Origin of the sequence: Clostridium sp. JN-9, assembly GCF_004103695.1 — a bacterium.
Lineage (GTDB): Bacteria > Bacillota > Clostridia > Clostridiales > Clostridiaceae > JN-9.
Genome location: NZ_CP035280.1, coordinates 634,385 through 749,727 on the forward strand (window position 1 = coordinate 634,385; position 115,343 = coordinate 749,727).

Annotated in this window: 103 protein-coding genes, 18 tRNA genes, 1 pseudogene, 1 riboswitch and 1 other annotated feature (2 of these 124 running past the window's edge); of the genes and pseudogenes, 103 read left to right on the forward strand and 19 right to left on the reverse strand. The window is 32.1% G+C overall.

What is annotated here, in order from left to right:
- The 13 genes and pseudogenes from guaA to EQM05_RS03085 all read left to right on the forward strand — a co-directional run.
- Window positions 1–1,138, forward strand: partial view of a glutamine-hydrolyzing GMP synthase gene (gene guaA, locus EQM05_RS03015; protein WP_128748677.1) — the 3' portion only. Its footprint begins 395 nt before the window's first position; only the last 1,138 of its 1,533 coding nucleotides appear in the window; the start codon falls outside the window, past its left edge; the stop codon is at window positions 1,136–1,138.
- A 362-nt stretch (window positions 1,139–1,500) separates the two neighbouring features.
- Window positions 1,501–1,809 (forward strand): transposase, encoded by a 309-nt coding sequence (locus tag EQM05_RS03020; protein ID WP_128748678.1) that lies wholly within the window; start codon window positions 1,501–1,503, stop codon window positions 1,807–1,809.
- Between the two features lie 279 nt (window positions 1,810–2,088).
- Complete coding sequence (locus tag EQM05_RS03030) at window positions 2,089–5,271, forward strand: helicase-related protein (protein WP_243108109.1); 3,183 nt, start codon at window positions 2,089–2,091, stop codon at window positions 5,269–5,271.
- A gap of 11 nt (window positions 5,272–5,282) precedes the next feature.
- Entirely contained in the window at window positions 5,283–6,005 is a 723-nt protein-coding gene (locus EQM05_RS03035) for a DUF4391 domain-containing protein (RefSeq protein WP_128748680.1), read from the forward strand.
- A gap of 13 nt (window positions 6,006–6,018) precedes the next feature.
- Window positions 6,019–7,992 (forward strand): site-specific DNA-methyltransferase, encoded by a 1,974-nt coding sequence (locus EQM05_RS03040; RefSeq protein ID WP_128748681.1) that lies wholly within the window; start codon window positions 6,019–6,021, stop codon window positions 7,990–7,992.
- 20 nt (window positions 7,993–8,012) lie between these two features.
- Window positions 8,013–11,102: a DEAD/DEAH box helicase family protein gene (locus tag EQM05_RS03045; protein WP_128748682.1), complete on the forward strand. Its 3,090-nt coding sequence runs from the start codon at window positions 8,013–8,015 to the stop codon at window positions 11,100–11,102.
- Between the two features lie 151 nt (window positions 11,103–11,253).
- The gene (locus EQM05_RS03050; RefSeq protein WP_128748683.1) at window positions 11,254–11,586 is read left to right on the forward strand and encodes a DUF4258 domain-containing protein; all 333 of its coding nucleotides are present in this window, start codon (window positions 11,254–11,256) and stop codon (window positions 11,584–11,586) included.
- A 2-nt stretch (window positions 11,587–11,588) separates the two neighbouring features.
- On the forward strand, window positions 11,589–12,032 hold the full coding sequence (locus EQM05_RS03055) for a helix-turn-helix domain-containing protein (protein ID WP_128748684.1): 444 nt from the start codon (window positions 11,589–11,591) through the stop codon (window positions 12,030–12,032).
- Between the two features lie 6 nt (window positions 12,033–12,038).
- A pseudogene (locus EQM05_RS16105) lies at window positions 12,039–12,827 on the forward strand (ImmA/IrrE family metallo-endopeptidase).
- Between the two features lie 194 nt (window positions 12,828–13,021).
- Window positions 13,022–14,029: a hypothetical protein gene (locus EQM05_RS03070; RefSeq protein ID WP_128748687.1), complete on the forward strand. Its 1,008-nt coding sequence runs from the start codon at window positions 13,022–13,024 to the stop codon at window positions 14,027–14,029.
- Window positions 14,030–14,173: 144 nt separating this feature from the next.
- Window positions 14,174–14,341 (forward strand): zinc-ribbon domain-containing protein, encoded by a 168-nt coding sequence (locus EQM05_RS03075; RefSeq protein WP_128748688.1) that lies wholly within the window; start codon window positions 14,174–14,176, stop codon window positions 14,339–14,341.
- A gap of 135 nt (window positions 14,342–14,476) precedes the next feature.
- Window positions 14,477–15,826 (forward strand): glucose-6-phosphate isomerase, encoded by a 1,350-nt coding sequence (locus tag EQM05_RS03080; RefSeq protein WP_128748689.1) that lies wholly within the window; start codon window positions 14,477–14,479, stop codon window positions 15,824–15,826.
- 3 nt (window positions 15,827–15,829) lie between these two features.
- Complete coding sequence (locus EQM05_RS03085) at window positions 15,830–16,270, forward strand: YaiI/YqxD family protein (RefSeq protein ID WP_128748690.1); 441 nt, start codon at window positions 15,830–15,832, stop codon at window positions 16,268–16,270.
- A gap of 163 nt (window positions 16,271–16,433) precedes the next feature.
- Here EQM05_RS03085 and pulA read toward each other — a convergent pair whose 3' ends face one another.
- The gene (pulA, locus tag EQM05_RS03090; protein ID WP_128748691.1) at window positions 16,434–18,575 is read right to left on the reverse strand and encodes a type I pullulanase; all 2,142 of its coding nucleotides are present in this window, start codon (window positions 18,573–18,575) and stop codon (window positions 16,434–16,436) included.
- A gap of 167 nt (window positions 18,576–18,742) precedes the next feature.
- On the opposite strand from pulA, the gene EQM05_RS03095 reads away from it, so the two are divergent.
- From EQM05_RS03095 to ligA, 7 genes are all read left to right on the forward strand, one after another.
- Window positions 18,743–20,749, forward strand: coding sequence for a triple tyrosine motif-containing protein (locus EQM05_RS03095; protein WP_128748692.1), 2,007 nt, complete (start codon window positions 18,743–18,745; stop codon window positions 20,747–20,749).
- 26 nt (window positions 20,750–20,775) lie between these two features.
- Complete coding sequence (locus tag EQM05_RS03100) at window positions 20,776–21,441, forward strand: lytic transglycosylase domain-containing protein (RefSeq protein ID WP_128748693.1); 666 nt, start codon at window positions 20,776–20,778, stop codon at window positions 21,439–21,441.
- A gap of 27 nt (window positions 21,442–21,468) precedes the next feature.
- Window positions 21,469–22,185 (forward strand): 16S rRNA pseudouridine(516) synthase, encoded by a 717-nt coding sequence (locus EQM05_RS03105; RefSeq protein WP_128748694.1) that lies wholly within the window; start codon window positions 21,469–21,471, stop codon window positions 22,183–22,185.
- Window positions 22,186–22,593: 408 nt separating this feature from the next.
- Complete coding sequence (locus EQM05_RS16110; RefSeq protein ID WP_128748581.1) at window positions 22,594–23,847, forward strand: transposase; 1,254 nt, start codon at window positions 22,594–22,596, stop codon at window positions 23,845–23,847.
- A 256-nt stretch (window positions 23,848–24,103) separates the two neighbouring features.
- Window positions 24,104–24,409 (forward strand): YerC/YecD family TrpR-related protein, encoded by a 306-nt coding sequence (locus EQM05_RS03115; RefSeq protein WP_128748695.1) that lies wholly within the window; start codon window positions 24,104–24,106, stop codon window positions 24,407–24,409.
- 200 nt (window positions 24,410–24,609) lie between these two features.
- Window positions 24,610–26,850 (forward strand): DNA helicase PcrA, encoded by a 2,241-nt coding sequence (pcrA, locus tag EQM05_RS03120; RefSeq protein ID WP_128748696.1) that lies wholly within the window; start codon window positions 24,610–24,612, stop codon window positions 26,848–26,850.
- A 12-nt stretch (window positions 26,851–26,862) separates the two neighbouring features.
- On the forward strand, window positions 26,863–28,866 hold the full coding sequence (gene ligA, locus EQM05_RS03125) for an NAD-dependent DNA ligase LigA (RefSeq protein ID WP_128748697.1): 2,004 nt from the start codon (window positions 26,863–26,865) through the stop codon (window positions 28,864–28,866).
- A gap of 44 nt (window positions 28,867–28,910) precedes the next feature.
- Here the strand turns inward: ligA and EQM05_RS03130 are convergent, their stop codons facing one another.
- Entirely contained in the window at window positions 28,911–30,185 is a 1,275-nt protein-coding gene (locus EQM05_RS03130; protein WP_128748436.1) for a transposase, read from the reverse strand.
- Window positions 30,186–30,482: 297 nt separating this feature from the next.
- Between EQM05_RS03130 and EQM05_RS03135 the strand changes: the two genes are divergently transcribed.
- From EQM05_RS03135 to gatB, 4 genes are all read left to right on the forward strand, one after another.
- Window positions 30,483–30,752 carry a hypothetical protein gene (locus EQM05_RS03135; protein ID WP_128748698.1) on the forward strand — a complete coding sequence of 90 codons (270 nt, stop codon included), beginning with the start codon at window positions 30,483–30,485 and terminating at the stop codon, window positions 30,750–30,752.
- Window positions 30,753–30,898: 146 nt separating this feature from the next.
- Window positions 30,899–31,186 carry an Asp-tRNA(Asn)/Glu-tRNA(Gln) amidotransferase subunit GatC gene (gene gatC, locus EQM05_RS03140; RefSeq protein ID WP_164917177.1) on the forward strand — a complete coding sequence of 96 codons (288 nt, stop codon included), beginning with the start codon at window positions 30,899–30,901 and terminating at the stop codon, window positions 31,184–31,186.
- Between the two features lie 26 nt (window positions 31,187–31,212).
- Complete coding sequence (gatA, locus tag EQM05_RS03145; RefSeq protein WP_128748700.1) at window positions 31,213–32,670, forward strand: Asp-tRNA(Asn)/Glu-tRNA(Gln) amidotransferase subunit GatA; 1,458 nt, start codon at window positions 31,213–31,215, stop codon at window positions 32,668–32,670.
- A gap of 19 nt (window positions 32,671–32,689) precedes the next feature.
- Entirely contained in the window at window positions 32,690–34,120 is a 1,431-nt protein-coding gene (gatB, locus tag EQM05_RS03150; RefSeq protein WP_128748701.1) for an Asp-tRNA(Asn)/Glu-tRNA(Gln) amidotransferase subunit GatB, read from the forward strand.
- Between the two features lie 24 nt (window positions 34,121–34,144).
- Here gatB and EQM05_RS03155 read toward each other — a convergent pair whose 3' ends face one another.
- The gene (locus tag EQM05_RS03155; protein WP_128748702.1) at window positions 34,145–34,348 is read right to left on the reverse strand and encodes a hypothetical protein; all 204 of its coding nucleotides are present in this window, start codon (window positions 34,346–34,348) and stop codon (window positions 34,145–34,147) included.
- A gap of 186 nt (window positions 34,349–34,534) precedes the next feature.
- Here EQM05_RS03155 and EQM05_RS03160 point away from each other — a divergent pair, with 186 nt between their 5' ends.
- Both EQM05_RS03160 and EQM05_RS03165 read left to right on the forward strand, forming a co-directional pair.
- The gene (locus EQM05_RS03160) at window positions 34,535–35,008 is read left to right on the forward strand and encodes a hypothetical protein (RefSeq protein WP_128748703.1); all 474 of its coding nucleotides are present in this window, start codon (window positions 34,535–34,537) and stop codon (window positions 35,006–35,008) included.
- Between the two features lie 88 nt (window positions 35,009–35,096).
- Entirely contained in the window at window positions 35,097–36,683 is a 1,587-nt protein-coding gene (locus tag EQM05_RS03165; protein ID WP_164917178.1) for an ABC transporter substrate-binding protein, read from the forward strand.
- 17 nt (window positions 36,684–36,700) lie between these two features.
- Here EQM05_RS03165 and EQM05_RS03170 read toward each other — a convergent pair whose 3' ends face one another.
- Together EQM05_RS03170 and EQM05_RS03175 are read right to left on the reverse strand one after the other, a co-directional pair.
- The gene (locus tag EQM05_RS03170) at window positions 36,701–36,859 is read right to left on the reverse strand and encodes a hydroxymyristoyl-ACP dehydratase (protein ID WP_128748705.1); all 159 of its coding nucleotides are present in this window, start codon (window positions 36,857–36,859) and stop codon (window positions 36,701–36,703) included.
- A 159-nt stretch (window positions 36,860–37,018) separates the two neighbouring features.
- On the reverse strand, window positions 37,019–38,437 hold the full coding sequence (locus EQM05_RS03175; protein WP_128748706.1) for a hypothetical protein: 1,419 nt from the start codon (window positions 38,435–38,437) through the stop codon (window positions 37,019–37,021).
- 92 nt (window positions 38,438–38,529) lie between these two features.
- On the opposite strand from EQM05_RS03175, the gene EQM05_RS03180 reads away from it, so the two are divergent.
- The 31 genes from EQM05_RS03180 to arcD all read left to right on the forward strand — a co-directional run bounded on the left by EQM05_RS03180 (window position 38,530) and on the right by arcD (window position 54,707).
- Complete coding sequence (locus EQM05_RS03180; protein WP_128748707.1) at window positions 38,530–39,519, forward strand: AIR synthase family protein; 990 nt, start codon at window positions 38,530–38,532, stop codon at window positions 39,517–39,519.
- A 60-nt stretch (window positions 39,520–39,579) separates the two neighbouring features.
- Window positions 39,580–40,329, forward strand: a complete 750-nt coding sequence (gene rph, locus EQM05_RS03185; protein WP_128748708.1) for a ribonuclease PH — start codon at window positions 39,580–39,582, stop codon at window positions 40,327–40,329.
- Entirely contained in the window at window positions 40,326–40,931 is a 606-nt protein-coding gene (locus tag EQM05_RS03190) for an XTP/dITP diphosphatase (RefSeq protein WP_128748709.1), read from the forward strand. The genes rph and EQM05_RS03190 overlap by 4 nt, the downstream gene beginning before the upstream one ends.
- 3 nt (window positions 40,932–40,934) lie before the next feature.
- The gene (locus EQM05_RS03195; protein ID WP_128748710.1) at window positions 40,935–41,405 is read left to right on the forward strand and encodes a metallophosphoesterase; all 471 of its coding nucleotides are present in this window, start codon (window positions 40,935–40,937) and stop codon (window positions 41,403–41,405) included.
- Between the two features lie 98 nt (window positions 41,406–41,503).
- Window positions 41,504–41,579 (forward strand) — tRNA-Pro (locus EQM05_RS03200).
- A gap of 171 nt (window positions 41,580–41,750) precedes the next feature.
- Window positions 41,751–41,824 (forward strand) — tRNA-Gly (locus tag EQM05_RS03205).
- A gap of 23 nt (window positions 41,825–41,847) precedes the next feature.
- Window positions 41,848–41,924, forward strand: a tRNA-Arg gene (locus tag EQM05_RS03210).
- 5 nt (window positions 41,925–41,929) lie between these two features.
- Window positions 41,930–42,005 (forward strand) — tRNA-His (locus tag EQM05_RS03215).
- Between the two features lie 3 nt (window positions 42,006–42,008).
- Window positions 42,009–42,083, forward strand: a tRNA-Gln gene (locus EQM05_RS03220).
- Between the two features lie 2 nt (window positions 42,084–42,085).
- A tRNA-Lys gene (locus EQM05_RS03225) sits at window positions 42,086–42,161 on the forward strand.
- 96 nt (window positions 42,162–42,257) lie between these two features.
- Window positions 42,258–42,341, forward strand: a tRNA-Leu gene (locus tag EQM05_RS03230).
- A 175-nt stretch (window positions 42,342–42,516) separates the two neighbouring features.
- Window positions 42,517–42,591, forward strand: a tRNA-Gly gene (locus EQM05_RS03235).
- 14 nt (window positions 42,592–42,605) lie between these two features.
- Window positions 42,606–42,679 (forward strand) — tRNA-Gly (locus tag EQM05_RS03240).
- A 23-nt stretch (window positions 42,680–42,702) separates the two neighbouring features.
- Window positions 42,703–42,779: transfer RNA gene (locus tag EQM05_RS03245), tRNA-Arg, on the forward strand.
- A gap of 3 nt (window positions 42,780–42,782) precedes the next feature.
- Window positions 42,783–42,858 (forward strand) — tRNA-Lys (locus EQM05_RS03250).
- A 16-nt stretch (window positions 42,859–42,874) separates the two neighbouring features.
- Window positions 42,875–42,950 (forward strand) — tRNA-Pro (locus EQM05_RS03255).
- A 132-nt stretch (window positions 42,951–43,082) separates the two neighbouring features.
- A tRNA-Gly gene (locus tag EQM05_RS03260) sits at window positions 43,083–43,156 on the forward strand.
- Window positions 43,157–43,179: 23 nt separating this feature from the next.
- Window positions 43,180–43,256, forward strand: a tRNA-Arg gene (locus EQM05_RS03265).
- 3 nt (window positions 43,257–43,259) lie between these two features.
- A tRNA-Lys gene (locus EQM05_RS03270) sits at window positions 43,260–43,335 on the forward strand.
- Window positions 43,336–43,367: 32 nt separating this feature from the next.
- Window positions 43,368–43,443: transfer RNA gene (locus tag EQM05_RS03275), tRNA-Lys, on the forward strand.
- 146 nt (window positions 43,444–43,589) lie between these two features.
- Window positions 43,590–43,664 (forward strand) — tRNA-Gly (locus EQM05_RS03280).
- Between the two features lie 32 nt (window positions 43,665–43,696).
- Window positions 43,697–43,773: transfer RNA gene (locus tag EQM05_RS03285), tRNA-Arg, on the forward strand.
- Between the two features lie 227 nt (window positions 43,774–44,000).
- On the forward strand, window positions 44,001–45,452 hold the full coding sequence (locus tag EQM05_RS16375; RefSeq protein ID WP_128748711.1) for a viroplasmin family protein: 1,452 nt from the start codon (window positions 44,001–44,003) through the stop codon (window positions 45,450–45,452).
- Window positions 45,453–45,672: 220 nt separating this feature from the next.
- Complete coding sequence (locus EQM05_RS15655; protein WP_164917179.1) at window positions 45,673–45,849, forward strand: hypothetical protein; 177 nt, start codon at window positions 45,673–45,675, stop codon at window positions 45,847–45,849.
- A 177-nt stretch (window positions 45,850–46,026) separates the two neighbouring features.
- Window positions 46,027–47,301 carry a transposase gene (locus EQM05_RS03295; RefSeq protein WP_128748436.1) on the forward strand — a complete coding sequence of 425 codons (1,275 nt, stop codon included), beginning with the start codon at window positions 46,027–46,029 and terminating at the stop codon, window positions 47,299–47,301.
- A gap of 279 nt (window positions 47,302–47,580) precedes the next feature.
- Entirely contained in the window at window positions 47,581–48,846 is a 1,266-nt protein-coding gene (locus tag EQM05_RS03300; protein ID WP_128748712.1) for an ATP-binding protein, read from the forward strand.
- Complete coding sequence (locus EQM05_RS03305; protein WP_128748713.1) at window positions 48,843–49,676, forward strand: DNA-binding domain-containing protein; 834 nt, start codon at window positions 48,843–48,845, stop codon at window positions 49,674–49,676. Before EQM05_RS03300 ends, EQM05_RS03305 begins: the two co-directional genes overlap by 4 nt.
- Window positions 49,677–49,800: 124 nt before the next feature.
- A complete protein-coding gene (gene argF, locus EQM05_RS03310; RefSeq protein WP_128748714.1) occupies window positions 49,801–50,799 on the forward strand; it encodes an ornithine carbamoyltransferase in 999 nt (332 codons plus the stop codon).
- 20 nt (window positions 50,800–50,819) lie between these two features.
- Window positions 50,820–51,770, forward strand: coding sequence for a carbamate kinase (gene arcC / locus EQM05_RS03315; RefSeq protein WP_128748715.1), 951 nt, complete (start codon window positions 50,820–50,822; stop codon window positions 51,768–51,770).
- Window positions 51,771–51,798: 28 nt separating this feature from the next.
- On the forward strand, window positions 51,799–53,193 hold the full coding sequence (locus EQM05_RS03320) for an amino acid permease (RefSeq protein ID WP_128748716.1): 1,395 nt from the start codon (window positions 51,799–51,801) through the stop codon (window positions 53,191–53,193).
- A gap of 77 nt (window positions 53,194–53,270) precedes the next feature.
- Window positions 53,271–54,707, forward strand: a complete 1,437-nt coding sequence (arcD, locus tag EQM05_RS03325) for an arginine-ornithine antiporter (RefSeq protein ID WP_128748717.1) — start codon at window positions 53,271–53,273, stop codon at window positions 54,705–54,707.
- A gap of 43 nt (window positions 54,708–54,750) precedes the next feature.
- Here arcD and EQM05_RS15660 read toward each other — a convergent pair whose 3' ends face one another.
- Both EQM05_RS15660 and EQM05_RS03330 read right to left on the reverse strand, forming a co-directional pair.
- The gene (locus tag EQM05_RS15660) at window positions 54,751–54,918 is read right to left on the reverse strand and encodes a hypothetical protein (RefSeq protein WP_164917180.1); all 168 of its coding nucleotides are present in this window, start codon (window positions 54,916–54,918) and stop codon (window positions 54,751–54,753) included.
- Window positions 54,919–54,928: 10 nt separating this feature from the next.
- Window positions 54,929–55,102, reverse strand: a complete 174-nt coding sequence (locus EQM05_RS03330; RefSeq protein ID WP_164917181.1) for a hypothetical protein — start codon at window positions 55,100–55,102, stop codon at window positions 54,929–54,931.
- Window positions 55,103–55,346: 244 nt separating this feature from the next.
- On the opposite strand from EQM05_RS03330, the gene EQM05_RS03335 reads away from it, so the two are divergent.
- Entirely contained in the window at window positions 55,347–55,841 is a 495-nt protein-coding gene (locus EQM05_RS03335) for a GNAT family N-acetyltransferase (protein WP_128748718.1), read from the forward strand.
- 28 nt (window positions 55,842–55,869) lie between these two features.
- Window positions 55,870–56,466 (forward strand): sugar O-acetyltransferase, encoded by a 597-nt coding sequence (locus EQM05_RS03340; RefSeq protein WP_128748719.1) that lies wholly within the window; start codon window positions 55,870–55,872, stop codon window positions 56,464–56,466.
- A gap of 66 nt (window positions 56,467–56,532) precedes the next feature.
- Here the strand turns inward: EQM05_RS03340 and EQM05_RS15945 are convergent, their stop codons facing one another.
- Together EQM05_RS15945 and EQM05_RS03350 are read right to left on the reverse strand one after the other, a co-directional pair.
- A complete protein-coding gene (locus EQM05_RS15945; protein WP_205694162.1) occupies window positions 56,533–56,979 on the reverse strand; it encodes a hypothetical protein in 447 nt (148 codons plus the stop codon).
- A 42-nt stretch (window positions 56,980–57,021) separates the two neighbouring features.
- Window positions 57,022–57,462 carry a cell wall hydrolase gene (locus EQM05_RS03350; protein ID WP_128748720.1) on the reverse strand — a complete coding sequence of 147 codons (441 nt, stop codon included), beginning with the start codon at window positions 57,460–57,462 and terminating at the stop codon, window positions 57,022–57,024.
- Between the two features lie 445 nt (window positions 57,463–57,907).
- Between EQM05_RS03350 and serS the strand changes: the two genes are divergently transcribed.
- The 3 genes from serS to yidC all read left to right on the forward strand — a co-directional run bounded on the left by serS (window position 57,908) and on the right by yidC (window position 60,208).
- Window positions 57,908–59,185 (forward strand): serine--tRNA ligase, encoded by a 1,278-nt coding sequence (gene serS / locus EQM05_RS03355; RefSeq protein WP_128748721.1) that lies wholly within the window; start codon window positions 57,908–57,910, stop codon window positions 59,183–59,185.
- A 102-nt stretch (window positions 59,186–59,287) separates the two neighbouring features.
- Window positions 59,288–59,533, forward strand: coding sequence for a hypothetical protein (locus EQM05_RS03360; RefSeq protein ID WP_128748722.1), 246 nt, complete (start codon window positions 59,288–59,290; stop codon window positions 59,531–59,533).
- A gap of 27 nt (window positions 59,534–59,560) precedes the next feature.
- Window positions 59,561–60,208, forward strand: a complete 648-nt coding sequence (yidC, locus tag EQM05_RS03365; protein WP_128748723.1) for a membrane protein insertase YidC — start codon at window positions 59,561–59,563, stop codon at window positions 60,206–60,208.
- Between the two features lie 70 nt (window positions 60,209–60,278).
- Here yidC and EQM05_RS03370 read toward each other — a convergent pair whose 3' ends face one another.
- Together EQM05_RS03370 and EQM05_RS03375 are read right to left on the reverse strand one after the other, a co-directional pair.
- Window positions 60,279–60,542 carry a hypothetical protein gene (locus tag EQM05_RS03370; protein WP_128748724.1) on the reverse strand — a complete coding sequence of 88 codons (264 nt, stop codon included), beginning with the start codon at window positions 60,540–60,542 and terminating at the stop codon, window positions 60,279–60,281.
- 83 nt (window positions 60,543–60,625) lie between these two features.
- Window positions 60,626–61,882, reverse strand: coding sequence for a DNA polymerase IV (locus EQM05_RS03375; RefSeq protein WP_128748725.1), 1,257 nt, complete (start codon window positions 61,880–61,882; stop codon window positions 60,626–60,628).
- A gap of 179 nt (window positions 61,883–62,061) precedes the next feature.
- Between EQM05_RS03375 and EQM05_RS03380 the strand changes: the two genes are divergently transcribed.
- The 26 genes from EQM05_RS03380 (at window position 62,062) to EQM05_RS03505 (ending at window position 90,981) form a co-directional block, all read left to right on the forward strand.
- Window positions 62,062–63,795, forward strand: coding sequence for an ABC transporter ATP-binding protein (locus EQM05_RS03380; RefSeq protein ID WP_128748726.1), 1,734 nt, complete (start codon window positions 62,062–62,064; stop codon window positions 63,793–63,795).
- Between the two features lie 74 nt (window positions 63,796–63,869).
- Window positions 63,870–63,971: riboswitch (purine riboswitch) on the forward strand.
- Between the two features lie 92 nt (window positions 63,972–64,063).
- Entirely contained in the window at window positions 64,064–64,633 is a 570-nt protein-coding gene (locus tag EQM05_RS03385) for a xanthine phosphoribosyltransferase (protein ID WP_128748727.1), read from the forward strand.
- Window positions 64,634–64,664: 31 nt separating this feature from the next.
- Complete coding sequence (locus EQM05_RS03390; RefSeq protein ID WP_128748728.1) at window positions 64,665–65,777, forward strand: BMP family ABC transporter substrate-binding protein; 1,113 nt, start codon at window positions 64,665–64,667, stop codon at window positions 65,775–65,777.
- 14 nt (window positions 65,778–65,791) lie between these two features.
- Entirely contained in the window at window positions 65,792–67,315 is a 1,524-nt protein-coding gene (locus EQM05_RS03395) for an ABC transporter ATP-binding protein (protein WP_128748729.1), read from the forward strand.
- 1 nt (window position 67,316) lies between these two features.
- The gene (locus EQM05_RS03400; protein WP_128748730.1) at window positions 67,317–68,387 is read left to right on the forward strand and encodes an ABC transporter permease; all 1,071 of its coding nucleotides are present in this window, start codon (window positions 67,317–67,319) and stop codon (window positions 68,385–68,387) included.
- Window positions 68,388–69,317: an ABC transporter permease gene (locus EQM05_RS03405; protein ID WP_128748731.1), complete on the forward strand. Its 930-nt coding sequence runs from the start codon at window positions 68,388–68,390 to the stop codon at window positions 69,315–69,317.
- A 215-nt stretch (window positions 69,318–69,532) separates the two neighbouring features.
- A complete protein-coding gene (gene pyrB / locus EQM05_RS03410; protein WP_128748732.1) occupies window positions 69,533–70,456 on the forward strand; it encodes an aspartate carbamoyltransferase in 924 nt (307 codons plus the stop codon).
- Window positions 70,457–70,468: 12 nt separating this feature from the next.
- Window positions 70,469–70,894 carry an aspartate carbamoyltransferase regulatory subunit gene (locus tag EQM05_RS03415; protein WP_128748733.1) on the forward strand — a complete coding sequence of 142 codons (426 nt, stop codon included), beginning with the start codon at window positions 70,469–70,471 and terminating at the stop codon, window positions 70,892–70,894.
- A gap of 43 nt (window positions 70,895–70,937) precedes the next feature.
- Window positions 70,938–72,125: a dihydroorotase gene (locus EQM05_RS03420; protein ID WP_128748734.1), complete on the forward strand. Its 1,188-nt coding sequence runs from the start codon at window positions 70,938–70,940 to the stop codon at window positions 72,123–72,125.
- Window positions 72,126–72,155: 30 nt separating this feature from the next.
- Window positions 72,156–73,052, forward strand: a complete 897-nt coding sequence (gene pyrF, locus EQM05_RS03425; protein ID WP_128748735.1) for an orotidine-5'-phosphate decarboxylase — start codon at window positions 72,156–72,158, stop codon at window positions 73,050–73,052.
- Between the two features lie 3 nt (window positions 73,053–73,055).
- A complete protein-coding gene (locus EQM05_RS03430; protein ID WP_128748736.1) occupies window positions 73,056–73,796 on the forward strand; it encodes a dihydroorotate dehydrogenase electron transfer subunit in 741 nt (246 codons plus the stop codon).
- A 32-nt stretch (window positions 73,797–73,828) separates the two neighbouring features.
- Window positions 73,829–74,722, forward strand: a complete 894-nt coding sequence (locus EQM05_RS03435) for a dihydroorotate dehydrogenase (RefSeq protein WP_128748737.1) — start codon at window positions 73,829–73,831, stop codon at window positions 74,720–74,722.
- A 20-nt stretch (window positions 74,723–74,742) separates the two neighbouring features.
- On the forward strand, window positions 74,743–75,324 hold the full coding sequence (pyrE, locus tag EQM05_RS03440; RefSeq protein ID WP_128748738.1) for an orotate phosphoribosyltransferase: 582 nt from the start codon (window positions 74,743–74,745) through the stop codon (window positions 75,322–75,324).
- A 13-nt stretch (window positions 75,325–75,337) separates the two neighbouring features.
- Window positions 75,338–76,408, forward strand: coding sequence for a glutamine-hydrolyzing carbamoyl-phosphate synthase small subunit (gene carA / locus EQM05_RS03445; RefSeq protein WP_128748739.1), 1,071 nt, complete (start codon window positions 75,338–75,340; stop codon window positions 76,406–76,408).
- Window positions 76,409–76,419: 11 nt separating this feature from the next.
- Window positions 76,420–79,596, forward strand: a complete 3,177-nt coding sequence (gene carB / locus EQM05_RS03450) for a carbamoyl-phosphate synthase (glutamine-hydrolyzing) large subunit (RefSeq protein WP_128748740.1) — start codon at window positions 76,420–76,422, stop codon at window positions 79,594–79,596.
- 171 nt (window positions 79,597–79,767) lie between these two features.
- The gene (locus EQM05_RS03455; RefSeq protein ID WP_128748741.1) at window positions 79,768–80,535 is read left to right on the forward strand and encodes a hypothetical protein; all 768 of its coding nucleotides are present in this window, start codon (window positions 79,768–79,770) and stop codon (window positions 80,533–80,535) included.
- Window positions 80,536–80,647: 112 nt separating this feature from the next.
- On the forward strand, window positions 80,648–81,940 hold the full coding sequence (gene tig / locus EQM05_RS03460; protein WP_128748742.1) for a trigger factor: 1,293 nt from the start codon (window positions 80,648–80,650) through the stop codon (window positions 81,938–81,940).
- A gap of 75 nt (window positions 81,941–82,015) precedes the next feature.
- A complete protein-coding gene (clpP, locus tag EQM05_RS03465) occupies window positions 82,016–82,600 on the forward strand; it encodes an ATP-dependent Clp endopeptidase proteolytic subunit ClpP (protein WP_128748743.1) in 585 nt (194 codons plus the stop codon).
- A 19-nt stretch (window positions 82,601–82,619) separates the two neighbouring features.
- Window positions 82,620–83,912: an ATP-dependent Clp protease ATP-binding subunit ClpX gene (clpX, locus tag EQM05_RS03470; protein ID WP_128748744.1), complete on the forward strand. Its 1,293-nt coding sequence runs from the start codon at window positions 82,620–82,622 to the stop codon at window positions 83,910–83,912.
- 131 nt (window positions 83,913–84,043) lie between these two features.
- Window positions 84,044–85,729 (forward strand): ATP-dependent protease LonB, encoded by a 1,686-nt coding sequence (gene lonB, locus EQM05_RS03475; protein WP_128748745.1) that lies wholly within the window; start codon window positions 84,044–84,046, stop codon window positions 85,727–85,729.
- 181 nt (window positions 85,730–85,910) lie between these two features.
- Window positions 85,911–88,232, forward strand: coding sequence for an endopeptidase La (gene lon / locus EQM05_RS03480; RefSeq protein ID WP_128748746.1), 2,322 nt, complete (start codon window positions 85,911–85,913; stop codon window positions 88,230–88,232).
- 19 nt (window positions 88,233–88,251) lie between these two features.
- The gene (yihA, locus tag EQM05_RS03485; RefSeq protein ID WP_128748747.1) at window positions 88,252–88,833 is read left to right on the forward strand and encodes a ribosome biogenesis GTP-binding protein YihA/YsxC; all 582 of its coding nucleotides are present in this window, start codon (window positions 88,252–88,254) and stop codon (window positions 88,831–88,833) included.
- 21 nt (window positions 88,834–88,854) lie between these two features.
- Window positions 88,855–89,607, forward strand: a complete 753-nt coding sequence (locus EQM05_RS03490; RefSeq protein WP_128748748.1) for a CPBP family intramembrane glutamic endopeptidase — start codon at window positions 88,855–88,857, stop codon at window positions 89,605–89,607.
- 166 nt (window positions 89,608–89,773) lie between these two features.
- The gene (locus EQM05_RS03495; RefSeq protein ID WP_128748749.1) at window positions 89,774–90,163 is read left to right on the forward strand and encodes a hypothetical protein; all 390 of its coding nucleotides are present in this window, start codon (window positions 89,774–89,776) and stop codon (window positions 90,161–90,163) included.
- Between the two features lie 39 nt (window positions 90,164–90,202).
- Window positions 90,203–90,409, forward strand: a complete 207-nt coding sequence (locus EQM05_RS03500) for a hypothetical protein (RefSeq protein ID WP_128748750.1) — start codon at window positions 90,203–90,205, stop codon at window positions 90,407–90,409.
- A gap of 170 nt (window positions 90,410–90,579) precedes the next feature.
- Window positions 90,580–90,981, forward strand: coding sequence for a hypothetical protein (locus EQM05_RS03505; RefSeq protein ID WP_128748751.1), 402 nt, complete (start codon window positions 90,580–90,582; stop codon window positions 90,979–90,981).
- 27 nt (window positions 90,982–91,008) lie between these two features.
- Here EQM05_RS03505 and EQM05_RS03510 read toward each other — a convergent pair whose 3' ends face one another.
- Window positions 91,009–91,380, reverse strand: coding sequence for a polymer-forming cytoskeletal protein (locus EQM05_RS03510; RefSeq protein WP_128748752.1), 372 nt, complete (start codon window positions 91,378–91,380; stop codon window positions 91,009–91,011).
- A 216-nt stretch (window positions 91,381–91,596) separates the two neighbouring features.
- On the opposite strand from EQM05_RS03510, the gene EQM05_RS03515 reads away from it, so the two are divergent.
- A complete protein-coding gene (locus EQM05_RS03515) occupies window positions 91,597–92,559 on the forward strand; it encodes a YafY family protein (RefSeq protein ID WP_128748753.1) in 963 nt (320 codons plus the stop codon).
- A 240-nt stretch (window positions 92,560–92,799) separates the two neighbouring features.
- Here EQM05_RS03515 and EQM05_RS03520 read toward each other — a convergent pair whose 3' ends face one another.
- A complete protein-coding gene (locus tag EQM05_RS03520) occupies window positions 92,800–93,738 on the reverse strand; it encodes a VCBS repeat-containing protein (protein WP_128748754.1) in 939 nt (312 codons plus the stop codon).
- 97 nt (window positions 93,739–93,835) lie between these two features.
- Here EQM05_RS03520 and EQM05_RS03525 point away from each other — a divergent pair, with 97 nt between their 5' ends.
- Window positions 93,836–95,074 carry an ABC transporter substrate-binding protein gene (locus EQM05_RS03525; RefSeq protein WP_128748755.1) on the forward strand — a complete coding sequence of 413 codons (1,239 nt, stop codon included), beginning with the start codon at window positions 93,836–93,838 and terminating at the stop codon, window positions 95,072–95,074.
- A gap of 21 nt (window positions 95,075–95,095) precedes the next feature.
- On the opposite strand, the gene EQM05_RS03530 is transcribed toward EQM05_RS03525, so the two are convergent.
- Entirely contained in the window at window positions 95,096–95,515 is a 420-nt protein-coding gene (locus tag EQM05_RS03530; RefSeq protein WP_128748756.1) for a Fur family transcriptional regulator, read from the reverse strand.
- A gap of 336 nt (window positions 95,516–95,851) precedes the next feature.
- Here EQM05_RS03530 and EQM05_RS03535 point away from each other — a divergent pair, with 336 nt between their 5' ends.
- The 3 genes from EQM05_RS03535 (at window position 95,852) to EQM05_RS03545 (ending at window position 100,583) form a co-directional block, all read left to right on the forward strand.
- Window positions 95,852–97,480 (forward strand): IS1182 family transposase, encoded by a 1,629-nt coding sequence (locus EQM05_RS03535; RefSeq protein ID WP_128748757.1) that lies wholly within the window; start codon window positions 95,852–95,854, stop codon window positions 97,478–97,480.
- Window positions 97,481–97,822: 342 nt separating this feature from the next.
- Window positions 97,823–98,068, forward strand: a binding site (T-box leader).
- A 49-nt stretch (window positions 98,069–98,117) separates the two neighbouring features.
- Complete coding sequence (gene asnS / locus EQM05_RS03540) at window positions 98,118–99,509, forward strand: asparagine--tRNA ligase (RefSeq protein WP_128748758.1); 1,392 nt, start codon at window positions 98,118–98,120, stop codon at window positions 99,507–99,509.
- A 141-nt stretch (window positions 99,510–99,650) separates the two neighbouring features.
- Complete coding sequence (locus EQM05_RS03545) at window positions 99,651–100,583, forward strand: metallophosphoesterase (RefSeq protein ID WP_243108111.1); 933 nt, start codon at window positions 99,651–99,653, stop codon at window positions 100,581–100,583.
- Between the two features lie 179 nt (window positions 100,584–100,762).
- On the opposite strand, the gene EQM05_RS03550 is transcribed toward EQM05_RS03545, so the two are convergent.
- Window positions 100,763–101,344 carry a flavin reductase family protein gene (locus tag EQM05_RS03550; protein ID WP_128748759.1) on the reverse strand — a complete coding sequence of 194 codons (582 nt, stop codon included), beginning with the start codon at window positions 101,342–101,344 and terminating at the stop codon, window positions 100,763–100,765.
- A gap of 184 nt (window positions 101,345–101,528) precedes the next feature.
- On the opposite strand from EQM05_RS03550, the gene EQM05_RS03555 reads away from it, so the two are divergent.
- On the forward strand, window positions 101,529–102,005 hold the full coding sequence (locus tag EQM05_RS03555) for a DUF4912 domain-containing protein (protein ID WP_164917183.1): 477 nt from the start codon (window positions 101,529–101,531) through the stop codon (window positions 102,003–102,005).
- Window positions 101,995–103,599, forward strand: a complete 1,605-nt coding sequence (locus tag EQM05_RS03560) for a 1,4-alpha-glucan branching protein domain-containing protein (protein ID WP_128748761.1) — start codon at window positions 101,995–101,997, stop codon at window positions 103,597–103,599. The genes EQM05_RS03555 and EQM05_RS03560 overlap by 11 nt, the downstream gene beginning before the upstream one ends.
- A 50-nt stretch (window positions 103,600–103,649) precedes the next feature.
- On the opposite strand, the gene EQM05_RS03565 is transcribed toward EQM05_RS03560, so the two are convergent.
- Both EQM05_RS03565 and EQM05_RS03570 read right to left on the reverse strand, forming a co-directional pair.
- Window positions 103,650–105,224: a DEAD/DEAH box helicase gene (locus EQM05_RS03565; RefSeq protein WP_128748762.1), complete on the reverse strand. Its 1,575-nt coding sequence runs from the start codon at window positions 105,222–105,224 to the stop codon at window positions 103,650–103,652.
- Window positions 105,225–105,333: 109 nt separating this feature from the next.
- Window positions 105,334–105,840 carry a QueT transporter family protein gene (locus tag EQM05_RS03570; RefSeq protein WP_128748763.1) on the reverse strand — a complete coding sequence of 169 codons (507 nt, stop codon included), beginning with the start codon at window positions 105,838–105,840 and terminating at the stop codon, window positions 105,334–105,336.
- Window positions 105,841–106,100: 260 nt separating this feature from the next.
- Here EQM05_RS03570 and EQM05_RS03575 point away from each other — a divergent pair, with 260 nt between their 5' ends.
- From EQM05_RS03575 to EQM05_RS03610, 8 genes are all read left to right on the forward strand, one after another.
- Window positions 106,101–107,483, forward strand: a complete 1,383-nt coding sequence (locus EQM05_RS03575; RefSeq protein WP_128748764.1) for a transposase — start codon at window positions 106,101–106,103, stop codon at window positions 107,481–107,483.
- A 113-nt stretch (window positions 107,484–107,596) separates the two neighbouring features.
- Window positions 107,597–107,809 (forward strand): DUF3006 domain-containing protein, encoded by a 213-nt coding sequence (locus EQM05_RS03580; protein WP_128748765.1) that lies wholly within the window; start codon window positions 107,597–107,599, stop codon window positions 107,807–107,809.
- A 35-nt stretch (window positions 107,810–107,844) separates the two neighbouring features.
- On the forward strand, window positions 107,845–109,074 hold the full coding sequence (locus EQM05_RS03585) for a pitrilysin family protein (protein WP_128748766.1): 1,230 nt from the start codon (window positions 107,845–107,847) through the stop codon (window positions 109,072–109,074).
- Between the two features lie 22 nt (window positions 109,075–109,096).
- Complete coding sequence (gene recX / locus EQM05_RS03590; protein ID WP_128748767.1) at window positions 109,097–109,918, forward strand: recombination regulator RecX; 822 nt, start codon at window positions 109,097–109,099, stop codon at window positions 109,916–109,918.
- Between the two features lie 13 nt (window positions 109,919–109,931).
- The gene (locus EQM05_RS03595; protein ID WP_128748768.1) at window positions 109,932–111,101 is read left to right on the forward strand and encodes a transglutaminase-like domain-containing protein; all 1,170 of its coding nucleotides are present in this window, start codon (window positions 109,932–109,934) and stop codon (window positions 111,099–111,101) included.
- A 78-nt stretch (window positions 111,102–111,179) separates the two neighbouring features.
- The gene (locus tag EQM05_RS03600; RefSeq protein ID WP_243108112.1) at window positions 111,180–112,094 is read left to right on the forward strand and encodes a polysaccharide deacetylase family protein; all 915 of its coding nucleotides are present in this window, start codon (window positions 111,180–111,182) and stop codon (window positions 112,092–112,094) included.
- A 126-nt stretch (window positions 112,095–112,220) separates the two neighbouring features.
- Complete coding sequence (locus EQM05_RS03605) at window positions 112,221–113,135, forward strand: ABC transporter permease (protein WP_128748770.1); 915 nt, start codon at window positions 112,221–112,223, stop codon at window positions 113,133–113,135.
- Between the two features lie 15 nt (window positions 113,136–113,150).
- Window positions 113,151–114,698 (forward strand): hypothetical protein, encoded by a 1,548-nt coding sequence (locus EQM05_RS03610; RefSeq protein ID WP_128748771.1) that lies wholly within the window; start codon window positions 113,151–113,153, stop codon window positions 114,696–114,698.
- A 45-nt stretch (window positions 114,699–114,743) separates the two neighbouring features.
- Here EQM05_RS03610 and EQM05_RS03615 read toward each other — a convergent pair whose 3' ends face one another.
- Both EQM05_RS03615 and EQM05_RS03620 read right to left on the reverse strand, forming a co-directional pair.
- Window positions 114,744–115,094: a tetratricopeptide repeat protein gene (locus EQM05_RS03615; RefSeq protein WP_128748772.1), complete on the reverse strand. Its 351-nt coding sequence runs from the start codon at window positions 115,092–115,094 to the stop codon at window positions 114,744–114,746.
- Between the two features lie 90 nt (window positions 115,095–115,184).
- A protein-coding gene (locus EQM05_RS03620; RefSeq protein WP_128748773.1) for an ABC transporter permease crosses the window boundary here: on the reverse strand, window positions 115,185–115,343 show its 3' end. The gene runs 645 nt beyond the window's last position; the window shows 159 of its 804 coding nt (coding positions 646–804); the start codon falls outside the window, past its right edge; its stop codon occupies window positions 115,185–115,187.

Here is a 115,343-nt window from a genome sequence, read left to right on the forward strand (position 1 = left end):
TGACTTTGTAAAAACTGCCCCAAAAGGATTTAAAGTAATAGCTGTCACAAATCAATGCCCAGTTGCAGCAATGGAAAATTCAGAAAAGAAAATTTATGGCGTACAATTTCATCCTGAGGTGGAACATACTCCATTTGGCAGAAAAATGATTTCTAATTTCCTATTTAACGTATGTGAGTTAAAGGGAGATTGGTCAATGTCTTCCTTTGCAGAAGAAAAAATTTCATATATAAAAAATCTGGTTGGTGATAAAAAGGTTATTTGTGCTTTATCTGGAGGAGTAGATTCCTCAGTTGCAGCTGTGCTTGTACATAAAGCAGTAGGAAAACAGCTGACATGCATATTTGTAGATCACGGTTTACTTAGAAAGGATGAAGGGGACCAGGTAGAATCCATATTTAAAAAACAGTTTGATATGAATTTAATCAGAGTCAATGCAAAGGACAGATTTTTAGGAAAGCTCAAAGGAGTAAGCGACCCCGAAAGAAAAAGAAAAATAATTGGAGAAGAATTTATCAGGGTATTTGAGGAAGAATCTAAAAAACTTGGAGATATAGCTTTTCTTGTTCAGGGAACCATATATCCAGATGTAGTGGAAAGCGGAACTAATACCTCTGCTACAATTAAAAGCCATCATAATGTGGGCGGACTTCCAGAAGACATGGATTTTAAACTTATTGAACCACTTAGAGAATTATTTAAGGATGAGGTAAGAGCTGTTGGAGAAGGACTGGGTATTCCCCACAGTTTAGTATGGAGGCAGCCATTCCCGGGACCAGGCTTAGCCATAAGAGTCCTAGGAGAAATAACTGAAGAAAAATTATTTATAACCAGAGAAGCAGATGCAATATTCAGAGAAGAAATTGCAAATGCTAATCTAGAAGGTAAGATATGGCAGTACTTTGCATGTTTACCTAATATACAGTCAGTTGGTGTTATGGGAGATGAAAGAACTTACTGTCACACAGTAGCCTTAAGGGCTGTAACTTCCTCAGACGGAATGACTTCTGACTGGGCTAAAATACCTTACGAAGTACTTGACAAGGTATCCAGAAGAATAGTCAACGAAGTTAAAGGAGTAAACAGAATAGTCTATGACATAACATCTAAGCCGCCAGCAACTATTGAGTGGGAATAGAATAAGTTTGTGATAAATCAAGTGTTTATAGTAATTTGATATGCTAAGGTTTCTGCAAAGCAGGTTTTGATTTTAGGTGAGTTTTCCCTATGTCAAAGCCTGCTTTATTTTTTTGACTGCCTTGTAACTCAAGTTTAATACTTTAGGAGGGTTACAAAGATGGTTAAAGCAAAATCAAAAGGTTATAAATTAGGGGTGGTTAATAAGCAAGGGATGTTATTCAAGGACTTATGTGAGATGTATTTTAAAAGGTGCGAAGCAAATGGTTTATCACATTCATACCTCTTAAGCCCCTTAATTGATTTGGACAATCCACGAACCTTTAGCTAAAATAATATTAGAAGCTTAAGGAGGAAGAATTAATGAAAGGTAGCTGTTATTCAAAAGAGATTAAGGAGCAGGTGTTAAAAGAAGTAGGCGAAACGGGTAACATGACGTTGGTTGCAAGAAATCATAATATACCATCTACAACCATTAATACATGGGTAAAAAAGAAAAAGGATGCTGCTAAAGCTGGCTTTGCCAGGGGCCCAAAATCAAGTAACTTTAATTCAATTAATTCTAATAAAGAAATAGAAAAAGAAAATGATTTATTGAAAAAAACGCTTGGTGAAAAAGACCTTGAAATAGCAATTTTAAAGGACTTATTAAAAAAAAAGAGCTTTCTATAGATGATAGATTTCAGGTAGCCAGGCATTATATAAGGCAAGGTTATAAAATTACCCACGATTTGATGAGAGGATACAACCTGATTATTAATCACAAGAAGGTGTACAGGCTGTGTAAAGAACTCAATATACTCAAGAAACGATGCAGTTGGTAATATTTACAATATATGTGCGATGTATTGAATGTTTTCGTCAAAACGAATAATATATTATTATATACACCCAAAAGTAGAGGTGCATTAATATGATTGAATATATAACTACTTATGAAGCAGCGGAAAAATGGGGGTATTGACTGTGGGCGGCATTATTAATTCAAATGAACAGATTATTAATAAAGTAAATAGTATACTTTCTAATAAGAAAAGCAGCCAAGTAAATATTATTAATGACAAATTAACTCTTTCTGTCTTTTCAGAGTTAAAGGAGAATATGAGCAAGGTAAAGGATATTAACCTTATAATCAGAGATTCCTCTTATATTCCTTCAGGGAGAGAAGTATCCAGAGAATTTGAGATAAGTCGTACAGTCAATGATATGATCTTCAACTCCTATGACATTATTGAAAAGAATAAGTTAAACCATTTAAATAAGGCAAGGAGCATGCATGAGTTTATAGAAAATCATGTAAATGTAAAAAGGGTAAGAAATAAAGCCGTTGTGAAGAGCAATTTAATGCTTATTGATAGCGACTATGCGGTGTTTGGAGATTCATCTTTAGAAATAACGAAAAAGGCTCTAACTGGATTATTTAAAACTATTAATTTTAATGTAGAGCTTACAGATAAGGAACAAGTTGAACAGCTATCAAGGAACTTTGAACTGCTTTGGAATAGTAAAGAATATACAAAGGATTTCAAAAAACAGCTGCTTGAAAGTTTGAACTTTATATATAAGGAATATGGTCCAGAATTTATATATTTCTTTACACTAAATGAATTCTTTGGGGATAATCTTGATTCAGATATTGAAAAGTTTGAAAATGACCGCATAGGTTTTAAAGATACTGAAATTTGGAGTAGCCTTTTTAAGTTTCAGAAGGATGCGGTGGTTTCTGCTATTAGAAAGATTGAAAAATATAATGGGTGCATAATAGCAGACAGTGTGGGTCTTGGTAAAACCTTTGAGGCTCTTGCTGTTATAAAATACTATGAATTAAGACAGCATAAGGTATTAGTACTGACCCCTGCAAAGCTTTATGATAACTGGGAATCCTTTAGAAATTCTTATATAGATAATAGGTTTGTCAGAGATAGATTTGCTTTTGATATAGTATGCCATACTGATTTATCAAGACAGTCAGGAAGGTCACGCAGTGGCCTTGACTTATCACGTATAAATTGGGGCAATTATGATTTGCTGGTTATTGATGAATCTCATAACTTTAGAAATAGGAATGAAAACCCCGAAAAGCTTACAAGGTACGGTAGACTAATTAATGAAATAGTAAAGAAAGGTGTTAAAACCAAGGCTTTAATGCTATCAGCCACCCCTGTTAACAATTCACTCACAGACCTCAAAAATCAGTTAAGTGTTATAAATATTGATGATGATAAAGCTTTTAAAGAAGAGGGAATTCAAAGTATTGATGGGGTTTTAAGAAAGGCTCAAAGAGAGATAAATGAGTGGATGAAAGAAAGTAACAGAAGCAAAAATGCCCTGCTTGACAGGTTACCATCTGAATTTTTTAAGCTGCTTGAAATGATTACAATATCAAGAAGTAGAAAACATATAACACAATATTATGGAAATGATAATGTAGGAAAGTTTCCGGATAAGCTTCCTCAAAAAACTTTTAATCCGGAAATCGACAGCAAGGGGAATCTTTTAAAATTCAAAGAAACAAATGAAGTCCTTGAGAAATTAAAACTTGCAGTATATTCACCTATGTCATATATTAAACCGCAATATAAGGAATATTATAGGGAAAAATATCAAACGGTTTACGGAGACAGGGTAATCTTTTATCATGAACAGAGAGAGCTTATAACAGCTACATTACATCGCTTTAATTTATTTAAGCGCCTTGAAAGCTCTGTTTATTCTTTTGGAGAGACCATAAGAAGGCTTATGGAGAGAATAGATAATTATATTAATGTGATAACTAAAGAGTCAGAACAGAAATTGAATCTTGAAGTAGATGATATAGATGATGAAGATGAAGTTACACTTGATTATAAATATGAGATAAATGTTAAGCATTTGATGAGTCAAAATTTTCTTGAAGATTTGCTCTACGATAAAGAAATACTAAAAGATATTATGAAAGAGGTTAAGGAAATACTTGAAAATGATAGGGATGAAAAATTAAGAACCCTTGAGGATGCTATAATTAATAAAATAATATCTACTCCTTATAATCCTGGAAATAGAAAGATATTAATATTTACAGCCTTTTCAGACACAGCAAACTATATTTATGAATCAATAGCAGACGAGCTTAAAAGACATAGAATTAATACGGCATGTATTACAGGTTCCGGAGAGCCCAAAACTACATTAAGCGGAATAAAAAAGGAATTTAATACAGTACTTAAACATTTTTCACCTAAGTCCAAGATTGGTAAAGAACTTCCAAAGGAAATGCAAATTGATGTGGTTGTAGCAACAGATTGTATTTCTGAAGGACAGAACCTCCAGGATGCAGACTGCGTAATTAACTACGATATACAATGGAATCCGGTTGTGTTAATTCAAAGGTTTGGAAGAATTGATAGAATAGGAAGCAAAAACGACAAGATAGCTATGATAAACTTCTTCCCTAATATGGAGCTTAATGAGTATCTGCAGCTGGAGAAACGGGTTAAAGGTAAAATGATGGCAGCAAATCTTTCATCAACAGGGGATGAGGATATACTTTCACCTGAAATGAATGACTTTGTGTTTAGAAAGAAACAGCTTGAAAGACTTAAAAATGAGGTTGTAGATATAGAAGATTTAAATGATAATATATCCCTTACAGACTTGAATATGAACGATTATCTTTATGAACTTGCTGGCTTTGTAAAGCAAAACTCTGATATAAAAAGGGTACCAAGAGGAGTTTATTCTGTAGCTCAGGGAGATAAAAAGGGATGCATCTTCTGTTTTAAGCATTTAAAGGATGAAGCAAAACCTAAGAGTGAAAGCTCACTGTATCCATACTATCTTATGTATGTATTAGAGGATGGAGAAATTTATTTTGGAAACAGCAGTGCCAGGGAAACACTAAAGGAGTTTAGAAAGCTTACCTATGGTAAGATAGAACCTGATAGATTGCTTTTTGAAAGATTCAATAAGAGAACAAAAAATGCGGCAGATATGAGTGCTTATTCAAAGTTGCTTAATAAAGCAATATCAGAAATATTGGGAGAAGAGGATAAAAAGGCACAGCAGAGTATTTTTGACTTTGGAGGATATGAAAACAGCTTTGAAAATGTTAGCAGTGACGATTTTGAGTTAGTATCCTTTCTCGTTGTAGAGTAGGAGGTGCCTTAATGTTTAATCTTCCTTCAGATTATAAGGTTAACAAAAAGTTTGATATAAAGATGTTTACAACCTCAGAGCTTAACCAAAAGGAGAAAAAGTATTTTAAAGATAATGTGGCTCAAATAGAATTAAAATACCAAATTATAGGAGAAGATATAGCTTCATTTATTGATGATGAGCATAATTGTCAGGCCATAATGTTTTTTGAGGTTGAAGTTAAGAATTTAAAAAGTGCAAAAACTATAGGAGAAATTATTCAAAGGGTTGTAAAACCATTAGTAGTAATAAGGTTCTTTGATTCCAAGGGGACGGAAAGCTATTGTTTTGTATACAAAAGACTGAATAAGCTTGATAATACTAAGATAGTTATAGATGAAATTATATTAACACATATATCATCAATATTTTTTGAGAATGATACTAAGAAACTAATATCAAAATATTTAGATTTTGATGAGGTGAAAAATAAGGCTAATAAGCTGACTTATTATTATGAAATGTTTAGCAAAGCCATAGTAATTAGTAATAGGGCATATTTTTCCGGATACAAAAGTATTCTTTCATCAAATATATTTTATGACCTTGATACTATGAAATTATTGACTAGCCTTTTAAGAGAAGTTGAAGGCTTTGAGAGAGAAAAAAGTATTGCAGTTACTGTGTCTGAGAAGGCACAAATTAATATGAAAATCAAGAATACTCTTGAAAAAATAAATAAACTTACAGAGTGACAGGAGGATAAGTATGGAGAACAAGGTTACCAAAGAAATATTTAATCCTATAGATGAAAATATAAAAAAGCTTGAAAGTCTATTTCCAGGGATAGTAAAAGATGGACAAGTTGATTTCGAAGCCTTAAAGCAGGAACTTGGTCAGTTTGAAGGGACAGGTAAGGAAAAGTATGAACTTACATGGCCTGGGAAAACACAGGCAAAACAGCTTGCAAACATAGATATAGTAGGTAAAACATTAAAATATGTACCAGAGGATAGCAAGAATCCAGAAACTACTAAGAATCTATACATTGAAGGAGATAATCTTGAGGTATTGAAGCTACTCAGAAATAGTTATTATGAAAAGGTAAAAATGATTTATATTGATCCACCTTATAATACAGGGAACGACTTTGTTTATAAAGATAATTTTACAATGGAAGTTACTGAAAATGAGAAAATTGAAGGTAATATAGATGAAGAAGGTAACAGACTGATTAAAAATCAAGCGGGAAGTGGAAGGTTTCATTCAAATTGGCTAAACATGATGTATCCACGTCTGAAAATTGCAAAAGATTTATTAAAAGACGATGGAGTAATATTTATTAGTATAGATGATAATGAAGTGCAGAATTTAAGAAAGATATGTGATGACATTTTTGATGAAAATAATTTTATTGCAAACATTGTAAGAAATACAAATAGTTCTAAAAATCAAAGTTTGTTTGTTTCTGTAAGCCATGATTATTGCTTAATATATGCTAAAAATATTAACGTTCTTCAAGTAAAGCATGCTGAAAATAAATGGTCTGTACCTAAAAATAATATTAATGAATATTTAAAAAAAGTAAGAGAACTTGAATCAATGGGGCTTTCAAAGGATGAAATAACTGAGGAATTAAAACAGTTAACTAAATACCCAAGGTTTGTTGACTTTACAAATTATTGGTACTTTGATGAAAGAGGATTATACAGGAAAGGCGATTTAGGTGGTGTAAAGAATGGAAATATGGAACGAATATTTAATCCTATAACAAATTCTTATGATCCTATACCACCAGGAGGATTTAGATATAGCAAAGAAAAAATGGACGAATTGATTAAAGATAATAGAATTCATTTCCACGATGATGGTAGTTTACCGGTTATAAAGAGATACCTACATGAAAATATGAAACAACGCCCTAAATCAATAATGTCTGATGACCAACGCCCAGATTATTCTTTATTAAAGGAATTTAATACACCCTTTGACAATCCCAAGCAATTGGCATTTATGAAGAGGATAATTAGTGTAAGTGATAAGGATGCAATAGTTTTGGATTTTTTTTCAGGATCAGCTACAACTGCCCATGCTGTTATGGAATTAAATATTGAAGAGATGGCTAATAGAAAATTTATAATGGTTCAAACTGATGAAGAAAAGTGTAGTGAGGGTAGTGAAGCCTACAAAGCGGGTTATAAAAATATTTGTGAAATTGGAAAAGAACGTATCCGCCGTGCAGGTGAAAAGATAAATCAAGATCTTAAGGATAAAGAAGGCATAGAAAACATTGATATTGGCTTTAAGGTATTTAAAGTAGCGGATACAAATATAAATTGGAAAGATAATTCATTTGAAAGAATAGAAGATTTATATACAAAGGGACTTTCAAAAGATGCTTTGGACTTCAATCCAGGTTTTACCGATATAGATGTAGTCTATGAAATAATGCTCCGTCACAGGGATTTCCCTCTGACATCAAAGATTGAAAATCTATCAAACATTGGAGAGAGAACTTACATCTTTGCTGATGCAGTAGTTGTATGTTTAGAAGAAAAGATAACAAATAAAATTGTTGATGGGATTGCAGCCATAGAGCCAAAGCCTATTAAAGTAATATTCCGTGACAGTGCCTTTGATGATGATATCTCCCTAAAGCTTAATACAATGAACCGCCTTGATGCTCAGCTTAAAAAACATAACCAAGGAAAAGAACAGTCCTACAGAGTAGAATTTATTTAAGCTCAGGAGGGAGATAGAATATGACACAAAAAATAGTATTTAATTTTGATGAAAATTTGGAATATCAGCGAAACGCTATAAATGCTGTGGTTGATCTTTTTAAAGGCCAGGACAGGGAGCTTGGGGATGTAATATACAGGGGTGCAACCCGTCATATAAAAAATCTTATAGAAAAGGATCCAGTAAGAAATAGGCTTGATATCGGACCAAGTATAATACTGAATAATATGAGGGAAGTGCAAAATAACAATATGCTCTTTCCAAGTGATACATTTGATACAGGATATAACTTTACTGTAGAGATGGAAACCGGTACGGGAAAGACCTATGTATATCTTCGTTCTATTTTAGAACTCTATGAAGATTATAATTTTATGAAGTTTATAATTGTTGTACCTACTGTCGCTATTAGAAAAGGTGTTGAAAAAAGTATAGAAATGCTAAAGGAACATTTTAAGACACTTTATCATGGTCTTGATATTTCAAAATATGCCTTTGTATATGATTCAGGTAACTCGGGAAAGCTTACGGATTTCGTCGAAGCGAGAGATTTAAGAATAGCTATAATGAATATACAATCCTTCAATAAGGATACAAACAAAATAAGAAAAGAAGATGAAACAGGCAAAGTACTTTGGGATTTACTAAAGTATGTAAATCCCATTGTTATTATAGATGAACCACAAAGACTTGAGGGAAGCAGTAAGAAAAAGAGTGCATCTTTAAGTGCAATTGAGGAGCTGAACCCTCTGTTTATATTGAGGTATTCAGCCACACATAAAAAGCTTTATAATCAAATTTATAAGCTGGACTCTTATCAGGCTTATAAGCAGGATTTAGTTAAAAAAATAGAAGTTAAAACAATATATAGCAGTATAAGTAAAGACTATAATTATGTTAGATATATAGAGTTTACTAAAGATTTAAAGGCAAAGGTAGAAATATTCTATAGTGAGCCTGGAGGCATTGTAAGGTTTAAGACATTTAATGTGTTAAAAAATGCATCCTTATTTGAACTGTCAGGGGGACTGCCTCAATATAAAAATATGATAGTGTTAGAAGATCCACATAAAATAAATGGTCTCAAGGTCGGCTTGGGTGATGATGTTCTCGTCCTCAAGGAAGGGCAGAATAACTATGATGTGGATGAGCTGGATTTGATTAGAATTCAAATAAGTCTAACAATACAAAAACACCTTGAAAAGCAGTTAAAAATACTTGAAAAAGGTTATAAGATAAAGGTTATTTCACTCTTCTTCATAGATGCTGTAAAAAACTTCAGAGACAGTGAATCAGCTGATGGCAGAGGGCTATATGCTAAAATATTCGATGAAGAATACTCAAAAATTATACTTGATCCAAGATACAATGAAGTCTTTAGAAAGTATCCTGAACTTTTTACCGATTATAAAAATGTTCAAGAGGTAAGAGAAGGGTATTTTGCCCGTGATAAGAAGAATAACGAGACAGAAGTAGACGGCTTTGATTGGTCTAAAGATGAATTGCAGATGAATAAGAAGGCCCAAGAAGATATAGAGAGAGGAATTCAGCTTATACTTGATAAGAAGGATGAGCTTATATCCTTCGATGAACCACTTGCATTTATATTCTCCCACTCAGCTCTTAGAGAAGGATGGGACAATCCAAATGTATTTCAGCTTTGTACACTAAAAAAGGGAAGTTCAGAAATAGCAAAGAAGCAGGAGATAGGACGTGGACTCAGATTACCAGTAGATATACATGGTAACAGATGCTTTGATAAGGATGTAAATGTTCTAACTGTCATAGCCAATGATTACTATGACCATTTTGCAGAAGCACTACAAAATGATTTTAGTAATGAAGCTGGTTTTAAGAAGGAAGAAGTAACTTATGATATAGTATACAGAACCCTTGAGGAAGCAGGTATGCCAAAGGAATTTATTGTGGCAGAAACAGTAGAAGCTTTCAAGGTAGAATTAACTGAAGCCGGAATTATTAATCCAAAGAACAATGAACTTACTAAGAATGCAGCGGATATATTATATTATGAATTTAAAAGTCCTGCTCTAAAAAACTTTGAAATAAAAATCAAAGAAAAATTTATAGATAATATGCAGAACAAAGGAAGCCGCAGGATTGAAATCAAAAATGGCGATGAAGAACCTGTTGTTAATGGATACCACAGTTTTGTTACAGAATCAGAGTTTCAAAAACTATGGGTAGAACTCAAAAATCGTATAGTTAAGAGAACTATGTATCAAGTTAAAATTGATAACGAACAATTTATTAAAGAATGTATTGATGATTTAAATGAGAAATTAAGCTACAAGGCACTTAAAAGAGAATTTGAAGTAGCAACAGGTAAGGGAGATTATGATGAATCCAAGAAGTTTAAGTTTGATGATCCGGCTAAGATAAGCCTTGCTCTTGGTGACGAGGACATTGAGATTATAAAGAGCGACTTTGAAATTACTAATTACCTTATGCATCACACAATGCTTCCAAGGAAGGCTTTGTTTAGGATTATTTCAGGCTTGAAAAACAAGAAATTCCTCCAAAAACAAGCTGTTCTTGATGAGGTTATGAAGGCTATCTTAGATAAACTAACAGAGTTTAAGGCTAAAAATATTGACTATGAAGTTATAGATGGATATCTCTTTGACGAAAGCACCATATTCTCTGTTGAAGAGATTGAAAGAAGTATGATTGACCATAAAAGAGCTTATAAAACAAATAGTGATCATAAAAGGACACTTCATAAGTATATAAGGGTTGATAGTGATGGAGAATTTGAATTTGCAAGGAGTCTCGATGAAGACCCGGATGTACTGCTATTCACCAAGCTTAAAAAAGGTGGTATTGTCATTGACACACCTTATGGAAATTATTCACCTGATTGGGCTATTATCCATAAGGTAGATGATGCAAAAGCTAAACTTTATTTTATAGTAGAAACAAAGTGTGATAAGGAAAAGAAGGACCTGACTCAGGTTGAATATGCTAAAATCAATTGTGCAAAGAAGCATTTTGCTAAGATTTCACAAGATATTACCTTTGATTGGGTTAACAGCTATAATAAGTTTAAAGAATTGGTGCAGAAAGATATCTTAAGAAGAAGGAGCAGTTAACTTAGATATAATTTAAATGTACAGGCTCTTATATTTTATATAAAGATATTGTGTATATGTATAATTTATAATATTTTATATTAATTTATAATAGTTTATTGTAAAAAAACACTTAAAGGTGTATATTATATATAAGAAGAGGTAATAATGCATGATAGAACAACTAGCTGAGAAGATGATTCGCAAAAAAGTCAGTGAGGGAGATTTTGATATTACTGACCATGCTTTTGAAAGGATGTCAGAACGTGAAATCGACATTGATAAGGTTTTAGATTGTATCATAAAAGGGAAAACTATAGAGTTTCAAACTGATAGAAGAACTAATGATATAAAAGTTTTATTTCAGGAAGCAATAGCTAATGAGCCAGAGGTATATACCGTTGTTGCTGCCTTAGAGACTCCTTTAATTATAACGGTATGCAGGACAAAAGAAGAAGTTTGGGAATCTATTGATAATGTTCTGCGAAGAAGGGAGAGATATTAATTATGAGTAAGAAGTGTTATATTTGCAATACTGAGATGGAGAAAAAAACCACATCTATAAATACTGGATGGGGAAATTATAAGTTAACTGTAGATGGAGTTAGTGCATATGTATGCCCACAATGCGGCGAGGTAACAATCGAAGGAAAAGATGCTGTTATGCTGCAAAAGCTAAGTAAAAGCTTAGTGGATGTAGATAAAAACCAAAAGCCTGATGTTTTGAATTTAACTGAAGTAGCAGATTTATTAAGAGTTAGCAATCAAACAATATATAATATGATAAGAGATGGCAGACTAAAAGCTCATAAATTCGGAAGAGAGTGGAGATTCATTAGAAAGGATATAGAATCCTTTATGGGTGGAGAAGAAGCATATGGCATAGCTGCAAGGGGAAAAACAGGAGAGTTAGATGAAAAGGATGCTAAAATAATATCTAAGTATCTGTAACTGTGAATGTATCTATATGAAAATAATCCTGAGCTTTATGCTCGGGATATTCTTTTATCCTTAAATTTAACTCCTCCTGTAGATATTTTTAAAGTATGTGAAACCTATGATTTAAAGGTGAATTATGAAAATATTAAATCTGCCGAAGCTCTTTTGATTGTTTCAAAAGGGAAAAAGAACATAATTATAAATAATAGAAAAATATTATATATTCCAAGGCAAAGGTTCTCAATTGCTCATGAGGTGGGACACTTTTTTATCCCTTGGCATAGCAATATGTGTACCTGATCTAATATTGGCGACTTTAGCTCAGATAACTTAGAGGAAAATCAAGCAGATATTTTTGCAGCAGAGCTATTAATACCTACAAACATATTGCTTCCTAAAATCGAAAACAAGGTTATTACCTTAGAGTTAATAAAGGGGTTGGCTCAGGAATTTAATGTATCATTAGGGGCAATGACAAGAAAAGTAATATCAATAACTCAAGATAAGGTTATTGCAATAGTGTATTATAGTAATGGAACAAAGATAGTTCAAGCAAAGTCATCAAGCTTTGACTTTAACTTGAAACCTGGAATAATAAAGGGATCAGCCGCCAAAGAGCTTCTGAATAATAGATATAGCAATGAAACTGTTAAAAGAATTTTAAGATGTGATGTATGGTTTCAGGAGAATAGTGATGATTTTGAAATAGTAGAAGAGTCATTATATCAGCCAAATTTTAGCAGGGTATTTACAATTTTAAGAATTGCAAACGATATGGATTATATGGAAGCTTATTTTGATATTTAAATATGCATTAAAATATAGGATAGTCTTAGAATTGGCTGTATGTCGGAATTGACATCGGATGCTGCTAGAGAGACACTTATGTGAAGTGTTTCTCTATTTTTTTAACAGAAATGTTTTTTGATATGGGAGGCTTTAACTTATGTTATAATATCATAAAAGCGAAAGTATAAAATTTAAGATTGGAGTTATTCATTATGAGAATTGAAGCATCCATGGAAGAATGGAGAGATTTATACCAGGTTGCAATAAAGCTTAAGAAATTGAAACCTTGGGAGGACTTATGGGATATGGATCTAATAACCATACTGCCTCTTGGAAAAGATGAGCCTTGTATATGCAGTGTCATGGGCAAAGGCGGAGAGTTTTACGGTATAGGCATATATATAGGTGGTAAGGCCATAAATGATTTTTTTACCATAGCAGATAATAATGATATTCCTCAGAATCAATTGATACGTTATCAAAATAATATTATGTGTAATTTTGGCAGCAGAGATGAACTGACAAAAAAAGAATTAAACATAATAAAGGAATTAGGGCTTAAATTTAGGGGAAAGAATGATTGGGTTTACTTTAGGGTGTATGAGAAAGGCTATGCTCCATATATGCCCGATAAAAATGAAGTGCTGGAAATTACAGATATTTTAAAACATTTATACATGGCAATAAAGTCATTGCATAATGGACTAAAAGTTGATTTTGAAAACGGTAAAACTTTAATGCGCTGTTTTCATAAGGAAAGCAACTTATGGCTGAATTACGAAATGCCTTTGTTAATACCTCATATTCACTATGCAGTACCAGTATTAGAAGATCAGTTACTAATGAAGAGATTGAAAAATAAAGCTAAGAATAACTCTGTATTGGAATTGGATATAGCATACTTAAATTCAGTTATAAATGACAAAAGTTATGATAAGCCAATTATTCCAAGGCTATGTATTTTAGCGGATAAGAGAAGCGGTATGCTGTTATCACAAAACATGGTAGCACCGGAAGATGATGAAATTGATGCAATGTTTGGAGCTGTAATAAATTATATTCTTCAGGCTGGAAGGCCTAAAAGAATTGTTGTAAGGGATAAGTATTCTTCAAGCATTATAGCTGATTTGTGCAAGCAAACTGGAATAGATGTGGTGGAATCAGGAAAGCTGCCAGCAATAGATGATTTTGTGGAAGCTTTTTATGAATACAGGAATTAAATACTATATATTGACATTGATTTTTTAGGATGATATAATATTTTCGTAATAAGAGAGATTTAACCTAATACAAACTTTAGTCCTCCTTAGGGGATGCGGTAATATGAATTAGTTAAATCCCTGATAAATAGGAGGGTCTATAAAATGGCTGATAAGACAATAGTATGTAAAGATTGTGGAAAAGAGTTCGTATTCACAGAAGGAGAACAGGAATTTTACAAAGAAAAAGGATTTGAAAATGATCCAGTAAGATGCCCAGAATGCAGAAAAGCAAGAAAAGCTGAAAAGAATAACAGAGGCTTCAGAAGATAATTTAGGGTACTATAAGATCGCTGAGAATTTCAGTGATCTTTTTTGTTGCTCTAAATTCTCGGAAACTTGATTTATTTTTATAAATAGTCTAAAATTCAAATAGGATATTTTTATTAAAAGTTTGGAGGAGATATTATGTCAAAAGCATTAAGCTTGGACTTATCAAAGACAAAACCTTACCTATCTGAACAGGAAATTACAAATTTACAGCCAATAGTTTCAGCAGCAGACAAGATGCTGAAAAACAAAACTGGTGCAGGCAACAAGTTTCTTGGATGGATAGACCTGCCAATTAATTATAATAAAGAAGAATTCAATAGAATTAAGGCAGCAGCTAAAAGAATAAGAGAAAATTCAGATGCTTTAATTGTTATAGGAATAGGCGGATCATATTTAGGATCCAGAGCAGCTATAGAAATGTTAACTGATACATTTCATAATTGTCTGCCAAAAAATAAAAGAAAAAGCCCATTAGTATTTTTCGTTGGGAATAATATTAGTTCTACATATATGAGAGATTTATTAAATACAATTGAGGGTATGGACATATCTGTAAATGTCATATCAAAGTCAGGAACAACTATGGAACCTGCACTGGCTTTTAGAATATTTAGAGAATATATGGAAAAGAAATATGGTAAAGCTGAAGCAAAGAAAAGAATATTTGCTACAACAGACAAAGCAAAGGGAGCACTTAAAACATTAGCTGACGCAGAAGGATATGAAACATTTGTTATTCCAGATGATGTTGGAGGAAGATTTTCAGTACTTACTCCAGTTGGACTGCTTCCAATAGCCGCAGCAGGAATTGATATTGATGAAATAATGAAAGGTGCTGCAGAGGCAAGAGAAAAATATAGTTCTGATGATTTGAATAAAAACGATGCTTATAAGTATGCAGTAGCTAGAAATTCTTTATACAGAAAAGGAAAAACTATAGAAATGGCTGTTAATTTTGAGCCATGTATGCATTATTTCGGTGAATGGTGGAAACAGTTATATGGAGAAAGCGAAGGAAAGGATAACAAGGGCATCTTCCCTGCAGCTGCAGACTTCTCCACTGATTTGCATTCTATGGGTCAATATATTCAGCAGGGTTTAAGAAACATCTTTGAAACATTTATAAATGTTGAAAACCCAAGAAAAGATATGACCGTTGAAAAAGACAAAGATAATCTTGATGGCTTAAACTATTTAGCTTCAAACACATTTGATTTTATAAATAAGCAGGCATTCAGGGGTACTGTTTTAGCACATAATGATGGCGGAGTACCTGGAATAATAGTAAATGTACCTGAATTAACAGCATTTTATTTTGGATATTTAGTTTATTTCTTTGAAATGGCTTGTGGATTAAGCGGATATTTACTTGGTGTAAATCCATTTGATCAACCAGGTGTGGAAGCATATAAAAAGAATATGTTTGCTTTACTAGGGAGACCAGGCTTCGAGGATATGAAGGCAAAATTAGAAGAAAGACTGTAAGATATGAGAATCATTGTAGATGCAGATGCATGTCCCGGGAAATCTTTTATTGAAAAAGCTGCAAGAGAAAATAATATAGAAGTAATTATGTTTTGTGATTTAAATCATGTTATTAACAGCGACTACAGCAGTATTAAATATATTGACAGCGGATTTCAAAAGGTAGATATGGCTGTTGCTAATGAATGCAGGGAAAATGATATAGTCATTACACAGGACTTTGGTGTTGCAGCAATGGCCCTTGGAAAAAAAGCATTTGCTATTGGTACAAAAGGTCACATATATGACAATAACAATATAGATAAACTTCTTTTTGAGAGACATTTAAGCAGTAAAATCAGAAGAGCCGGTGGGAGAACATTTTCACCTAAAAAGAGGAGCTCTGACGATGATAAAAGACTATATGGCAATTTAGTTAAAATAATAAAAGAACACAACAAATAAAAAAGTAAGCCAGTGGCTTACTTTTTTACAGTTAAGAGTTAAAAGTTAACAATTAAGAGTTAAGGATATTTTTCAGCAGAGCTGAAAAATTAAATTTAAAGTTTTGCCTATGGCAAAACCACATTAACTTAAAACTTAAAACTCTAAACTTTCAACTGTAAAATTAACTTTCAACTGTAATAACCGTCATACTAATGGGTTCTACGGTAATATTGTCAGCTGTAAAAGATCTTATAATTTGATCTCCTGATGAATATTTGTCAACTACTATATTCCATGTGCCATATGGGATGCTTACATTAACAGCATTTGGATTACTATTATAAATTACTATTATTTTATTCCAGCAGTCATAATTGGCATTATTATTCAAGCTGAATGCAACAGTGTTTGAAGGAATCTGCTGCCAGAATGAAATTTTATTTTTAATTTCCTCTTTATCAGTCATTCTAAATGCAGGGTGATTTTTTCTAAGCTTTATTAATCCCTTAATATAATTATATACATTAATAAACTGCTGCTTTTTATCCCAGTCAATGTTATTTATCTTATCTGGAGAGTTGTAAGTATTACTTATACCATATTTTGATCTGCAGATTTCCACACCGCTGTGTATAAAAGGAATGCCCTGACTTGTAAGTATTATTCCCATGGAAAGCTTATGAGCACTTATCCTGTCTTCATAGGAGTAATCATTGCAGCTTATGTTAATTTTATCCCAAAGTGTAAGATTATCATGGCAGGAAACATAATTTATACTTTGCTCTGGTGATGGCAATACCATAAAATCAGAAGTATTACCTGTGCAGGCTGTAACTACATGTTTAATGTTTTGTTCTAAATTTTTTTTGCCTGTGGCAAAGCCTCTGTCCATTTCATTAAATACACTTCCCTTAATATTGTCTCTGCAAAAATCATTAAAGTAAGCTATTTTAGGTGTTTTACTGGCATTTTTTATAGAAGCTAAATTATTTTTATCATATTCAGTAGAAAGCTCCCAGCCTTCTCCATATAATATAATATTTTTGTTAATATGATGGAGTTCGTGTTCTATCTCATTCATAGTTTCTACATCCAAAATACCCATGAGATCAAATCTAAATCCATCAATGTGATATTCTTTGGCCCAATACTTTACTGAGTCCACAATTAATCTTCTCACCATAAAGCGTTCACTGGCTAAGTCATTACCGCATCCGCTTCCACTTGAGAAGTTTCCACTTTTATCTCTGCGAAAAAAATATGATGGAAATAAATTCTCCAGGTTACTTTCCTCAAAATTAAAAATATGATTATAAACTACATCCATAACTACGGAAATGCTATTTTTATGGAGAACCTGAATTAATTTTTTTAATTCATAAATTCTGGTGATTGGATTTGCTGGATCCGAGCAGTAGCTTCCTTCAGGCACGTTATAATTCTGAGGATCGTAACCCCAATTATAATTTACTGGATTTAGTTCATCTACACTTTTATATGAAAAATCAAATACAGGCATAAGCTGAATATGAGTGACTCCCAAATCTTTTATATGATTAAGGGCAGTAGGAAGTCCATCTTTATTAACAGTATTTTCTTCTGCTAAGCCTAAGAATTTTCTTTTATTTATTACACCACTGTGCTCATTAGAAGATATATCTCTAATACTCATTTCATAAATAACAGCATCAGTATAGTTATTTAATTCAGGTGACATGTCAGATTCAAAATTTTCAGGATTACTCTGCTTCAGGTCTATTATAGCTCCTCTTAAACCATTTGCTCCAACTGCATAGGCATATGGGTCTACAATTTCTCTTATGTGATTATATACATTTAATGAATAAGTATAATACTTTCCATTGAGATCTCCCATTATTGCTGCAGTCCAATATCCATTATCTTCAGCCATGGAAATTTCAATAAATGATTCATTATTATTGCTGCAATAGTTTTCATAGATTCTTACATATACAGAAGATGCTGCTGGGGACCATAAATTAAATTCAGTATAATTATTTGTATATACAATACCAAGAGCTTTTTCACAGTTATATTTTTGGTAAAATTCCTCCGTTCCGAATAGAGTAAAAAATTCTATTGGGGTTTTTATGTCATAGTAACTAATTAAATACTGAGCTTTTATATTTATCTGTTCTTTAAGTTCTATGATTATTACATCATTATCCAATCTGCATGAAGCAATGGAAACTTGCTTACCATTATTAAATACAGCAATTTTATCTATTTCCAGGTTATCAATATGATTATATTTTAATTGTATTTTATTAAAGCTTATGGCTTCTGCATATAAACCATTCATAATAAAACTCCTTTAGAAAAATAATTATTAAATACCATATACTATAATATTAGAATAATGATTTATTTGCAATTGTATTAAATGAAAACTAATTTATTAATTACCTCTATTGTAAAAATTGGTAATGAGTTATAATATTTATATACATTGCTTAGGGGATGATATTAATGAATGAGATCACCATACACTGTAATCTGCAAAGCCCGCAAAGTGTAAATACATCAATATGTGTTGAAGCAGAAAATAATGTTCAGGAAGTACTTTTATATAAGTTTATGGTAGGGTGTAATGGAACATGGAAAACTCTTAGAGATTTTGAAGCTTGCAATTCTGTCCAATGGATTCCTGATGCTGAGGGCAAATACATAATTATGGCACAGGCAAAAGAGGAGAAAAGCACAAAACCTTTTCAATATGTAACAAGGCTGGATTTTATAATAGGCAACATTGAGGAAAATCTTATAGATTCCATTGATGTGAACAAAGATACTTTTAAAATTGGGGACAAGCTGCTTTTAGATGTAATTTCAAGTTATTCTCCATTAATGTTCAGGTATTGGCTAAGGCAGAATGAAAATTGGGAATTAATTAAGGAATATTCACCAGATAATACATTAACCTGGGCAATAAAGTCTTCAGGAGAAGAAGAAATACTTGTAGAATGTAAAAGAGCAGAATCTAAAAATAATTTTGATGACTTTAAAAGTGTTAAATTTCAGGTAAGCGAAATTAAACCTCTTGAAATAACGGATTTTAAATGTTTAAGCCATGATCTTTTAGTTGGTTCTGAAATAATATTTCAGGTAAATGCTTCAGCAGATGACAGCAGGACTACTTTATATAAATTTATAAAATTAAATTCAAAGGGAAAAGCTGTATGTGTGCAGGATTATTCAACAAAAAAAATGGTAAGCTTTTACGAGAAGGAACCTGGCATATATAGATTATTGTGTTTGGCAAAGGACATGTATTCCCAAAGTGAATTTGATGACAGAGCCATAATTAACTATGAAATTAAATCATATAATAAAGTCGAAATTCAAAGCTTTACAAGTGATTTAAATTCACCTCAGATAAGCGGCAGTGAAATAGAATTAAAGGCAGTTGTAAAGGGAGGAAATGAATTACTTTATAGATATATAATTGATGGAAATTATGGAGAGGACTCAGGTTATATAAGAAATGATACCTATAAGTGGAAGGCAGATCATTATGGAACTTATAATGTAAAACTTTTAGTAAAGGACAAGCAATTTCAGGGATTAAGTGAGGATGAATCTAATTTTGAATTTATTATAGATGAAAAAAGTCATGAACCTGTAACTATAAAAAATGTAATAATTGATGGAAATATTACCAGACTTTTAACAAACAGCACTGTAAAAATAACAGCAGATGCTGAAGGAGGAAGTAAATTAAAATACTCATTTATTGTTAAAAAGGATGGCATGGATATAGAAAAAATACAGTATGGTGACTGTAACTGGGTAAATTTTACCCCTGAACAATGTGGAAACTATGAACTTGAAGTACGGGTTAAAGATAAATATTCTGAAAGGGAATTTGACAGCCACAGCACAGTTTTTTTTGAAGCTTATGATTATCTGCCTGCAAATATTGATTATGTTTTAAAACCACCAAAAGAATATTATGTCTGCGGTGACGTTATATGCTTATTAATTATCTGTGAAAATACATCAAATATTTTAGTAAAATATTTACTAAAAATAAATGGGCATAATGTAGAAGAAAGTGAATTCGTAAAAGATATGAAATATTCATTTGTGCCAAAGGTACCTGGAATTTATTCAGTTGAAATATTTGCAAAAAATATAAAAAGCAATAAGGAATTTGATTGTAAAAGGGAAGTGACCATAGCTGTAAATGATGCTATCCCAATTACAAACTGCAGATTAAAAATAGATAAAGCAAAAATTCAGATTAATGAAGGTATTACCCTTACTGCAGAGTGTGAGGGAGGCAGAAATGTTTTATATGAATTTTATGTTATGGAAAACAATGACTGGATATTAGTACAAAAATACAGCGTAAAAAATTATTATACTTTTATACCTTTTTCCAAAGGATTATGTAAGGTGCTTGCTCTTGCCAAAAGTTCCAATAAAAAGACAAGCTATGAAGATTATGCTATAATGGAATTTATGGTACAGTAAATAATTTTGTTAGGTTGGTGAAAAGTATGGAGATAAATAGCGATAAAAGCGTTCAGCAGATCCTTCAGGTACAATTATTGACTGATATGCTTAAACAGACTGCTGAAGCTTCTGGAGATTCCGGTTCATTTCAGTTAATGCTTCAAAGCCTTACAGAAGCTATTTCAAATGGTAATGGGACTTTTGACTTATCCAGCTTAGGATTAAATGAAAGTGATTTAAGCAAACTGGGATATGGTGCCGGCGAAAGATTATATAATGTTGTGAGTGATATAAATAATGGCGTGAATAGTGGGAACACTACTGTTGATAAGGCAGTAGATGCTGCATCAAAAAAATATGGAGTGGACAAAAACTTAATTATGGCAGTTATTAAACAGGAATCATCCTTTAACCCAAATGCAACTTCTGGTGCTGGTGCTGAAGGATTAATGCAGTTAATGCCTGACACCGCAAGGGAACTTGGGGTAAGCAATGCCTATGATATACAGCAGAATGTGGATGGTGGAACAAAATATTTAAGTGAGCTTCTAAGTAAGTATGGCAATGTGAAAGAACTTGCTTTGGCAGCATATAATGCAGGGCCTGGTACTTTAGCAAACAGGGGCGTTAATAATGTGCAGAATATGACAAAGCTGCCATCGGAGACAAGAAACTATGTTAATAAAGTAATGAAATATTATGGAAAATAAAGCTTACAATTTAACGGAGGACAATTTATGGAAAGATTAGATAAGGTATTATCTAACTTAGGTTATGGAACTAGAAAAGAAGTAAAATATATGGTAAAAAAGTCCATGATTGAAGTAAACGATGTAGTTGTTAAAGATAGTGGATTAGCCATTGAACCTGAAAAATGTAAAATAAAAGTTAATGGTGAGGAAGTAAACTATAGAAAGTACATTTATATTATGATGAATAAACCCAGCGGCGTTATCTCCGCAACCTTTGATAATTATGATAAAACTGTGATAGATTTATTAGATGAGGAATATAGAATATTTGACCCTTTTCCTGTAGGAAGGCTTGATAAAGATACAGAGGGGCTTCTTCTGATTACCAATGATGGAGAATTGAACCACAGACTGATTTCCCCTAAATGGCATGTGGATAAAAAATATTATGCCGAAATAAATAAGCCTGTATCTGATGATGATGTGAACGCATTTAGTCAAGGGATTGTTTTAGATGACGGATATAAATGTCTTCCTGGAAAACTTAATATTATAAAATCTGCTGAAAATGGATCAGAAGTTGAAGTTATCATACATGAGGGTAAGTTTCATCAGGTAAAGAGAATGTTTGAAAGTTTGGGGAAAGAAGTTGTATTTTTAAAAAGGATGAATTTTGGACCTTTAGAGTTGGACTCTGCACTTAAAGAGGGTAGTTATCGAGAATTGTCGCAGGAAGAAGTATCAATTTTAAAAGATATTTAATTGAAATAATATTGGTAGTTAAATTGACATATATTATGTTTAAATGAATTTATACATTCATTTAATAATTTGTTTACAATTTATTTTGCAAAAAAGCTTGATTTACTATTTTAATTTTACTATAATAATCTTGCAAGGATAAATAAAAGGAATAAATAGCCCCCTTTTTATTTATGAATAAACGGTCCATGCCCCAATGGATCGTTTTGCGTTTTTTGTAAAATTTATCAGAAGTTTAGCACCTAAAAAAGTTTTAGGGCGCAGCCCGCTGATTTATATTGATTTGCTAGTATTTAATAAAAACATTGTAAAATCCGATTTCTACTGGAAATTATAAAAAAAATTTGCATAATAAAAGCATCCTTTTTATAATAGTTTTGCACAACACAATAGAAAGGATGCCTTAAGATGAATAAAAGTTATTTAAAACAAATGCTCACCTATATTAATAAAGTATACGATATAGGTGAAAAAATCAATACCTTAGAGGATAAAAAGATAAAATCTCTAGTAAAAATTTCAACAATCACCTTTGTAGTTTTGTTTGGATTTATGCTTCAAATAAGAAGTTTCAACAGGTTAGAGCATTGGCTTAAAAAAGGTAAATTTAAAAAAGTATTACCTAAAAACACTAAAATGATTCACATTGATGCCGTTAGGCGCTGCTTAAGTGATTTTGATTTGAATGGTTTGAAAAATATTCATGATAGTATAATTAGAACTACGATAAAAAATAAGATATTTAGAAATGGTACCATAGATGGCTTAAAGGTAGTTGCTGTAGATGGTGTAGAATTATTTGAAAGTGCTAAAAAATTTTGTGACAAATGTCTTTCACGAAAGAATAAGGATGGCACTACTCGTCATTTCCACAGATCTGTAGTTTGTACTACCGTAGGTTCGGATCCCCATGTTATTTTAGGACAAGAAATGCTTGAACCTAAGAAAGATAGTTCGAATAAAGATGAAGGTGAAATCACCGGAGGTATAAGATTAATAAAAAAATTATATCGTAAATATCACCATTTTGCCGATATTATAGTAGCTGATGCTTTATATTGTAAATCTACTTGGATAAAAGAAGTCCTTTCAATAGGAATGAATGCAGTAGTAAGAGTTAAAGATGAGCGTCTTCTCATTGTAAAGGATGCATTAGCTCTATTTAAGCGCCGTGAGGCTGATAAGAAATGGATTGTAAAGCAGGGAAGTAAAGACTATACCAAAATTAAAGCTTGGGATGAAGATAATTTTGAAATATCAGATCCGACTATCAAAGTTAGATTTATAAGGTTTATAGAAGAAATTCATACTGGAGATAAGGTAGAAATTAAAGAAGGCTGGATTATAACAACAGACAAATTTGCCTCAGTAGAAACCTTGTGGAAGATAATGCACAAGAGGTGGGATATAGAAAATAATGCCTTTCATCAGCTTAAAACAGAATGGCATTTAGATCATTGCTTTCTTCATAGCCCTACGGGCGTAGAGACAGTACTGATGTTTATAATTATAGCGTTTAATCTGATGCAGTTATATTTTTTTAGATGTATCAGAGGTTTTAGAAAGAAACGGATGCTTCAAATAGATATTATTGAAGATATAAAAGATGAAAGATTTACTATAGATGACAACTGGAATAATCCAATATTTAAAAAGACTTAATATAAAAATAAAATTGGAAATCGATTATTAAAATTTCTTAGGGTAAGGGTAATTATAACTATTTTTTCGACATATCGGTCTGTTGATTTACCAGCCATGTAAGAAAGTACAATAAAATACAATTCCAGTAAAAGTAAATCTTTTACTGGAATTTAGATGCGAAATCTCTGAAAATTTATATTTAGTATGGAAAGTACTTTGAAGAAATGATAAGATAATAGATAATACTGATATTATTTGTGAGGGGTGAATACATATGGATAGCTATAAATCCAAATTAGACAGTAAAGAAATGGATTTTTTATGCCAAGCAATATTGAGCTTACAAAATAATGAAGAGTGTTATAGATTTTTCGATGATATATGTACAATTACTGAAATAAAGGCATTAGAGCAAAGACTTCAGGTTGCAAAGATGCTTAAGGAAAAAAGGACATATCTGGATATTGCTTCAACCACAGGGGCAAGTACTGCCACTATAAGCAGGGTTAACAGATGCCTGAATTACGGCAGCGATGGATATAACATTGTACTTGAAAGACTGGGCGTGAAGAAAAAGTAGTTTTTAATCTTTCTTTAAGTTATACATGTAAATAATTTGTTATAAAAGGATTATGCAGCTAAAAAATGAAAGATGCATAATCCTTTTTTATACTTTGCATAAAACATTACACAATGAAATTTCAGAAAATAAAATTTTAATGATTAAAGGTTTTATAAAATGTTATAATATTAAACAGATAGTTTTTGCGGGGTGATTGAATGGATTTAAAAAAGCTGCTAAACAAAGAGCAGTATGAGGCCGTAATAAATGTAGAAGGTGCGCTACTGATACTTGCAGGCGCTGGTTCAGGTAAAACACGAGTACTTACATATAGAATTGCTCATATGATAAATGATTTAAAAATATATCCTTCTACTATACTGGCTATAACCTTTACCAATAAGGCTGCTGGAGAAATGAGAGACAGAGTAAGAGCACTGGTAGGAAATGAGGTAGATAATATGTGGGTATCCACATTTCATTCCAGCTGCGTAAGAATACTAAGAAGGGAAATTGAAAAATTAGGCTATAATAAAAACTTTGCAATATATGACAGCTATGATCAGAAGTCACTTATAAAACAATGCATGAGTGAGCTTAATGTAAATGAAAGGGATATAACAGACAGGGAAATAATAAATAAAATTAGTGAACAAAAGGATAATTTAATATCCCCTGAAAAATACAAAAAGGAAAGTGAAGGCAATTATAGATTAAATAAGATTGCAGATGTATATATGCTATATCAGAAAAAGCTGAAAAACAGCAATGCTCTGGATTTTGATGATTTAATATATAAAGCTGTAGAATTATTTAACAAGAATCCTGATGTATTGGAATTTTATCAAAAAAAATTTAAATACATAATGGTAGATGAGTATCAGGATACAAACAAATCCCAATATGAATTTGTAAAGCTTTTGGCAAAGAAGAACAAAAACATATGTGTAGTTGGGGATGATGACCAGTGCATTTATGAATGGAGAGGGGCAGACATAAGAAATATTCTGGAGTTTGAAAAAGATTATCCAAGTGCAAAAGTCATAAAGCTTGAAGAAAATTACAGGTCAAAGGCAAATATTTTAAATGCTGCAAATAATGTAATTAGAAATAATCAAAATAGGAAAAGGAAATCTTTGAGGACAGAAAGCGATAATGGTGAAAAGATAAAAATTTATCGTGCATATTCTGATATAGATGAAGGAATGTTTATTGCCGCGGAAATAAAAAGACTTGTGAAGGAAGAACAAAGACAATTTAAAGATTTTGCAATACTATATAGAACTAATGCTCAATCTCGTATTTTTGAAGATACTTTCATTAAAACTGATATACCATACAGAATAATAGGTGGATTGAAGTTCTATGACAGAAAAGAAATAAAGGATATTATGAGTTATCTTAAGCTTATAAATAACCCCATGGATGATGTAAGTTTAAAAAGAATAATTAATGTTCCTAAAAGGAGTATTGGAGAAACCACTGTGGAAAAGCTTCAGAGTGTTGCTAATTCCATGGAAGAATGCATATATAGTGTGCTGTTGGATGTTGAAATGGTACCATCATTGACTTCAAGGGCAGTGTCTTCTATTAATAAATTTGTAAGCTTAATTAATAGCTTTATTAGAAGAAGAGATGAAATACCTGTATCAAAGCTCATTGAGGAGATATTGGAAAGTACATCTTATTTAAATGATCTTAAAAATTCAAAAAATGCAGAAGACATAAGCAGAGTAGAAAATTTAAAAGAACTTGTTTCAGCTGCTGTGGAATTTGAAAATACATCAGATGATAAAACACTGTCAGCATTTTTAGAAAAGGTTGCATTGGTTTCAGATATAGATAATTTTGATGAAGAAGCTGATACAGTTGTTCTTATGACTGTCCACAGTGCAAAAGGTCTGGAGTTTCCTATAGTTTTTATGGCTGGTATGGAAAATGGTATCTTCCCTGGTACGCAGTCTCTTTCTGATTTTGAAGAAATGGAAGAGTCCAGGAGATTATGTTATGTTGGAATTACAAGGGCAAAGGAAAAGCTGTATATGACTTCAGCAGAGTCCAGAAGGATATTTGGCAGAATGGTATCATATTCTCAATCTATGTTTATAGATGAAATTGCCCAGAATCTGAAGGAATATGCCAGCATTAAGAATACATTTTCAAATTCAGGAAGTTTTACAAACAGCTTTAACACTTATAAGAATGAAGAAAGATTCAAACATAGGGAATCATTTGTAAATACCCCTGCGGCATCAAATGAACGAGCCATGGAAAGCACTGTCAGCTCTTTAAAACCTGAAGACATATCACCTGGCATTAAAGTAAAGCATAGCAAATTTGGAGTTGGAACTATTGTCAGCATAACTAAAGATGGCAGTAATACTAAATTAACTATAGCCTTTGATAAAATGGGGATAAAGAACTTAATGCTGGGAGTTGCTCCCCTGGAAGCTGTATAGGAGTGAAATAGGTTGAATAATAATGATATTGAAAAAAGATTAAATGATATAATAAGCGAATTAAATAAATATGCCTATGAATATTATGCATTAGATAATCCAACTGTGTCTGATAAAGAATATGATAAAAAATATGATGAACTGGTTAAGCTGGAAAAAGAAAGCGGAATAGTGCTGCCATATTCTCCTACTCAGAGGATAGGAGATACGGTGCTCACTGATTTTCAAAAGTATACTCATAAAGCAAAATTATGGAGCCTTGATAAGGCTCAGGGATATGATGAGCTTGATGACTGGTTTTATAAGAATTTAAAAGCCTGGGAGTCATATAATTCTTCCCATGTGGATAAACTTCCTGAAATAAAATATATACTTACGAAAAAATTTGATGGCTTAACCATTAACATAACTTATGATGAAAATGGCATTCTGGTAAAGGCTGCTACAAGAGGCACTGGAGAAATAGGAGAGGATGTTACAGCTCAGGCCAAGACTATTAAATCCATTCCTTTAAAAGTAGATAATAATTCTGTTGTTGAAATTCATGGGGAAGCTGTTATGACAACAGAAGCATTTGAAGAGTACAACAAAAATGCACAGGTGCCTCTTAAAAACTTAAGAAACGGTGCAGCAGGAGCTTTAAGAAATTTAAATGTAAAGGAAACAGCTAGAAGAAATTTATCCGCATTTTTTTATGATGTAGGATATAATGAGGGAAAGCCATTTAAAAGTTACATGGAAATGATGAATTTTATCAAAAGACTTGGACTTCCAGTGGACAAATACATAAAAAAATGCAGTACTTTAGAGGAAATTAAGAAGGAAATAGAATATATTGGATCTATTAGAAGTTCATTGAATTACGATATTGATGGAGTTGTAATGGTAATAGATGATTTAAAAACAAGAGACATGCTTGGTTATACCATTAAATTTCCAAAGTGGGCTCTGGCCTTTAAATTTGAGGCATTGGAAACTACTACTAAACTTCTTGATGTTGAATGGAATGTTGGAAGAAGCGGAAGAGTTACACCTACAGCACTTTTAGAACCTGTAGAACTGGGAGGAGTAACTGTAAAAAGGGCAACTCTCAATAATATGGATGATATAAATAGAAAAGGTGTGAGAATTGGCTGTGAGGTTTTTATAAGAAGGTCAAATGATGTAATACCCGAAATCATGGGTATTGTTGATGAAAATCTGGATAATACTATTGCCATAGAACCTCCCAAGGTCTGCCCATATTGCAAAAGTGCAGTTGTACAGGATGGTGTGCACTATTACTGTGAAAATACTCTGTCCTGCAAGCCTCAAATGGTAAAAAGCATTGTACATTTTGGCAGCAGAGAGGCAATGAATATAGAGGGATTTAGCGAGAAAACCGCAGAACAGCTGTTTGAAAAACTGGATATAAAGTCAATTGCAGATTTATATAGAATCAAGAAAGAACAGCTCCTCACTTTAGATAAATTTGCAGACAAAAAAGCTGAAAATCTGATTCAATCTATTGAAAAAAGTAAAAAATGTGAATTAGCTTCATTTGTGTATGCATTAGGTATACCAAATGTAGGTAAAAAGACAGCAAAGGACATAGTAAATAAATTTAAAACATTACATGATTTAATGAAGGCAACTAAAGAGGAATTAACTACTGTACAGGACGTTGGAGAAATAGTTGCTGAAAGTGTAGTAGATTTTTTTAAACAGGAGAAAATAATAAAAAGTATAAATGAGTTACTAATTCTTGGAGTAAAACCATATTATATTAATGAAAAAGTTAAAGAAAGCGCCTTTAGCGGTAAAACCGTAGTTGTAACCGGCACCTTAAATAACTATAGCAGAACTGAAATTAAGGAAAAACTTGAGTCACTTGGTGCTAATGTTTCTGGAAGTGTCAGCAAAAAAACTGATTATGTTTTAGCAGGCGCAGAAGCAGGTTCAAAATTAACAAAAGCAGAACAGCTTGGAGTAACTATTATAGATGAGCAGCAGTTTGAAAAGTTAATTAATAATTAATATTATATTTAGAGTTTCCCCAAAATTAATATCTTGAATTAAGGTTATCCTACTAATTCTAGTACCTGAGCCATAATTAGTTGTTGTGTAGTCTTGGTTTTGGAAACCGGTTTAATAAAATTTTTAATACCAGTATGCGTTTTCTTTAATACTGCATAAATACCATCAGCTAATGCATAATAATTAAAATCAGGTATATCATAAATACGCTTAGATATGTTTTGAATGCATATGATTAATGCACTTTCTCCTCTTTTTTCTGAAAGTGTTGCAGCAAAACCTATAATTAAGGTTAGAAATAAATTCATAGTTCTTATTGAATTTAAACTTCTTACTCTTATATTTTCAAAATCAAACTGCTGTTTTTTAAATCTGAAATATTCTTCTATCTTCCAACGTTTAATGTAAACCTTAATTATAGCTAAGGTTAATTTCTTATCATTAGGCTTAATATTGCTGATAAGCATCATAGGTATTTTGCCAAAGCCTCTTATTACTACAAGTGTAAGAGGCTTATCAGGTATATCTGGCAATGTTATTTGTATAAAGCTAAATTTGCATTTTTTAGCCCTACCAGCTTTATTGGTGACTATAGTCGAAAACTTTCCTTTATACTTGTTTGCAAGTTTAAGTATATTCATAACTTTACCATTATGAATAACATTTCTATTGCCTTTTGCTCGAATAACAAAGTTTTCTTTATTATCTATAAAGTATTCATAAAACTTTCTGCTATCATAACCCCTATCAAGAGCTTTAATGCCCTTATTATTAAAACTTTGTCTAATAAAATTTAATCCTTTAAAAGTTTCTTCATTCTCACTTACAAAGCCTTTTTCAATGTTTGAATACATTTTTGAGTACACAGATATAGGCATACTATACTTACTTGTAAGTGCAGCAATTTCAAGACAATTATATCCATTGACATTGGTTTCACCTGTGCTGCCATCACGTACCTTGCCCATAGCTTCTAAAACTTTACTATTACGTTTTGTGATTTCAGAACCATCAACGCAAAATACTGTATTGTCATTAATGTATGGTTTTATTTCAGAAATGTAGTTGTTTATTACAACACTTTGTTTATCAAACGTTCTAAGGTTATTAGAAAGTCTTTCAATGGTTTTCTTTAAAGAGATATCCTCTTTAAGAGCTCTTGATATGCCACTTAAAAGCACAGTCTGGCTTTCTGAAATTCCATAAATCATCTGTGCAATAAATTTATAATTAGGTCTTGATAAATTTATTGAGATTTTTTTTGAAAAAGTTAATAATTTTCTTTTTATTTGGTACGATAATTTGCTATAATTAATCATGAATAAAACATCTCCATCTGCTATTGATTTTTGTTTTGTCGCAAATTCATTATATCAAAACAATGGACTGTTTTATTCATTTTTTATGCAATTTTATAAATCTGTGGATAGTTTTAAATCTTAAATTTACTTATCCACAGGTTTTATTTAAATAGTCTTTTAAAAAAAGGGGAAACTCTAAAAATATTATATGACTTTACAAGTAATATTATAAAGTATAATATAATATTAGCTTTATTTTGTTAATCTTTTTACAAGATAATTATAATAAAGTTTTGTGCACTTTTGGAGGTTAATATGAGAAAAACAATAAATTTATTAGGGTGGGTTTGTGTATTCTTCACAATAGTAAGTATTGTATTAACATTGCTTACCACTTATCAGTTTACATATGTTAAATATTTTAATGGATATTACACTCTTCAATGGAGTATGTTTTTCACAATGATTGTATGGGCAATTAAATTATTTGATTTTAAGAGTAATTTTAATGGCAAATTTTATCCAATAGTATGTACAATAATAGCTGCAGGAGCATTGTTTTTTATTTTTATGAAAGTTTATTAGATTTACAAACTAAAGTATTTGACTTCTTAATTTGAGTTGTCAGGTACTTTTCGTTTTTATTATATGTATATTAAGTTTTTTTGTGGTAAAATAGAAATGTTAATTTCTCGGATAATTATAAAATATATATGGAAAAGAGGGATATTATGTCAGTTTCAAAAAAAGATGTGGAATATGTTGCAGAGCTTTCCAGACTGAACTTTTCTGAAAAGGAAAAAGAAAGCTTAGTTGGAGATTTAAATCAGATATTAAATTATATGGATAAACTAAATGAACTTAATACAGATAATGTAGATATTATTGTAAATCCTTACTATATTGAAAACAAATTCAGAGAAGATGAAGTGCAGGAATCTATGGATCTTAAGAGTGTTATAGAAAATGCACCACAAAATCTTGAAGAATATATAGTAGTTCCTAAGATAATTGAATAGATAAGAAATGGAGGTCAAGATTACATATGGAATTAAATAAGCTAACAGCCCACCAATTGAAAGATTTAATTGCCAAAAAGGAAGTTAAAGTTGAAGAAGTAACCAAGGCTTATATTGATAGAGTAAAAAGTATAGATGATAAAACAGGAGCATTTTTGTATCTGGCTGAAGAAGAAGCAATAAATCATTCAAAATTACTGGATGAAAAAATATCAAAAAATGAAAATTTAAATGCATTAAGCGGAATTCCCGTTGGAATAAAGGATAATATAAGTGTTACAGGTATGCAGAATACCTGTGCTTCAAAAATTCTTTTGGGGTATAAGTCGCCTTATGATGCTCATGTTATTGAAAAAATAAAAAAGGCAGATGGAATAATAATAGGAAAGCTTAATATGGATGAGTTTGCAATGGGATCATCTACTGAAAACAGTGCCTTTAAATTAGCAAGGAACCCATGGAACTTAGAAACAGTACCTGGAGGATCTTCAGGGGGATCTGCAGCAGCAGTAGCTGCATGTGAAGCACCTTTATCACTTGGAACAGATACAGGCGGATCTGTCAGGCAGCCTGCTTCACTTTGCGGAGTTGTTGGATTAAAGCCTACCTATGGAAGAGTTTCCAGAAGCGGAGTAGTTGCCTTCGGATCAACTTTGGATCAGGTAGGTACCTTTGGTAAGGATGTAGAGGATTGTGCACTTTTAACGCAGTGCATTGCTGGAATGGATTCTAAGGATTTTACAACTACAGATATACCTGTTGATAATTATAAAGACAGCCTGCAGAAGGATTTAAAAGGGAAAAAAATAGGTATACCAAAGGAATTTTTCAAAGAAGGACTAGATGATGGAGTTAGAAAGGCCGTAGAAGAAGCTATAAAGGTATTAGAGGAAAATGGTGCAGAGGTAAAGCCATGTTCTCTGCCATTAGCTGAATATGGCTTGTCAGCATATTATGTTATTGCCTGTGCTGAAGCTTCATCTAATCTTGCAAGATTTGACGGAATCAGATATGGACATAGGACCAAAGATCCAAAGGATTCTATAGATATATACTTTAAGTCAAGAAGTGAAGGCTTTGGAGACGAAGTAAAGAGAAGGATAATGCTTGGAACATATGTGCTTTCAGCAGGATATTATGATGCATATTATAAAAAGGCATTAAAGGTTAGAAATTTAATTAAACAGGATTTCCAAAGGGTATTTAAAGAGTTTGATGCAATAGTGTCTCCTACATCTCCAACTACAGCATTTAAAATTGGAGAAAGAAAAGAAGATATTTTGGCTATGTATTTATCAGATATATATACAGTGCCTGTTAATGTTGCCGGAGTTCCTGCAATTTCAGTACCATGTGGTTTTTCAAATGGATTGCCTGTGGGTCTTCAAATTATAGGAGATTATTTCAAAGAGGACACACTTTTTAATGTGGCATACAGCTATGAACAGTCAACTAAATGGCATAACATGCTAGCGGATTTATAGAAGGGAGTGGAATACTTACATGGAATTTGAACCAGTTATAGGATTAGAAGTTCACGTTGAACTTTCAACAAAAACTAAAATCTACTGTGGATGCAGTACTGAATTTGGAGGAAAGCCTAACAGCCATGTGTGCCCAATCTGCTTAGGCCTGCCAGGCGCATTACCTCAGTTAAATAAAGAAGTAGTTTCCTATGCCATTAAGGCAGGACTTGCTTTAAATTGTGAAATAACCAAGGTATGCAGAATGGATAGAAAAAATTACTTTTATCCAGACTGCCCTAAAAATTACCAAATTACTCAGGATGAATTTCCTATATGCAGAAATGGATTTATTGAGATAGAATTAGAAAATGGCAGTGTTAAAAAAATAGGTATTGAAAGGATACATATGGAGGAGGATGCAGGAAAACTTCTTCATACACCAGCTGGAACTCTTGTGGATTTTAACAGAGCTGGAGTACCACTTATAGAAATAGTTTCTAAGCCTGATATAAGGTCTGCTGAGGAAGCTACTTTATATCTGCAGAAACTTAAAAGCATTTTATCATCAGTAGGTGTTTCTGACTGCAAAATGGAAGAAGGATCTTTAAGATGCGACGGAAATATATCTGTTATGCCAAAAGGGAGCAGTGTATTTGGTGTAAGAAGTGAAATAAAGAACGTTAACTCATTTAAGTCATTGGAGAAAGCATTCCAATATGAATTTGAAAGACAGACAAAAGCAATAGAAAATGGAGAAAAGTTAACCACTGAAACCAGAAGGTGGGATGAAGCAGCTGGAATTACATCAATTATGAGAAGCAAAGAGGCCGCAAATGATTATAGATACTTCCCTGAAGGTGATTTAGTTACCATAAATATAAGTGATGAATGGATTGAAAATGTAAGAAAGACTATACCTGAACTTCCACATGAAAAGAAAGAAAGATTTATAAAGGAGTTTGGTATACCTAAATATGATGCTTCTGTGCTTACATTAACAATGGACATGGCAAATTACTTTGAAGATACAGCTAAGCTGAGCGGGGATCCTAAGGCTGCATCAAACTGGCTCATGGGTGACATTTCCAGACTAATGAATGAGAAGTTAATGAGCGTTAATGATTTGAAGTTTACTCCAAAACAACTTGCACAGTTAATTAAACTTATTAATTCATCAACTATATCTAACAATATAGGTAAAAAAGTCCTTCAATATATGTTCGAAACTGGTGAAGATCCAGATAAAATTGTTAAAGAAAAGGGACTTATTCAAAATAGCGATGAGGGTGCTATATTAGAAGTAGTAAAAAAGGTATTAGATGAGAATACTCAATCTGTAGAGGATTATAAAAACGGCAAGAAAAGAGCTGTTGGCTTTGTTATTGGACTTGTAATGAAGGAAACAAAAGGAAAAGCTAACCCTAAAATAGTTAATAAATTAGTTAATGAAGAGATAAATAAAAGATAAAAAGAAGGCCTTATGGTCTTCTTTTTAAATATCTTTATTATTATCATCATCTTTTTTATCATCATTTTTCTTTCCTAACATATAAACATTCTGAGTAAGTTTCTCCATTAGGTAATTTTTGTATTTTAATTGATTTAATATCTGATTTAAGGATATAAAACCCCAAATTAAAACAAGGATAATGGTGCACATTGTAATTATACCTAAAATTTCAATAGCTAACAGCATGTAAACTAACCTCCAAAACATTTACAATTATTTCATTAAATATTATAACACATAATTTACTGGTAAAATGATATTAATTTAAATTATTATATGTTTAATTTTAAGCTTTTATTTTATATATTGAAATAAGTTATATAAAGGTTTTCCCACATATACTATAGTAGACACATTTTTGGAGGTAATTAAGTGAATTTTATTGACACTCTATATTTAAAAATAAGAAGTAAGGAAATTGTAAAAGCAAAAAGTAAGCTAAAGAAATTAACGGTTAACACTATTACCGACAGTATTACTAAAAGTTGCTGGAAAAACAATATTCAATATGATATTATTTTAAAAAATTCAGAGGAACTTTTAATCAGGCTGGAAGGAAGAGGTAAAGTATGGTTACTGAAATATGATAAAAAAGCCATGATCTTTTATGATGAATTTGATAGATTTTTAAATTACATGGATATCTATAAAGCTGAAAATGGCATTTACATTACAATAGGTGTTTTTGAACCAAAAATAATAAAAAGCTGCCACCATATTTTCTTAAATGATGTAAGGTTAATAGATAACGTTAAATTTATAAAGGAACAGCTTGGATATTGTAAAAAATGTGAGGAAGTATTTAAATATGGAAAGCTAAATTTTTATTCTTATCTGCCGAATTAAAATATTATTTATTATGTTTATTTTAGTCATAAATGTCAATAATTAAACATAAAAGATAAACTATATTGCATTTATGGAGATAACATTTATGAAAAAGCTTTTATGTATTTTATTAATTTTATGTCTTTGCGGCTTAAATGGATGTGTTGAAAAAAAGAAAGCAGTAATAAGCAATGATAATTATGACAATTCCATAATTTATAATATTGGTAAAATACCAGATAGCCTTTTCTCTTTAGATAATAAAACGGACAGCAGTATTCTGCCTGCTCTTTTTCAGGGGCTTGTTAAATATGATAGTAATAATAATATAGAAGGGGCTCTGGCTGAGAAATATATTATTAGTGATGATAAATTAACTTATAAATTTATCATTAGAAGTGATGCTAAATGGAGCGATGGAAGCAAAATAACAGCAAATGATTTTGTTAACTTTTTTAAGGAATATATAAAAAGAAATATTGATAATAATGATAATTTAGATTGTATCTTTGGAGTAAAGGAATATAGAACATCCCAAAACAGCTTTAGTAATGCTGCAATTAATGCAGTGGATGAAAATACATTTCAGATAAGATTAAATTATCCTTGTGATTATCTGTTAAGTATGCTTACTTTACCAGAATATACTTTAAGGAATATTGACACTAATCTGGATAAATGGAAGGATAATTATAAGCAGATAAAATATTCAGGCCCATATATAATTAAATCTATTGATTCTAAGGGCAATATAAATTTAGATAAAAATAACTGCTACTGGCATAAGGATAATGTAATAAACAGCAATTTGGTTTTTTCTACAATAGATAATGATGAAGCTGCCTTTGCAAATCTCATTACCGGGAAAATAAATGTCTTAAGGGATCCTCCAATAAATCAAATTGGAGATTTAAAATCAAATGACAGTATAAACTTTTTAAAGGGAAACACTATAGCAGCTTTAGCATTTAATTTAAACAGAAAACCTAGTGACAGCAGTAATATATATACATTGAATAATGATTTCAGAAGTGCTGTATCCTTATATTTAGACAGAGGTACAATATGCAGTGACATATTAAAAAATAAATATGATCCCTCAGTTAATTATCTAAACTATAACGATAATGCCTCACTAAATAAAGCATATTTTCAAAAGAAAAGTTCTAGTGATAAGGCAGATGAATTAATTGAAAAAATTAAATTACCTAAGGGGCATACATTTGATTTAATATATGTGGACTCTATAGAAAATAAATTATTATGTGATACTGTGATTTCTCAAATTAATAATGACAAGCTGAATTTAAATATACATGCAGCAGCCTGCAATGAGGAAGAATACAAACAAAGAATAACTACTGGGAAATATGATATGGCACTTATAGAAATTCATAAGGATTTTGATTCTCCAATATCATTATTAAAAAAGTGGGAAAAGAATTCGCCATTTAACAGCTTTGGATATAATAATGAAAAGTTTAATAATATTATGGTAAAATTGAATTTTGAAAAAAATGATAATATAAAAAGTCAGTATATTCATGATGGAGAAGATATACTAATGAATGAACTCCCATTTATACCTGTAGGTATTAAAAGAAATATTTTGTGTAGTAAGAATAATATAAATGGTTTATTTATTAATAAAAATGAAAACTTAATTTTTGAAGGAGCCTATATTACGAAATAAAAAGAAAACAGCTGCTTTTATTGGCTGTTTTCTTTATTTTTGTATTGCCTTTTAGGAGAAAAATATGCACAATCATTACTTATACCACAAATCAATGATCCAGGGATAATGTGATTTAAGGTGCATTTGCCGTTTTCCTCAAATTCACATTTATTTGAGCAATTGATGTTCATCATAATAAATACCTCCCAAATTACAAATACAAATATTTAAGAGTATATCTACTATCTTAACCTAAGTTCTGCTATGATATGTCTATTAATTGTTTCTAAAGTTGTAAATAGAAAGAAACAGCATCAAATATGAATTTTAAAAACATACTTGATGCATAAATGCTAAGTAATTTTATTCAATTCATCATTATCCTTTCGTATATTTCCCTTAGGCTTTAAACAGAATAAAATTAAAAATACACACAATAAGTATCTATTTGTATCAAAGGTAAGCTTTCCCTGTTTAAAAATCTGCTTTTTAGAATTATATACAATGGATTTTAGTAAAATAGGGGCAGCTTCAGCACTTTCCGGAGTAGGAATAGTAGCCATCCTATAATTTATTTCATCTAATAGGTCTTTTGAATTTAATGAAAGATTTAAATATCTTTCAGCCATGCTGGCAGTTGGTGCTTCAGGCCAGCTTGGAGCTAATCCTGAATTTACTACCATGTTTTTATATACATCCATAATAATATTATCATTGTCTGCTTTGTTTTCCCCATCTGAGAAATAAAAACACAAAGATAAAATATATAAAATTACTTCTGTACAGTAATATTCCATATCGTTCTTATTGGGATTCTTAACAAAAATGCTGTGCTCATCATCGTAAATATCTAAAATTTTAGAAGCCATATTATTAGCAAAATTATCAAATTTCAATATACCAAAGTTCTTATAAAACAGCCTGCAGTTTATATAAGTTAATAAATCAGATTCCATATTTTTTGAATCAAGGACTAATGGATTGTATCTGCTTAATAATAAATCCATAACATCTAAAATCAATGCTCTGTTTTCTGTATCATTGCAGTAATTAAAATATATATTTAATCCCAGGCATATTTTAGAAAGCTCATCTGTAGAAACTGTATATATTTCCTCCTTAAAATTCATAATCATATTAAGTATATCTTTAGAAAATACTCTATAACTTTGACTAATGCTATCATTTAGCATAATTGAATACCTATAATAGGCATCCATCATAAGAATATGGTCTGAAAACCTAAATTTTTCATTTTTATTTTCCAATTTGGTTTCATCAAATAATTCATCACTTGAATCTACCTTATCGGTGAAAACACCTTCTGGTGTTCTTAAGTTAGCAGCATAAAATTCCAGTTGTTTTCTGGCTAAACCTTTGTATAATCTACCTAAATTGTATTTTTCGGAATCTATACCCTTAAAGCCATCATAGTATTCAGCCATTTCCAGTATTGACAATGTCATTAAACTATTAGAAAAAATATTAAATTCTTTTTTAAATTTTTTATAGTTTAATGAAAGCACATTGTTTTCTAAATCAAGTTTGCAATTCCCCTTTTTATACACACATAAAAGTGGAGAATTTGATTTAAATATGTTAATATCAAATTTGGATGTACTTTTTAGTAAATCTTTTGTGGGAATTGTTAGTCCACATTTTGAATTTAGTACAAGATATTTTAATGATTCTTTTGAAAAGTAGAAAAGTTGATTTTCAATATTTTCTCTTTTTAAAGAATTCATCCTTAAAAATGGACCAATATATTTCAAAATATCCACCTACCATAAATTAATCCTTATATAAATAATATGACAAAAAAATTAAAATAGTGCTTGTACAATTCTATGAAAGGAAGATTTTTATGAAAAGCGGAAAATTAGATTGGGATATTTTAAAGAATATAATTGACAATTCAAGAGGAGCTGCACGAGAAGAGGTTAGAATCAGAAGCGGTATTGGTGAAGACTGCAGTGTGGTAAAGTTTGGTCAGTATGAATGTGTTTTATCTACAGATCCAATAACTGGAGCTCAATTAAATTCTGGAAAATTAGCAGTTAATATAAATTGTAATGATGTAGCCTCTTGCGGGGTTGAGCCTTTAGGTATCCTTGTAACAATATTGGCTCCTGAGAAAACAGAACTAAAGCAGATAAAAGATTTAATGACTGAAATAAGCAGTGAAGCAAAAAAGTTAAATGTGGAGATACTTGGGGGTCATACTGAGGTAACTGCTGCCGTTAATAAAATGATAATATCATGTACGGTAATAGGCAGAACACTTAGCGGAAAAGCTGTGGCTACCAGCGGGGCTGAGTGTGATGATGATATTATTGTTACAAAAGACCTATGCCTGGAGGGAACAAGTATAATTGCAAATGATTATACACATCTATTAAAAGATTTTTTAACTGAAAATGAAATAAATGAAGCAAAGAAATATATGGATAATATAAGTGTTTTAAAAGAAGGCAAATTATGCGGTGAATTTGGAGTTCACTCCATGCATGATATTACTGAGGGTGGAATATTAGGAGCCATCTGGGAGGTTGCAGAAGCCAGTAAAACAGGATTTGAAATTTTTACAGACTCAATTCCACTAACAGCAGTAAGCAGTAAGATATGCAATAGGTTTAATATTGATCCTCTTAGATTTATTTCCTCAGGAAGTATGCTTATTACTGCAGCACATGGAGAAAAGCTGATTAAAATTTTAAGAGAAAATGGAATTAAAGCCACTATTATTGGAAAAATTACAAAGGATAAAGGTATATTAGTTAATTCAGATAAAAAAGTTGAAGTTTCCCCGCCAGAAAGAGATGAATTATTTATTTTCAAGGAAAGATATAAATAAGCAATCTGCTAAACATAATGAAAGGAGAAATACTTATAAACAATAAGTATCAGGAAAGTTATGAGAATTGATGGAAGAAAGAATGATCAAATAAGAAATGTTAAGATTACAAGAAATTACACAAAATATGCAGAAGGTTCAGTTTTAGTAGAAAGCGGAGATACAAAAGTCATCTGTACTGCATCTATTGAGGAAAAGGTGCCTGTATTTTTAAAGGGAAAGGGAGAAGGCTGGATTACATGTGAATACAATATGCTTCCAAGAGCAACACAAGTAAGAAAACCACGTGATATCAGCAGAGGGAAAATAGATGGAAGAACCATGGAGATCCAAAGACTCATAGGAAGAGCATTAAGGTCTGTAGTGGATTTAAAAGCACTTGGCGAAAAAACCATATGGATTGACTGCGATGTAATTCAGGCAGATGGAGGGACAAGAACTGCTTCAATATCGGGGGCCTTCGTAGCACTTGTGGATGCAGTAAACAAAATGCATAAAAAATCTCCATTTAATATTTATCCTGTAAGAAATTTTGTAAGCGCTGTCAGTGTTGGTATTGTTAATAATGAGAAGCTTTTGGATCTTTGTTATGCAGAGGATTCAAATGCTATGGTGGATATGAATGTAGTATTAACTGATAAAAATGAGTTTATTGAAATACAGGGAACAGGAGAACAAAGGCCTTTTTCAAGACATGAGCTTAATGAACTGCTTGATTTGGCAGAAAAAGGAGCAAAACATATTATTGATGTTCAAAAGAACAGTTTAAAAATGGATTCATTATGGATAGGGACAGGTGATGAAAAATGAAGAGATTAGTAGTAGCCAGCAATAATCAGCATAAAATTGAGGAAATTAAGGCAATGCTTAGTAAGTACAATATATCTATAATTTCATTAAAGGAAGCAGGATTAGATATTGATGTAGAGGAAGATGGAAATACATTCATGGAAAATGCATATAAAAAGGCCTTTGAAATATCAAAAATACTAAAAGATGACATGATATTAGCAGATGATTCAGGATTAATGGTGGATGCATTAGGAGGAGCGCCTGGAATATATTCAGCCAGATTCAGCGGAGAACATGGAAATTATAAAAAGAATAATGAAAAATTAAAAGCTTTAATGCTTGGGAAACCAAAGGAGGAGAGAAAGGCTCAGTTTGTATGTGCTATGGTGTTAATAGCAGGTAAAAAACAAATAATTAAGGTACATGGAAGTATAAATGGATATATAATAGAAGAGGAAAAGGGACATAGTGGTTTTGGGTATGATCCATTATTCTATGTTCCTGAATATGGTCTCACATTTGCAGAGATGGATGCCTCATTTAAAAATAAAATAAGTCATAGAAGGAAAGCATTGGAAAAATTAGATAAGGAAATTAAGGGTATAATACAGGAGGAATAAAATTTGTTAATCGGGGTTATTAGTGATACTCACAGATATGTATGGATAATAGAGAATGCTGTTAAAAAACTAGGAAATATAGACTTGCTAATTCATTTAGGAGACAATGTTCAGGATGTGAAAGAAATAGCCAAATATTACACAGGACCAATATTAAATGTAAAGGGGAATTGTGACTTTTCTGTAGATACTCCTGGGGAAATAATTGAAGAAATTGCAGGAAAGAGATTTTTTATAACTCATGGTCACAGATATGATGTTAAGTCTGATATGTCAAGGTTAAAGTATAAAGCACTGGAAGTACAAGCAGATGTGGTTCTTTATGGACATACTCATATATCACAAATTGCATATGAAAATGGCATCTGGTTTATAAATCCAGGAAGTCCGGCTATTTCTCGGGATGGCTTTAATAGTGTGGCTTTAATAGATATTACAGATGGAAAAATCAATGCCAGTATTAAAGCAATATAGGCAGAAAATCAAAAAAGTTTAAATTAAGTATTGACGAATTTAAATATATCGTGTAGAATAATCTATGTTGTCGGGAGTTAACAAAGCTTCTGATTCATCGGGGTGTAGCGCAGATGGGAGCGCGCGTGGTTTGGGACCATGAGGTCGCAGGTTCAATCCCTGTCACCCCGACCAACTTATACAGTTAAGAGTTAACAGTTAAGAGTTGGAAGTTAAGAGTTAATAGTTGGAAGCCGACAGTTAAGAGTTATGAGTTAAAAGTTATTTGACAGTTAATAAAGTTTTTCTGCTTAGCAGAAAAACAACATAATTTGTTATTTAATCTTTAATCTTTATTTTAATTGTGCGGGTGTAGCTCAATGGTAGAGCGCTAGCCTTCCAAGCTAGTTACGAGGGTTCGATTCCCTTCACCCGCTCCAAATAACTTAGTAATAAGTTATCTGCGTCTTTAGCTCAGTTGGATAGAGCAACGGCCTTCTAAGCCGTGGGCCGGGGGTTCGAATCCCTTAAGACGCACCATTATGGTGAATGTAGTTCAGCTGGTAGAGCGCCAGATTGTGGTTCTGGTTGTCGAGGGTTCGAGTCCCTTCATTCACCCCATTTTGGGATGTCGCCAAGCGGTAAGGCACGGGACTTTGACTCCCGTATTCGTAGGTTCGAATCCTGCCACCCCAGCCAATGGTTTACTAGCTCAGTTGGTAGAGCACATGACTTTTAATCATGGTGTCCGGGGTTCGATTCCCCGGTAAGCCACCAAATATTTCAGTTATGAGTTGGAAGTTAAAAGTTAAGGGTAATTTAAATTTTCTGCTTAGCAGAAAAATAACATAGATTGTTATTTAATTAAAGTATGCAGGTGTGGCGGAATTGGCAGACGCACTAGACTTAGGATCTAGCGCCTACGGCGTGCAGGTTCAACTCCTGTCACCTGCACCAACTAATACAGTTAAAAGTTAAGAGTGGTAAGTTAAAAGTTAAAAGCTTATAGTTAAGAGTGGATATTTAACAGTTAAAGGTTGATAGTTGAAAGTAATTGAGGTTTTTCTGCATAGCAGAAAAACAACATAATTTGTTCTTTGTTATTTAATCTTTAATCTTTGTTTTTAATTGTGCGGGAGTGGCTCAGTGGTAGAGCGTCACCTTGCCAAGGTGAACGTCGCGGGTTCGAATCCCGTCTTCCGCTCCAATATACCGTGTTTTGCGGGTGTAGCTCAATGGTAGAGCGCTAGCCTTCCAAGCTAGTTACGAGGGTTCGATTCCCTTCACCCGCTCCAGATAACTTAATAATAAGCTGTTTGCGTCTTTAGCTCAGTTGGATAGAGCAACGGCCTTCTAAGCCGTGGGCCGGGGGTTCGAATCCCTTAAGACGCACCATATGCACCATTAGCTCAGTTGGTAGAGCACCTGACTCTTAATCAGGGTGCCCAGGGTTCGAGTCCCTGATGGTGCACCATTTTTTTATCTTTTTTCGGGGTGTAGCGCAGATGGGAGCGCGCGTGGTTTGGGACCATGAGGTCGCAGGTTCAATCCCTGTCACCCCGACCAACTTATACAGTTAAGAGTTAAGAGTTAACAGTTGGAAGTTAAGAGTTAATAGTTATTGAAGTTTTTCTGCTTAGCAGAAAAACAACATAAATTGTTCTTTGTTATTTATTCTTTAATCTTTATTTTAAATGTGCGGGTGTAGCTCAATGGTAGAGCGCTAGCCTTCCAAGCTAGTTACGAGGGTTCGATTCCCTTCACCCGCTCCATATAACTTAGTAATAAGCTGTTTGCGTCTTTAGCTCAGTTGGATAGAGCAACGGCCTTCTAAGCCGTGGGCCGGGGGTTCGAATCCCTTAAGACGCACCATATGCACCATTAGCTCAGTTGGTAGAGCACCTGACTCTTAATCAGGGTGCCCAGGGTTCGAGTCCCTGATGGTGCACCAGTAAAGTGAATATAAATTTATTCACTTTTAATGGTTTACTAGCTCAGTTGGTAGAGCACATGACTTTTAATCATGGTGTCCGGGGTTCGATTCCCCGGTAAGCCACCAGTATTTCAGTTAAGAGTTGAAAGTTAAGAGTTGAAAGTTAAGAGTTAAAAGTTGTAGGTTAAGAGCAATTAAAGTTTTTATGCTTAGCAGAAAAACAACATAATTTGTTCTTTGTTATTTATTCTTTAATATTTGTTTTTAGTTGTGCGGGAGTGGCTCAGTGGTAGAGCGTCACCTTGCCAAGGTGAACGTCGCGGGTTCGAATCCCGTCTTCCGCTCCAGTTTTAGTATGGCGCATGATAATATTTAATAAGCGCCCATAGCTCAGTTGGATAGAGTTACGGACTTCGAATCCGGAGGTCGCAGGTTCGACTCCTGTTGGGCGCACCAGAGTCGTTGATATAGCAAGCTTTACAGAAATGTAAAACTTGCTACTTTTATTTTTTCCCACACTTTTCTCTTGATTTAAACACAATAATTGATGATGCCATCTCATATGTTATGATATAATTACTATAAGAAAGTGTTGTTATTTACCAAATAGAGGAATTGCTTAATTATGTAAGCAAATTATTATTATAATAATGAGAAATCTGTAAATAACTTGAGGCGATTTGATGGCAAGTAATAAATTTTATGCAGTAAAAAAAGGAGTAGTTCCGGGCATATATGCAACTTGGGGAGAATGTCAGCAAAACATTAATGGCTTTTCTGGCGCCGTTTATAAAAAGTTTTCAACTAAAGAAGAAGCCGAGGAATTCATGAAGGCAGGAACTAAATTTAATATAATTGAAGATGAAAAAATAGAACGTGTTTATTCAAAATCAGAGGCTATTGCATATGTAGATGGAAGCTATGATGATCGTAAAAAAGAGTATGCATATGGTGCTGTTATATTTTTTGATGGTGGTCAAATGCAATTTGCAGAAAAGTTTTCAGATGAAAAAATGGTTAAAATGAGAAATGTAGCAGGAGAAATCGAAGGTGCAAAGCGCGCAATGAGGTTTTGTTTTGAAAATAAAATTAAAAGCATAGATATAGCATACGATTATGAAGGAATAGAAAAATGGTGTACTGGGGCATGGAAAACTAAAGAAGAAGGTACTAAAGAATATAAGAAATTTTATAATGTTATAGCAAAGTCAGTAGCTGTTAATTTTGTTAAGATAAAAGCACACAGTGGAAATAAATATAATGATTTGGCAGATGCTTTAGCAAAAGGCGCATTAGGGCTAAATACCACGGAGAATATTTGTATGTATGATAATGGGATTGCAGCTAATAAAATAAAATATGATAATTTGGTATCTATATTAGAATTATTACAGGAAGATTTTAAGGATTTTAAGAGGGGTAAAGAAACAGAAATACCTTATGGGATACAATTCGAGATATCCATACAAAATCCTACTAAGCAAAAATTAAAAATCAGCTACTATCAAAGTAAAAATAAGTTATGGATACAAGGGAAAAAAGAAGATTTATTTAATAGATTATCATCATACATAATTGAGTTATTAGAAGTTGATGAAATCCCTAAATTTTTAAATACTGTTCATAATTTAGATGTTGACAAGGACATAATAGAAAGTGAGTTTGAAAGTTATTTTCCTAATTCATATAACTTGATACCATGTGAGCTAAATAATTATTTGCACCAAGCTGTATATAACTTACATATAATGGGTAATGTGTATGCAGCAGACTTTTTAGCAGAACCAGCAATAAGATCATTAGAACCTGTATTAAAAATTGCTTTAAAAGATAATGGAATACCTATACGTAAAGATGGAAATGATTATGATAGCTTTTTTGTATTTGAAAGACAGGGGAATAGATATGTCTTGAAAGACGAATATAAAAAAGAAAGGCACTCAAAAGAGTTACTACATTATATAAGTGAATGCTATACATTTCTTAGAGAAAATAGACATACATTATTCCATTGGGATGACCCTACGGCATCAATTGATACAACTGGAATTTTAAGAACTACAGAGGAAGCTCAGACTTTAATAAAGAACTCAATTAAACTAATTGATACATATTATAAAATAAAAAATAATTAATATAAAGAAAGGTTTATTAGTATTGAATTTGATAGTGATATATCTTTAAAAGATATAAAAATGAATTTTGTAAATATAAAAAAGTTAATTTTATTAGATCTCATTTTGGAGTAAAGTGAATATTCTTAATAGACTTAAGAGCCTTTTAACAGTGCTCTTTTTTTTATGCATAAAAATGCCTTGTATTGGGAAATATAATACAGAAAGGAGATTGGTAATTGTGGGGAGTAATGATAAAGAAAAGAATAATTTACAAAGTTCATCAAAGACTTTAGAAAATACAGTGCTAGCTTATGGATATACAGGTTTGGGATTAAATATAATTGCAGATGGTGCAACTGAATCTAGAATTGGAAAAGAAGCAGGAGATAAGGAAAATAAACATCGAATATATTAGAGTTTCCCCTTTTTTTAAAAGACTATTTAAATAAAACCTGTGGATAAGTAAATTTAAGATTTAAAACTATCCACAGATTTATAAAATTGCATAAAAAATGAATAAAACAGTCCATTGTTTTGATATAATGAATTTGCGACAAAACAAAAATCAATAGCAGATGGAGATGTTTTATTCATGATTAATTATAGCAAATTATCGTACCAAATAAAAAGAAAATTATTAACTTTTTCAAAAAAAATCTCAATAAATTTATCAAGACCTAATTATAAATTTATTGCACAGATGATTTATGGAATTTCAGAAAGCCAGACTGTGCTTTTAAGTGGCATATCAAGAGCTCTTAAAGAGGATATCTCTTTAAAGAAAACCATTGAAAGACTTTCTAATAACCTTAGAACGTTTGATAAACAAAGTGTTGTAATAAACAACTACATTTCTGAAATAAAACCATACATTAATGACAATACAGTATTTTGCGTTGATGGTTCTGAAATCACAAAACGTAATAGTAAAGTTTTAGAAGCTATGGGCAAGGTACGTGATGGCAGCACAGGTGAAACCAATGTCAATGGATATAATTGTCTTGAAATTGCTGCACTTACAAGTAAGTATAGTATGCCTATATCTGTGTACTCAAAAATGTATTCAAACATTGAAAAAGGCTTTGTAAGTGAGAATGAAGAAACTTTTAAAGGATTAAATTTTATTAGACAAAGTTTTAATAATAAGGGCATTAAAGCTCTTGATAGGGGTTATGATAGCAGAAAGTTTTATGAATACTTTATAGATAATAAAGAAAACTTTGTTATTCGAGCAAAAGGCAATAGAAATGTTATTCATAATGGTAAAGTTATGAATATACTTAAACTTGCAAACAAGTATAAAGGAAAGTTTTCGACTATAGTCACCAATAAAGCTGGTAGGGCTAAAAAATGCAAATTTAGCTTTATACAAATAACATTGCCAGATATACCTGATAAGCCTCTTACACTTGTAGTAATAAGAGGCTTTGGCAAAATACCTATGATGCTTATCAGCAATATTAAGCCTAATGATAAGAAATTAACCTTAGCTATAATTAAGGTTTACATTAAACGTTGGAAGATAGAAGAATATTTCAGATTTAAAAAACAGCAGTTTGATTTTGAAAATATAAGAGTAAGAAGTTTAAATTCAATAAGAACTATGAATTTATTTCTAACCTTAATTATAGGTTTTGCTGCAACACTTTCAGAAAAAAGAGGAGAAAGTGCATTAATCATATGCATTCAAAACATATCTAAGCGTATTTATGATATACCTGATTTTAATTATTATGCATTAGCTGATGGTATTTATGCAGTATTAAAGAAAACGCATACTGGTATTAAAAATTTTATTAAACCGGTTTCCAAAACCAAGACTACACAACAACTAATTATGGCTCAGGTACTAGAATTAGTAGGATAACCTTAATTCAAGATATTAATTTTGGGGAAACTCTAATCGAATATAACATTGACAGTATAAATATTATTTTATATACTTATAACTAAGTAAGGAAGTAATTAACACAATATAATGTTGTGTAATAAAGTCAACATACTGATAGAATTTATCTGGCTTTATTTTAAATAATGAGACTTATCTGCAGAGAAAATCTGCAGATAGGTCTTTTTATATTAAATATATATATGCTGGTACTTTTTCTTGATATAGTACCAATGTGAACAAAAGAAGGAATATGATATGAAAAAAGTAAGAACTATTTTTATTGTTGCTACATGCATTGCTCTTGCTTCGCAGGTAAGCATTAATTTATTTGCTAACGGTTTTATAGTAGCATTATCTGTAATTATTTTACCAGTTCTTTTATACTTTAATAGAGAGTTCAATCCTATAAAATTGACTTGTATAGTTGGAATAGTATCTCCTGTTTATAGAGGAATTATGCTGTATATCAGCAATACTGGTTTTAATCAGGTAGTAAATTTAGTTGCTACTGATATGTTATTTTATTTTATATATGGAATAATATATTATTTTTTATATTGGCAGAAAACAAATGCAAATCTGACTAATTTTTTTGCATCAATTTTCACATGTGATTTTCTTTCCAATGTTTTAGAGGTAAGCGTACTTCTAGATTTCAAAGATAAGTATTATATATTTCAGGATTTAGCAATTATTGCTTTTGTAAGAAGTACAATTGCAGTATGTGTAATAATGTTGTTTAAATACTATAGTTCTCTTCTCATAAGAGAGGAACATGAAGAGAGATATAGAAAGCTTATTTTTATTACTTCAAAGTTAAAAAGTGAAGTATATTTTATGAATAAAAATATAACAGGTATAGAAGAAGTTATGAAAAAAGCTTATTATCTTTATAAAGCACTATCTGACAATAATTATCCCGTTGAATTCAAAAATACATCTTTGGCAATAGCAAAAGATGTTCATGAGATTAAAAAGGATTATATAAGTGTCATAAGGGGATTGGAAGATACTTTTGATGAAAAAAATGACAATGTTAAAATGGATATTAAGGATATAACAATTATTATAGAAGCTGATGCAAAAGAATATATAAGAAGAAATAAGCTGGAGATATTCCTGGACTTTAAAATATATGATGATTTTATGGTAGAAAAACATTATTATCTGGTATCTGTACTGAGGAATCTAATTTACAATAGTATAGAGGCTATAGGAAAGAGAAAAAACGGTTATATAAGAGTTGTAATCAATAAAAGCAAAGATGATTATGTTTTCACAGTGTCAGACAATGGACAAGGCATAAAAAGTGAAAATATAGATTACATTTTTAATCCGGGGTTTACAACAAAATTTAATGAAGAAACCGGTGATATTTGCAGAGGCATTGGCCTTTCACATGTTAAGGGCATCATTAATGATGTGTTTTTGGGATCCATATCAGTTAATTCTCAAGAGGGAAAGGGAGCGGAGTTTATAATAAAAATAAATAAAGACAAACTAGAGGGTGATGCAAATTGAGATTTTATATTTTGGATGATGATATAAATATAGTAAAAATACTTACTATGATAATAGAAGGAGAAGATGATTCTTATGATGTGGTGGGCAGTTCCTGCGATGCTGAATCTGCCTTAGATGAAATACTTTTAATTAAGCCGGATATTGTACTTGTTGATTTACTTATGCCCGTAATAGATGGAAATACTTTGGTAAAGAAGATTAAGGACATAAAACCAGATATCTGCTTCATTATGATATCTCAGGTGCAGGATACTAAATTAAGATCAGATTCATATGAAGCGGGAATAGAATTTTTTATAAATAAGCCCATAAATAAGATTGAGGTAAAAAATGTTATTTCAAAGGTGGCTGAAAAGATAGAAATGAAAAATATGCTGTCTGATATAAAGAAAATGCTGAATACTTCGGATAAAAATGACGATGATAAAAATAGGGATGTAATTAAAATAAAACATGTTTTAGGGATGCTTGGAATGCTTGGCGAAAAGGGGACCAATGATATAATTAAAATATGTTCATATATGATAGATAACAATAAAAGTATAGATGAGTGTAATTTGAATGAGTTAGAGAGTTATTTAGGTGATAATCCTCAGATTGTAAAACAAAGAATAAGAAGAGCAATAAAGAATGGACTTACCAATATAGCTAATCTTGGTATTGAGGATTATGCTAATGACACTTTTAATATTTACGCAAATGTACTTTTTGATTTCTCCAGTGTAAAGGCCGAAATGGATTATATAAACGGTAAGAAGAAAGTGGGAGGAAAGGTTTCAATAAATAAATTTATTGAAGGCCTCATATTTACCTGTCAGGATAATTAGAATTAATATAAATTAAAAGTTCTTAAAATTATTTGGATTTTAAGAACTTTTTTTGATTTAAAATGATTTATTTTGAAACTGTAATTTTAAAATTAGGTATATTCAAAATACAGGAGGTAATAAAATGTACAATTTGAGGAACAGAAGTTTTTTAACTTTAATGGATTTTACACCAAAGGAGATAAACTATATGCTGGAGCTTGCAGCAAATCTAAAAAAAGCAAAATATGCTGGTACAGAGCAGCAGAAACTTAAAGGGAAAAATATTGTACTTTTATTTGAAAAGGATTCCACAAGAACAAGATGCTCTTTTGAAGTTGGTGCACTGGATCAGGGAGCTCATGTTACATATCTTGGACCAACAGGTTCACAGATGGGAAAGAAAGAGTCAATTGCTGATACAGCAAGGGTTTTAGGCAGAATGTACGATGGCATTGAGTATAGAGGATTTGACCAGTCAGTGGTTGAAGATCTTGCTAAATATTCTGGAGTACCAGTATGGAATGGCCTTACAACACAGGATCATCCAACACAAATATTAGCTGACTTTTTAACAATTCAGGAACATATTGATAAGCCATTAAATAAGATAGTATTTGCCTATTGCGGAGATGGAAGAAACAATATGGCTAATGCCCTTATGATTGGTGCATCAAAGATGGGAATGGACTTTAGAATAGTTTCTCCAAAGGAATTATTTCCAGATGAAAAATTAGTTGCAAAATGCAAAAAAGTTGCAGAGGAAACAGGTGCAAAGATTACAATAACTGAAAATGTTGCTGAAGGTGTAAAAAATACTGATGTTCTTTATACTGATGTATGGGTATCCATGGGAGAGGCTCCTGAAGTTTGGGAATCAAGGATAAAATTATTAAAGCCATATCAGGTTAATGATGAAATGATTAAATTAACATCAAATCCAAAGGTTATATTTGAACACTGTTTACCATCATTTCATGATTTAAACACAAAGATTGGCAGAGAAATACATGAAAAATTCGGTTTAACAGCTATGGAAGTAACAGATGAAGTATTTGAAGGAAAACATTCAGTAGTATTTGATGAAGCTGAAAACAGGATGCATACAATAAAAGCCGTAATGGTTGCCACACTTGGAAATTAAGCAGAAAGGGGAAATTAGATATGGCAAGAATAGTAGTAGCTCTTGGAGGAAATGCTCTTCAGGCTAATCCTAATGATAAATCAGCGGAATCACAGCTTAAAACATGCATTGAGACTTCAAGACCAATTGTTGATCTTATTGAAGATGGACATGAAGTTATAATAGCCCATGGAAATGGGCCCCAGATTGGTCAGATAGTTGGTGCATATGAGACAGCAGCTTCAGTAAATGGGAAAAATACAATTATGCCATTTCCTGAATGTGGTGCTATGAGTCAGGGCTATATAGGATATCAGCTGCAGCAGGCAATAAGAGAAGAAATTAAAAAAAGGGGAATAAATAAGGAAGTTGCTACTGTTATTACTCAGGTTGTAGTAGATGAGAATGACCCTGCATTTAAAAATCCAACTAAGCCTGTAGGATCATTTTTTACTGAAGAACAAGCTAAAAAGTTAATGTCAGAAAAAGGATATATTATGAAAGAGGATGCAAATAGGGGATGGAGAAGGGTAGTTCCATCACCTCTCCCTAAAACTGTAGTTGAGGAACCTATAATTAAGACACTGGTAAATGCCGGTCATGTGGTTATAACTGTAGGCGGAGGCGGAATTCCTGTAGTTGAAAAAGAAAATGGTAAGCTTGAAGGTGTTCCAGCAGTAATAGACAAGGATTTTGCTTCAGAAAAGATTGCAGAGTTAATGGATGCAGATACTTTAATCATTTTAACTGCAGTAGAGCAGGTAGCAATTAATTTTGGAAAGCCAAATCAAAAGAATATTTCCAAAATGACAGTGGATGATGTAAATAGATATATTGAGGAAGGCCATTTTGCGCCTGGCTCAATGCTCCCAAAAGTTAAAGCAGCTGTAAAGTTTGTTGAAACAAAACCAGATAGAAAAGCGGTGATAACATCACTTCAAAAGGCTAAAGAAGCTATAAAGGGTTTGGCAGGTACAACTATAACAAGGTAATATACTTTAATTAAATGGGGAAATGAAAATGGAATCAAATCAAAAGGATATAAAAGAAGTTCTCGGTAAATCAAAGGGTTTGGATCGTAGTCTTTCGAGCAGACATATTCAGATGTATACCATAGGTTCAACTATTGGGACAGGCATATTCCTAGCCTCTGGAAATGTATTGCATAAGGCAGGCCCGGGCGGTGCAGTTGTTGCGTACATAATTGCAGCTGTGATTATGTATTTAATGATGAGCTGTCTGGGGGAGCTTTCAGTGGCGATGCCGGTATCTGGCAATGTACAAGCCTATGCAACAGAATTTATCAGCGATGAAATGGGATTTACAGCAGGATGGATGAAATGGATAAGCTGTGCAGTTACTGTTACAGCACAAGTAGTTGCTTCATCTATTATAATGAAAAATATATTTCCCAATGTAGGTTCTACGTTTTGGATAGTTCTATTTGTAATATTATTAACAGCATTAAATATACTTCCATCTAAAAGCTATGGAGAGACAGAATTTTGGTTTGCAAGCATTAAAGTAATTGCAGTTATAATATTTGTAATTGCAGGCATAGGAATGATAACTGGTATTATAGGAGGGGAACCTATAGGATTTAACAATTTTGTTAATGATCATGGGGCATTTCCCAACGGTGTTAAGGCGGTATTAATATCCATGCCATCAGCAATATTTGCTTTTGGTGGTTCAGATCTTATTGCTACTGCTGCTGGAGAAAGCAAGAACCCCGGTATTGAAATGCCGAAGGCCATAAACGGATTTGTAATTAAGATAACATTGTGTTATTCGGTATGTATTTTCATTATTGGCTGTATACTTCCCTGGAGACAAGCTAATCTTCTTGGCAGCCCTTTTGCGTATATGTTTAAAAGCATAGGGATTAATTCTGCGGCACTATTGGTTAATATAATAGTTCTTACATCAGCACTATCTTCTGCCAATGGATTTCTTTATGCCAGCACAAGAACATTATGGTCACTTGCAAAGCATAAACAAGCTCCTCAGATATTGGGGAAAACAAATAGTAAAAAGGTACCCGTGTATTCACTTGCTATATCCATAGCATTTGCATTATTTGCAATAGTAACCAGTTTTATAGCAGCTGATACGGTTTATCTTTTTCTTATATCACTTCTTTCCTGTATTGATTTATTTGTTTATGTTGTGGACTGTATATGTGAGATGCGTTTTAGAAGACGTTATGTAAAAGAAGGCAATAAAGTGGAAGACTTAAAATACAAGACTCCGTTTTATCCAATAAGCCCAATTTTATCTATAATAGTTTGTGTGGGAATAGCTATGACCATGTTATTTGATCCCGGAGAGAGAATTGTAATTATTTCAGGAGTTCCTACAATTTTAGTATTATATTTTGGATATAAGATTTTTAATATTAGAAAATGTAAATAAAGAAGAGATTTGACTTATTTGCATAAGCCAAATCTCTTTTAAATATTTTGAATTAGATTAAAAGGAGGATTTTTCCCATGGAAAAAAGAGAAGAAGGTAAATTAGGACTTATACCATTAGTTGGATTAGTAATTGGCTCTATAATTGGGAGCGGAGCATTTTCCTTTCCAGGAGATATGGCTAAAAAAGCAAGCGCCGGAGCTATTATTATAGCATGGGTCATTACAGGAATTGGGATGCTGACACTTGGATTTGTATTCCAGAACTTATCTAATAGAAGACCGGATTTAAACTGCGGCATATATAGTTATGCTAAAGAAGGTTTCGGAGATTATACGGGATTTAATTGTGCATGGGGGCATTGGGTAAGCTCTGCATTAGGGAATGTTTCTTACTTAGTCATGCTTTTTTGCACACTAGGATATTTTATACCGGCATTTGGGGATGGTAATAATCTTGTTTCAATCATAGCCGCTTCTGTGGTGATATGGATTGTTAACGGTCTTATATTGAAAGGCGTTAAAACAGCTGCTTTTGTAAACGTTGTTACAACTATTGGGAAGCTTATACCAATAATTGTGTTTATAATAGTGTCAATAATTGTATTTAATGTAAACATATTTACAGCAGATTTCTGGGGTGGAATGAATACAAGCATTAGTGGAGTAGTACAGCAGGTAAGAAGCACAATGCTTATAACATTATGGGCATTTATCGGTATAGAAAGTGCAGTAGTACTTTCAGCAAGGGCTAAGGTAAGAAAGGATGTAGGAAAAGCTACCATAATTGGGTTACTGGGTGTGCTCATTATTTATGTTTTAATATCCTTATTAGCACTTGGTGCAATGAAACAAGCTCAATTAGCTAATTTAAAAAGTCCTTCTATGGCATATGCACTGGAACTTATGGTTGGTAAATGGGGTGCAGTTATTGTCAATGTGGGACTGGTAATATCTCTGTTAGGTGCATATCTTGGATGGACTTTAATATGTGCAGAATTGGCTTTCTCCGCATCAAAGGGCAAAGCATTTCCAAAGTTCTTTTTAAAGGAAAATGCAAATGGTTCACCAGAGAATTCTCTTTTGGTTACAAGTTTATTAATTCAATTTTTCTTAATATGTGCCTTTTTTTCAAAAAGTACATATCAGGTACTATATTCTATTGCAAGTTCAGCTGTATTAGTACCATATTTTTTCAGCGCCATGTATTGTCTTAAATTAGCTGTAACTAAGGAAACATATACTGCTGGAGAAGAAAATATTAGATTAAGAGATATGGCTATATCAGGTATATCTGTTATATATTCAATTTGGCTTATATATGCAGCAGGATTAAATTACCTGCTTCTTCTCACTATATTATTTTCAGCAGGAATAATAGTTTATCGTAAAGCTAAGAATGAGGCAAAATTAGTGGCTTTTACAAAGACAGAGAGGGTAGTGGCATCAATTATACTTATTCTTGGAGTTATAACATTGTATTTAATGATAACTGGTAAAATAACAGTAGTATAAGATTAAAATAATTGGCAGTCTCATTTGAGGCTGCCTGTTTAATTTAGCGATAGTGATGAAAACTGCCATAATTATGATAGTGTGGATAATTTCCATACATAAATGGATAAAATGGGTATAGATAATAACCATGATGATGTCTACGTCTAACTCTATAATCATCCTCTGGCAAATCATCTGTTTCATCATCAGCCCTATCATAAGGCTCCATGGTGTTTAGATCATCTTCTTCTATTATTGGCCGCTGCATCATGGGCTGTTGAGGCATTACGGGGGGCTGCTGATACATGGGCTGCTGGTACATAGGCTGCTGACACATAGGCTGCTGATGCATGGGTTGCTGCCACATAGGCTGTTGATACATCATGGGTTGTTGATACATCATGTAAGGACATGTCCCTTGCATATAGTGAGGGCACATTTGATATTTTTTACCGAAACTTTGTATATTGTCTTCCAATGGGAATCCTCCATTTAATATTACACAATAATAATATATTCCGACATAAAAAAAGTGTGAATAAAAACAGAGGCTAAATATTCTTAAATTAAATTTACAAATATTAAAGGAAAAGTAAATGCCTTGTGGAAAATAAGGAATAGAACCTAATTAATTAATTGATTTTACAAGGAGAAAAAATGATTAGAAAAGCAGATAGAAATGATTTAGAAAATATTTTAGAAATTTATAATGATGCCATATTGAATACAACAGCTGTATATGATTATAAACCCCATACTCTTGATGATATAACAAAATGGTATGATAAAAAGAATCAGGATGGATATCCATTATTAGTGATTGAGGAACATGGTAAAGCCGTTGCTTTTGCTACTTTTGGTGAATTTAGGGCATGGCCAGCCTATAAATATACAATTGAACATTCTGTATATGTTAATAAAAATTATAGAAAAAGAGGAATGGGAATGAAATTAATGAAAGAGATAATAAGGATTGCTCGTGAGAGAGGATATGTAACTCTTGTAGCAGGAATTGATGCTGAAAATGAGGCTAGTATAAAAATGCACCAGAAACTGGGATTTGAATTTTCAGGTATAATTAAAAAGGCTGGGTTTAAATTTGATAAATGGCTTGATCTGGCTTTTTATCAATTAGACTTAACAAAGCTTTAATTTTTAATTAAAAAGTGAGGTAAAAAATATGACTGATAAAGAAAAAATGATAGCAGGGAAGCCATATATGGATTCAGGTAAACAACTTGCAGGAGAACGTGAGCGTGCTAAGGAATTTATATTTGATTTTAATTCTTCACATCCAAAGGAATATGAAAAAAGAAATGATATAATCAGGAAGCTTTTTGGAAAAACAAAAGGCAGCTTTTATATTGAACCTCCATTTCGATGTGATTATGGATACAATATTTCCATAGGGGAAAATTTTTATTCAAATTACAATTGTATTATTTTAGACTGTGCAAAAGTTACTATTGGCGATAATGTATTTTTTGCACCAAATGTAGGCTTGTATACTGCAGGCCATCCTATTCATTATGAGATAAGAAATACCGGAATGGAATATGCATTTCCAATAACAATAGGAAACAATGTATGGCTTGGCGGCGGAGTAATTGTTACACCGGATATTACTATAGGAGACAATGTGGTAATAGGTGCAGGAAGTGTTGTTACAAAAGACATTCCAGCTAATGTTGTGGCTGCTGGAAACCCATGTAAAGTATTAAGAGAGATTACAGATGAGGATAAAAAGTATTATTTTAAAAGGCTTACTATAGAATAATTATAGGTGGATTATAAAGGATCAGGTAAGCTGTAAATTATCTGATCCTTTAAAGTAAGTACCATATTAATCAATAATATTAACAAATTTAACTGCATATAAATCGCCTAAAACTTTTACGTTGGTTGCAGTATCCCTTATAATAATATAACTAATACCCACAGCTTCTAATATACCATTTCTGTCCTGAGTCTGGTTAGTTCCAATTAAGAAGGTCACATTTACCCTTTTACCTATTTGAGTTTTTAAATACCCCTGAGTATATTGAGTGTCTAATTGAGTTGGGGAACCTGGTGCAACTTCAAAATTTTCTGGGGAAGGAGTAGTTGTAGGCGGCTTAGTACCTGCTGAAGGCATCTGTGGAGTTCCAGGCATCATTGGAGTGCCGGGAATAGGTGTACCAGGCATAATGGAACCAGGCATAATGTAACTGCCGGGCGGCATTAAACCTCCGGGCACTACTGGTGTTCTGTAAAATTGATTCATATAATTAAAATAACACTGAGGAAACATTCTTTACCTCCTGGTAATAAATAATTTGACAAAATGATTTTTTTAAGTCTGAAAATAAAGTGCTGTTGGATTATAAAAACAATGGTTTATAATTTTAACCTGAAAACTACCGGTACCGTTATAGGGGAACGTGTATGGACATGGAGCAAAGGGATTAAAGTACCATAAGGAATAGCCAATGGTATATAATCTATTGCCTGCTAATGCCCAATCAGCAATGTCATAGTGTATCTGCTCCGGGGGATTTGCCCATATTGTCTGAGGATTAGCAACACCTCCAAGAACTGAACGCATACAATCAAACTGCCCGTTTTGATAAATTACTTTTCTTATATCACCTTGACCAATGGTATGATATTCACCATCAGGAACTCTTACCCTGTTCATAATTACAGTGGCAACGCCCTTCATACCATTTTCGCCTTCACCACCGGCTTCGCATTTTATAAGCCTCGCCAGTAACTCTCTATTAGAGTAAGACATCCATAATCCACCTCATTAATTACTCATATTATTATTTTATTCACTTCAATATAAAATGTTACAATTTAATAAAATCTAGTCTTGTTTATAAAAGCTTATTCAAAAAATTAATTGTATATTTACTTGCAAATAGTTATAAATATATATATAATTAATAAATAATAACATATTGAAAACACAGTGATTATAAAAGCTGCGATTTATGAATTTCTTCAGAGAGCCGATGGTTGGTGAGAATCGGTGAAATGCTGAATCTTTCCACTTTTGGAGCTGTTGGTGATGAACCAGAAGGCTGGTATCCTTTATTTTACTATTGTCGAGAGGCTGATTTTTATTTTAAGTCAGCAATTTGGGTGGCAACGCGGATTACCTCCGTCCCAGTTATATATGGGACGGGGTTTTTTATTTTAAATACATATTATTCATATAAATTAGGAGGTAAAATATGTTAGATCTAAAATTTGTAAGAGAAAATCCTGAAATAGTAAAACAAAACATAAAAAATAAGTTTCAGGACAATAAGCTTGGATTAGTAGACGAAGTAATTGCTTTAGATGCTGATTTAAGAAATGTAAGGCAGGAGGCAGATGCTTTAAGAGCTGGAAGAAATAAAATTTCAAAGCAGATTGGCGGATTAATGGCTCAGGGTAAAAGGGAAGAAGCAAAGGAAATGAAGAAAAAGGTTACTGCTGATTCAGACCATTTATCTGAGCTGGAAGTAAAAGAAAATGATTTACAAGAAAAAATTAAAAAAATTATGATGGTTATTCCAAACATAATAGATCCAAGTGTTCCTATAGGTAAGGATGACAGCGAAAATGTAGAACTTCAGCGTTTTGGAGAACCCGTTGTACCTGATTTTGAAATTCCATATCATACTGAAATAATGGAAAGATTTAATGGCATAGATTTAGATAGTGCCAGAAAGGTTGCAGGTAATGGCTTTTATTATCTTATGGGTGATATAGCAAGACTTCAGTCAGCAGTGATTTCCTATGCCAGAGATTTTATGATAGATAGAGGCTTTACATATTGTATTCCGCCTTTTATGATTAGAAGTGATGTTGTAACTGGTGTTATGAGCTTTGCAGAAATGGATGCCATGATGTATAAAATTGAAGGTGAAGATTTATATCTTATTGGAACCAGTGAACACTCAATGATTGGTAAATTTATTGATACAATACTGCCTGAGGAAAGTTTACCTCAAACATTTACCAGTTATTCTCCCTGCTTTAGAAAGGAAAAGGGAGCTCATGGTATAGAAGAAAGAGGAGTGTATCGTATTCATCAATTTGAAAAGCAGGAGATGATCGTTGTATGTAAACCAGAGGATAGTATGATGTGGTATGACAAACTGTGGAAAAACACTGTAGATTTATTCCGCTCATTAGATATACCTGTTAGAACTTTGGAGTGCTGCTCAGGCGACCTTGCAGATCTTAAGGTAAAATCACTGGATGTAGAAGCATGGTCTCCCAGACAGAAAAAATACTTTGAAGTTGGAAGCTGCTCTAACTTAGGTGATGCACAGGCACGACGTTTAAAAATCCGTGTAAACGGCGAAAAAGGAAAATACTATGCACATACATTAAATAACACTGTTGTGGCACCTCCAAGAATGCTTATAGCTTTCTTAGAGAATAATTTAAATAAGGATGGCTCTGTAAATATTCCAAAAGCACTGCAGCCATATATGGGCGGTAAAACATTAATTAAATAATTAAAAAAACCAGGTTTTATGCCTGGTTTTTATTTATATATTATTGACAAATAAATTTATAATGCTATGATTATTGAAAATAGTATATGAGGAGGGTGTAAGTTGAATTCCAATACTATAAATTTAATTCAGATAATGCTGCTTATAATATGTTTCATTGGTATATTCTCTTATACTGTGTGCTCATATGAAAACATAAAGCATAAAGTTCAGGTAAATATCACAAAAGATATTTTAATTTTATGGTTTCAGTGTATAAAGAAAATACTGCCGGAAGATTATATTGCTTTCGAAAAGTATGGTATATGGAGATATATAGAACACTCTGAAATAGAAATGATGTTTTAAGCTAAAATTATTTTAGGGAGGATAAAAATGAACATCATTTTTAATTTATTAAATAATTTATTAAATTTATTTTTTAGTTTCACAGGAGACTGGGGACTGGCCATAGTTTTACTTACTGTTGGAGTGAGAATAATACTTTCACCAATGTCTTTTAAACAAAAGAAATCCATGCAGCAGCAGCAAAAACTTAATATAAAAATGCAGAAGATTAAGGAAAAATATAAAAATAATGAAAATAAACTTCGGGAGGAAATGAATAAACAATCTGCTGAAAATGCCAAAAGTATGCTTGGATGTCTTGTAACTTTACTTCAGCTTCCAGTGCTTTTCATTTTATGGAATGTAATTAATAAAATACCTGTGAATGTGGGAACGTACCTTATACCATGGGTATCAAGCATAAAGGTATCTGACAGCTACTTTATAGTTCCTCTTATATATATGCTTGTATCCTTAACCCCAAGTCTGCTTTCATATGTTACTTTTTTAAAAATTGAAGGACAGGCATCAATGAGTAAAAGAAATATTATAATAATGGCTTTAATGGGATTGTTTTTTGCTAAAGCAGTTCCAATTGCTGTTGGTATATATTTAATAACCACAAGTGCATTTAGTTTTTTTGAAGAGCTTGCTTTTAGAATATATATAAGAAAAGTTAAAACAGTTCCTCAATAAATTATAATAAAAAGTTCTGCTGATTCAAATGAGTTAGCAGGCTTTTTTATTGAAAATAATGATGGTACATTTACATTTTAAACAGTATCCATTTACATGTATTTATTTCATATTTAAGCTCGTAAATTTTTTCAGTATCATCTACTATGCTCTGGCATCTAAATAACAGCATATTATTACCAGCCAGTTTTTCTTTATCCTTTTGAAGTACCTTATGAACCTTTATTACCACAAAGCTTTCATCATCTGCTTTTATTCTAAACCTTAAAGGGTGAGGCACACCATTTTCCTCAAACCAGCATATCATCTGCACAGGTTTAGCTATAACTTTCATAGTAAATACAACCCCCTTTATTTAAAGATTAAAGATTAAATAACAACATTATTTATTCTTTGTTCTTTAATCTTTGTTATTTATTATAAAGTGCTTCCCATCATAGGAAAATCATTTTCATTAGTACCACCGGTTAATGGTTTTAATCCTGATTGCAAAAATGTGCATCTGTAAATAGATTTGGATCCAAATCTTAATCTAATACTGTCTATGGTCTTATCTATAGTTCTGTTTTTATCCATATTTTTTTCGTCAAATAATGTAATTTGGTAAAATTCATTAGTACAAAGCTCTGAAACCTGAACCCCAATATGCCTTAAAGGTTCATTCTGCCAGAGCTCATCAAATAGTTTGTATGCTTCTTCTGCAATTTTCATTGTAGAATCCGTGTAATAGTGCAGTTTTTTTTGCCTGCCATAGCCATAGAAATCGCTGGTCCTAAAGCTAATGGAAACTAAACTGCAAAAGTTTTTGGAATCTCTTAACCTCATTCCTATAGTCTCACAAAGAGATAAAATTACTTTATGAGCTTCTTCTCTATTTTCAATATTAAAGGGTATAGTGGTGGAGTTTCCAATGCCCTTAATGCTTATGTGATTGGATGTCCTAACCGGAGAATTTTCAATTCCATTTGCATAATTCCAAATAACAGCTCCATGACTTTTCAGCTGAGATTTTAATATATCTAAATTGTAATTTGCTAAGTCTCCTATTGTAAATATATTAAGCCTGTTAAGTTTGGGAACGGTAGCCCTGCCTACCATAAAAAGGTCACCAACATCCAGAGGCCACATTTTCTCCTTTATTTCAGATGGAAACAGTGATGTAACAGCATCAGGCTTTTTTATATCAGAAGCCACTTTGGCTAGTAATTTATTGCAGGATACCCCAATGGAAACAGTAAATCCAAGCTCTGTTTTAATTCTATCTTTAATTTCATTTGCAAGAGCCATGTAATCTGGATAAAGATTTTCCATGCCGGTAAAATCCAGAAAACATTCATCTACGGAAAAACGCTGTATGCATGGAGTATACTCCTTTAATAAGTTCATCATTGCATTGCTGCATCTTACGAATAAATCATAGCATGGTGAAACTATAAACAGCTGCGGGCACTTTTCAAGTGCAGAATATAATGGCTCTCCTGTTTGAATTTTATATTTTTTTGCAGGAATAGATTTTGCTAAAATAATGCCATGCCTGTTTTTAGGATCTCCAGCCACTACTGAAGGAATTTCCCTAATATCCATGGTGGATCCATGCTGTATTCTATCCACTGCTGTCCATGATAAATATGCAGAGTTTACGTCAACATGAAATATCAGTCTATTACTGCCCATACAAATTACTTCTTTCTATATAATTCTATATGTAAGTATTATATGTTAATTATAACGAACTTATGTTCCCATGTAAAGAGAAAAATTGAAAATTAATTTATCCTTGACAAAATATATATAATAACAATAAAATTTTACTTATATACTTAGAAATTTTTATAAAGAATAGGGGGGCAATAATGAATACTATAAGGAAATTTATAAGTTATTATAAACCTTATAAGGGAATGTTTTTTATGGATATGTTCTGTGCATTTGTTTTATCTGTAATAGACCTGGTTTTCCCTATGATTGTAAGGTTTTTGCTGGATGATGTATATACACAGGATGAAGCAAAGATAATTAAATATGTAGCTATAATAGGATCGGCACTTTTTATTATGTATATATTAAGATATTTCTGTCAGTACTATATAACCTCAAAGGGGCATATTATGGGGGCCAGAATGGAATCCGATATGAGAAGCGACATTTTTAATCATCTTCAAAGATTATCATTTTCTTATTATGACAATACTAACACAGGAAAACTAATGTCAAGGATTGTAACAGATCTTTTTGACATATCTGAGCTTGCTCACCATGGACCTGAAGATTTATTTATATCGCTTTTAAAAATAATAGGATCCTTTGCAATACTTATGAGTATTAATGTTAAAATAACAGCTATATTATTTTTCATAACTTTATTTATGATATACTTTTCATATTTTTATAATAAAAAAATGAAAGCTATTTTTGCTAAAAACAGAGAGAAAATTGCTAATGTAAATGCGCAGATTCAGGATAGTCTTTCTGGTATAAGAGTTGTAAAATCATTTTCTAATGAAAATATGGAAAGTAAAAAGTTTCAGATTGGAAATAATGAATTTTTGGAGACTAAAGAGGACAGCTATACCATTATGGGCAGATTCTACAGCATGAATGGATTCTTCCAGGGAATACTATATCTTTCTGTGGTACTGTTTGGAGGGATATTTATAAGCCAGGATAAGTTAAATGTGAATGATTTAGTAGTATACATTTTATATATAAATATATTTTTAAATCCTATAGATAAGCTTGTGAATTTTACGGAACAATATCAAAGAGGAATAACAGGCTTTGAAAGATTCCTTGAAGTTATAAATACTCATCCGGACATTGTGGATAGCAAGGATGCCATAGAGCTTAAGAATGTAAAAGGTGAAATAAAGTTTGAAAATGTATCTTTCAGCTATGACAATAGAAACACAATACTTGATAATATAAATGTAAAAATAGAACCTGGGAAAACCCTTGCCATTGTGGGGCCTTCCGGTGGAGGTAAAACTACATTCTGCAGTGTTATTCCAAGATTTTATGAAGTTGATAAAGGGTCAGTAAGCATAGATAATATTAATATAAAAAATATTAAAATTAAATCCTTAAGAGATAATATAGGAATTGTCCAGCAGGATGTTTATATGTTTGCAGGAACTATAAAAGATAATATTTCTTATGGAAAACCAAATGCCACAGATGAAGAAATAATTGAAGCAGCTAAAATGGCAAATGCTCATGAGTTTATTATGGGACTTGAAAATGGGTATAATACCTATGTAGGAGAAAGAGGAGTAAAGCTTTCAGGAGGACAAAAGCAGAGAATATCAATTTCCAGAGTATTTTTAAAGAATCCTCCTATTCTAATATTAGACGAAGCTACATCTGCTCTTGATAATGAGAGTGAAAGACTTATACAAAAATCACTAAATCTTCTTTCAAAAGACAGGACTACCATTATCATAGCACATAGATTAAGTACTATCAGAAATGCAGATAATATATTAGTTCTCACAGAAGAAGGAATTAAAGAAAAGGGAACCCATGAGGAACTAATAAATAAAAATGGGATATACGCCAGACTTTATAATATGCAGTTTGAAATGTTTTAGTCAAAATAGCTTGATTTTTGTCTAAAATTAAGTTATTATAAAGATACAATGAATTAACGAATTATAGAACAATAAAAATGAATAATGTTCGTACTCATATATGCTTGATAATGTGGTTCAAGTGTTTCTACCAGGCAGCCGTAAATTGCTGGGCTATGGGTGTTTAATACTATAACATGTAAGATAGTTATATACCTTTTTAAACTCCCGAAAATGGGGGTTTTTTTATTTTATATAAATATTAAACATATTGTGTAGGGGGATAAAAATGAAATTACTTGAAGAACGTATTATAAAAGATGGAAAAGTCATAGGCAATGAAATTTTAAAGGTGGATAGCTTTTTAAACCATCAGCTTGATGTGAATTTATTTAATGAAATAGGTAAAGAGTTTAAAAATAAATTTAAAAATAAGGAAGTAACTAAAATACTAACCATTGAGACATCTGGCATAGGTATTGCATGCATAACAGCCCAATATTTTAATGTACCGGTTGTGTTTGCCAAGAAGCATGCAGGAGTCAATATGGACACTGATAATTATGAATCAAAGGTTTTTTCATTTACTAAGGGAAAAGAATACAGCATTAAGGTATCAAAGAAATTCTTAAATCCAGGTGACAAAGTATTAATAATTGATGATTTTTTAGCCAGCGGCAGTGCAGTATTAGGACTTATGGACTTAATAGAACAGGCCAAGGCAGAAACTGCTGGTGTTGGAATAGTAATAGAAAAAAGTTTTCAAAATGGAAGAAAAGCTGTAGAAAAAAGGGGAGCTCATGTAGAGTCCATGGCTATAATTGAATCCATGAATAATGGGAAAATAATTTTCAAATAATAATAAATAAAAAATAAGGAGGATTTTATTAATGAAAAAAATACTTAGTTTGGCTGTAGCACTGATAATGCTGGTAGGAATTGTATTCACAGGATGTTCCAGCAATACAGGAGATACAGCTAAAAAAGCTGCAGGCACTGGAAAGAAAAATATAAAGGTAGGTTTTCTATATGTTGGACCTATAGGTGATGGCGGTTATACATATGCACATGATCAGGGAAGAAAATACTTAGAAAAGCAGCTTGGAGTTCCTACTGTTTACAAGGAATCAGTTAAAGAAGATTCAGCAGAAGTTCAAAAAGCAGCTGAGGATATGATAAATCAAGGATGTAATGTAATTTTCGGAACAAGTTTCGGCTTTATGGATGGAATGGCAGCTGAAGCTAAGAAACACCCAGAAGTTACATTTATGCACTGCTCAGGATATAAAACAGCAGATAACTTAGGAACATATTATGGCAGAATGTATCAGGTAAGATATTTAACAGGTATAATTGCAGGCATGAAAACCAAGACAAATAAAATAGGTTATGTAGGAGCTTTCCCGATTCCAGAAGTAATAAGGGATATTAATGCTTTTACATTAGGAGTTCAGTCAGTTAACAAAGACGCAGCAGTAAAAGTTGTGTGGACAAATACATGGTATGATCCAGCTAAGGAAAAGGAAGCAGCTAAGGCTTTACTTGCTCAGGGAGCAGATATAATTTCACAGCACCAGGATACAGCAGGGCCTCAGCAGGCAGCAGAAGAAGCAGGAGCTTTTTCTATTGGATATGACACAGATATGAAAGATAAAGCACCTAAAGCTGTTATGACATCAGCAGTTTGGAACTGGGGACCTTACTATGTAAAAACAATAAAAGCAATTCAGGACGGAACATGGAAAAGTGATCAGTATTTTGGCACAATTAATGATGGTATAGTTCAGCTTACACCTCTTACATCAAATGCACCTGCAGGTGCTCAGGCAGCTGTTGACAAGGCTAAGGCAGATATAGAAAGCGGAAAGAATAAAATATTTGCAGGACCTTTAAAGGATCAGACAGGAGCTGTAAAAGTTCCAGATGGAAAAGTTATGACAGATAAGGAATTATTAAACTTTGACTGGTTCGTTCAAGGTGTAGAGGGCAAAATAAGCAAATAAAGGTGGTAAATCTTATGGAAAATAAATCTCCATTTTTATGCATGAAAAATATTAGAAAAACCTTTGGAAGTGTAGTTGCAAACAATGATGTTAATTTAACAGTAAACAGTGGAGAAATTCATGCTTTGCTGGGTGAAAATGGAGCCGGTAAGAGTACACTAATGAACATACTGTCAGGAGTATATACTCCTGATAGCGGTTCTATTTTCATACACAATAAAGAAGTTAAATTTTCTTCACCTAAGGATGCAATTAATGCAAAAATAGGAATGATATATCAGCATTTTAAGTTAGTAGAAAATCTATCAGCACTTGATAATATTTTACTTGGACAGAAAAATAGTTTTTTTATAAATAAAAAAAATGCTTTAAAAAGGATTAATGAAATATGCAGTAAATATGATTTGGAATTTGAACCAGGTAAAATGGTATACAACATGTCTGTTGGAGAAAAACAGGTTTTGGAAATTATAAAGGTTTTATATAGAGGAGCAGATATATTAATTTTAGATGAACCAACTACAGTTTTTACACCACAGGAGAGCAAAAAACTTTTTAAAATAATGCTGAAGATGAAAAGTAATGGTTGTGCAGTTATTTTTATTACACATAAAATGGACGAAGTTATGACCATTTCAGATAGAATAACAGTTTTAAGAAAAGGTGAAACGGTTAAGACCATTGATAAGCGTGATACATCACCAAAGGAACTGGCAGAGCTTATGGTGGGTCATAAAGTAGATTTATCCATAAATAAAGCTGAATATAGTAATAAAAAATTGATACTTGAAGTTAAAAATATAAGTGCAGCTGACAGCTCAGGAATAAAAGTGCTTAAGGATGTTAGTTTTAAATTGTATAGCGGAGAAGTACTGGGAGTTGCCGGAATTGCAAATAGTGGACAAAAGGAATTATGTGAAGCCCTTGCAGGAATTTCTAAGGTTAATTCCGGGGAAATACTTTTTCAGGGAGAAAATATAGTAGGAAATAATCCAAGAGAGATAATTAAAAAGGGAATAAGCATGAGCTTTGTACCAGAGGATAGATTAGGAATGGGCTTGGTTGGATCTATGGACATGGTAGACAATCTATTGCTTAAATCTTATCACAACCAGAAAGGTGTGCTTTTAAGTAAAAAAGAAGCAGCAGTTAAAGCAAAGGAAATAAAGGAGAAATTATCTATACAAACCCCTGGCATTCACTATCCTATAAGAAATTTATCTGGAGGAAACATTCAAAAGATACTACTTGGAAGGGAACTTGATATAAATCCTAAAGTATTAATTATGGCTTACCCTGTAAGAGGTCTTGACATTAATACATGTTATACAATATATGATTTAATTAATGAACAGAAGAAAAAAGGAGTTGCTGTTTTATATATCGGTGAGGATCTGGATGTGTTAACTGAACTTTGTGACAGGATTATGGTGCTTTGCGATGGAAAAGTAACAGGTATTGAAAATGCAGAGGAAACCTCTAAATACAATCTTGGGCTGCTCATGGCCGGGAAAACCAGATTAGAGGAGGGGGCATAATATGTTTAGAGTTGTAAAAAGGAATGAAGTTTCAAGGAGAGAAAGCATAGCAATCAGAGCAGCTTCAGTGCTTCTGGCTTTAGTAGTTTCAGGCATATTTATATATGCTATTAAATTAAATCCTCTTCAGGTTTATGCCAGCATGTTAAAAGGATCCTTTGGCTCACCATACAGCATAAGGGAAACCATTAAGCTGGCTGTACCCCTCATAATTACAGCACTTGGAATATCCATAGCTTTTAAAATGCAGTTTTGGAACATTGGAGGAGAAGGCCAGATTATAATGGGAGCCTTTGCCAGTTCGTTTTTTGCTTTGAAGTTTCCTGATTTACCCAAACCTGTTTTATTAACCATTATGATAATTGCAGGAATTATAGGTGGGGGCTTATGGGCATTAATACCTGCTGTTTTTAAATCAAAATGGAAAACTAATGAAACCATAGTTACTTTAATGATGAATTACATAGCGTTAAAATGGGTAACATTTTTGCAGTATGGACCATGGAAGGATAAAACAGCTCAGGGCTTTCCAAAGATACCTAACTTTTCAGATAATGCAATTCTCCCTGATATTTTTGGAGTGCACATAGGTGCTGTTTTTGCAGTTATATTAGTAGCTGCAGTATATATATTTATGAATAGAACAAAAAAAGGTTATGAAATTGCTGTTTTGGGAGAAAGTGAAAATACAGCATTATATGCTGGAATTAATATAAACAAAACAATTATTATTGCAATGATGCTAAGCGGGGGGCTTTGCGGGCTTACAGGAATGATACAGGCTTCTGCCATAAGCAATACTTTATCTGTGGAAGTATCTGGAGGAGTTGGCTTTACAGCTATAATTGTAGCCTGGCTGTCATCTCTCAGTGCTCCTATTATATTAATTGTTGGAGTGCTGTTTGCAGCTTTAGAACAGGGGGGCTCATTTATACAAACTGCCTTTGGAATTCCAAGTGCAGCAGCTTCCATACTACAGTCAATGATATTGTTCTTTGTTCTTGGCAGTGAATTTTTTATAAAATACAAAATATTGATTAGTAATAATGCCTCTATAAAGGAGGGGAATTAAATGATTATATCATTTTTACAAGCAGCCATTGTAGCCGGCACACCTCTTCTATTTGCAACTGTAGGTGAAATAATTACTGAAAGAGCTGGAAACCTGAATTTAGGAGTAGAAGGCATGATGTTAATGGGTGCTGTTATGGGATTTATGGTAGGTTTTAAGACAGGAAATCCTGTTGCAGCAATGATTGCAGCAATGCTTGCTGGAGCTTTTGGAGCTTTTATATATGCTTTTTTAACTGTAAGCCTTAGGACAAATCAGGTAGTCACAGGTTTAACATTAACCATATTCGGAACAGGATTTTCAAGTTTAGTTGGAAAAACCCTTGTTGGAAAGGTAGCACCTCAGGGAATAAAGAATTTCTTTTATCAGATTAAAGTTCCTATACTTGGGGATATACCTTTCATAGGGCCAGTATTTTTCAACCATGATGCATTTGTGTACTTTGGATACATTATAGCAATTGCAGCTGGAATATATTTTTATAATACCTCTGCAGGTCTGAATTTAAGAGCTATAGGAGAAAATCCCGGAGCCGCTGATGCTGCCAGTGTTAATATAAATTTATATAAATATGTTAATATCCTTATTGGAGGAGCTTTATGCGGACTGGGAGGAGCATATTTATCACTTGTATATGTACCTGCATGGCAGGAAAATGTTACTGCAGGACGTGGATGGATTGCAGTAGCTTTAGTAATATTTGCAGCCTGGAATCCTTATAAAGCACTGCTTGGTTCTTATTTATTTGGAGGGTTGGATATTATTGGATTCAGGCTGCAGGGAACACATTTAGCTATATCTCAGTATTTAATTGATATGCTGCCATATCTTGTAACAATAATTGTGTTAGTTGTGGTATCCATGAAAAAGAGCAGAAAAAATGCATCACCGCAATCACTTGGCAATCCATATTTCAGAGAAGATAGATAATAAGCTTAAAAAAATTGTTGACTTTTTAATATAATCTATGATATTATACCAATAAAGCAAATATTGAACCTTTAATATCGGCCCAGAGAGGCGAAAAGGGAAGACCAATAGTTTATGTGGTATAAGTGCGTTTTTAGCATGCCTTCCCTTTAAAAGGGAAGGCATTTTTTATACCTTTAAATTTAACCCGGAGAGGTTAAGAAGGAGGAGTCGTAATGTTAAAAGGAAGAAGTTTACTAGACCCAATGGATTTTACTTTAAAGGAGCTGAATGAAATATTTAAGCTTGCTCATGAAATTGAGGAAAATCCAGAAGAATTTTTACATGTCTGTGATGGCAAAATTTTAGCCACACTATTCTATGAACCAAGTACCAGAACAAGATTTAGTTTTGAAGCTGCTATGCTTCGACTAGGCGGAAGGGTAATTGGTTTCTCAGAGCCTAATTCCAGTTCTGTTTCAAAAGGTGAAAGTGTTGCAGATACCATAAGGACTGTAGCATGTTATGCAGATATAGTAGCTATGAGGCATCCTAAAGAAGGTGCACCAAGAATAGCTGCAGAGTATTCACCAATTCCAGTTATTAATGCAGGGGATGGAGGACATCAGCATCCTACGCAAACTCTCACAGATTTATTAACTACCATGTCAATAAAAGGCACCTTATCAAATCTAACTATAGGCTGCTGCGGTGATTTAAAGTTTGGAAGAACGGTTCATTCACTTATAAAGGCAATGTCAAGATACAAGAATAACAAGTTTGTTCTAATCTCACCAGAAGAATTATCAATTCCGGATTATATAAGAAAAGAAATATTAGAAAAGAATAATATAGAATTCAAACAAGTGGAAAAAATGGAAGATGTAATGGGTGAATTAGATATACTATACATGACCAGAGTTCAAAGAGAAAGATTCTTCAATGAAGAAGATTATATAAGATTAAAGGACAGCTATATATTAGACGGAGAAAAGATGAAAAAAGCAAAGAAGGACATGATTGTTCTGCACCCTCTTCCAAGAGTAAATGAAATATCCTATGAAGTGGATAATGATCCAAGAGGATGTTACTTTAGACAAGCTAAATATGGAATGTATGTAAGAATGGCGCTTATGGCTAAACTTTTAGGAGTAAGATAGGGAGGAATTAATATGTTAACAATTAACAGCATAAAAAATGGAATTGTCATTGATCACATAAAGGCAGGACTTGGTATAAAAATATTTAACTATTTAGGATTGGATAAAGCAGATTTCCAAGTAGCATTAATTAAGAATGCAGAAAGTGAAAAACTGAATAGGAAAGATATTATTAAAATTGAAAATAAAATGGATCTGGATGTAACTGTATTAGGACTGATAGATCCAGATATAACAATAGATGTAATTGAAAATGAAAAAATAAAAAACAAAATAAAACTAGAACTTCCTAAAAAGGTTGAAAATGTTATTAAGTGTAAAAATCCAAGATGTATAACTTCTGTTGAAAGAAATATAGTTCACACATTTTACCTGGTGGATAGTGAAAAGGGAGAATACAGGTGCAAATACTGTGATGAAATCCATAAGCTGGCATAAGACTTATATCATTATATAGAGTTACAAAAAGGAGTGAAAGATTATGCAGCTGCTCATAAAAAATGTAAGGATAGTTGACTGGTCTCAGGATTTAACTGGAGATGTATATATAAATAATGGGAAAATCACTGAAATAGGAAGAGGACTTAAAAAATCCTGCAGCACCATTGAAGGGAACGGTATGGTGCTGATGCCTTCCTTTATTGATCTGCATGTTCACTTTAGAGAACCGGGTTACACATATAAAGAAGATATTGAAAGCGGAAGTAAGGCTGCAGTAAAGGGTGGATATACCATGGTAAATTTAATGGCAAATACCAATCCCGTGTGCAGTGATATAAAAACTGTAAAATATATAAGCGAAAAAGCAAAAGCCATTGGACTAGTAGATGTACATCAGGTGGTATCCATAACTAAAAATTTCGATGGAAAAACATTAGATCATCTTGATAATCTGGACGATTCAGTGAAAATCATATCTGAAGATGGTAGTGATGTATCAGATAGCAGGGTTATGATGGAGGCAATGATTAAAGCAAAGCAAAAGGATATTATAGTTATGTGTCATTGTGAAAATAAAGAGCTTTCAGGTATTGATACAAGACTTGCTGAAAACACCATGACCTGGAGAAATATTACTCTGGCTCAGTATACAGGATGTAAAGCCCATATTGCACATGTAAGTACAAAGGAAGCACTAAAATATGTCATAGATGCAAAGCAAAGCGGCGCCAAGGTTACATGTGAAGTTACGCCTCATCACCTGGCTCTTAATAAAGAAAATTGTTACACTGTAAATCCTCCTATAAGAGTTAAAGAAGATGTGGACTATCTGATAAAAGGCATAAAGAATGGATATGTGGATGCCATAAGTACGGATCATGCTCCTCACAGCAGCTTAGATAAGGAAAAAGGAGCACCAGGCATTTCAGGAATTGAAACAGCATTTCCCATCTGCTATACAAAGCTTGTTAAAGAAGGACACATTAATTTAGAAAAACTATCAGAAATAATGAGTAAAAGACCTGGTGAAATCATTGGGTGCAATAAAGGACAGATAAAAATAGGATATGACGGAGATCTTGTGTTAGTAGATTTAGAAAAAAAGTATGAAATAAATAATAAAGAATTTTATTCAAAAGGGAAGAATTCACCATTTAATGGAGTTACAGTATGGGGAAAAATAATTAAAACCATAAAGAGCGGAGAAATTGTATATAGTGAAAACTAATAAGTGAAATATAAGGAGGAAAATTAGTATATGATAATTGATAAATTATATGACAATGTAATGGAAAAGGGAAATGTCTGCGTAGGGTTAGACACTGCAGTTGATTACCTGCCAAAGGAATTTCTGAATAAATATGAATATCTGGAAGATGCATTGTATAGATTTAATCAAAAAATAATAGCCTCCACATTGGATGTTGCAGCTTGTTATAAAGTGCAGATAGCATATTATGAAGCCCTTGGAATTAAAGGTATAAGAGTGTATAAAAAAACATTGGAATATATAAGAAGCAAGGGTGCTTTAGCTATAGCTGATATTAAAAGGGGAGACATATCAGATACAGCTAAAATGTATGCAAAGGCACATTTTCAGGGAGAATTTGAAAGTGATTTTGTAACATTAAACCCTTATATGGGATTAGACAGTGTAGAGCCCTATCTGCCATATGTAAAAAATAATGAAAAGGGAATTTTCCTCCTTGTAAGAACATCAAATCCTGGAGCAGCAGATATACAGTATCTAAACTGTGGAGAAGGAAAGAAAGTTTACAATGAGGTTGGGGATAAAATACAAAAAATAGGTGAAAACTATATGGGTAAGTGTGGATATAGTTCCATAGGAGGAGTTGTGGGCTGCACCCATCAGGAAGAGGGGGCAGAAATAAGACAGTCACTTAATAAAACCTTTTTACTTATACCTGGTTATGGGGCCCAGGGAGGAAAAGCAAAGGACGTATCAGTATATTTAAATAATGGTAACGGGGGAGTAGTAAATTCCTCAAGAGGTATACTCTTAGCATATAAGAAACATGAGGACGGCTGGAAGAAATTTGATGAATATGCCAGAGAAGAAGCAATAAAAATGAGAAAAGAAATAAAAGACTCAGTTTTAAAAAGCAGAGAAGAAAAAATAGAAAAGGGAGCTTAATAAATGGTTAAGGGCAAGGCTGAATATTTAACGGAAAAAGTATATGAAAACATAGAAATAAGCAAAGGAATCTTTAAATTAACCATTAAAGGAAGCTTTAAAGGAATACCCGGACAATTTTACATGCTTAGGGCATGGCAGCAGGAACCGCTGCTGTCAAGACCAATAAGCATACATTATGCAGATGATGAAAAAATAGAGTTTATGTATGCAGTAGTTGGTGAGGGGACTCAAATATTAAGTAAGTTAAAAAATAATGATGAAATTAACATTACAGGTCCCCTTGGCAATGGCTTTGATTTAGATTTAAATAATAAAAGAGTTGCAGTTATAACAGGGGGAATAGGAATAGCACCTATGATATTTGCAGCTAAAAGAATAAAAAATGCAGAAGTTGATTTTTACGCAGGATTTAGGAATGAAGTATATGCACTTCATGACCTTGATGAGGTAGTTAAAAATGTTTATATTACCACGGAAACTGGTAAACATGGCCATAAGGGATATATAACAGAAATATTTAATCCCATAAAGTATGATGTGGTTTTATGCTGCGGGCCAGAAATAATGATGAAATCAGTAATGAAAATGTGCAGAGAAGTAAATGTTCCAGTTTATGTGTCCATGGAAAATAAAATGGCCTGCGGAGTTGGGGCATGTCTGGTATGTACATGCAAGACTAAATCTGGAAACAAAAGAAGCTGTAAGGACGGACCTGTTTTTCTGGGAGATCAAATTTTATAATATACATTATTATTTTGAATGGAGAATAAAAAATGAATGTTAATATATGCGGCATAGAATTTAAAAATCCGGTGATTACTGCATCTGGTACCTTTGGTTTTGGCTCTGAATATAATGAATTTTATGATGTTTCAAAATTAGGGGGCATATGCTCAAAGGGCATAACTTTGAATAAGAGAGATGGAAACAGCGGAAGCAGAATATTTGAAACAAAAGCAGGAATTTTAAATAGTGTTGGTCTTCAAAATCCGGGAGTTGACTATTTTATACATAATGAGCTGCCTAAAATGCTTAATTATGACACAAATATCATAGTTAATGTGGGAGGGGCATCCATAGACGAATATATTCAGGTTATAGAAAAGCTGAATAAAACAGATGCACACATGATTGAGCTTAATATATCATGTCCTAATGTAAAACAGGGAGGTATGGCACTTGGAATAAAGTCTTCTGTTGCCAGGGAAGCTGTAGCGCAGGTTAAGAGTGTATGCAAAAAACCTTTAATGGTAAAATTATCACCTAATGCAGAGGATATAGTGGATATGGCATATCAATGCTGTGATGCAGGAGCAGATGCTATTTCACTGGTAAATACATTTAAAGGAATGGCAGTGGATATTTATAAAAGAAAGCCAGTGTTTGAAAATATTACTGCAGGTCTTTCAGGGCCGGCAATAAAGCCAATAGCACTAAGGATGGTGTATGAGGTGTGCAAAGCCGTAAATGTACCGGTAATAGGACTTGGAGGAATAATGAACTGGAAGGATGCAGTGGAATTTATTATGTGTGGAGCTTCAGCAGTTCAGGTAGGAACTGCTAATTTTATAAAACCTGATATATGCATAGATATTATAAATGGAATAGAAAAGTTTATGAAAAATGAAGGAATAAAAGAACTAAGAGAACTAAAAATGGAAGTTTAATTAAAGAGGAGTGATTTAAGTTGTCAAACACAGATAAAAATGTTATAGAAATACTTAAACAGGCTGGTGCACTTTTAGAGGGGCATTTTTTACTATCATCAGGAAGACACAGTGATAGATACTGCCAGTGTGCAAAGCTGCTTCAATATCCAGATAAAGCAGAAAAGGTTCTTAAGGTGGTTTCAGATAAATTAAAAAATGTAGACTTTGATATAGTTGTGGGGCCGGCTATGGGAGGAGTTATAGTTTCCTATGAAGTGGCAAGGCAGACTGGAAAACCAGGAATCTTTACAGAAAGACAGGATGGTAAAATGACACTTCGAAGAGGCTTTGAAATAAAACCAGGTGACAAGGTAATAATTTCAGAGGACGTAATTACAACAGGAAAATCAACATTGGAAACTGCTGAGGTCATAAAGGCTTTAGGAGGAGAAGTTGTAGGTATCTGCTGCATTGTAGACAGAAGAGCCAGCGGTGTAGAACTGGAATATCCAATATACAGTGCCTTAAAACTGGAGATAAAAAGTTTTGAAAAGGAAAACTGTCCTATGTGTAAAGAAGGCAGGCCATACGTAAAGCCAGGCAGCAGAAACATAAAATAACAGGGGTGGATAAATGATGGGATTATTATATTTAGAAGACGGATCAGTTTATGAGGGCAAAGGTTTCGGAAAAACAGGTATATCAGTGGGAGAGCTTGTTTTTAATACATCTATGACAGGATATGAGGAAATATTGACAGACCCATCTTATGCGGGACAGATTATAAACATGACTTATCCTCTAATTGGCAACTATGGGGTAAATTCAATGGAAAAGGAATCATCTAAAGTATATGCCAAGGGCTTCATAGTAAAAAATATATGCGAAAATCCATCAAATTACAGATGCGAAGGAACATTACATAAAATGCTTAGTTCAATGGGAGTTGTGGGCATATATGACGTGGACACCAGAAGCATTACAAAGAAAATAAGAAATTCAGGTGCAATGAAATGTGTTATCTCAAACGATGATACCAGCATGGATGAAATTAAAAAGCTTCTTAATAAAACACAGCTGAAAAATAATTTTATGCATGAGGTTAGTACAAAAGAAGTTATTAAAATAGAAGGAACAGGCCCTAGGGTAGCATTAATAGATTTTGGAGCTAAAGCCAATATCATAAGAAACCTTAAAGAAAGAAAATGTGAAATTGTAATATTCCCATACAATACTTCCTATGAACATGTAATGAGCGTTAATCCTCAGGGAGTACTGCTGAGCAATGGACCTGGAGATCCAAAGACCGCAATTGAAGGAATAAATTTAGCTAAGAATCTTATTAATCATATTCCTGTGTTTGGAATATGTCTTGGGCATCAGATACTGGCTCTGGCTTTAGGCGGCGATACTTATAAAATGAAGTTCGGACACAGAGGCGCAAATCATGGAGTTTACGATAAAGAAATTCAAAAGGCCTTTATAACATCACAAAATCATGGCTATGCAGTATCAGCTGAAAGCCTCAAAAACAAAGATGTTAAAATAACACATATCAATTTAAATGATAATACTGTGGAAGGAATCAGCCACAGCTCACTTCCGGTTTTCTCAGTTCAATTTCATCCTGAAGGTGCTCCGGGACCAACAGATGCATCTTATTTGTTTGACAAATTCATACGAAACATGAAAAATGCACAGTAAGGAGGGGTACAATGAGTCTGGATAAATCTATAAGAAAAGTTATTATTATAGGCTCTGGCCCAATAGTAATTGGGCAGGCAGCTGAATTTGATTATTCAGGTACACAGGCCTGTAAATCCATTAGAGAAGAAGGTATTGAAACAATACTTGTAAACAGCAATCCTGCCACAATTATGACAGACAGGCATATAGCTGATAAAATATATATGGAGCCATTAACAGTGGAAGCTTTGGAAAAGATTATAGAAAAGGAAAGACCTGATGGAATATTGGCGGGATTTGGAGGACAGACTGCTCTGAATTTAGCCATAAGGTTGGAAAAAGCAGGTGTTCTTAAAAAATATAATGTAAGACTTTTGGGAATAAACAGTGAATCCATAAGAAAAGCTGAGGATAGGGAAGAATTTAAATGCATAATGAAGGAAATCGGCCAGCCTATACCAAAGAGCATAATAGCCACAAATGTTGAACAATGTTCTGCTTTCGTGGTGGAAAATGGGTTTCCTGTTATAATAAGACCTGCGTATACATTAGGGGGCAGCGGAGGCGGTATTGCTAATACCAGAGAACAGTTAATGGAAATATGTGCAAGAGGTATTGATAGAAGCCCAATAGGACAAATATTACTGGAGCAAAGTGTGGCTGGATGGAAGGAAATAGAGTACGAAGTTATAAGGGATTCAAAGGATAACTGTATTGTAATATGTAACATGGAAAATATTGACCCTGTTGGAATACATACAGGAGACAGTATAGTTGTAGCTCCATCTCAGACCCTGAGAGACAGAGAATATCAGATGCTGAGACAGGCATCTGTGGATATAATCCGCAGTTTAAAAATACAGGGAGGATGCAATGTTCAATTTGCATTGGATCCAAAAAGCAGCAGTTACATTGTAATAGAAGTTAATCCAAGAGTGAGCCGTTCCAGTGCTCTGGCATCAAAGGCCACAGGATATCCAATAGCTAAAATAGCTTCAAAAATTGCTTTGGGATATACTTTAGATGAATTAAAAAATTATGTTACTGGAAGTTCCAGTGCCTGCTTTGAACCAGCCCTTGATTATGTAGTAATAAAAATTCCAAAACTGCCTTTTGATAAATTTAAATCTGCAGAAAGGCTCCTTGGCACTCAAATGAAGGCAACTGGAGAGGTAATGGCTATAAGCAGGAGCTTTGAAAGTGCACTTATGAAAGCTGTAACATCATTGGACGGCAAGTTTACAGCTTTGAAAATGGATAAATTAAGTGAACTAGATAAAGATGAATTACTAAACAAGATCGGCATAAGTGATGATGAAAGATTATTTGCTATTGCAGAGGGCTTTAGAAAGGGAATCGATATAGATCAAATTCACAATATAACAAAAATTGATAAATGGTTTTTAAACTGCATTAATAATATAGTACAAAAGGAGAAAAGCCTGGAGAATAAAAAGCCTACAGTAAAGGAAATATATGATGCAAAGGCAATTGGGCTTACAGATGTACATATATGCAGTTTAACAGGTATGAGTATGGCTGCCATTACAAAGATAAGAGAGGATAACAATATTTATCCAGTATATAAAATGGTAGATACCTGCGGCGGTGAATTTGATGCTGCAACCCCTTATTATTATTCATGTTATGATGGTGAAGATGAGGTAAAGGCTGATAATGAAAAAAAGATATTAGTAATTGGTTCAGGACCAATCAGAATAGGCCAGGGAGTAGAGTTTGATTACTGCAGTGTGCATGGAGTATGGGCAATTAAAGAGGCAGGATATAAATCAATAATAATAAATAACAATCCTGAAACTGTAAGTACAGATTTTGATACGGCAGATAAATTATATTTTGAGTCACTTTATATTGAAGATGTTATGAATGTTATAAGAAAAGAAAAGCCGGAAGGTGTAATAGTTCAGTTTGGAGGGCAGACAGCCATTAACCTGGCTGAAGAATTAGAGAAAAGAGGAGTAAAAATTTTTGGAAGCTCTTTTGATGCTATAGATTTAGCAGAGGATAGAGATAAATTCAGAGAACTTCTTCTTAACCTGGATATTCAAAGCCCATTAGGAGTTGCTGTAACCAGTGAAAATCAAGCCTATGAAGCTGTGAAAAGTATTGGGTATCCAGTTGTGGTACGTCCATCCTATGTAATTGGCGGAAGAGGCATGGAAGTAGTTTATGATCTGCAGTCTCTTTCAAAATATATGAAGGAAGCAGTGAATATATCCAGCGAACATCCAATTTTAATAGATAAATATATAAAAGGCACAGAAATTGAAGTGGATGCAATATGCGATGGACAGGATATACTAATACCAGGAATAATGGAGCACATTGAGAGAACAGGAGTGCATTCAGGGGACAGCATTACTGTATATCCATATATAACATTAAATGAAAATACAGTGAAGACTCTGGAAAAGCATACTAAAAAGATGGCCTTAGCATTAAAAATAAAAGGATTAGTAAATATACAATATGCATATGATGGGGAAAAGGTATATGTAATAGAAGTAAATCCAAGGGCATCAAGAACAGTACCTATACTTAGCAAGGTAACATCTATTCCAATGGTAAAGATTGCAGTGGATATAATGATGGGAAAGAAGCTTAAAGAAATGAATTATGGTACAGGGCTTTTGAAAAACAAAGATTTTTATGCAGTAAAGGTACCTGTGTTCTCAAATGAAAAACTTATTAATGCTGATATTTATCTTGGACCTGAGATGAAATCTACAGGAGAAGTGCTTGGGGTGGATAAGGACTTTGACATAAGTGTATTTAAAGGGTTTACCGCAAGCGGAGTGAAGGTAGAGGATAAGGGCAATGTATTTGTAAGTTTAAAGGAAAATGACAGGAATTATGAAGCAGCTGATATAATAAAAAAATATATAAATTTAGGATTTGAAATTTATGCATCTCATGAAACAAATGAATTCTTAAATGAATATGGTATAAAAAGTAATGAAATGAAAAATGAAAAGTGGATAAAAAGCATAAAAAAGGGTAAACTAAATATAATAATAAACACTCCTTCTAAAGGCAATGATGACACTACATTTGGTTTTAAGCTTAGAAGAATGGCATCAGAGTATAAAATTCCTCTATTCACATGCTTAGATACAGCAAGCTTATATACAAAAGCAATTATGGTAAAAAATAAAAAGCTAAACATTGAATATACACCTCTGTAGAAAAGCCTGTAATACTTGTCAATAGGTAAACTTATTTAGACAAGTATTGCGGGATTTTTTAAATTTAAAAAAACATTATTAATTTTATCTGAATTGAGTTATAATTAGTGATGAGTTTCTCTGTTAATATAAATACAATTATTCATTAGGAATTTTTAGGAGGGAATGTCATTGGGCAAACCAAGTATTTTTAGTAAAGATTATGAGAGAAGAATGAGAAAAAGACGTTTCAGCATAGTCATAGTTATTATAGTTATAGTTGTAATTTCTTCTTTAGGCAGTTTATACATGAAGGGAAAGTTATTTAAATCCAGTAACAAAAATAATGTGAATAAGGCTGCAGTAAATAAAAATACCAATGCTTCAAGCAAGACCCAGACCACTGAAAAAAAACCAGCAGCAAAGGATGTTAAAGAAGAAGGATATGATTTAACGCTAAGCGGCGGTAAGCAGATAAAGGCAATATATGAAAATAATAATAATGACAAAAAATTTAAATATATAGACCCTGCTGATGCCAATGCGGAGTTTACTATAAGCCCCTCAGGAAAATCCATGGTCGTACTTGATAAATCAGCACAAACTATGACTTACATTGATATAAATGGGAATAAAACAGATATATCATATAATCAATATGCATCTTCTTCAGGTACTTTCACAAGAGAACAGGTGCTCCAAGGCAAGCCTGATTTTATTTGGTGCTCATCCCCTGAATTTGTTGATGAGGAAAATATTGCGTTTATTTCACAGCTTCCATGGCTGCAAAAATCTACAAAGTATATATGGATGGTAAATACAAAAAATAAGCAGAGTGTACAGGTACAGGGAATCAGCGGTGAAAATGTGAAGCTGGATAAGATAACAGATAAAGGCCTTACTGTAATAGCTGATGATAAAACTGTATATTTAAAAGGCGATAAATCCATAATACAATAAATGTGTTTTGGAGAATTTTAATTATAATTTATCAATATGTGTTAATAATTATAAATATATGATATAATAGTATGGTTAATATAAGCACTTATGGTGATTAGGAGGAAAAGTAATGAATTCTAAAGTAGAAAAAATAGAAACTAATGTTGTAAAACTAGAAATAACAGTTGAAGCAGAGAAGTTCAATGAAGCTATGAAAAAAGCATATGCAAAGAACGCAAAGAAGTTTAATGTTCCTGGTTTTAGAAAGGGAAAAGCACCAATGAGCATAATTAAAAAATATTATGGTGAAGGCGTTTTTTATGAAGATGCTATAAACTTCTGCTGTGATGATACATATCCACAAGCACTAAAAGATAATGATGTAAATCCAGTTGATTATCCAAAAATTGATATAGTTTCTATTGGAGAAGGAAAAGAATTTGTATATTCAGCTACTGTAACAATTAAACCAGAAGTTGAAGTTGGTGAGTACAAAGGACTTGAAGTAAAAGAAGTAAAATATGAAGTAAAAGATGAAGAAGTAGAAAATCAAATTAAAACTATGCAGGAGAAAAATGCCAGAGTAGAATCAAAAGAACAGGGAACTGTAGAAAAGGGTAATATTGCTGTAATAGATTTTAAGGGATTTATTGATGGCAATGCATTTGAAGGTGGAGAAGGAAAGGACTATGATTTAGAAATAGGTTCTGGTTCATTTATTGATACTTTCGAAGATCAGCTAGTAGGAGCTGCCAAAGGCGAGGAAAGAGATGTTAACGTAACTTTCCCAGCAGAGTACGGAAGAGAAGAATTAAATGGTAAGCCTGCATTATTCAAAGTTACAGTAAAGGATATAAAAATAAAAGAACTTCCAGCTATTGATGATGAATTTGCAAAGGAAGTATCAGAATTTGACACAATGGACGAATTAAGAGCTGATATAAGAACTAAAATGGAAGAGTCTAATACACAAAAATCTAAAAATGAATATGAAGAAGCTGTAATTGATGCAGTATGCGCAAATGCAAAAGTTGAAATTCCAAAGGTTATGATAGACAAAGAAATAGATGGTATGATAAAAGATTTAGAAATGAGATTAAAATATCAGGGTCTTGATTTACCTACATATTATAAATATACTAACAGCAGTGAAGATAAAGTAAGAGAATATATGAGAGAAACTGCTGAAAAGAGAGTTAAGACAGAATTAGTATTAGAAAAAATATCTGAATTAGAAAAAGTTGATGTAACTGAAGAAGAGATTTTAGCAAAAGCAACAGAAATGGCTAAACAATATGGAGACAAAGATATTGAAAAAACTGCTAAATTAATTGTTAGTGCACAGGGAAGTTATTTAAAAACTGATGCAATTAATGAAAAACTTATTAAAATGCTAGTAGAGAGCAGTAAAGCAATAGCATAGCGTATAATTAATTGCCAGATGGTTTTCTGGCAATTAATTTTAATAAATTTTTGTTTAAAAGAGGAGGAGAGGTTTATGAGTTTAGTTCCAGTTGTAGTTGAACAGACTAATAGAGGTGAAAGGTCATACGATATATATTCTAGACTGTTAAAGGATAGAATAGTTATGTTAGGCGAAGAAGTAAATGACACTACAGCAAGTTTAGCAGTAGCTCAGCTGTTATTTTTAGAGGCAGATGATCCAGATAAAGATATTTATTTATATATAAATAGTCCAGGTGGCTCTGTAACTGCAGGAATGGCAATATATGATACAATGCAGTACATTAAACCAGATGTTTCTACTATTTGTATTGGAATGGCAGCATCAATGGGAGCATTCTTACTTACAGCAGGTGCAAAAGGAAAGAGATTTGCTCTGCCAAATAGTGAAATAATGATACATCAGCCATTAGGAGGATTCCAGGGTCAGGCAACAGACATAGGAATACATGCTGAAAGAATATTGTATATAAAGAATAAATTAAATAAAATATTAAGTGAAAGAACTGGGCAGCCATTAGAAAAGATTCAACAGGATACTGAAAGGGATCATTTCCTATCTGCTGAAGAGGCAAAGGAATATGGTTTAATAGATCAAGTAATTGAAAAAAAGAAATAACCTTTAGAGAGGTGCAGATATGGCCAAAATTGAAGAAAAAAAGCAATTGAAATGTTCGTTTTGTGGTAAGACTCAAGATCAGGTTAGAAGACTTATAGCAGGGCCGGGTGTTTATATTTGTGATGAGTGTATAGAACTTTGTTCTGAAATTATTACAGATGAATTTGAAGAAGATGTTCAAATGGATATGGGCACACTGCCTAAACCTGCTGAAATTAAAAGCTATCTGGATCAATATGTAATTGGTCAGGATGATGCAAAGAAGTCATTAGCTGTGGCAGTATATAATCATTATAAGAGAATTAATTCCAACATAAATGATGATGAAGTTGAGCTTCAGAAAAGTAATATATTACTACTTGGGCCAACTGGTTCAGGTAAGACATTACTTGCTCAGACCATGGCAAAGTTTTTAAATGTACCTTTTGCAATTGCAGATGCAACCACTTTAACAGAAGCAGGATACGTAGGTGAAGATGTAGAGAATATCTTACTAAAGCTTATTCAAAGTGCTGACTATGATATAGAAAGAGCTGAAAAGGGTATAGTATATATTGATGAAATTGATAAAATTGCCAGAAAATCTGAAAATCCTTCAATAACCAGAGATGTATCCGGTGAGGGAGTTCAGCAGGCACTGCTGAAAATATTAGAGGGTACAGTAGCTTCAGTTCCGCCTCAGGGAGGAAGAAAACACCCTCATCAGGAATTTATTCAAATCAATACAACTAATATTCTGTTTATATGCGGAGGAGCTTTTGATGGAATTGACAAAATCATTGAGAGGAGAACAAGAACAAGTTCTCTTGGATTTGGTGCAGAAATTCAATCTAAGCAGGAAAAGGATATTGGCAAGATTTTAAAGAATATTATGCCTGGAGATCTGCTTAAATTCGGTCTCATTCCAGAGTTTGTCGGCAGGCTTCCAATAGTTGTCACACTGGATGCACTTGATGAGCAGGCTTTAATAAACATTTTAAAGGAACCTAAAAATGCACTGGTAAAACAATACAAAAAGCTATTTGAAATGGATAATGTGGAATTGGAATTTACAGAAGGCTCCTTAAAGGCCATTGCACAGGAAGCAATAAAGAGAAATACCGGGGCAAGAGGCTTAAGATCCATTATTGAAGATACTATGACGGATGTAATGTACGAAATGCCATCCAATGAAGCAATTTCTAAAATAATAATAAACGAAAATACTTTAAAAGATAAAAAGCCTGAGATAGTTTTACTACCAGAAGGTGAAAAGAGAACACCATTAAAAATAAAAAAATCCAGGTCAAGAAAAGGTTCTGAAACAGCCTGATTTTAAGCTCACGAGAAATCGTGAGCTTTTTTATCCTCATGAAAATTTATGTATATTTGAATATAGACAGTGAGAATGTGCATAATAAAAAAGAGTATATATTAATATTGTGAGGAGGATAATAAAAGGCTATGACAGAAATTTTAGTGATTATACAGATGTTTTTTACAATGGTAATGGGATTATATTTTTTTAACGCTTTAAAAGGACAGCAAAGTGCTAAAGTAGTGATAGATAAAGATAATAGAAAGGAAAGTGAACAATTAAAAAAGCTGAGAAGTATTCATTTAACAGAGCCATTAACTGAAAAAAGCAGACCTGGCTGCTTTGAAGAAATAATTGGTCAGGAAAAAGGCATAAAAGCTTTGCAGGCAGCATTATGCGGACCTAATCCTCAGCATGTTATAATTTACGGCCCACCGGGAGTTGGAAAAACAGCTGCAGCAAGACTTGTATTGGAGTATGCAAAAAAGAAGGAATATTCACCATTTAAGGAATACGCTAAATTTACAGAAATAGATGCAACCACTGTAAGATTTGATGACAGAGGAATTGCAGATCCACTAATAGGTTCCGTTCATGATCCAATCTATCAGGGAGCAGGACATTTAGGTGTGGCAGGTATACCTCAGCCAAAGCCAGGGGCTGTTACAAAAGCCCATGGAGGCATTTTATTCATTGATGAGATTGGTGAACTCCATCCCATAGAGATGAATAAATTATTAAAGGTATTAGAAGATAGAAGAGTATTTTTTGACAGTGCTTATTACAGTGTTAGTGACAGCAATATGCCGGCTTATATTAAGGATATATTCGATAATGGTCTTCCCGCAGATTTTAGATTGGTTGGTGCAACTACCAGAAATCCAAGTGAAATATCACCAGCACTAAGATCAAGATGCGTGGAAATATTTTTTAGATCACTTTTACCTGATGAAATAGAAAAAATAGCTGAAAATGCAGTGATGAAAACAGGTTTTGCACTAGATGAAAAAGCATGTAAGCTTGTAGGAAAGTACTGCAGTAATGGAAGGGAGTGCGTTAATTTAATACAACTGGCATCTGGCATAGCTCTTAATGATGATAGAAATACTATTAAAGTAAGCGATGTGGAATGGGTAATAGAAAATGGACAATATACACCAAGACCTGAAAAAAAGATAAAAGGTAAGCCAGAGGTTGGGTTTGTAAATGCACTTGCAGTATATGGCGCAAACCTGGGAACTGTTATGGAAGTTGAAGCCAGTGCAAAAAAAGTTAATTTAAGAAGGGGAAGAATAAGGATTACAGGTATAGTTGAAGAAGAGGAAATGGATAATTCCACTGGTAAAAGCATAAGAAAGAGCACCGCTAAGTGTTCTGTTGAAAATGTAATCACAGTAATCGAAAGAGTATTTAATATTGACTGCGATAACTATGATATACATATTAATTTCCCAGGAGGGGCACCTGTTGATGGCCCATCAGCAGGAATAAGCATTGCCTCAGCTGTTTACAGTGCTATACTTAATATAGCAGTAGACAATGAAGTAGCAATGACAGGGGAGCTGTCAATTCATGGAGAAGTGAAACCTATAGGCGGAGTTAATGCAAAAATACAGGCTGCTATAAAGGCAGGTGCTAAAACTATAATAATACCTGAAGATAATTGGCAGGATAGCTTTAAACAATTTAAAGGTGTAAAAATAATTCCTGTAAAAGATATAAAAGAAGTAATTGAGCTGGCTCTGGTAAAGGATTATAAAGACAGCATCCCACTTACAATTGAATCAAATATTGATGCATTAAGTGCAAAATCTTTAAAGGCAAATGCATAATTTTTAGGTTAAATTCACAATAAGAAAATTATCTTTTTGTGAATTTAATTTGCTAAAGATATTTTTAATTGCGTATAATTGAAAAAGATAGATTTTATATGTATAATATACTAGTCTAATCATAGTATGCAAAGTAATACAAATAATAACTTTTATAGTTCATAGATATGGAGGGGAAAGTATGGATGAAGAGAAAAAAGTTCTCCCTTTAATACCACTTAGAGGTATATCGGTTTTTCCATATATGGTTTTACATTTTGATGTGGGTAGAGAAAAATCAATTTTAGCTTTAGAAGAAGCTATGTTAAATAATCAGGAAATCTTTTTGGCTTCCCAAAAGAAAGCTGTTGTTGAAGAACCAGAAGAAAAGGATATATATAACATAGGTACGATTTGTAATATAAAACAAATACTGAAGCTTCCAGGAGATACTGTAAGGGTACTGGTGGAAGGAATAAGCAGGGCTAAAATACAGCAGTATGTATCAAAAGAAGACTTTTTTAAGGTAGAAGTAAGGGACTTAAAGGATGAACAATGTGCTGATGTTAAAAGATGTAAGGCATTAGTAAGAATGATAAAAAGAAAGTTTAATGATTATGCAAGTCTTTCTTCAAATGTAACACCTGATGCATTGCTGAACATAGAAAATATAGATGACTTTGGAAGATTTGCAGATGTAGTGAGCTCATATCTTACCTTAAAGGAAGAAGAAAAGCAGCAGTTATTAGAAGCTTATAAAATTGATGAAAGATTAGAAAAATTATTTGAACTTCTTAAAAATGAGCTTGATATTCTTAGAATTGAGAGAAAGATAGGAAGCAAAGTCAAAAATAACATAGAAAAAGTTCAAAAGGAATATTTTTTAAGAGAGCAATTGAAGGCTATTCAGGAGGAACTTGGAGAAGAAGATGAAGACAAGAAAGAAATAAACAGTTATAAAGCTAAGATAAATAAGGCAAAGTTACCAAAGCCAGCTAAGGATAAGGCTTTATATGAACTAGACAGGTTAAGAACAAGCGGGGTATATTCTGCTGAAGGCGGGGTAATCAGAACCTATTTGGACTGGATACTTGCCCTGCCGTGGAATGTAACAACTAAGGACAGTTTAGATATTAAAAAGGCCAGAGCTATTTTGGAGAGGGATCATTATGGACTAAAAGATGTTAAGGATAGGATAATTGAATATCTTGCGGTAAAAAAGATGAGCTCAACATTAAAAGGCCCTATTTTATGCTTAGTAGGTCCTCCTGGTGTAGGAAAAACTTCTATTGCCAAATCCATTGCAAATGCATTAAATAGAAATTTCGTAAGGATGTCATTAGGCGGAGTGAGAGATGAAGCAGAAATAAGAGGACACAGAAAAACATATGTTGGATCTATTCCTGGAAGAATCATTTATGGAATGAAGCAGGCAAAGTCAAAGAACCCTCTCTTCCTTTTAGATGAGATTGATAAAATGAGTAATGACTTCAGGGGAGATCCTGCAGATGCCCTTTTAGAGGTATTGGATTCTGAGCAAAACAGTACATTTAGAGATCATTACATGGAATTAGATTTTGATCTTTCACAGGTATTATTTATTACTACAGCAAATACACTGGATACAATTCCAAGACCTCTACTTGACAGAATGGAGATAATTGAAGTTTCAGGATATACCAGCGAGGAAAAATTTCATATAGCTAAGGACCATCTTGTTCCTAAAAAGCTGAAAGAACTTAATATTGAGGAAGGTAAAATTGTTTTTTCCGATGCATCAATTAAATATATAATTGACGGATATACCAGGGAATCTGGTGTAAGAAGTTTAGAGAGAAAGATAGCAGCTGTAATTAGGAAATGTATTGCCGAAATGGTGGAAAAGGAAAGAAAAAAAGTAAATATTACTGTAAACCATGTAAAAAGATATTTGGGGCCTGAAATATTCAGCTACGAAAAGGTTGACAAAGAAGATAAAGTTGGTGTGGTTACAGGAATGGCTTGGACAGGTTATGGCGGTGATACTTTAGCAATTGAAGCCAGCATTATGCCTGGGTCTGGTAAACTTGAATTAACAGGGCAGCTTGGTGATGTAATGAAGGAATCCGCAAAAGCCGCATATAGTTATGTACGTGCAAATGCAGGTAAATATAATATTGATGCTGATTTTTATAAAAGTAAAGATATCCATATCCATGTACCTGAGGGAGCAGTTCCAAAAGATGGCCCATCTGCAGGTGTCACTATGATCACAGCATTGGTATCTGCACTTAGCGGCAGAGCTGTTAAACATAATGTAGCCATGACTGGTGAAATAACTTTAACAGGAAGAGTACTTCCAATAGGAGGCTTAAAGGAAAAAACGTTAGCTTCATACAGGGCTGGAATTGATACTATTATTATACCCAAAGATAACGAAAAGGATATTAAGGAACTTCCTAGTATCATAAAAAGCAAGATTAAATTTATATTAGCTGATAATATAGATACAGTATTGTCCAATGCCTTAGTGGAAAATAAATAACTTAAAGAGAGAGAAAAAAATGATAATAAAACAATCTGAATTTATTATTTCTGCTGTGAAACCATCACAGTATCCCAATGATAACAGAGTGGAGATAGCCTTTGTTGGAAGATCCAATGTAGGGAAATCCTCTTTGATCAACTCATTGACAAATAGAAGAAAACTGGTAAAAGTCAGTAGTACTCCAGGAAAAACAAGATTAATCAACTTTTTTTTAATAAACAATACCTTTTATTTTGTGGATCTTCCTGGATATGGGTATGCAAAAGTATCCAAAGAAGAGAAGGCAAAATGGGGAGGAATAGTGGAAGCCTACTTAGTAAACAGGCAGCAGTTAAAGAAGATAATTTTACTTGTTGATTCCAGGCATAAACCAACAGAAGATGATCTAAATATGTATAATTGGATAAAACATTATAATTATGAATGTGTTATAGTTGCAACTAAAAGTGATAAATTAACAAACAATGAATTAAGCAAAAGTAAAAAGGTAATAAGAGAGACCTTTAATCTTAAGGAAAATGAAAGAATAATATATATATCATCTCTTAAAAAAACTGGTATGGAAGATGTGCTCAGTGAGCTAGACAGCTGCTTTTAGCAAAGCGAGGAGAGTAGATGAATGGAAGTAGTGAATATTATCAAGAATGTATTTATATATATGTTTATATATATATTACCTCTTCTTATCTTTCTTAATATACGTAAGATAAGAGGGAAGAAAAATCTCATAGTATATATTTTAACTCCATTTTATATTGCATTGTCATTGTTTACTCAGAATTTACTTCCATTTATACTTGTGGTATTAACAATACTATATATGAAGAAGAGTTACAGCGATGATTTATTTTATGGAAACTATAATTCAATTAATTATGGATATGAGTACACTAGATACTCCTTTAACATTAAGAATTTTAAAATTACAGAAGGTTTAAAGCTAACCTTATTTTCATATTTAATCACTATACTTATATCTGCAGCAGAAGCTGCTGTATATAGTTTTTTTAATTTAGTGCCTAAGAATCAGGAAGTAATTGATATTATGGCAAATATGCCTCTTAAAAAGTTTTTGTTAATGATTCCTATAACGGTTATATTTGCACCTGTGTTAGAAGAGTTTATATTCAGGTGGTTTCTTTTTGAAAATACATTTAAAAAGAGACTGGGCACTGTTATGGCTGTTATACTTAGCAGCTCTATTTTTGCCATTGCACATTTTAATTTAAAATCCATACCAATACTTATATGGATAGGTGTATATAACTGCTATTTAATAGAAAAGAAGGGATATTGGTACTCTGTTTTTAACCATTGCTTTTTTAATTCAGTAACTACATTTATTTTACTAGCTGACAAACTAAAATTTTAATATATAGAAATAAAGATGGATTGTACATTTTGGACAATCCATCTCTATTTTTTTGAACCTTTTTATGTGTCAAAATATAAAAAGCAGAATAGTATATATTATAAAACAAAAGAAGATAAAGTGATAGAACTTAAGAATAGAAAACTACCTGAGAGGGGGAAGAAAATTGGATTTCGATAGCTTGTTTCAAAGCTTGAATGGGGTAGGATTGGATGGCAAAAGTAAAGAAAAGAACAACAACTTTCTTATTTGGATAATTATTATTGCACTTTTATTCATCTGCGGATGCGGAGGCCAGGGATCTAATAACTGCTGCAGTGATAATTGCTGCACCAGCCGCCGTAGGCACCATCACAAACGCTGCAGAAGCCGTGAAAACTGCTGCTGCACAGGATTTGAAAGTGGAAGCTTTGGTGGTAACGGCAGCTTGTGGATAATAATAATCTTCGTTGTATTATTATTTTTATGCAAAGGTACTTTTGGAGGAGATTCTTGCAGAACAGATTCTTATAGAGCAGATAGCGTAGTTAATTTAGATACTGATGCTGAGGAATAAGAAACAATAAAACCAATGCCTTGGAAAGGGGGGTTTAGCATGTCAAAACATGGTTGTAATAATGGATCAAGTGGTTCCGGTTTATTACTATTAATATTAATAGTATTACAGTTTAAAAACCACTCACATGAAGATGAGCATAGTTGTGAAAGAGGCGGCGTAATAGACAATAGTATCCTATTTATTATAGTATTCTGGTTTATTATATGCTGCGGCTGTAATATAAGTTTATGCTGCGGAAACTAGATAGATTTCAAAGTAAATCAGCTATTTAAGCTTCTCAAAAAACTGTAGAAGCATCAGTATTTTTGCTCGCTTAAATAGCGATTTACTAAATGAAATTATATAGTTAACTAATGAGGGGGGCATACTGCCCTCCTTAACATATAGAAATGCTGAGAGGGGTATATATAAATATGTCTAAGCATAGAAAACATAGAAAAAAAGACTATACTAATATAAACAATAATAGCAGCAATACCAGCAATTTAAATAATAATTTAAATATGGACAGCATAATGCAGTTATTAAATGAAATGGACTCAGAAAAGCTGTCATCCATGCTGTCAAGCCTAAACGAAAGTATAAATCAAAGGAAAGAAGATAAATCTAATGTAATAGAGAATTCAGATATAAACAAGAATTTAAGTGAAGATTCCACTGAAAGTGATAACAGCACAAAATATAGGAATAGTGATGATAAAACACTGCAGTTATTAAATGCCATCAAACCACTATTCCCTCCAGACAGGGCTTTTATAATAGATAAAATAATTCAATTATATTCAATGGGTGAATCATTAAACACCCAGCAGTAAAAAAGAAAGGCATATGGTCTTTCTTTTTTATTCTATTAAGTCATTAGCATTTTTGGAGGTAACCATAGTACATTTCCCTTCAAAGGACCCACCTTCATGTATAACAATATTTTTCATTGTAACATCACCCTTAACATTACCGGAACCTTCAATAGTCAGCGTATTTTCACATATAATATTTCCATCAACTTTTCCATTTACAACAGCATTTCTACAGCTTATATTTCCTTTGCAGTAGGATGAAAAGCCTAAAATAATATCATCATTCCAATTTATATTTCCATTTATTTCTCCATCGATTTTTAAAATTCCGTCACCTGTCAGGTCGCCGGTAATATTACAGTGCTCGCCTAACAATGAATCGATTTTATTTGTGCTTTTCTCTTTCTCGTTAAACATAAATTCTCCTTTACTTGATTATTGTTAATATAATATATGAAGTGTTATAAAAAAATATCCTCTTTAAAGGAAATTTATAAAGGTATATAGAATAATATATAATACTGAATTTGAATTAAAATTATAATTTAGATAAAATTTAATTTAAAAAGTGTAAAAGTTTACTATACTATAACGATAATTAAAAGAAGTTAAATTTTGGAGGTAATTATAGAAATGTCAAAATTGTCACATTTAATTGAAATGGTAATAACTTTGCAGCATAAGAAACTTACTACAGCTTCTGAATTATCAGATATACTGGAAGTAGATAAAAAAACTATATACAGATATATTAAGACCCTTGCTTCAGCAAATGTACCTATACATACTAAAAAAGGCAGATATGGCGGATTTTATATAGATGAAGGATTTTATATGAAACTTCCAAGTTTAACTAAGGAAGAAATGCAGGCATTATTAATGTCTAGTAAGATATTGACAAAAAGTAATGGATTTATATATGAAAATCAGCTGATGAGTGCAGTAGAAAAAATTAAAAGAACATGTATTGACAATAATATGGATTTTGATGATTTAGAAAATAGTGCAGATTTCAAAATAGATAATATTGGTTCAATGGAAAAACTAAATGATAAAATTTCTAAAATTAATTATTCAATTTCAAAAGGAAGAGCAATAATAATTTCATATTATTCTATTAATAAAAATAAATTAACTGTCAGGAAAGTTGGACCCTATACAATTATATTTAAAGAAGGAGACTGGTATGTAATAGGGTACTGTAATGTTAAAGATGAAGTAAGGACATTTAAAATATCAAGAATAAAATCTATAGATAATACCAGTGATATTTACATGAAACCAATTAATTTTTCACTTAAAGAATATCTTAAAAATAACTGGGAAGTATTTACTGCAGGAGAACAGCAAGTTGTTATTAGATTTGACAAAGCTGCTGCGGATTTTATAAAACAATCAAAATGGAGTGCAAATCAACAGATAAGTGATAATCTGGATGGCTCAATAATTTTTAGAATATTTGTAAATGAACTTGATGAAATAAAAAATTGGGTAATGGGTTTTGGAAGTCATGCAGAGGTTATAGCTCCAGACACACTTAGAAATGAAATAAAATATGAAATACAGGAGCTGAATAAAAAATATTCAAATTTATAAAAAAAATTTTTTTAAGTATGTATAAAAAAAGTATAAATGGCAATTATAATAATGTAATTAAGAGATAATTATTATATTAATGTTATCTCTTGAAGCAGAAAATTAATTTAATTATTTTCTGCAAGAACCCCCCATCCCCCTTGGGACCGTAATAAATACGGTCCCTTTTATTACAGGCAGTACATAAATTCAACAAATGTATTGTACAATAATTAATCTTAAGTGGGCTTTTATAAAAGTCTATTTCAAAGATATTGAATATATTTTATAATAGCAGGCAGCATCTTTATTTCCATCAGGTTTTAATAATATAGTTAATGTATAGTTTTTTACATTTTCATTATTAACCTTCGAAACACCTTTGAAATTTAATACCCATTTAATCTGAGATACTTCACCATCTTTGTTCCATTGAGTATCCATAAATATTCCATCTTGAAAATTATATAGATTATTTTCACCTGAGAGTTTTCCTATAACTGATAGATCTTTCCCGCTAAGTCCTGGATAATATATATTTAATGGCTTTACACTTTCTCCATGAGGCAGACTTTCAATGTATTTTATAAAATAATATACGGTGTCTTTTCCCATGAAATTGTCATTATAGGAATAATTAAATTTTTGAAGATTTTTATTTAAAAATATAAAATTATTAAAGTTAAATTTATCTGAAGTACTGTTAGTAAATATCAATTTTGGAGTTCTGTTATTTTTATAATCTACGAAACCGATAATATCGTTTTTCCCAAAATAAACATTATTAAAGCCATTGTTTGTCCAATTAAAGACCTGTACAATAGCCTGATTTTTATATGATGACTGTATAAAGATTTCAGGCGTTTTATCCCTGGAAGCATCCATTATTGTAACCTTCAATGGCCAGTGACTATTGTATTCTCCTAATGTATTTATTTGAGAAGATGGCACTAAGTTATAATTTTTATTTCCAATTGAAGCTGTAATATTATAATTCATTTTATCTACGGTTATTATTAAATTATCCTCTGTTCCATCACCATTCAGGTCTGCTTTAATAACCTTATTTTCATTTACTGTATTAAGTGCAGCAGATGTATTTTTTGTAGCAGTAAATATAATAAAAAGAATTATGAGAAGTAAAAATAATAAAAAACAGTAAATATATTTTTTCTTTAGAAATAATACTTTAAATTTCATATAAACACCTCCACTATTTTATATGTATGTATTATATATTTAATTAATGTGTGCAAAATAAATATATAAGCAAATAATATATAGAAGGAGATTGAATATGAAATTTAAAAAAGCAATTGCCTTGTTATTAATCACAACAGCCTGCTTAAATCTTACTTCTTGTAATAGTAATAAAGATAAAGAAAAGCAAAAGGAATTAAATATATATGTTGATGTTAAAGATAAGCACTCAACAAATATTCTTAAAATAATAGTTGAGCAGTTTGAAGAGAAAAACCCTAAGATTAAAGTAAATCTTACAAATGCTCTTGGGAGTAATATAAGTGAAGATATAAATAAAAAGCCGGATAAGATGGATATAATATTTACTTCCAGAAATAATATGATTGAGCTTGCCAGAAAGGGAGTATTATCTGATTTATCACTGCAGTATGATAAGGAAAAAATAAATGAAAAAAACTATACAGTAATAAGCTGCTATGGAAGGTTTAATGATAAATCTTATGGAATACCATTGATTCCATATACTATAGAGGCAGCATGTAATACAAATGAATTATCAAAGCTTAAGATTCCAGTACCCAAAAATGCAAATGAACTCAGCAGTTTGATACATGCAATTAACAGCAAAGGAGTAAGAATACCAGTAATACTAACTGATGAACTGGATATATATGAGGGATTATCATCCATAGTAATAAATAATATGGTGAATGAATCCAAACTTGAAAGCATTTATGACAGCAGCAGCAATGCATATAAAAGTGTTACTGAAATGCAGCAGGCATTTGATACTTTGGATAGTCTTGTCTCAAAGTCAGTTATAAATAAAAATCTGTTTGAGATTGGAAATGAAAGTACATTAAGTAAATTATCCAGAGGAGATATACCGCTGGCAATATTTATATCTTATTATGATTATGCTATCGAAAGCAAAGATGTTGAAGCAATAGATTACCATTATAATTTAACAACTGGAAAGGAAAGCATACCAGTTATTGTAAACGCATTAGCCTGTATGCCTGTAAATATTAAAAATGGACAGGAAGCAAATGATTTTATAAAGTTTATGGAAAGTGATGATGCACAAAAGGCTGTATTGAAAAAGGGATTTATTACGGGAAATAAAAAAGCTAATGAAGCAAATAAGAATGTAATAGGAAAAAGCACTATAAAGCATTTACAGCTTTCCAATGAGAACAGTGTTATTTATCTTGATAATTTACCAAAATCAATTAGGCAGGGTGTTTCTTCTCAAATTAATAATATCATTTCAGGAAGCAGTGAAAAAGGCAGAGAGTGGAACACAATTGTTGATCAGGCATATAAAGAATAAAGGAATGGATATACCATTCCTTTATTCTTTACTATTTTTGCAATCTTCGCATAAGCCATAGAAATATAACTGATTTGCAACTACATCATAATTAGTGTAGTTTTTAACCTTATCATTTAGATCACTAAAGCAAATGCCCTGAATATCGTCTACCTTACCACAATTTAAACATTGAATATGAGGGTGTGGGTACACATTTCCATCATATCTGAAATTTCCTTCGCCAACATTTATTTCCTGAATCAGCTTTACTTCAACAAGAGTTTTTAATGCTTTGTACACTGTAGCTAAACTCATAGTAGGATAATCTTTTTGTAAAGCTTTGTAGATTGTCTCAGCAGAAGGATGTTCAGTTGTAGACTTTAGGTATTTATATACTGCAATACGCTGCGGAGTCAATTTAAGTTTCTTTTCCTTGAAAATTCCTGTAATTGTATCCATAAGCACCATCCTATTAATTGATATAATTAATTATATAATAAGAATTATCTTTTGTCAAAAGAAAATATTAGAAAATGTACATTTTGTTAATAAATTTACACAAATAACATATTATTTTAAGCTTATAATATGAATTCATTTAAAAAAACATTGATTTTTTTAAAAAGTATGATAATATTAATATTGTAAGTGTTAAGAAATTAACAATTGTTCATGTTCATTTCTCAATTTATTTTTTAAGGGGCTGTTGCACTAAAATAATTGGTGCGGCAGCTTTTTTACATAAAAATAAATCTTCCACTCGAAAGAGTGAAAGATTTATAGTAAAATTAACATATGAGAAAATACATTAATTCACACAAAAATTATACTTTATATCGTGGAAATTATCAATTAAAACTTCCATTAAATATTGAGTACATGATTCCCAATAATGATTCAGTGCGTTTGCTAAGTCAATTTGTAGAGGAGATGGATTTAACAGATTTATATTCGACTTATTCCCGAATAAGGGAAAATCAGGCTACGCCACGTCAGATGCTGAAGATTGTACTTTACTCCTATATGAATCATAATTATTCATCAAGAGCAATGGAGCTATCCTGCAAAAGAGATGTAAATTTCATGTACCTTTTAGAAGGTTCACCAGCACCAGATCATTCTACTTTTGCAAGATTTCGTAGTATTCATTTTGCCCCGTGCTCAGAAACAATAATGGCTGAAATGTCAAATTTTCTTTATGAGATTGGAGAAATATCAGGAGATACTATATTTATTGATGGTACAAAGATAGAGGCATGTGCTAACAAGTATACTTTCGTCTGGAAAAAAGCAGTTTCAAAAAACCTGGAGAGATTACTTTCTAAATTAGCTGATTTTGTAGCCGAATGTGAGGAATTGTATGGAATAAAGCTTGTATACGAAAACAAAGTAAAAATGAAACATGTAAAAAAGCTACGCAAAAAGCTTTACGCCTTGAAAAAGGAAGAAAATATTGAATTTGTACATGGATGTGGTAAAAGGAAAACTCCTATTCAACGTTCTATTGAAAAACTTGAGGAATACCTTAGAAAGTTAAAAGAATATACACAGAAAATCCATACCTGCGGTAAACGTAATAGCTATTCCAAGACAGATAAAGATGCAACCTTTATGAGGATGAAAGAGGATGCTATGAAAAATGGTCAGTTAAAACCAGGTTACAATGTTCAGAATGGAGTAGATTCCCAATATATAGTATGGGTTACTGTTTGCGATAAGCCTGGGGACACAACAACATTGATTCCATTTATAAAAAGCATGGAGGATTCCTTGTACTTTAAGTATTTTAAAATTGATGCGGATTCAGGTTACGAGAGTGAAGAAAATTATCTTTATATCAAAGAAAATGGACAGCTATCATATATTAAACCAGCAAATTATGAAATATCAAAAACAAGAAAATATAAACATGATATAAGCAGAATAGAAAACATGGATTATACTGAATTGGGCGATTATTATACTTGCAAAAATAATAAGAAACTAACAGTAAATAAAATAGTAAAAAGGAAAAGTAAGACTGGCTATATAAGTGAAAAAACAATCTATACTTGTGAGGACTGCAGTAACTGTGTTTACAAGAGTAAATGCATAAGAGGACATAACTGTAAAACGCCATTAGAAGAAAGGGTTAAAAATCTTGAGACTTCAAAACTATTCAACATGCTTCGCAAAGAGGATCTTGAAAGAATTATAAGTGATGATGGTTGCGAGTTGAGAATGAATCGAAGTATTCAAGCCGAAGGCTCTTTTGGAGAGATAAAACAGGATATGGGATTTCGTAGATATCTATGCAAAGGTAAAAAGAATGTTTTGGCAGAAAGTATTTTGTTAGCAATGGCACATAATATAAATAAGCTACATAATAAAATTCAGTTAGATAGAACTGAAACGCATCTTTTTCCACTTAAAAAAGGTGCATAATTATCAAACTTTAAAATTTTAAAAACTCTGCAAATCAAAAAAAGCCTTAATATGAAAGGCTTATTAAAGTGCGTCTTTTTTTAATTATCAAGCTCATTGGGGACTAAAATATCATTAAATTTTCTATAAAACACAAAAAAAATGCTGCCGCGTTAGCATATTTTTTTATGCTAATGCGACAGCCCCTTTTTTTTTATGGATTATTAAAAAACATCAGCATTCTAATAATAATTAATTTAAAATGATATGTCAATTTATAAACACAAAAAACACTATAAACATATAAATTTCACATAAAATATTGACATATTATATAGTTAATAATATAATTTTGATTAATAACATACAACTATGATGGGAAGAGTAGATAATGAATGAGTTCACAGAGAGTTGGCTTGTGGTGTAATGCCAATAACGAATCTTTATTGAAGAACATCCCGGAGTTTCTAACCGAAATCACAGATACAGTAGGCTTAGAGGTTTCCAAAACCTTATATTTGGAATAGATTGAACTATAGTTCGATTTATTTTAAGTGGTCATTATGACAATTTGGGTGGTACCGCGAAATTTTACCTTTCGTCCCTTTCTTTGGGATGGAAGGTTTTTATTTTTTATAATTATCAGGGAGGTATAAAAATGGAAAATACATTAGTAAAAGAAATATTCAGAAACAAAGAAAAGTACAGTAACACTAAGGTAAATATTTCAGGGTGGATAAGAACTGTCAGGGCATCTAAGAACTTTGGATTTATAGAGATGAATGATGGTAGTTTCTTTAAAAATGTTCAAATAGTATTTGAAGATAGCCTGGATAACTTTAAGGAAGTATCAAAGCTGCCAATTAGTTCATCCATAAGTGTGCAGGGAACAGTTTCTTTAACTCCTGAGGCTAAGCAGCCCCTCGAAATAAAAGCAGATAAAGTTATTATCGAAGGAATGTCAAATTCTGATTATCCTCTGCAAAAGAAAAGACATAGCTTGGAATACTTAAGAACTATTGCACATTTGAGGCCAAGAAGTAATACATTTTCAGCAGTATTCAGAGTGAGATCATTAGCAGCCTATGCAATTCATAAATTCTTTCAGGAACAGAATTTTGTATATGCACATACTCCAATTATAACCTGCAGCGATGCTGAAGGTGCAGGGGAAATGTTTAAGGTAACTACACTGGATCTTGAAAATTTACCTAAAAATGCAGAAGGAAAAGTTGATTATACAAAGGACTTTTTCTCAAGATCTGCTGGTCTTACTGTGAGTGGACAGCTTTCTGCAGAAACCTTTGCTTTGGCATTTAGGAATGTATATACCTTTGGACCTACATTCAGAGCTGAAGATTCAAATACTTCAAGACATGCAGCTGAGTTTTGGATGATAGAACCAGAAATGGCATTTGCAGATTTGGATTATGATATGGAAGTTGCTGAAGCTATGGTGAAATATATAATAAATTATGTTATGGAAAATGCACCAGAAGAAATGGAATTCTTCAATAACTTCATAGGCAAGGGATTGTTTGAAAAACTTAAAAATGTTGTATCAAATGATTTTGGAAGAATTACATATACAAAAGCAGTTGAAATATTAAAAAACAGCGGAGAGAAATTTGAGTATCCTGTAGAATGGGGTATAGATCTTCAGACAGAACATGAAAGATATTTAACTGAAAAGGTATTTAAGAAACCAATATTTGTAACTGACTATCCTAAGGATATAAAGGCATTTTATATGAGAATGAATGAGGACAATAAAACTGTTGCTGCAGCAGATCTTCTTGTACCTGGTATAGGAGAAATTATTGGGGGAAGTCAAAGGGAAGAAAGACTTGAAAAATTAGAAAAAAGGATGGAAGAACTAGGCCTTAAAAAAGAAGACTACTGGTGGTATTTGGAGCTTAGAAAATATGGTGAAACCAAACATTCAGGTTTTGGACTTGGATTTGAAAGAATGATAATGTACATTACAGGAATGAGCAACATAAGAGATGTAATACCATTCCCAAGAACCACTGGATCAGCTGAGTTCTAAAAATTTGTAAAGAAGATAAGAAGCATGTTTAAAGCATTTCCTTAAATAGGCTTCTTATTTTTTTATTTTTAATGGATTTTATGTAGAATTCTGACCATAATAAATATAAACAATGTTATTCTATACGAGGAGAGTGGCTATATGAAAAAACCGGTATCAGTAATGTGCATTTTAGTAGTTATAACCATTACTTCACTATTTACGTATAAAAAGCACAGTGTGCAAGTGCAGGGAAGCAGTGCTGGTGTTGAAGCATCCACAAAAACAGATTTATCATTTTCTGTATTAGGAGATGTACATGGGAATGTTTATAAATTCAATAAAGCAATTCAGGATTTACACAGTATAAATCCCTCAATGGATGCCATGATATTAAATGGTGACATTGTTGATGAAGGTTTAAACAGTCAATATGATGCGATTTCAAAATGCTTAAATAAAAATAAATCAATTTTGCCAAAGCAGATAATTAAAAATATAGGGAATCATGAATTTTATGAATATGGTAAAGGATATAACAGCAGTGAAAAAAACAATGAATTTGTTAACAGATATCTAAAATTTGCAGGTGAAAATTCAGTTTACCATGATACATGGATAAAAGGATATCATTTTATATCATTGGGTACTGAAGCTTGCAATACAAAGCAGCTGGGGTCAACTAAAGCCTATATTTCAGATAAACAGCAAAAATGGCTAAAGGAAAAACTTCAGGAGAACTATGATCCTGACAGACCTGTATTTGTATTCCTCCATCATCATCTGGTGGGTGAAATTAAATGGTGGATAGGAGTTCAGCAAAGCAGTGAAGTATACAACATATTGAAAGAATATCCTCAGGTTATATTATTTACTTCCCATACTCATCTTCTTCTGCAATCATATAATGAAATTATAAATCAGCCCTTTAAAATAATGAATACAGGTGCTGTATCATTTGGACTGGAGCTTAATAATAAGGGTGGAGTTAATAGAACTGATGACAGCCAGGGACTTTATGTTGAAGTGCAGGGGAATAATGTAGTTATAAGAGGAAGAGATTTCAACACTAAAACCTGGATATCTAAAAATTAACCTTGAACTTCAATTATTATAAGTAGTATTTCAATTATTAGTATAAATAATAAAACCAGTAGTAATTTTCCAAATTTACTCACCACATCGCCCCCATATTATAAATTTATGAGGAGTGGACAAGTAAAATTACCCATATGAAATAAAAGCGAAAGATATTTAAATCCAACGCTTTAAAATTATTTCTTTTTTTTATTTTTCTTTTTTACCGAAAATCCAAAAGATCCAAGAGGATTTTTAGATAGATTATAATATTCTCCATGGTTATAGCATATAAGATTTGCCTTATTAAAACATATTTTACTATTAGAATCCAGCATAGTCTCATCAACTTTAACATTTAAAACTTTAAGTAAAAACAAATGATGGGTTCCAAGTGGAGTTATTGATTTTACCTTACATTCTAAAGCAATAGGCGAAATTTGTAATGACGGAGTAGAAATTTTTACACCTTCATTAAGCTGCAAATTAAAATGCTTTATTTTATCTTCTTTTCTTCCTGAAACAACTCCACAGTAATCAACGATTTTAACCATATTTTTTGTAGGAAGATTAATAACACATTCTTCACTTTCTTTAATAAATTCATAAGAAAGTCTTTCTGGTCTAATACCCATGGCAATAATAGGTTCATTGGTGCAGACTGTGCTCACCCACCCAACTGTAAAGATATTTATTTTATTATTTTTATTTTTTGAAGTAACAAGTACTACAGGAGTGGGATTTAACATTACACTTCCTTTAAAATTTAACTTATTCATAGATGCCTCCTAAATGAAATTTATTTAATATGTTTTTTGCAAAGTATTATTATTTATAAAAATTATTATACAGCATATGATTGCTTATGAACAGAAAACAGTAAATTATACATATGTATAAAGTGACATTAAATCTAAGAAAAGGTATAATATTAATTATAAAGTTTAGAAATGGGGTATGTATATGGAAGATAAAATTACTTTAATGGTTCAAAGTGCACACACCTTATTTTGTTATTTCAATGCTAATACACATAAAAAGGATAAGGTTATGCCAGGCAGTAATTTTAATTTATTTTTAAAGGTCTATTCAGTTGAAAATGGAATAGAAAAAGAAATAAAAACAATAGAAATTAAAGATAATGCAGATAACTGGTATATAAATCTGGATTTGGATGACATGGATGTATTCGTTAGGTTATTAGAAAAAAATTCAGATAATACATATCACACAATTGGTATTTCAAATGTAGTAACAACTCCAAGAAATTATCCATCATCAGATAGGAATGTTTATTATTTAAATATACCTAATAAAATCATGGAGCTTAATACTGATAAGAATATTCATCCTTCATCTGCCGATTTTTTTGACAGCTATTTTTATGAATTAAATAAAAATAATGAAACAGTTACATCATGGGGCAATTATGGAAGATAGCGAAAGGATAAAAGGATACATAGCTATGATACTCCATAGTCATATACCCTTCGTAAGGCATCCTGATATGGAGGATGCACTGGAGGAAAGGTGGCTTTTTCAGGCCATGAGTGAAAGCTACATACCGCTGATACAGGTTTTTGACAGGCTTATACAGGATAAAATAAATTATAAAATAACATTATCCTTAACTCCTCCATTAATGAATATGTTAGAGGACCAATATTTAAATGAAAGATTTATTAAATATTTAGAAAGCAGCATTAAACTTTCCAGAGAAGAAATTGTAAGAACAAAATATAATAAAGAAGAAAATAAGCTGGCTTATTTTTATGAAAAAAGGTTCCAGGAAATATCAAAAACATATTATAAATATAATGGAAATTTAATGAATGCATTTAGAAAGTTTGACAGACTGGGATATATAGAATTTATTACCTCTGCAGCAACACATGGGATTCTGCCTCTTTTAAGTATTCATAAAGAAAGTGTATCAGCTCAGGTAAGACTTGGAGTTGAAACTTACACAGATGAAATGGGTCATGAACCCAATGGAATATGGTTACCGGAGTGTGCATACAGTTACAGCCTGGATTCAATTTTAAAAGAAAACAATTTAAAATATTTTATTACAGAAAGCACAGGTGTGCTTAATGCTTCTCCAAAGCCGTTATATGGTACATTTGCACCTATTATTACCCAAAACGGTGTAATTGCATTAGGACGTGATATAAAATCATCCAGACAGCTATGGAGCAGCACACAGGGGTATCCTGGGGACTATAATTACAGGGAGTTTTACAGGGACATTGGCTACGACCTTCCTATGGAGTATATTGCGCCATATATAAATAGAAATGGAATTAGAATCGATACAGGAATAAAGTATTATAAAATAACATCAAAAACAGAAGAAAAACTTTATTATGACAAAGAAAAAGCTATGGAAAAGGTTAAGGAGCATGTACAGCACTTTATTAATGAGAGAAATAATGAATTTACAAAAATAAAACCACATATGGATGGTATGCCAATTATAACATGTCCATATGATACTGAGTTATTTGGGCATTGGTGGTATGAAGGACCGGAATTTATTGAAAGCTTTTTAAGAAATAGTGTTAAAAAAGAAAATGTATATAAACTTACAACTCCATCTGAATTTATATCAAAATGTAAAAAAATTCAGTGCTGCAGTCCAGATCCATCAAGCTGGGGAGAAAATGGGGATTATTCAGTGTGGCTAAATGCATCAAATAGCTGGATTTATAAAAAAATTCACAGCTGTGCTGATAAAATGATTAATTTATCAAACAAATATACTAATCCAAGCGAAATTGAAGAGAGAGCTTTAAATCAGGCAGCAAGGGAACTATTATTGGCTGAGAGCTCAGACTGGCCATTTATAATAAAAAATAACACTGCTTCTGAATATGCATCCAAAAGGGTCAATTGCCATGTAGAAAGATTTGAGAAAATTTATAATGAAATAATTAATAACACTGTGGATATTAATTGGCTTTTGAATGTTGAAAACATAGATAATATATTTCCAAAAATTAATTTTAGAATATATAAAAGCCAGCGTCTTTAGGCGCTGGCCGGTAATAGAGGCTTACATTATTTGTTCTTTAATCTTTAGCTTTAATCCCTGCTTTTTGCTATTTCAATGCCAACTCTACGTCCATTAATCTTTTTACCTGCACATTTTTTTATTATTAAATCTGCATAACGTTCTGGAATATTTACAAAGGAGAATTTATTTAATATATCTATATCCCCAATTTCTGATTTATTTATTCCGGCATTGTCTGCAAGGAATAATACTAAAGTCTTAGGATTTATATTATCCATTCTTCCGCAGGATAAAAATAATCTCACACTGTCACGCGGCTTTAAAGTCTGCTCCACATATTCATAGCTAACTTCTTTATCAAATAACATTTTCATAAGTGCAGCTGCAACCTCAATAAGATTGAAATCCTCATCCATTTTTGTGGCAATAGGAATGAAGTTTTTATGACTTTCACTGTTAATGACTTCTTTTGTTTCTTCTATGATGTTTTTATATTTTGTTTCAAATATTTCATCAATAGTGGGTACTTCTTTTCTTAGAATTTTACTTCTTGTTGCTTTTTCAATAGCTTTAAGTGACATATATTCTCTTGGAGTTACAAGAGTATAGGCGATACCTTCTTTATTTGCACGGCCTGTTCTTCCTATTCTGTGTACATAGGAGTCTGAGTCCTGAGGAAGATCATAATTAATAACATGAGAGATATCATCCACATCTATTCCTCTTGCAGCAACATCAGTAGCTACAAGAAAATCTAAATTACCTTCTTTAAACTTCCTTAAGGTATTTAATCTTTGACTTTGACCCATGTCACCATGCATACCTTCTACATTGTAGGCTCTGGACTGAAGGTTTTCCACCAGTTCATCAACCCCTTTTTTTGTTTTACAAAATATTATAGCACTTGAAGGTTCATCCACATCCAAAATTCTGCATAAAGCTTCAAATCTGTCCTTATTTTTAATTTCATAGTAGTATTGAGAAATTTTAGATACAGTCATTGAATTCTTTGCAATAATTATATGCTTAACATTCTTCTTTAAGTATTTTGATGCAAGCTTTTTTATTGTATCAGGCATGGTTGCAGAAAATAAAAGGGTTTGTCTTTTATCATTAGTGTTTCTTATAATGTCTTCTATGTCATCAATAAAACCCATGTTAAGCATTTCGTCTGCTTCATCTATAACTAAAAAGTCAATATCTTTTACATTAAGGCTTCCACGATTTAGATGGTCAATGATTCTTCCTGGAGTACCAACTACAATATCAACACCTCTATGAAGTGATTTTATCTGTCTGTCAATGGGCTGCCCTCCATAAATAGGCATACTTTTTACATTTGTAAATTTACTTAATCTGATTAACTCATCATTTATCTGAATTGCCAATTCTCTAGTTGGAGTCAGAATCAATGCATTTATTTTCTTTCCCCTGTTTCTATCCTGTAACATACTTATTACAGGTGCACCAAAAGCCAGAGTTTTTCCTGTACCTGTCTGAGCCTGGCCTATTATGTCAATTCCATTTAATACCTGAGGAATTGCTTCAGCCTGAATTTGTGATGGTTCTTCAAAGCCAAGAGCATCTATTGCCTGTAAAACTTTTTCATTTAAACCTAGATCACTAAAATTAATATTTTCCATAAATCTACCTCTTTCGTTTTTTAATAGTTTTTGATTTTTAAGCATAATTTTATACTTAAATTAAGAAAATTTATCAAAAATTAAAGGCAGTATCCCACTGCCTTTTGTTTCATGCTTTTAAATATTTCATAAGTGCAGAATTCTTTTCAAAAACAGTTAACACTGCCAGACCAATTACATAACATGATACAGCCTCACCAAGACCAATCCACAGCATGGTTATTAATAATGGGTAGTGAAGGGTATAATTTAATACAAATCCAATTACTACAGCATTGATAATAACAGGAGGAAGCGGGGCTAAATACTTTTTAAATTTTATATTGCTTTTACCAATATAATAAGTTATAATGGCAGCTATTAAAGTTGCTAAGGAACCGAAGATTATATCTATTGGACCATTACCTCCAAAGATATTTGCCACTATGCATCCAACAAATAATCCCCAAATTGAATAAGATGAGAAAAAGGGAAGTACTGTTAAAGCTTCAGCAACTCTCACCTGAATTTGTCCATAACTAATAGGTGCTAGTAAAACGGTCAGGGTTGCATAAATAGAGCCTATTAGAGCTGCAAATACGAGATGATTAATTTTTTTTCTTGCTAAATTTTCCATAAATTAGACCTCCATAGTTTTGCTTTAAGACAGGATGGTTACGAACTGTCTTGTGACCATAATGAATAATATTCAATAAAGCCACAATTTAGTTTAAACTATATTTTTTAATAAGTCAAATAAATGTTTATTAATCTTCAATAAGTAATATGAAAATTTCTAAAAATAAGTACTATAATATTTAGCTTTTAAAAATGATTTTAAGATCTTTTATAGAATTATATATATAGACTAATGATAATTAAAAGGAGATAGTTTGTATGTTACAATTAAGCAAAAACGATAAAGATAAGGTGTTGGAAGCTATAAAAGAAGGTAGGATTGATGCTGCTGACGTAAGTTTCCCTAATCTTATAGATACAATAGTATTAAAAATGAAAAATATAGGACTTATAGATAAATTGGCTGAAAGTTTTAAAGATAAAAGAAAACAAAATAAGCATATTCCATTTCATATACTTATTGCGTTAGCAATTACAGCAAAGATGAAACTTAAAACCAGCCTGACAGATGTCGCCTTTGCTGTGACTGATGGTGAGTTATTATCTGAACTAGGATGGAATATGTGGGATACCAATAAAAACCTTGAAGAAGGGTTATTCGCCGAAGGCGTTATGAGAAATTTAATTCAAAAATATGATGCTGAGGAATTTATAGAGTCTTATAACAATTATGTCCAAAATGTAGTTATGCCATCTCTTAACATAGCTCCATCTATACATATTCTTGATTGCACTAAAATACATGTGAATTTAGATAATGTAAATTATGAGAATTCTGAAACTATAAAAGATGATGGAAAGGTGCTTCGTGGTTATAAAATGGGAACATTAAGAGGTCTTATGGATGATTCCGGAATTATAGAAGAGATAGTTTTTGATTCTATAAAGCCTCATGATTTAGAACTTTGTAGAAATATGATTTTAAAAAGTAAATGTTTAAAAGGTGGAGATATTCTCATAAATGACAGGGGATTTATTTCTCGTGATGTTATTAATTTTTTGAAGGTTGAAAAGCAAGTGGATACATATGTACCTGCAAAAAAGAACATGACAATATACCAAGAAGCTGTAAAAATAGCAATCTCCGAAGACAAGTGGCAAAAACACCCTAACAGGAAAAGGAAAACTCAAGAAATACACCTGGTTAAGGATCTAGGTATGATGTGGCAAAGTAATACACCAGATAAAGATGTTGACTTGTGTGCCTGTGTCGTTCATGATAAAAAAGATAATGAATACTATGTATTTTTAACCACAGACACAAATAAAACTGCAAAACAAATAATAAATACTTATGAACTAAGACCAGAAATTGAAGAAGACTATAGACAAATAAAAGACTTTTGGAAATTAGAAGATTTTAAGAGTACAAAATATAATTTTATAACTTTTCATATAGTTATGACACTCATTGGCTACATGTATTTTCAACTATTCAAAAACATGGAGGAGGGAAATAAGTATTCAGGCAAGTCCCTCCCTGTAATTATTAAGAATTATAAAGAAGATAAGCAAAAGTCAGTTATAATATATTCTGGTCAATATTTTGGCGTATTTTCCTTTATTGAATTTATTCAATTGTATGCTGGCTGCTCCGCAGAGGTAAGGAAACTTCTTGATCCAACCTTGGCTTTAGTATAGCAGGGTTGGAGGGCTACGCCCAAATTACGAATTGAAGTTATTAATCTTTAAAAAACATTTATAATCATAATGTATACTTTGAAATACAAAGTAAAAGATGGGGAAGTGATTTTGTGAAATTAATCATTGACAGATTTGAAAATAATTATGCTGTATGCGAAAAAGAAGACAGAACTATGATAAATATAGAAAAATCAAAATTACCTGAAAATGCAAAAGAGGGTGATGTACTTATAATAAAAAATGATAAAATCATTATTGATCATGAAGAAACATCAAAAAGAAAAAAGATTATTGAAAATTTAACAAAGGATATGTGGAAATAAACTTATGTATAAAATGAAAGGAAACGAACTATTTAATGTTTAATGCAAAACAAATTACCTTAAATAATGGTATAAAATTAGTTACAATAAAAAAAGAAACGGAATTAACTGCACTGCATGCTGGCATTAAGATCGGTGCAATATATGAAAAGTTAAATGAGAAGGGAATTTCTCACTTTATGGAGCATATGCTTTTTAAGGGAACCAAAACAAGGTCAAATGAAGCATTGAATAATGAACTTGAGGAAAGGGCTGGGGAATACAATGCATATACGGACTCAAACTGTACTGTATATAGTATTACTTCATTAAAAAGCGAGCTTGAAAGGGATATAGATTTAATATCGGACATGCTTCAGAATGCTGTATTCCCTGAAGATGAAATAGAAAAGGAAAGAGGGGTAATTTTAGCTGAAATCAGGAGCGGACGGGATGATATTGAAGAGTACAGCTATGACAAGGTTCATGAAACAGCCTTTACCAACAGCCCTTTAAAATATAATACAATAGGTGATGAACAGGTTGTTAAAGCAATTGATAGGCAGCAATTACTGAGTTATTATAAAAAATACTATGTACCAAATAATTGTTTTATTACAATTGTATCTCCATATGAACATGAAGATGTGGTTAGAATTGTAGAAAAGTATTTTGGACACTGGAAACCTGTAGATTTTACCAGAGAAAATGTAATAATTGAAAAAAACATTCCTATAATTAAAACAAGCTATAAGGAAAATATAGAGCAGTGCACTATTTTGTATCTATATACATTTTATGATTTAAGTAAGGATGATGAACTGGCTTTAAAAATTTTAAACCATAAGTTTGGTGAAAGTTCTAATTCAATACTATTTAGGGAGATAAGGGAAAAAAGAGGCTTAGCCTATGATATTTATACTGATTTAGACCTTACAAATGATGTGAAGACTTTGATTATTTATACTGCAGTTGGCAAAGATGATATAAAGGAGACCATGGAGGCTATTAACTGGTGTATAAAGGGTATAAAAGATGGAACCATTAAATTTGATGAAAATACTATTGACCTTATGAAAAAGGTTTTAAAAACTGCTGTGGCATTTACCATTGAAGATGCTACAGATTTAGGAAATTATGTACTTCATCAGACTATTGATGGAGATGATATATTTCAGTTTATAAAAGATATGGACAACTTAGAAAATATTAAGGATAAAAATATGTATGATGTGGCCAGAAGGGTGTTTAATAATCCAACTATACATATATTAAAAAATCAATAAAGTTATATAAAAAGGTGAGTTAATGAAAATTACAAATATAGAAGTTCAAAAAAATAATAAGGACAGAGTTAACATTTACATTGATAATGAATATTCCACTTCATGCAGTATGGAGGTAGTATATTCAAATAGCCTGAAAAAGAATACAGAAATTGATATTAATGAACTAGCTTCTATAATTGATGCAGATGAATATATAAGGGCTAAGAATACAGCCCTTAGGATCATTGAAAAATCCTATAAATCTGAAAAGGAAGTAATGGATAAACTAAGAACTAAGGGCTACAGTGAAAATATAATTAAGAAGGCAATGGATTTTTTAAGGGAATATTCTTTTGTTGATGATGAGAAATATGCAGCTCTATATATAAAGGAAAAATGTGCAAGCACCAGTAAAAAAAAGATAAAATACCTATTAATCAGAAAAGGTATAAAAGCTGAGCTCATAGATGAAAAATTGTCATACATTCATAGTGGTATAGAAGAAAATACTGCTTTTAAACTTGGTGAAAAAAAGTATAAATCCATCTGCAGCAGCTGTACTGATAGTAAAAAAGCCTATAGTAAACTGGGTGCTTACTTATACGGATGCGGCTTTGGCAGTGAAGTGGTAAAAGAAGCAATAAAAAAAATATATAATGCAGATGATTTTAAAAAGGCATCAGTAACTGATGATAGTAATAAGCTTGAAGAAATTAAGAAGCTGGCAGAAAAAAGATATAATGTTATTTCAAAATCAGAAAGTGATTCGGTAAAGTTATATAGAAAATTAGCAGAATATCTGCTTAGACGCGGGTATTCATTTGAAGATATAAAGACTGTTTTAAAACAAATGGAAATTTAAGGTGGTGGAGGAAATGAAGCTTAATCCAGTAACTGCAGCTTTATTAGTAGTGTTTCTTTATCCTATGTTAAAAGGCTTTTTGTTTGCATTTTCCTCACATAGCTTAAAACTTGACATACAGGATGTTAATAAAAATGTTTCTTTTGTAATATCACTTTTTGCAGGGACATATTTTGGAAAAAATATTTTTATACAACATGAGAGAGGTATTTACAGGCAGATTTACAATGCAATACCTGACAATATAGCTGCATATATAAACAGCAATAAGTATATAATTTATTTTATTATAATTCCAATGCTTATTTATGTAATATACAATATTGTTTATTATATACTGGAAATTTTAAATAATTTAACTTTTTATCCTTTGCTCGATGGAATTGAAGATTCCCTTAGGGATAAAAGCAAAATATTTAAAAGAGTTGCCGGAAGTTTATTTCAATTTCCAAAGTCAGTAAGCTATATATTGATTCTATCATTTTTATTCAACTTTATTTCTATTTTTAAGATTAACAATAAGTTTAATCAGTATGCTGAAGCATCTGTTCCATATAAAACAATATGTAAGGAAATAATTATACCAGTAACTAACTCTAAAATCGCAAAACAGCTTCCTAATATATTAAACAATTCCTTTAAAATTGTAGTAAGGGAAAACAACCCGGGAAATGGTGATCAGACTATCCCTTCAAACAAGGCCATTGTTTACTATAATGGAGTTACACTGGATGAAGGAGTCCGTTCTAATGCATCTATAGATTCACTGGCAAGAAGGCTTGGAAATAACAGCGATACTACAAGAGGAAAGGCTAAATTAATTTACAACTGGATAGGCAGCAATATAGACTACGATTATAATAAGGCAGACAGGGTTTTACAAAATGACTTTAATGTACAATCTGGTGCCATTCCAACCTTTAACAGCGGTAAAGGTATATGTTTTGATTATTCCTGTTTATATGTAGCCATGAGCAGAGCAGATAATATTAAGGTAAGGCTCATAACAGGTGAAGGATTTAATGGTGTAAGCTGGGTAAGCCATGCATGGAATCAGGTATACATTCCTGAAGAGTCAAGATGGATTAATGTTGATACAACTTTTTATAAAGGAGGGAACTATTTCGACAATAAGCGATTTGATTTAGACCATAGGGATGCAAAAATTGCCGGGCAGTGGTAAAAGTAAATATTTAGTAACCTTTTTAGCCTGTAGGGATACTATAATATAAATATACAACAGGTTTGGGGGATGAGATCATTGAAAAGAGTAAAGAGAAAAAGAAGAATTTATAGAAGAAGAGTTATTTTCCTAGGTTTTATGGTATTAATTTTTATTATAGGTTTTTTTATAGGAGGAGGAATAGTAAAATATAAGGATAATTCAGCTGCAAAAGCTGCTGCTAGTGCAAAACGTACTAGTTCCGCTGAAGAGAAAGATGATAATATTAAAGCCAGTTCACTTGACAAAAAAAACCAGAGTAAGCTTGCGGATGCTAAAAAAACATCTACTGATTATGAAGCCAAAAGAGAAACTGAGGTACATGGATCTGACAGTATGGTTAACTTTAATCCATATAATCCTGATGGGCATAAAGTTGCATATTTAACATTTGATGATGGACCATCCAGAGATATTACCCCAAGTGTTCTGCAGATATTAGATAAATATAATATAAAAGCTACATTTTTCGTTGTTGGGGTTATGGCAGAACAGAATAAAGATCTTTTAATAAGAGAAAAGAATAATGGACACTCAATAGGGAATCATACATACAGTCATAATTATAAATATATCTATGCTTCACCAGGAAACTTAATAGCTGACTTAGATAAGAATAATTCTGTGATGAAAGGCATTTTGGGAAATGATTTTGATACAAAACTCATCAGATTCCCAGGAGGATCCTTTGGCAGCAGACTTCAGCCATTTAGAAATGCTGTGAAAGCTAAAGGATATTATTATGTTGATTGGAATGCATTAAATGGTGATGCAGAAGCTGTAAGTGTCCCCCAGGATAAATTAGTTACAAATTTAAGACAGACATCAGCAGGAAAACAGCATATAGTAGTATTGATGCATGACGCTCCTGGGAAACATACAACTATTGAAGCGCTGCCTCAGATAATTGAATATTTAAAATCTCAGGGATATACTTTTAGAACTCTGAGATAAAAATAAATGACAGGTAATAACTATTTTTGTTACCTGTCATTTATTTTATTTATTATCTGAATATCTTTTACTAATGTTTGTAAATGATGTATAATTATGATATTAAGTCTGCTGTAGAGGTGTGATATGAAACTTGATAAAGATAAATTTAAAATACAGGGCATTGATATAAATCATGTAGATGATCCAATTGATATTCCTAATATTTCCTACACTGATAGCGTGATTATAAAATTAAAAAGCAATAAAGCTGCTATTTGTGTTTTAATAATATTTATAGTGGTATTAGCTGTAGTTTATATAGGACCTAAAGTAAGTAGATATGGATATAATACCACAAATGTTATGCTGAGAAATACGGCACCTTCAAAACTTCATATATTCGGAACAGATGAATACGGTAGAGATATTTTTACAAGAGTGTGTGTTGCAGTAAAAGTATCCCTTCTCATTGGAATAATTGTGGCAGCTTTTAATGTAATAATTGGTACAACCTATGGTGCCATTTGTGTTTATTATGGAGGCCTGGTAGATGATATTATAATGCGCATTGTGGAAATCGTAGCCAACATACCAAATTTACTACTGATAGTTTTATTATCACTGTTTCTTCAGCCTGGAATAATAACCATAATAGCATCTATGTGCATTATAGGCTGGTGTAATGTGACACGGATAATCAGGGGACAGCTCTTACCAATAAAAGAGCAGGAATACATTTTGGCTTCGGAGGCTTTAGGAGCAGAAGCATCCAGAATAATAGTAAAACATATGCTGATTAATGCGATACCTACAATTATAGTTACATTTTCATTAGAGATACCAAATGTGATTTTAAATGAATCAATATTAAGTTATATAGGTATGGGAGTTCAACCTCCTAATTTAAGCATAGGAACAATTGCAAGAGATTATATAGGCATGTCTATGTTTCACCCATATCAAATGATTTTGCCTTCATTAGTTATTATAATTTTACTAATAAGCTTGAATGTGCTGGGGGATTGTTTAAGAGATGCACTGGATCCAAGGATCCTTTAGAATGGGGTGGTATTAGTGAAAAAAAATGTTTTCATGGTAATCTGCATTTTAATTGTTGTCATATTGTTTTCATTTCATACTTATATAAACATAAATAATAGAATAAAACCACCTTCAGATAAATGGTCCAAAGAAGTTCTTATAACAGAAAGCAATATTACAACTCCTCCTAAAATAATTAAATATAAAAATAATTATTTAATGGCATATAATAATGGCAGCAATGTAGAGATAAGAGAGACAAATGACTTAGGAATTACAAAAAAAGTTACTGAAATAAAATCGCAATATAAAAATATAAATAATCTATGCTTAATAACAGATGGAGATAATGTCTATGTGAGCTGGCTTAATTATACAAGCAATAGCGTAAAAGCATTTTTTGTTAAGCTGAATAATCAATTAAACATTATTGATAAATCAGAAGACGATAGTATCAAGGAAATAATTCAAATAGGAAGTTCCTATTTTGCATGGATTGGTGACAACGTAATCAACATATATGATGCTTATTTGAACAAAAATTACAAACTTAATGTTAGGGAGCCATCAATGCTGGCTGGAACTATGGCTAAGGACAAAGCTGTGCTTACCTATGTGGATTTGAATAACAAAGTATATTGCTTAAATATTAATTCCAACGGAATAACTAAACCTATAAAAGCTGCAGCCATAGAGGGAATGTCCAGAATATCATTTTATAGTGCTGCATTGGTTACAGATGAAAAGTCTGGGTATTTAATTATAGGATACAGCTATGAAAACATACAAGGAAACAACAGAATGGTAAAGTTTAATTTAGACGGCAGCGGTTATTCTACCAAAGAGCTAAGACAATTTACAGCGCTAAACACAGTTCCGGGGGAGATACCTGATAAGCCGGTTTTTATGTCAAATGTGCAGACTCTTTTTAGAAATAAATATCTGCATGAAGACATTATGGAATATATGATAAAAGATTCTCAACTTGTGGAGAGTAATCTGGTATCAAGAACAAATGAGGCCACAATATACCCGGCAGTCTGCGGTGATACAGCTTTATTCTGTGACAGCTATCAGCCAGACAGATACAAGTTATATATGACTTCCACAAGAGAAAATTTTAAGAAGGAATACAATGGAATAAAAAAAGGTGAAATTATTCAGGCATTAAATGATACTTTTCAAAGCTTCGTATATAGCGTATTTGATATTATTGTATATGGTTCTCTCTGGATACTTCCAACAATCTGCATTGTAAGTATAATAAGTTTATTTGAATTTAGGTTAAAACTGAACAAGAGAAAAATTATTTATATTATCGGTTATTTAATTGCAGTACTTATTAAGATTTTTGTGGTTTACGCAGTTTCATTTAGAAAGTATTCTTACGTTATTCCAAAGTGGTTTAAGCCCATAGAAGGTATTATAATTGCCTTAATAATAAGTATATTATGTATTTCTTATGGATTTAAGAAATACACTGATGATACCAGTTCTAATGTGCTTGTATTTAGTTTATCAAAGATTTTAATTATAGATACTATTCTGACACAAATGGTATTTATACCTTTTATGATTTAATAAAAAATCACCAGCCTGCTGGTGATTTTTTACTTATTCCATATTTTATTTCTTTATCTTTTTTATAATGAGGTTAATTGCTTTTTCACAGTCACTATCATGATTATCCAAAGACCAGGCCATATTAAAATAAATCAATGCTTTTTTAAAGTTTTCCAGCATTGTATAACTATATCCTAAATTAAAAAAGTATTTGCTCTCCATTTTTTTTGATATAGCCAATTTTAATAATGGAATAGCTTTCTCGTATTCTTTCAGCTTTATATAACACACTGATGCATTATAAAGTGAAGATGGTTCATTGTCATTGTTAATTACAGCTAAATTATACATATCAATTGCTTTTCTGTAATCTTTAACATTATACAGGTCATTAGCTTTGTCAAAATAGTTCATGTGCAACCTCCTTGGTATATATATTCTAATATATTCTTATTACTTTTTAAATATTACACATAAAGTACTGTCCAGTTTATGCTTTTATATTCAGTTTTTATAACTATATTTAATTATTTTTTCTAAAAATGCCACACCTTCATACATTAAATAAGCAAGTATAGATAAAATTATTATGCTGAACATAACCATATCCAGCTGAGAAATCTGACCTCCGAAAATTATCAGGAAACCCAGACCCTCCTTGGC

Coding starts and splice junctions, on each gene's coding strand:
- yidC (WP_128748723.1), top strand. CDS start 59,561: ATGAACATCATTTTTAATTTATTAAATAATTTATTAAATTTATTTTTT.
- EQM05_RS03395 (WP_128748729.1), top strand. CDS start 65,792: ATGGAAAATAAATCTCCATTTTTATGCATGAAAAATATTAGAAAAACC.
- asnS (WP_128748758.1), top strand. CDS start 98,118: ATGGAAAATACATTAGTAAAAGAAATATTCAGAAACAAAGAAAAGTAC.
- gatC (WP_164917177.1), top strand. CDS start 30,899: ATGTCAGTTTCAAAAAAAGATGTGGAATATGTTGCAGAGCTTTCCAGA.
- EQM05_RS03375 (WP_128748725.1), bottom strand. CDS start 61,882: ATGGGCAGTAATAGACTGATATTTCATGTTGACGTAAACTCTGCATAT.
- EQM05_RS03380 (WP_128748726.1), top strand. CDS start 62,062: ATGAATACTATAAGGAAATTTATAAGTTATTATAAACCTTATAAGGGA.
- EQM05_RS03490 (WP_128748748.1), top strand. CDS start 88,855: ATGGAAGTAGTGAATATTATCAAGAATGTATTTATATATATGTTTATA.
- EQM05_RS03385 (WP_128748727.1), top strand. CDS start 64,064: ATGAAATTACTTGAAGAACGTATTATAAAAGATGGAAAAGTCATAGGC.
- gatA (WP_128748700.1), top strand. CDS start 31,213: ATGGAATTAAATAAGCTAACAGCCCACCAATTGAAAGATTTAATTGCC.
- EQM05_RS03040 (WP_128748681.1), top strand. CDS start 6,019: ATGGAGAACAAGGTTACCAAAGAAATATTTAATCCTATAGATGAAAAT.
- EQM05_RS03430 (WP_128748736.1), top strand. CDS start 73,056: ATGGTTAAGGGCAAGGCTGAATATTTAACGGAAAAAGTATATGAAAAC.
- pulA (WP_128748691.1), bottom strand. CDS start 18,575: ATGAATGGTTTATATGCAGAAGCCATAAGCTTTAATAAAATACAATTA.
- EQM05_RS03075 (WP_128748688.1), top strand. CDS start 14,174: ATGGCTGATAAGACAATAGTATGTAAAGATTGTGGAAAAGAGTTCGTA.
- EQM05_RS03035 (WP_128748680.1), top strand. CDS start 5,283: ATGTTTAATCTTCCTTCAGATTATAAGGTTAACAAAAAGTTTGATATA.
- lon (WP_128748746.1), top strand. CDS start 85,911: ATGGATGAAGAGAAAAAAGTTCTCCCTTTAATACCACTTAGAGGTATA.
- EQM05_RS03330 (WP_164917181.1), bottom strand. CDS start 55,102: ATGTCCTTACATGATGTATCAACAACCCATGATGTATCAACAGCCTAT.
- EQM05_RS03050 (WP_128748683.1), top strand. CDS start 11,254: ATGATAGAACAACTAGCTGAGAAGATGATTCGCAAAAAAGTCAGTGAG.
- EQM05_RS03135 (WP_128748698.1), top strand. CDS start 30,483: ATGAGAAAAACAATAAATTTATTAGGGTGGGTTTGTGTATTCTTCACA.
- EQM05_RS16110 (WP_128748581.1), top strand. CDS start 22,594: ATGAATAAAAGTTATTTAAAACAAATGCTCACCTATATTAATAAAGTA.
- EQM05_RS03320 (WP_128748716.1), top strand. CDS start 51,799: ATGGAATCAAATCAAAAGGATATAAAAGAAGTTCTCGGTAAATCAAAG.
- gatB (WP_128748701.1), top strand. CDS start 32,690: ATGGAATTTGAACCAGTTATAGGATTAGAAGTTCACGTTGAACTTTCA.
- EQM05_RS15945 (WP_205694162.1), bottom strand. CDS start 56,979: ATGTTTCCTCAGTGTTATTTTAATTATATGAATCAATTTTACAGAACA.
- EQM05_RS03500 (WP_128748750.1), top strand. CDS start 90,203: ATGTCAAAACATGGTTGTAATAATGGATCAAGTGGTTCCGGTTTATTA.
- lonB (WP_128748745.1), top strand. CDS start 84,044: ATGACAGAAATTTTAGTGATTATACAGATGTTTTTTACAATGGTAATG.
- tig (WP_128748742.1), top strand. CDS start 80,648: ATGAATTCTAAAGTAGAAAAAATAGAAACTAATGTTGTAAAACTAGAA.
- EQM05_RS03070 (WP_128748687.1), top strand. CDS start 13,022: ATGAGAATTGAAGCATCCATGGAAGAATGGAGAGATTTATACCAGGTT.
- EQM05_RS03080 (WP_128748689.1), top strand. CDS start 14,477: ATGTCAAAAGCATTAAGCTTGGACTTATCAAAGACAAAACCTTACCTA.
- EQM05_RS03030 (WP_243108109.1), top strand. CDS start 2,089: ATGGGGGTATTGACTGTGGGCGGCATTATTAATTCAAATGAACAGATT.
- pyrF (WP_128748735.1), top strand. CDS start 72,156: ATGATAATTGATAAATTATATGACAATGTAATGGAAAAGGGAAATGTC.
- EQM05_RS03165 (WP_164917178.1), top strand. CDS start 35,097: ATGAAAAAGCTTTTATGTATTTTATTAATTTTATGTCTTTGCGGCTTA.
- EQM05_RS03510 (WP_128748752.1), bottom strand. CDS start 91,380: ATGTTTAACGAGAAAGAGAAAAGCACAAATAAAATCGATTCATTGTTA.
- EQM05_RS03515 (WP_128748753.1), top strand. CDS start 91,597: ATGTCAAAATTGTCACATTTAATTGAAATGGTAATAACTTTGCAGCAT.
- EQM05_RS03415 (WP_128748733.1), top strand. CDS start 70,469: ATGTTAACAATTAACAGCATAAAAAATGGAATTGTCATTGATCACATA.
- EQM05_RS03020 (WP_128748678.1), top strand. CDS start 1,501: ATGAAAGGTAGCTGTTATTCAAAAGAGATTAAGGAGCAGGTGTTAAAA.
- EQM05_RS03565 (WP_128748762.1), bottom strand. CDS start 105,224: ATGGAAAATATTAATTTTAGTGATCTAGGTTTAAATGAAAAAGTTTTA.
- EQM05_RS03100 (WP_128748693.1), top strand. CDS start 20,776: ATGGAGATAAATAGCGATAAAAGCGTTCAGCAGATCCTTCAGGTACAA.
- EQM05_RS03520 (WP_128748754.1), bottom strand. CDS start 93,738: ATGAAATTTAAAGTATTATTTCTAAAGAAAAAATATATTTACTGTTTT.
- EQM05_RS03300 (WP_128748712.1), top strand. CDS start 47,581: ATGAAAAAAGTAAGAACTATTTTTATTGTTGCTACATGCATTGCTCTT.
- yihA (WP_128748747.1), top strand. CDS start 88,252: ATGATAATAAAACAATCTGAATTTATTATTTCTGCTGTGAAACCATCA.
- pyrB (WP_128748732.1), top strand. CDS start 69,533: ATGTTAAAAGGAAGAAGTTTACTAGACCCAATGGATTTTACTTTAAAG.
- EQM05_RS03400 (WP_128748730.1), top strand. CDS start 67,317: ATGTTTAGAGTTGTAAAAAGGAATGAAGTTTCAAGGAGAGAAAGCATA.
- EQM05_RS03045 (WP_128748682.1), top strand. CDS start 8,013: ATGACACAAAAAATAGTATTTAATTTTGATGAAAATTTGGAATATCAG.
- EQM05_RS03420 (WP_128748734.1), top strand. CDS start 70,938: ATGCAGCTGCTCATAAAAAATGTAAGGATAGTTGACTGGTCTCAGGAT.
- EQM05_RS03105 (WP_128748694.1), top strand. CDS start 21,469: ATGGAAAGATTAGATAAGGTATTATCTAACTTAGGTTATGGAACTAGA.
- EQM05_RS03370 (WP_128748724.1), bottom strand. CDS start 60,542: ATGAAAGTTATAGCTAAACCTGTGCAGATGATATGCTGGTTTGAGGAA.
- EQM05_RS03615 (WP_128748772.1), bottom strand. CDS start 115,094: ATGAACTATTTTGACAAAGCTAATGACCTGTATAATGTTAAAGATTAC.
- EQM05_RS03085 (WP_128748690.1), top strand. CDS start 15,830: ATGAGAATCATTGTAGATGCAGATGCATGTCCCGGGAAATCTTTTATT.
- EQM05_RS03575 (WP_128748764.1), top strand. CDS start 106,101: ATGTTACAATTAAGCAAAAACGATAAAGATAAGGTGTTGGAAGCTATA.
- EQM05_RS03525 (WP_128748755.1), top strand. CDS start 93,836: ATGAAATTTAAAAAAGCAATTGCCTTGTTATTAATCACAACAGCCTGC.
- EQM05_RS03570 (WP_128748763.1), bottom strand. CDS start 105,840: ATGGAAAATTTAGCAAGAAAAAAAATTAATCATCTCGTATTTGCAGCT.
- EQM05_RS03555 (WP_164917183.1), top strand. CDS start 101,529: ATGGAAGATAAAATTACTTTAATGGTTCAAAGTGCACACACCTTATTT.
- EQM05_RS03155 (WP_128748702.1), bottom strand. CDS start 34,348: ATGCTGTTAGCTATTGAAATTTTAGGTATAATTACAATGTGCACCATT.
- EQM05_RS03585 (WP_128748766.1), top strand. CDS start 107,845: ATGTTTAATGCAAAACAAATTACCTTAAATAATGGTATAAAATTAGTT.
- EQM05_RS03295 (WP_128748436.1), top strand. CDS start 46,027: ATGATTAATTATAGCAAATTATCGTACCAAATAAAAAGAAAATTATTA.
- EQM05_RS03505 (WP_128748751.1), top strand. CDS start 90,580: ATGTCTAAGCATAGAAAACATAGAAAAAAAGACTATACTAATATAAAC.
- EQM05_RS03340 (WP_128748719.1), top strand. CDS start 55,870: ATGACTGATAAAGAAAAAATGATAGCAGGGAAGCCATATATGGATTCA.
- EQM05_RS03405 (WP_128748731.1), top strand. CDS start 68,388: ATGATTATATCATTTTTACAAGCAGCCATTGTAGCCGGCACACCTCTT.
- serS (WP_128748721.1), top strand. CDS start 57,908: ATGTTAGATCTAAAATTTGTAAGAGAAAATCCTGAAATAGTAAAACAA.
- EQM05_RS03605 (WP_128748770.1), top strand. CDS start 112,221: ATGAAACTTGATAAAGATAAATTTAAAATACAGGGCATTGATATAAAT.
- rph (WP_128748708.1), top strand. CDS start 39,580: ATGAGAATTGATGGAAGAAAGAATGATCAAATAAGAAATGTTAAGATT.
- carA (WP_128748739.1), top strand. CDS start 75,338: ATGATGGGATTATTATATTTAGAAGACGGATCAGTTTATGAGGGCAAA.
- EQM05_RS03545 (WP_243108111.1), top strand. CDS start 99,651: ATGAAAAAACCGGTATCAGTAATGTGCATTTTAGTAGTTATAACCATT.
- EQM05_RS15660 (WP_164917180.1), bottom strand. CDS start 54,918: ATGGAGCCTTATGATAGGGCTGATGATGAAACAGATGATTTGCCAGAG.
- EQM05_RS03130 (WP_128748436.1), bottom strand. CDS start 30,185: ATGATTAATTATAGCAAATTATCGTACCAAATAAAAAGAAAATTATTA.
- EQM05_RS03115 (WP_128748695.1), top strand. CDS start 24,104: ATGGATAGCTATAAATCCAAATTAGACAGTAAAGAAATGGATTTTTTA.
- EQM05_RS03095 (WP_128748692.1), top strand. CDS start 18,743: ATGAATGAGATCACCATACACTGTAATCTGCAAAGCCCGCAAAGTGTA.
- EQM05_RS16375 (WP_128748711.1), top strand. CDS start 44,001: ATGGCAAGTAATAAATTTTATGCAGTAAAAAAAGGAGTAGTTCCGGGC.
- EQM05_RS03390 (WP_128748728.1), top strand. CDS start 64,665: ATGAAAAAAATACTTAGTTTGGCTGTAGCACTGATAATGCTGGTAGGA.
- EQM05_RS03350 (WP_128748720.1), bottom strand. CDS start 57,462: ATGTCTTACTCTAATAGAGAGTTACTGGCGAGGCTTATAAAATGCGAA.
- EQM05_RS03180 (WP_128748707.1), top strand. CDS start 38,530: ATGAAAAGCGGAAAATTAGATTGGGATATTTTAAAGAATATAATTGAC.
- clpP (WP_128748743.1), top strand. CDS start 82,016: ATGAGTTTAGTTCCAGTTGTAGTTGAACAGACTAATAGAGGTGAAAGG.
- carB (WP_128748740.1), top strand. CDS start 76,420: ATGAGTCTGGATAAATCTATAAGAAAAGTTATTATTATAGGCTCTGGC.
- argF (WP_128748714.1), top strand. CDS start 49,801: ATGTACAATTTGAGGAACAGAAGTTTTTTAACTTTAATGGATTTTACA.
- EQM05_RS03170 (WP_128748705.1), bottom strand. CDS start 36,859: ATGATGAACATCAATTGCTCAAATAAATGTGAATTTGAGGAAAACGGC.
- EQM05_RS03595 (WP_128748768.1), top strand. CDS start 109,932: ATGAAGCTTAATCCAGTAACTGCAGCTTTATTAGTAGTGTTTCTTTAT.
- arcD (WP_128748717.1), top strand. CDS start 53,271: ATGGAAAAAAGAGAAGAAGGTAAATTAGGACTTATACCATTAGTTGGA.
- clpX (WP_128748744.1), top strand. CDS start 82,620: ATGGCCAAAATTGAAGAAAAAAAGCAATTGAAATGTTCGTTTTGTGGT.
- pcrA (WP_128748696.1), top strand. CDS start 24,610: ATGGATTTAAAAAAGCTGCTAAACAAAGAGCAGTATGAGGCCGTAATA.
- recX (WP_128748767.1), top strand. CDS start 109,097: ATGAAAATTACAAATATAGAAGTTCAAAAAAATAATAAGGACAGAGTT.
- EQM05_RS03560 (WP_128748761.1), top strand. CDS start 101,995: ATGGAAGATAGCGAAAGGATAAAAGGATACATAGCTATGATACTCCAT.
- EQM05_RS03535 (WP_128748757.1), top strand. CDS start 95,852: ATGAGAAAATACATTAATTCACACAAAAATTATACTTTATATCGTGGA.
- EQM05_RS03530 (WP_128748756.1), bottom strand. CDS start 95,515: ATGGATACAATTACAGGAATTTTCAAGGAAAAGAAACTTAAATTGACT.
- EQM05_RS03055 (WP_128748684.1), top strand. CDS start 11,589: ATGAGTAAGAAGTGTTATATTTGCAATACTGAGATGGAGAAAAAAACC.
- EQM05_RS03335 (WP_128748718.1), top strand. CDS start 55,347: ATGATTAGAAAAGCAGATAGAAATGATTTAGAAAATATTTTAGAAATT.
- arcC (WP_128748715.1), top strand. CDS start 50,820: ATGGCAAGAATAGTAGTAGCTCTTGGAGGAAATGCTCTTCAGGCTAAT.
- EQM05_RS03550 (WP_128748759.1), bottom strand. CDS start 101,344: ATGAATAAGTTAAATTTTAAAGGAAGTGTAATGTTAAATCCCACTCCT.
- EQM05_RS03190 (WP_128748709.1), top strand. CDS start 40,326: ATGAAGAGATTAGTAGTAGCCAGCAATAATCAGCATAAAATTGAGGAA.
- EQM05_RS03435 (WP_128748737.1), top strand. CDS start 73,829: ATGAATGTTAATATATGCGGCATAGAATTTAAAAATCCGGTGATTACT.